The following is a 115,343-nucleotide window of genomic DNA, read 5'->3' on the forward strand; positions in this document are numbered from 1 at the left end:
ATAATAGCCTCCATATCTAGCTTTAAAACAAAATACCAGCTCAACTACAGCCTCTCAGCGGTATAGCATATTAACAAACGCGATTCAATTTTAAAACATAAAAAAAGAGGATGCCGTAATTTTGGACACCCTCTTTCTTTTTACAATTAAAAATGTCTTATTTTCTAATGACAGCCCCTAGTTCTCGTTCGTAGTTGCTCATCATTTTTTTCATAATTTTATCAATCTGCTTGTCGTTTAATGTTTTTGTTTCATCCTGAAGGATAAAGCTAACAGCATATGATTTTTTGCCAGTACCTAACTTATCTCCTTCAAATACATCAAATAACGAGATTCGTTTTAGAAGCTTTTTTTCTGTTTTCTGAGCAATTTGCTTCACTTGCTCAAACTTCACTTCTTTATTTAATACAAGCGCTAAGTCTCTTTTTACTTCAGGGAATTTTGATATTTCCGTAAAAATAACGCTCTTCTTACTACTTTTTTTAAGTATTACATTCCACTTAATTTCAGCGAAGTAAACAGGTGTGTCTATGTCAAAATCTTTTAAAATTTTAGCATGAACAACACCAAAGTCAATTACAGATTTATCACCCTGTGTTAAACTAAGTCCTTCTGCAAATAGATCTGATTTAGTTTCTTCTTCATTAAAATCATTAAATGAAAGCCCAACGCGCAATAGAATGTTTTCAATTTGATTTTTCAAGCTGAAGAAACTTACCTTTTGTTCTGGGGTATTCCAGTTAACTGCGTTTTGATTACCAACCATGAATAATGATAGGCATTGCTCTTCATTATAACTATTTAAATCAGTTTTGTCACTCTCAGCTTTGTAATGGTATGAGTTACCAAATTCAAAGAATTTCAAGTCACTATTGCGTCTGTTTACATTATGGCTTATTGATTCGAGACCACCGAATAGCAATGTTTGGCGCATACCATTTAAGTCATTACTTAAAGGATTGGCTAGCTCAACAACTGCATTGCGAGGGTACGATTCTAAGTTTTCGTAGTAAGCCGATTTTGTAAGCGAGTTGCACATAATTTCGCTAAAACCTTGAGCCGTTAGTTGGTTAGCGATTATGTTTTTTGATTTATGATCGTCAGGCTTTTGAGAGTAAACAATGGTGCTATTAACCGATGCTGGCATCTCAACATTGTTGTAGCCATAAATTCGAAGAATTTCTTCTATTATGTCAGCTTCGCGTTGCACATCAACTCTATACGGAGGAACCAATAATGATAAGCCTTCTTCTGTTTCATTGGTGATCTCAATGTCAAGCGCTGCTAAAATGCTTTTAACGGTATCGTTCGATAGATCTTTACCAATCAACCTCGCAATGTTTCTGTAGGTAACATCAACTTTAAAAGGTTCTACTTTTTCAGGATAAATATCAGTGATCTCGCTTGATATAGTGCCACCTGCAACATCTTTTATTAATAGAGCAGCTCTTTTTAGAGCGTGTATAGTCATTTCAGGATCTACGCCACGCTCGAATCTGAAACTCGCGTCGGTGCTTAATGTGTGGCGTTTGGCTGTTTTTCGAACCCAAACTGGGTTGAAATAGGCGCTTTCCAAAAATAGTTTAGTTGTTTTTTCACTTACTCCACTTTTAATGCCGCCAAAAACACCTGCAATGCACATACCACCTTCTGTGTTGCAAATCATTAAATCCTGATCTGAAAGTTCTCTTTCAACTTCATCAAGCGTTTGAAATTGGCTTCCTTCGGCTAATGTTTTTACAATTACTTCATCTCCGATAATTTGATCGCCATCAAATGCGTGAAGAGGCTGACCAAGTTCGTGTAATACAAAATTGGTAACATCTACAACATTATTGATTGGACTAAGGCCAATGGACTTTAGTTTTGTCTGCAACCATTCTGGCGATTCTTTAATAGTAACATCGCTGATGGTAACACCACAGTATCGCGGACAGGCCTCTGTGTTTTCAACACTTACTTTTATGGGGTAGTTGTTGTTTTCAATATTGAATGCATCTACCGATGGTAGCGTTAGCTCTACATTATTTTGATGTTGCTTTAAATAGGCGGCTAAATCACGTGCTACACCATAATGCGACGAACCATCTACGCGGTTAGGCGTTAAGTCAATTTCAATACTTGTGTCGTTTTCTACCTTGAAATAGTCTTTTGCCAAAGTGCCAACAGTAACATCATTAGGTAATACCATTATGCCATCGTGACTTGATCCAAGGCCAATTTCATCCTCGGCACAAATCATACCCATCGACTGTTCACCTCTTATTTTAGATTTTTTAATTGTAAAGCTTTCATCACCACTATATAAAATAGTACCTACAGTTGCTACAACTACTTTTTGCCCTGCGGCTACATTAGGAGCGCCACAAACAATTGGCAATGGCTCATCTCCACCAATATTAACTGTTGTAACACTTAGCTTGTCAGCGTTGGCATGTTTTTCACAGCTTAAAACTTCACCAATTACAAGGCCTTCTAATCCACCTTTAATTGATTGAATTTCTTCTATGCCCCCAACTTCAAGGCCTATGTCAGTTAGAATTTCTGATACTTTTTCGGGTGCTAAATCAATATTGAGGTAGTTTTTTAGCCAATTGTATGAAATATTCATTCGTCTAAAATAATTATAGGTTGAACATCAAAGAGATGCATTGTACATCATTGTACTCCTTTAAAAAAGAGCAAACAAAAGTAGTTAATTAGATTTCGAATAACGAAAAAATGAAGTTTGATTTTAGTAATAACTTAGCTTTTAGAGTAAAGTAATGTACTCATCAATTATAAAAAGTGGTGCTTTTGTCGCTTAGCTTACGAATACATATCTTTGAACATATTATGAACAAGGATATGACAAACATGGAGAATAAAAGACCTCTGATACTTGTAACAAACGACGATGGTATCAAAGCAAGTGGCTTAGAGTCTTTGGTGAAGATGTTGAAAACGATAGGTGATGTTGTTATTGTGGCACCCAATGAGTCATACTCGGGTATGTCGCATGCGATTACTGTTAAAACACCATTGTATGCTAAATTGGTAAAAGAAAGAGACGGCTTGCAACTGTATAAAGTTAATGGTACACCCGTTGATTGTGTGAAATTGGCTATTAACGTTTTACTTGACCGTAAGCCCGATTTATTGGTGTCTGGAATTAATCATGGTACAAACTCAAGTATTAGTTTGCATTACTCCGGTACGGTTGGAGCCGCTAGAGAGGGGGCATTGAATCAAATACCCGCAGTTGGTTTTTCGTTATTGAATTATCGACACGATGCTGACTTTACAGAAGCTATTAAGGTGGCCGAACATGTAGTGCAGTCAGTATTGAATGATAAATTACCTATCGGCACTTTTCTTAACGTTAATGTACCTGATGTTACCCCAATAAAAGGATCAAAGGTTGTTAGACAAAGTAAAGGAAAATGGGTTGAGGAGTTTGAGCAAAGGAAAGATCCTCGCGGAAGAGATTATTTTTGGTTAACTGGTCACTTTCAAAACCTCGAGCCCGAAGCTAAGGATACAGATGAATACGTGCTGGATAAAGGATATGCTTCCATTGTACCTTGTCATTTAGATGCAACAAACTACAATTTACTACCATACCTAAAGGAGCAAAACTATGAACTGTAAGTGTAATAAGCTTTTTATTGGTATGTTAATTGGTGTATTGCTGCCCATTATTATGTCCTTTGCTTTGTATTATTTTCTGTATCGGGGCGAATTAGGATTTTTGCCATTCTTGCACCAAATGGTTCAAATAGGAAGTATCGGAAAATTGCTAAGTATTAGTGTTCTGCCAAATTTAGTAGTGTTCTTAATCGCAATTAATAAAGAGCGCTTATTGGCTGCACGCGGCATTGTAACATCCACCATTATTTATGCGATTATTGTTATCGCATTTAGGTTATTAGTTTAATAGGAATAAACAACAATATGCGTTATTACATCATTGCTGGAGAGGCATCGGGCGATTTACATGCATCAAATTTAATGAAAGCTTTTAAGGAGCAGGATGCAGATTATGATTTTCGGTATTGGGGCGGCGATTTAATGCAACAACAAGGCGGAACACTTGTACGACATTATAAGGATACCGCTGTTATGGGCCTGTGGGATGTGTTAATGAACCTACGCTCAATCAAGAGGAATTTCAAACTTTGTCAGGATGATTTATTGGCCTACAAACCTGATGTGCTGATATTGGTTGATTATGCTGGATTTAATTTGCGTATGGCCAAGTTTGCCCATGAGCACAATATTTTGGTTTATTACTATATATCGCCAAAGTTGTGGGCCTGGAATCAAAAAAGGGTCAAAAAAGTTAAAGCCAATGTCGATCGGATGTTTACAATCCTACCTTTTGAAACAACTTTTTTTCAAAAGCATGGTGTAGAGGTGCAATATAGTGGTAACCCAGTATTGGATGCAATCGATAATAGGGCAAACAAAGATGAGACATTTGAAGATTTTGTTTCTCGTAATCACTTGGATAATCGTCCAAAAGTGGCCTTGTTGGCTGGAAGCCGAAAGGGAGAGATCTCATATAATTTACCCGACATGCTTCAGCTTGTTGATAAATTTCCAGAGTATCAGTTTGTAATTGCTGGAGCTCCATCGTTTGAAGTTAGTGAGTATGATTCATTTATTGAAAATAAGGATGTGGCTGTTGTATCGGGTCAAACCTATGAATTGTTACAACAGGCTCGTGCCGCCATGGTAACTTCAGGTACAGCAACTTTAGAAACGGCCTTGCTTAATTGTCCTCAAGTGGTTTGCTACAAAATGTGGGGCGGTGCGTTCACTGACTTTATTGCTAAAAAAATATTGATAAAGGTACCGTATATATCTTTGGTTAATTTGGTGCTTGACAAAGAGGCAGTATTAGAGTTATTTCAAAAGGATTTTTCGATTGAAAAATTAGAAAATGAATTGCGATTATTACTCGATGAAAGTGCCAGAAGAAAGGAAATGCTAATTGATTATAATGAGTTACATGAGCGCATGGGTGGGCCAGGATCGAGTTCTCGCACTGTGCAGTTGATGTTAAATTCGTTAGCTCAAGATGGAAAATACAATGCTGTTGATAATTAATGAAATATGTAGGTAATATGTTAGCTATTTTTAAACGAGAGATAACCTCTTTCTTTAGTTCTATCACAGGCGCTTTGGTTGTATCTGTTTTTTTACTGCTAACGGGTTTGTTTTTGTGGGTAATACCTAACGAGTTTAATATTTTGTACGGAGGTTATGCCACCCTCGAATCACTTTTTTACATAGCACCTTGGGTGTATTTGTTTCTTGTGCCAGCTGTATGTATGCGCTTATTTGCCGATGAAAAAAGAATGGGAACACTCGACTTACTTTTAACGAGGCCTGTTTCAGAGATGCAAATAGTATTCGGTAAGTTTTTGGCTGGTTTGGTAGTGGTGGTTATTAGTTTATTGCCAACATTAATTTATGTTTATTCTGTATATCAGTTAGGTAATCCCATTGGTAATTTAGATATGGGAGCAACCTGGGGATCTTATATTGGCTTATTTTTTTTAGCTGCTGTTTATGTGGCTATTGGTGTGTTTGCATCATCCATAACCGATAACCAAATTATTGCATTTGTAATTGCTGTTTTGTTGTCGTTTATGCTGTATTCGGGATTTGACTTGTTGGCAGAATTGCCATCCATGCGTTCGCAACGCGATTTAATTATTTACCTCGGAATTGATAGCCATTACAGTTCATTAAGTCGGGGAGTTATTGATATTCGTGATATCGTGCATTTATCGTCGCTCGTCTATTTCTTTTTATTTTTAACCAAGCTTTCCATATTGCGTCACAAGCGTTAATAGCCAGTTTATTATGAAGATAAGTACAAATCATCCGAATAAGTTAGTTCAATTGGCTGTTCTTCTCTTGGGTTTAGCAGCTCTTTCGTGGTTAAGTCATCAAGTGTTTTTTCGGATTGATTTAACATCAGAAAAACGATATACCTTAACTGATGCTACCAAGCATTTTATGGAAGATATTTCTTCGGACCTGTATGTTAAGGTTTATTTAGAAGGAGAATTGAATCCAGGATTCAGGCGTTTGTCCACTGCTACAAGGGAAATGTTGCAGGAGTTAAAAGCTCATGCAGGGAATCAGATGCAGTTCGAATTTATCAATACTGATAAAGGTGTTGCTGAAGAGAAAAAACAGCTACTGAAGGAATTGGCAGAGTTTGGTTTTGAGCCTCAAACAGTTTTTGAGAACGGCGAAGATGGTCGTCAGATTCAGTCTTATGTTTTTCCATATGCAGTGGTTTATTATCACGAGCGTGTAGTTGGTGTTAATTTATTGGATAATTTACCATCGAGAAGTGGTTCTGAAAATCTTAATATTTCCATTGAAAGTTTGGAGTATAAATTAACAAATGCGTTCAAAAAACTATTGACGAATGAGAAACCGAAAATAGCATTTTTGGAAGGGCATGGAGAATTGGACGAATTAGATGTGATTGAAGCAACGGATGCATTATCGTCCTATTACCAGGTGGATAGAGGACAGATTGGAAATGATGCTTCTATCTTAAATTCCTACAAAGCTGTGATCATTGCGAAGCCATCTCAAGCTTTTTCAGAGAAGGATAAATTTGTTATCGACCAGTATTTAATGAATGGTGGCCGACTTTTATACTTGCTTGACGCTGTTAATGTAACCCTGGATAGCTTGCGTAGAGCACCTCAAACATTAGGTCTTTACAACGATGTTAACCTCGATGATCAATTATTTAAATATGGGATACGTGTCAACCCAGTGTTGGTTGAGGATGTTCAGTCGGGACGCATTTTAATGAATGCAAAGCCACAAGGGCAACCGCAACTGGTGCCAATGCCTTGGTTGTATAGTCCTTTGTTAGGAACAGCTCAAAATCATCCGGTAACCAGAAATACCAATTTGGTAAGGGGCGAATTTACCAGTACAATTGATACTGTTGGAGCAAATCTTAGCATTGACAGACACGTTCTATTGCGAACTTCACAATATACTAAGGTTAACCAAACGCCTGTTTTCATTAGCATGGCAAGTGTTAATCAAAAGCCGCGACAACAGGATTTTTCAGTTTCGCATCAAGCAGTGGCCGTTTCGCAAACGGGCGTTTTTACTTCTGTATTTGCCAATAGACAAATACCCTCGGGTTTATCTAATGTAGAAAGCGTTAAAACGCAAAGCATACCCACTCGCATGATTGTTGTGGCTGATGGCGATATTATTCGAAATATGGTGCGCTTTAAGCATTCTAATCCGCAAATCGAACGTTTGGGATATGATGAAGGTACTATGCAAGTTTTTGGCAATAAGGATTTTATTGTGAATGCCGTTAATTACTTATGTGATGATGAAGGTTGGATGGAGTTACGAGGGCGTCATTTAACCTTGCGCTTACTGGATAAGAAAAAGCTAGCGGATGGAACTAATTGGTGGAAGTGGTTAAATCTCGGATTGCCAATTATTTTGGTTCTATTGGCAAGTGCATTGTTTGTGTATGTTCGCTACCGTCGATTTGGTAAATGATACCTTATTGAAAATAAGTGCTTTGATGAAAATGAGGTAATTGTTAATAACTCATGAAAAGATAACGAAAACGCCATTTTGAGCAGTAGTGTTTTTTTGTATCTTGCAAAGTATGTTATTAGGCATCTGTTAAGGATGCATAAAGCATGTAATTAGCTGTTTTTTTGATATATTTGATAAAAACTATTAACTGAAAGAACGTATGAAATTTGTTGTTTCCAGTACTGAATTACTATCCCACCTTCAAGCTATCAGTCGTGTAATTAGTAATAAAAGTACATTACCAATCCTCGATAATTTTTTATTCGACTTAAAAGACAATAAACTGGTATTGACGGCTTCTGACCTTGAAGTTACAATGGTAACTTCGTTGGATATTGATAATTCAGACGGAGAGGGTATTATTGCTCTGCCATCGCGCATATTATTGGAAACACTTAAGAAGTTCCCTGAGCAACCTTTGAATTTCGATATTGACATGGACTCTTTCGGTGTTAATATTGTGACCGAAAAAGGTAAGTTTAGTATTGTTGGTCAAAACGGAGCTGATTTTCCTAAATTGCCGCAGTTAGATGCTGATAAAAGTTCAAGTCTACAGGTAGAAGTTGGACTATTGGAGTCAGGTGTTAATAAAACGTTGTTTGCTACAGCAGATGATGAATTACGCCCTGTAATGAACGGTATTTTAGTGGAGTTGTCGCCCGATAATATGACTTTTGTGGCTTCTGATTCACACAAGTTAGTAAGGTATCGTCGTTTAGATGCTAAAACAGATTTTTCTGCATCGTTTATTTTGCCTAAAAAGCCAGCAGGATTATTAAAGAATGTATTACCAAAAGAAAGCGGTGAGGTTGCCATTGAGTTTGATGATAAAAATGCCTTTTTTACTTTGCCTAACTATAAATTAGTATGCCGCTTAGTTGAAGGTAATTATCCTAGCTATAATGCTGTTATCCCACAGGATAACCCCTATAAAGTAATAATTGATCGTAGCGAATTTCATAACACCCTAGGTCGTGTTTCTATTTTCTCTAACCAGGCAAGTAATTTGGTTAAGTTGAAAATGACAGCTGGAGAAATGATTGTTTCGGCTCAAGATATTGACTTTAGTATTTCGGCTCATGAGCGTTTAAGCTGTCAATACGAAGGTGATGAAATGGAAATAGGTTTTAAGTCGGGTTTCTTAGCAGATATACTTGATAATTTAAACTCTACAGATGTTATTCTCGAATTATCAGACCCATCAAGAGCTGGTATTTTGTTACCATTTGAAAACGGAGAAAATGAAGAAGAGCTTATGTTGTTAATGCCAATGATGATTAACGTATAGCTAAGCTAAAATATAAAGTTGGGCCGCTGTAGTTTATTCTATAGCGGCTTTTTTATTTTTTTGATAATTGAAAAAGATTGATCTCGAAACAATATTGTCCTAAAGGTTTTTTTTGATATGAATGCAATTGTTTCAAATTAAGTTGTTTATATGTGGTTTTTTTAAGCTTGGGTATTTTTGAACGCTGTGCACTATGGCCTCTCTTTTAAATCGCTTACGTTTTATCAAAAGCTTTAGAGAGACCGGGAAGCTGAGAACTTGTTCGAAGATCACCCGGCCGCACTTAAGTTTGAGATAAATAAGAAAGTTATTTAAAAAGTAGCCTTGATCTTTTTTCCTTAGTTTTTGTGATCAAGAACAAAAAGTAAGTCCGGTTTGGGCGGATAGCCCAATTGATAAAAATAATTAGGACAACATTGATCCCGAAACATTAACTTTTCCTGTTAATCCATTTTTTTTGGTTTCTCTATTGAAATCAAAATAGTTGGTAGAATATTTGATAGGTCATCAACTCAATAAAAAAATGTATTTTTGTGCGCTTAATAGCACTAAATAGAAAGGTGAAAATGCAAAAGAAGAAAGTCGTAATAGGTCTGTCAGGAGGTGTTGATTCAAGTGTTGCTGCTTATGTATTAAAGGAGCAAGGGTATGAAGTGATAGGCTTGTTTATGAAAAATTGGCATGACACAACAGGTGTTCTAAAGTCCGATTGCCCATGGTTAGATGATCAGTTTGATGCTCAGGCGGTAGCCATGAAATTAGATATTCCATTTCACACCGTTGATTTAAGTGATTTTTATCGTCAGCGCGTGGTTGACTATATGTTTGCCGAGTATGAAAGAGGGCGAACACCCAATCCTGATGTTTTATGTAATCGCGAGATTAAGTTTGATGTATTCATGGATAAAGCCATGGAGTTAGGTGCAGATTATGTGGCTACTGGGCATTATTGTCGTAAAGAAACAGTAGAAGAGAATGGAGTAGAAGTACACCGCTTACTAGCGGGTAGTGATGATAATAAGGATCAGAGTTATTTTTTATGCCAGTTAAGTCAGGCGCAATTGGAGAAGGCTTTATTTCCCATAGGCGATATTGTAAAACCTGAGGTGAGGCGAATTGCCAATGAACTTAACCTGATTACGGCACACAAAAAAGATTCGCAAGGAATCTGTTTTGTGGGTAAAGTTGATTTGCCTGTATTTTTACAGCAAAAGCTTGAGCCTAAAAAAGGGCGTGTTTTTATAGTTGATAATGACAGTGATCTATTCAATCGTGATTGGCGCTTATGTGAAGGAGAAAATCCAAAAGATGAAGATTTAGAAATTCTTTCTCAGCCCTATGCCTTTCATCCAAAATACGGTAAGAAAATAGGCGATCATAATGGTGCTCATTTTTATACCATCGGTCAGCGCAAAGGTTTAAATATTGGAGGTTTTCCTGAGCCATTATTTATCATAGGAACCAACGTGGACTTTAACCAGGTTTATGCGGGCATGGGTAAGCAGCATCCAGGATTGTTTCGTAAAGTACTACGTGTATTACCTGATGAAATTCATTGGGTTAGAAGTGATATGGCCATGGAAATTGGAGAATCACGTCGTTTAAATTTACGAATCAGGTATCGTCAACCTTTGCAAAAAGGCGTATTGCATCGTCGTGCTAATGGATTATTTTTAGTATTTGATGAGCCTCAACGTGGTATTACTGCAGGGCAGTTTGCGGCATGGTATAAGGATGACGAATTAATTGGTTCAGGTGTTATATCTTAAGTGAGCCCCGATGAAAGCATATAATCCTGAAATGCATACAGCAGAGCACGTACTTAATCAAACCATGGTTCAGATGTTTGCTTGTAATCGTTCTTTCTCCAATCATTTAGAACGAAAGAAATCAAAATGTGACTATCGATTTCAAAGGTCCTTAACTAAGACTGAAGAGTTAGCCATTGAAAAACAAGTGAATGAAACATTGGCGCTGCATTTGAATGTTACTGAAGAAATATTGGAGCGTAAAGAAGCAAGTCGTTTATTTGATCTTGAAAAATTGCCAGATGCGAGTGGAGAGCAAGTTCGAATTGTGCGTGTTGGCGATTATGATGCTTGTCCATGCATTGGTGAGCATGTGAAAAATACGAGTGAAGTTGGACAGTTTCTGTTGGGATCAACGAGTTTTGGCGATGGAGTGCTTCGAATAAGATTTAAGTTAAAGCGACCACTATAATACACAATGGCATTCAATCCAGAATGGCATTTTTCTTTGTTTATAAATGGGTAAGCATTATGTGATAATCCTATGATGCACTAATGTTATTTGAGCATTTTAGGACTCACAAACCATTCTATTTTACCCTCTCTAGCATTAATTTCACTCCATTTATCGGTGTTAAAAGAGATAGAAATGGTGCCAGTGGTTGGGAAATGAAGGTAATCGCTATCTGTGAAATTAATAGCCATCATTGCTATTTCTGGGTTGTGTCCAATAATCATAATTGTTTCATGATGATCGTCGTATTGGGCCAAGTAGTCAATTAATTGAGAGGTTGTATAGCCATCGTAAAGGAACTGTTCATGCACGATGTTTGATGGTTCAATACCTAGATTATTGGCAAAGCGTTCGGTGGTTTGCTCAGCTCTACACGCTTTACTAGTAATAAGAAGGTTGGGCTTAATGCGTTTCGATTTCATGCTTTCTGCTACCAATATTGAATCGGAATAACCTCTTGGCAATAATTCACGCTCAAAATCCGATTTTGAACTCATAAAACCAATTTGTTCTGTTTTGGCATGGCGTGCTAATATGAGAGTTTTCATAATTAATCTGTTTTTTTTGCAGACTTCTTCTTTCGAATAATGTTGTCAAGCTCAGCTAAATAATTGTACGAGGCTTGTTGCGCCCTAAGTGGCTGAGCACACGTTGGAATTCTAATGTTATTCAGATTCTGATCTATTTTCCTAACTTTTACATTATCACGCAACTGCATTTCCAATATGGTTAAAATCTCAGACTTCAACTCTTCCTGCTCAATAGGGAAAGCTGTTTCTATTCTTCTGTTTATATTTCTATTGAGCCAATCGGCCGACGATAAAAACATCTCGGTATTATTATCATTACCAAAAACCCAAATTCGTGCATGTTCTAAATAACTATCCACCAAACGAACCACACGAATATTTTCGCTATAACTTTGTTCAGGCACCAGGCAGCAAATGCCGCGTACTATTAAGTCTACTTTTACACCTGCCTGACTGGCTTCATATAATTTACTGATCAGGTTTTTGTTTTGAATTCCATTCATCTTCAGTAAGATATAGCCTTTTTTGCCATTCTGAGCAAGTTCTATCTCCCTGTTGATGCGATTCATAATGCCTTTTCGCAAGTTAATTTGCGTTATTAAAAGTTTATTGAGTTTAGGTTTGTTATTCTGATCTTCCAAATACTTAAACAACCCTTCCATGTCATCCAGATAGGCATCGTTACAGGTGAAAAAACCATGGTCGGCGTAGGAGCGTGCCGTTTTTTCGTTAAAGTTACCAGTGCTTAAATAGGCAAATGAGCGCTTGCGAACTCCATTGGAACGACGTATTGCCAATGCCATTTTTGCATGTACTTTAAGGCCTGGAATGCTATAAATTATTTTGATGCCAGCCTTTTCCATTTGCTTGGCAAAGTACAGATTATTAGCTTCGTCGAACCGAGCCTTTACTTCAACAAAAACAGTTACTTTTTTCTTGTTGTGGGCTGCAAATATTAGGGCTCCAACTACTTCGGAGTTACTAGCAACTCTATACTGCGTTACTTTAATCTCATCCACCTTTTCGTCAGTTGCCGCTTCGCGTAAGAATTGTATCACATAGTCGAAAGAGTGATAGGGGTAGTGTAAAACTCGTTCTTTACGCTTAATGGCTTCAAACATTGAGCCTGCTTCTTCTAATTCAAAAGGTTTAATGGGCGGAGGTCCTTGCCACTCAAGTTTAGGTGCATAGGGGTTCGGTAGAGAGAAAAAATCATGCAGATTTTGATAACTACCTGTCTCAACTAATTCGATGGGTTTGATATCAAAGGACTTCATTAAAAAACTCAAAACATCGGCGGGAATGGACCTGTCGTGATAAAGACCTGCAGGTGTACCTGTTTTTCTGAGGGCAAGATTTTTTCTAATCTTCTCCACTAAATCGCCCCAGAATTCATCTTCAATACCTAAATCGGCGTTACGAGCAATCTTAACACCCCAGCTCCCAACCACATCGTAGCCTGGAAATAATTCGGGCAAGCCAAACCTTATGGCATCATCTAAAAACATGTAATGATACTGATCATCTACCTGAGGAAGTTCAATAAAGCGTTTGTGATCATTGGTTGGTACCTTAATGAGTGCATATCTGGCACGCCTTTTCTTGTGTTTTTTATCTTTCTTTTTTCGTTTACGATATAGTTTAACCGCCAGATACAAACGGTTGTCGCGCATAAAACTGCGAGTACCTTTGTTAAGAACTACCGGTTGGCAGCAAGGGATTAGCTCGGTATGAAAAAAGTTGTGAATAAACTCAGTGTGTTCTTTTTTTGTCGAGTAGCTTTCCAAGTGCAGAGTAATGCCATTTTTTTCCATCAAGGGCAATATATCTCCCTTAAAAATCTTACTGTATTCTATCCAGTGCTGTCCTACAATAGCATTTATCTGTTCTAAAATTTGATCAGCATCTGGAATATCAGGATATCCTTCTGGCAGTAGGGTGGCATTTCTGTATTCAGCAACTCTAACTTTATAGAACTCATCTAAATTGTTTGAATAGATGGCTAAGAACTTTAGTCGTTCAAATAAAGGTAAACTGGTATCTTTGGCCTCTTCTAATACACGATGATTAAAAGAAAGCCAACTAATATCCCTGTTAAAAAATTGCTGATCAATAGGCATTGCTTGGAATCTTGGTTGCTTAAAAATATCAAAAATAGGGTAGATTTGACAATGATTTTAGACATTTAAAATTCGTATGACCAAAATTGGATTGATTTCAGATACTCATTCGTATATGGATGAGCGTATTATAGAGTTATTTAAATATGTAGATGAGATTTGGCACGCAGGCGATGTTGGTGATATTCGCGTGTTGGATAAATTACGAAAAGTAAAAAAAGTACGTGCAGTTTATGGGAATATCGATGGTCGTGATATCCGACAAGAACTAAAAGAGCATGAGCGATTTACCTGTGAGGATGTTGATGTTTGGATGACCCATATTGGGGGATATCCGGGAAAATACGATCCATTAGTGAAGCGAAAGTTGTTTGATAAGCCGCCAAAGATATTTATTTCAGGTCATTCGCACATATTAAAGGTCATGTACGATAAAGATTTAAACTTATTACACCTAAACCCTGGCGCTAGCGGAATTTCAGGTTTTCATGCTGTGCGAACTGCTCTTCGATTTGTGATCGATGGTAAGGAAATTAAAGATATGGAAGTGATTGAGTTGGGACCTAAAACTAGTAAGAAATAGAATTTACCAACACTAAAGAATAGTTGAAGCTGCATTGAATTCGAAAACCAATTTGATAAATAAGGCTATTGTCGAAGTAACTTGCTCGATAAAATATCTGAGCTAATCAGTTTGCTTGGCAATAAATGCTGATGACTCACTCTCACAGGGCAAATGTCAATGCCGCCACGACGTGTATAAATACAACTAACGGCCAATTCGTTGGGAGAATAAGTGTCCCACAATCGTTTGTAAATCATTTCACATATTTCTTCATGAAAATGGTTTTCGTTGCGTATTGAAACAATGTATTGCAACAAACCATCTAAATCGGGGAGGGCATCTCCATTGATATGAATATAAACGCTTCCCCAATCGGGTTGGTTCGTAATTTTGCAATTGCTCCGTAGTAGGTGCGAGGCTACTTTTAGTTCGCCTTTTTTATTGGATGGAGTTAGTAATTGAGGGTTTTCATTAAAGTGAACAAATTCTATTTCATCCACATTTTTTGATTGCTCTAGTATGGTGTAATTATCGAAATCAAACTGGGCATCGTCGTTTTCAGCATTAAAAAAACCTAGATTAACATCTGTTTCCAATAGCTTGTCTAAATCTTTTTTTATGGTTGACAGTACCAGGTCTAATCCTTCTTTAGCGCTCGTGCCAAAGCGATGCATGTTAAAGGAGTTAAGGTAGAGTTTTAAAGATTTACTCTCTACAATACTTGGGTTAGTGGCTGGGTATACAATTTTAAGCAATCCAGTTACAGGAAGTCCTTTTTTTGTTAGAAAGCTTAGTTCATAGGCATGCCAACTATCAAAGCCAATAAATGGTAGTTGATCGTTGCTAAGATGGTATTTTTCTCGGTTTAAATAGCGTGGTACAGCCACTAGCATTTCAGGTGCGTAGCTTTGCGGGTAGTCAACTTGCTTGCCTAAGAATTTGTCTTCCAAAATAAATGTGAATTAAAAATGGTTAATTATGAATTGTTAATTGTCAATGATGAAATGTGAATGATTAATTTTTGAGCTTTGCTTTACTGCTTTTTATGATGGAGGTAATGAGTTTTAATAGTTCTGTTGCGTTATTTTCTAGTTTGTTAAAGGTAGTTTCAGGTATATAGTTTGTAGCGTCAAGTAATTCCAGCCAATAAAGCGTTTCGTTACATTCCTTTTGAGCAATCGCGAATTTATGGATAAAGTCTTTTTTACTTTCAGCATGTTCTGCTTCACGAATGAGAGCACCAACAGCAGTCCCAGAGCGAATCAACTGTTTTGATAATGTAAATTCTTTTTGTTCCTGTAATCCGCGACATAAATTGACGATCTCAACTGCAAATGCAAAACTCTTTTCTTTGACAATGTTTTTCATAGTTAACGACTTGTGGATTAATGTATTCAAATTAAGAAATTATTTTAATTAACCATTAACCATTATTCATTACACACCCGATTTAGATCCAAACAACTCAATATGTACCCTTGGGCTAAAACGCCATCCATTGGCAATGGCCATATCTAATACCATAGGAGCGGAGCGCGATATTTCAACTTTAGTGGCACCCAGTGGCATCAGTAAAATATCGCTTGGTTTGCAATTATTCAATTGATTGATAAAATCAGAGAGGATCTCTTTAAAATCATTTTTTCTGCCTACCACAAATTTTAACTGAAGCTCTTTGTTGCTGCTATTGGCCAGATCGATATATGATTGCAGGGCTTCAATGTTTAGTCTTTTTTGATTGTGCTTTTTAAACACAGCATTTTCTTTCAGGCCAAAGATCGCCAGTTTTTCAGGGCTTGGTACTGAGTTGCTCAGCTTTGGTGAAATGCTGAATAAATCCACTCCTTTTGCCACTTCTTCATCGAAGATAGAACCATTGGATTCAACCGTGATGTGCACATTCAGCTGTTCTTTCAGCTTTTGGCACAAGTCGGCAACACCTCTGCGTTGTAGTAAAGGTTCGCCACCGGTAATCACTACATGCTTGATATTTCCGATGTTGTGCTTGACCCAATCAACTACTTGATCAACCTCCAATTCAATTGTTTCATTAGGCTGGAATGAAGCATAGCGTGTATCACAGCGCGAATAAGTGCCGTCTTCCATTTGCCAGATGCAACGCAGGTTGCAGCCCGATAATCGTATGAACAATGACGGAACACCTGCCAGTTTGCCTTCGCCCTGTATGGTTCCTGCAATTTGTAATCCGGTTTTAGGTGTATCTTCTAACAGCCCACCGTGCCAGTCTTTTGTTACAGGGAACACCCCTTCTTTCGCCAGAATCAACTTCTCCATTTTCTACTCCTCTGTTTTTATAATGCAGTATCCACAACACCAGCTTCAGCAAATGCTTTGGCTCTTAATAAGCAACTGTCGCATGTGCCACACGGTTTTTCTCCACCTCGGTAGCAACTCCATGTTAAACCAAAATCAACATTTAGTTTTTTTCCGATTTTAATTTCTTCTGCTTTCGTTTTATTGACAAACGGAGCGTGTATTTTGATGGGTTGATTTTTTTCAGCACCCATAACAGTTCCCATGTTAATGGCATTTTCCATGCTGTCGATAAACTCCTGACGACAATCGACATAGCCAGAGTAATCAACTTCGCTAACACCAATAAATATATCCTGAGCTCCAATTGCTTCGGCTAGAGAAGCTGCAACAGAAAGGAAAACCATGTTTCGAGCAGGTACGTAGGTAACAGGAATATCGTCTCTATTAACATCTCCATCTTCTACTTGTATAGAATTGTCGGTTAATGATGAGCCTCCCCATTTATCAAGTTTAAGCGATACCAGTTGGTGGTTTGTTACACCTGCTTTTATAGCTATGGCTTTGGCGGCTTCTAGTTCACGATTGTGTCGTTGACCATAGTCAAAAGAAAGCGCATGGCACTCATAGCCTTCACTTTTAGCTAAATATAATGCTACGGCTGAGTCTAGACCCCCTGATAATAATACGACTGCTTTTTTCATTACTACAATGATTATACAGTTGCAAACATTTGAAAAACAAGACAGGACATGACACGCAAGTAGTTTGCCTGTCAACTTAATAACGAAGTACTATTTCCTAGTTTTGTTTTATGACAGGATGGTTGCGAACTGTCAGTGTTAAATAATTACAAGTAAACAACTAATAAAGGCTCTGCACATTAGAAGTGTTCAATTGTGGCACAAAAGTAATAAAAAAATACAAAGAGTGAGAGAAAGGATATTGATTAAAAAGTAATTAGCTCTTAAAAAATCGCGAAATATTGTTCGTAGAACTTTCTATGCTATATTATTATAGTCGCAGTCCCATTACTAGTACATCATCAATTTGGTCGTTAATACCTTTCCACATATCAAAAAAGTTATTGTAAATATCGCCTTGCTGTGGCATTGGGTGTTGATGATTTTCGAGAAGCAGGCTTCTGAAACCTTTTTGCATTAGTTTTTTGTCGTTGGGGCCTCCGAATTGTGATGGGTAGCCGTCGGAATAAAGGTAGACACAATCATCTTTTTTATAGGGAATAGTATGATTCGTATAAGGCTTATTTACTTCGCCTATGGATACAGGCATGTGATCGGCCTGATAGATTTGCATTTCCTTATTGCGAATTAATAGCATGTCGTTAAACGCACCAGCAAAATCGATGGTTTGTGCTGTTTTGTCAATTTTTATAACACTGATATCCATGCCGTCTTTAACTTCGCTATTTTCGTCTTGTTTTAATGATTCGATAACAATACGGCGTAATTCGTTAATTATCTCAGCAGGCTGTGTGATGCCGTTTTTGCCAACAATTTCGTGTAGGTAGGCAACTCCAAACATACTCATGAATGCACCTGGTACACCATGTCCCGTGCAATCGGCTGCTACTATTATTAGTTCATTACCTGTTTGTTCCACCCAGTAAAAATCGCCACTTACAATGTCGCGCGGTCTAAGCATTATAAAATGTTCGGGTAGTACTTTGTTAAGGTAATCCTGACTTGGTAAACTGGCATTCTGAATTTTCTTTGCGTACTCAATACTGTCGGTTAGTTTTTTGTTAACCGTTCTTATTTTATTAATGAGTCTTTGGTTTTGGTCGCGAGCCATTTTTATGGAGAGCTGTGTTTTAACACGCGCCTTTAGCTCCATGATGTTAAATGGTTTAGTAATGTAATCAATAGCGCCTGCTTCAAAACCTCTTAAAATGCTTTCTGCATCATTCTGACCCGTAATAAATATAATTGGTATGTCTTTAGATAGGTCGTTGCTTTTAAGAATGCTGCATACTTCGTAACCGTTCATGCCCGGCATTACCACATCTAATAAAATTAGGTCTGGTTTATTTCTTGAAAATGCAATTTCCATAGCCTCATCGCCATTGGTAGCTGTAGTTGTGTTGTAGCGAGAAAGTGCCTCCTTAAGGATTTCAAGGTTAACAGCGGAATCGTCGACGAGTAATATGTTAGGGTTGAACTGAGTCATTTATTAAAAATACCAAAAAAATGTTTCTATTAGTTTAGTTACGTAAAAAACGGATGAAAGTTCTGTTTTGTTGCCTTATACTGAGTAACTAATTTATGCCTTTAATTATAAATGCCAATTCTTAATTAAAAATGAGCGCTAAGTTTAAGATTTATTCTTCTTGATGTAAGATAATTAGGTACGGCATATTGTCTGTTATGAATGTCCCTTACCCAAAAATAGGAGATGGTATTGCTTATGTCGAAAAGGTTAAAAACTTCGAGCCCGATCCAGCAATCTTTCACGATAGTGTTGTTCTTATTAAACCATTTGGTAAGTTCTTTGGCGAAGCCGATATCAACCCTTCTATACGCAGGCATACGGTGTACAGCCATATAGCGCGGAGACTGCGGTGGGCCAAATGGCAAACCAGTTGAATACAGTAGGTTCAGATTAACTCTGAAAGTAGGGTTGTTGGGCAAATAATCTTGAAAAAATACCGATAGAGACACACGTTGATCAGATGGGCGCGGTATATAGCCTGGATAGACAACTGTTTCGTTGCCATCCTCATCTGTTTCTATGTAATAATCATCCAATATGTCCTCTTCTGTTTTCATAATGGATAAATTAGCCCATGACTCGACTCCTTTTACAAATTCGCCGTTGATTTTAAAATCTACTCCTGCGGCATAACCCTTAGCATTGTTATTGCCCGAGTAGCGGATGCGTACATTATCAACCTGATAGGGGTTGAGATCAGTCATGTGTTTATAATATGCTTCAGTGGTAAATGTGAACTGCCTATCCATCGCTTCAAAGATATGATCGAGTCCCCCAACGAGCTGCAGTGATTTTTGAGCTTTAATATTTTCATTGATAGTGCCCTCGGGCGTTCGCATTTCGCGGTACAACGGACTTTGGTTGTAGAGTCCTGCAGCAAAGCGATAGCGTGTGGTAGCGTTCGTATTAGGGTGAAGTAGTACATTCACTCTTGGACTCAGCAAAAACTCATTGTTAAAATCCCAATAACTAGCTCTAATGCCTGCGTTGATTAATAGAAAACCATTGTCTGTATCAATCTTAAACTCATCCTGAATGTACGAAGTAAAGCGGTTGCTACTGGTTTCAAGATCTGCATTATAGGAGTACACGAGTTTTACTTCCTTGTCTGAGTATGGGAGGGAGTAGCCTGCCGAATCGCGCATCTCCCATTCGTTTATGAAATCTTTAAAATATTCGTGTTGATATTTTACCTCCCACGACAATAGGTGTTTGTCTAGTTGGTGCTTGCCCTGAAATGCCATATTCTGAATATTTCCGAACAGTTGATTTCGTGCATGCTCCAGGTTGGTGCCTACACCAATGTTTTCTATGCCATCCTCCTGTGGGTTAGGTGTTGATCCATCCAAGTTTTCGATATTTTGCAACCAATACTGTCCAACAATATCGTAGGTTACTTCTTCAAACGTACGATAAGCCATTGCCGTAAATTTATACTGGTTATTGCTACCTGGTGCAAATTTTAATGAAACAGCACCTAAACCAGTTTGAAAAAGGTCTTTTTCTTCTCCTTCAAAGTATATTTTAAGCTTTTTGGCTTCGTTGATGGTGCCAAAAGCTGTTTCGCGATCTACAGGAATGAAGTTGTAATTATTTTGTGAATAGTAGCCCAAAGCTTCGAGTTGCCAATGGTCAGAAAGTCGATAGGTCAGAAATGTTTGAGCATCAAAAAAGCTCGGATTGTAATCTCCACTGACATCAAGCGTACCTAGTAGGTATTTATTGGTTTTGTATCGCACCCCTGTAATGGCGGTAAATCGCTGATCTTTTGAACTGCCCTCAATGTGTCCTGATGCCCCCAAAAGACTGGCGCTAACACTCCCGCTAAGTTGTTGTGGTTGCTTATATTTTACATCTAATACCGACGACATTTTGTCGCCATATTGTGCTTCAAATCCACCAGGAGAAAATTTAAGCGAAGAAATAAGGTTAGGACTAACAAAGCTCAAGCCTTCTTGCTGGCCCGAGCGAATCAGGAAAGGGCGGTATATTTCTATGTCATTAACATACACCAGGTTTTCGTCGTAGTTTCCACCTCGTACTCGATATTGTGAACTCAATTCGTTATTGGATGAAACCCCCATTTGACTCTTGACTAAGGCTTCAATATTACCGCCTCCAGCATCAGGCAATCGGTTCACTAGTTTGGGATCAATTTTTGAAAAAGACTGGTCGCTTACTTGTCCTTCAATATCTACTTGGCCTAAGCTCTCGTGTTTTTGCGATAATACGATTTTTAAATTTTGCGCTTGTTGCTGACTTGTGACATCAATTGTAGCTGTGTGGTAGCCTACTGACGAGGCTTGTAGTTGAAAAGGTAGTTTTTGCTTACTTGAAAATGAAAATTGCCCTTTATCATCGCTAACGCCACCATTCGTGCCATCAATTACGCTGATGTTTGCAAATGGAATGACTTCCTTTAGGCTATCGGTAATAAGGCCTTTTATTTGAATGTGGTTTTGCCCCAACATTGGTTGCTGCAATAGCATGGCAAAAATGATAATAAATAGATAGAGGATTTTTCTCACAGTCAATAGCATTTTTAGTGTTGCAGGGTGTGTGATAAAGAGCTCAAAAAAGTGCTTTGATGACATCAATCTGCTGTTGTAAAAATAGAAAGGAATTATGGTTCTGAAAAATATCTTTTTAAGCCTAATCCTTTGCTTCTATATTAACGTGAGTTATTGATTTTTCGTATCTTTACTATATGGAGAAAAAAATTATGGACATCCATCCTTCCTTAATAAATGCTGATGAGCGATTTAGTAAAATACTCGACTCAATGCTTGTTTCTTTTCAGATAGAGGGTATACATTTCGATGAAGAAGAAATAAAAAATATGGTTGGCCGTATCAAAGAAGATCTTAGAAAATAGCACTTATAATTTTAGTCATGGGTTGATAATTTTGATCCGCCGCACTCTGCACAGCCATGATGTATTCTTCGAATTGGCGTTGTGTTATTTTATAAAAGTCTAAAAAATCATAACCCTGCTTTATCGCCATCATGTTTGCTAAAACTCTTGCCACACGCCCATTAGCCTCTCTAAATGGATGGATAAATAATAATTCGGCATGCACTTTAGCAATATCGGCGATTAGTTTTTCCTTGTTGTCGTAATGGTTTGGTAGTTTTTGAAGTATCTGTTCATCAAAATCATGACAGATAGTAGGTAGAAATTTAGCTGTTGGAAACAAAAAGCCACCTTTAGTCATATTTACTGTTCTAAACTGTCCAGCAAAATCATACACTTTCAAGAGCGATAACTGATGGATGTGTTTGATGTATTCGAAATTAAAAACAGTGTGGGTTGTTAGCTCATCAATAAGTAAATACTGGGCTTTTAAAAAACCTTCAAACTCCACCTTATGAATAGCTTTAATTGATGTAATGCCAAGCAGGTTGGGCAAAACTTCGTGTTGGCTATCATCGCCAGGTACCTCGTATTTCGAATGAAGGTAAGGCATGAAATAATTGATTAGTACAGTTGGATGAACAAATTAGGAGTAAAAACGAAATTTAGCAAGGGAGAAAGTCATATTGGCTTTGATAAAGAATGATTCTATCTTTAGCCTTCATAAAAGATTAGTCTAATTTTATACATAAAGATCATGAAGAAAGTACTCATAATGTTGGCCGTACCTTTAAAGCCATTTGAGCAAATATTATCAGGTTGGGAAATAGTTTATCCTCAAAAAGAAGCCTTTACACAGGAAGAGTTGTTGGAGAAAGTAAAGGACGTTGATGCCATCGTTTCTGTTTTTGGAAACAAGCTAAGTAATGATGTGATTGATGCTGCACCCAAGTTAAAGATGATTGCCAACTTTGGTGCTGGATATGATAATGTTGATATGGTACATGCGAATGCAAAGGGTATTGTGGTTACCAATAGTCCAAATCCAGTAACAGAACCAACGGCTGAATTGGCGATGGGCTTGATGATTTCTGTTGCAAGGCGCATGGGGGAGATGAATCGGATACTGAAGAATAAAGAAGACTTGCAATGGGGGGTAATGCGCAATTTGAGTACGACATTAGTGGGTAAGCAGCTAGGTATTGTTGGAATGGGAGCAATTGGAAAAGCTTTAGCTCGTAGGGCGGTGGCGTCTGGCATGTCTATAGTGTATCACAATCGTAAAAAAGTGGATACAGCTGTTGAAGCAAAGCTAAATGCCAAATACCTACCATTGGATGAATTGCTGCAAACATCAGATGTGGTTTCGCTGAACATGCCACTTACACCTGAAACAAAACAGATGATTGGTAAACAGCAGTTGCAGATGATGAAGTCTAGTGGCATTTTAATTAATACCGCTCGTGGCCCTGTTGTTGATGAGGAAGCATTGATAGAGGCTTTAGAAAATAAGGGAATTGCAGGAGCAGGTCTGGATGTGTTTGATAGTGAACCAACAATTCCTAATGCTTTACGAGAATTGACTAATGTGGTATTAATGCCTCATTTGGGATCAGGAACGCATGAGGCGCGTGAAGAGATGTCTGGCTTGGTGGCGTTAAATGTTAAAACATTTTTTGAGGGAGCAACACCGCCTAATCAAGTAAACTAATTTTTTGAGAGTGTGTTTGTAATAGGAGCATTGTGTGTTGATTTGTAATGGCTTTTAATGTGTTGATATTGTGATAGAACAAGTTGAGATTAGTTTGCCTAAATTTAGTAGAGGTTTCCATTTAATAACAAATGAGATAATTAGTGCTTTGCCACGCCTACCAAGGCAAGGGATGTTAAATGTGTTTATCAAGCATTCGTCGGCTGGTTTAAGCATTAACGAAAATGCCGATTATACTGTTCGCGAGGATTTTGAAACAATTCTTAATAAGCTGGTTCCTGAGAATGATCCTGATTACAAGCATACTCTGGAGGGAGATGACGATATGCCTGCACATGTAAAGGCATCACTAATGGGAAGTTCTGTTACTATTCCTATTTGCAATGGGAGCTTAAATCTTGGAATTTGGCAAGGAATCTATTTATGCGAATTTAGGAATTATGGCGGTTCCAGAAGTCTGGTGCTTACAATCTATTATTAAGAATAGTTACAAATTGTAAGTCTTGATAAATGTCATAATTAAAGGCTTTGGTTATTTGTTACTTGCGATTTGAAGCAAACAAGTAATAATATAAAACCAAATTAGCACAATGCAAAAGTTATTATTGTTAGGAGATGAGGCGATTGCTCAGGGAGCTATTGATGCCGGATTATCAGGTGTTTATGCTTACCCAGGAACGCCATCTACAGAGATTACTGAATATATTCAGGATAGTAAAATTGCGAAAGATCGTAAGATACACAGTAAATGGTCAAGTAATGAGAAAACGGCCATGGAGTCTGCATTAGGTATGGCTTACGCTGGTAAGCGTGCCATGACATGTATGAAACATGTAGGCTTAAATGTTGCTGCTGATGCCTTTATCAATGCTGCCATTACAGGTGTAAATGGTGGATTTGTTGTGGTTGCAGCCGATGACCCTTCGATGCACTCCAGCCAAAATGAGCAAGATAGTCGTGTGTACGCTAAGTTTGCCATGATTCCGATTTTAGAGCCTGTTAACCAGCAGGAAGCTTACGATATGACATATGCAGCTTTCGAAATGTCAGAGAAGTTTAATGTGCCTGTGATGATTCGCATTACTACACGTTTGGCTCACTCGCGTGCTGGTGTAGTGCGTAAAGAATTGTTAGCAGAGCGCGAAGTAAGCTTACCAAAGGATCCTACTCAATTCGTACTTCTGCCATCTATTGCCCGTAGAAATTATAAGAAACTGATTGAGACGCGTCCTGATTTGGAGAAAATTTCAATGGAGTCTCCTTACAATTCATATACCGATGGCCCTGATCGCTCTTTAGGGATTATAGCGTGTGGTATCGCGCACAATTACCTGATGGAGAATTTTCAGGAAAGAGAATTAACTCATCCAGTATTAAAGTTATCGCAATACCCAATGCCTCGTAAAGATATTGAGCGCATGGTGGCCGAGTGTGATAAAATTATGGTGTTGGAAGATGGTTATCCGGTTATTGAAGAACTGTTAAAGGGATATCAGGAAGCAGGAACGCCAATTACTGGTCGTTTAGATGGTACTTTGCCTCGCGATGGTGAGTTAACACCAAATATTGTAGCCAATGCTTTAGGCTTCCCATTCGAAGAAGGAGCAGACATTCCTGATCTGATGGCATCTCGCCCGCCAGCTATGTGTAAGGGTTGTGGCCATATTGATGCTTACCAGGCATTGAATATTGCTTTGGAACCATATGGCGCGGGTCGTGTTTTTGCTGATATTGGGTGTTATACTTTAGGTGCTTTACCTCCATATAATGCAGTTAACTCTTGTGTTGATATGGGTGCATCAATTACCATGGCTAAAGGAGCTGCGGATGCTGGATTAGTGCCTGCTGTTGCCGTTATTGGTGACTCTACGTTTACTCACTCTGGTATGACAGGTTTGTTAGATGCCGTTAACGAAGGAACTCCAATAACAGTTATTTTATCTGATAACTACACGACGGGTATGACTGGTGGTCAGGATTCACAAGCTTTAGGTCACTTGGAGCAGATTATCGAAGGATTAGGTGTAGAGCCTGATCATATCCGTGTATTTAAACCAACAGCAGCCAATCTTGATGATATGGTTAACATCATCAAAGAAGAGTTTGAATATGATGGTGTTTCGGTAATTATTCCACGTCGTCAGTGTATTCAAACCTTACGCAACAAGAGTTTGGTGATGAAAGTTAAAGAATTAGGATTGTAAAACAGTGCACGGTGCTTTGCGCATAGTGTACTGAGCAACAAGCACTCATTAAAACTAACAGTAATTATGAAATCAGATATAGTATTAGCAGGTGTTGGAGGACAAGGGATTCTTTCCATAGCTGCAACAATTGGTATGGCAGCTGTAGACAAGGATTTACACCTGAAGCAAGCAGAAGTTCATGGTATGAGCCAGCGCGGAGGTGATGTGCAATCGCATTTGCGTGTGAGTAGTAAACCAATTTCTTCGGATTTAATACCCCGAGGAAAAGCTGATATAATATTATCGGTTGAGCCAATGGAATCATTGCGATACCTTCCATTTCTTTCAAAAGATGGATGGTTGGTTACCAATACTACACCTTTTGTAAACATACCCAATTACCCAGAAATGGAGGATGTATTGGCTAAGATAGCCGAACAGCCAAATCATATTGCTATCGATGCAGAAAAAATCGCTGCAGAAGTTGCCACTAAGCGTTCGTCAAACATTGTAATGTTAGGAGCTGCTTCTCCATTTATCGACATTGATTTTGAAGCTTTAGAAGAGGGCATACGCAAAATATTTGGTCGTAAAGGTGATGCAATTGTTGAATCTAATATTAATGCATTACGTGCCGGTCGTGCTGCTAGTGAAGAAAAGCTAGCTAGCCGTAATTAAAACACACAACATTAGATATATTAATTTCTTAGCCAGTTGCCTTATGGGTAGCTGGCTTTTTTATAAATTATTTTCTCCTCCTCATAGAGAAATAAAAATTGAAAGATAAATAGATGTATTTAAGAGTTTACAAAAGCCGTTGATAGTTTAGAGTAATTGAATAGCATTTGAAATACGATATATGTATTTGAAGTAATTGCATAAATGCCTTAACTAATCTTTTATGCGATTTCAAAATACTAACAAAACACATATTATAACTACCGTTGCTAGTGAAAGCCTCTTTGAATTAAACCTATTTGGCTTTGTAAGACTCGGATTAGGTAACAAAAAAATATCAACAATACTCCATTTAAGTCCAGATAGAGTGAATGGATCCCGCTCCCGACTTAGAAAAAAAATTAAAGCTAACTACCAAACAAAAGTTTTAGAAACATTTTTGGCGTATTTCTAAGATATATTTCTAAAAGTTTATCAAATAATTACTGCCGTTTATCCTGCCTTTTGCGATACTCATCAGCAAATGAGTAATTGTTCATCTTTTTCTAACGTTTGTAGCGTATCCTTCCTTAGTGCTTTGCGTACTAGCCAAAGTGTTAAATGAATTTATAATTAAAATATATAACCTAATTTTCTATGAAAAACAGATCATTGACGATTGCTTCCTTTGATGGATTGCAATGTTTTTGGCAGATGTTGAGGCAAGGTGTAAAACCCCATTATGTAATGTGGTTTTTATTATTGCTAATGCAATTCTCTTTTACTACAGTAGCTCAAATAAATAGCACTTTACGCATCATAAAGGTACATGCGCCAGATCCATCTTGCGATGAATGTGGTAACAGTACTAATGGCGCTGATTGCGATTATAAAATAGAAGTAGAAAATACAACAGGCTTTTCGTCTGGTGATCGTGTGCTGATTGTTCAAATGAAAGGTGCTTCCATTGATACCAATAATGCAAGTGCTACAGCAGGTAATATCACCGATATTGGAAATGCTGGTAACTATGAATTTTTTGTAATTGGTAAAATTGAGGGCAACTTTATTTTTCCCCGTGGTCGACTTAAACGCACCTACGACGAAGCAGGTCAAATACAGCTAGTACGAGTAGCATCTTATAGTGGCGACCATTCGATTGATAGTGATATTACAGCGGCAGCCTGGGACCCGGGAACTGGTCAAGGTGGTGTCGTAGCAATCTTTGTTGAAGGCACTTTAACTTTTAATGCCGACATAAATGTACAAGGAACAGGTTATCAAGGTATCGTCAATACAGATAATGGTTCAGATGAATGTGGGTTAAATCCCGATGACTGGATGGTGTTTCCATCTTCTCATGACCATGTGAGCCCTAAAGGACAAGGTGTTGTTGTGGATGACGCGAATACCAATGGAGGACGTGCACCCCGTGGAAATGGTGGAGGTGGCGGAATAAATGGTGATACTGGTGGCGGTGGTGGCTCCAACTATGGTGCTGGTGGTGCCGGTGGTGATCGTTGGTGTAATGGTACTCAAGGTATTGCTGCAGGTGGCCTTGGAGGAGTAGAAATGAGTAGCTATGTTAGCGAAAATCGCATATTCTTTGGTGGCGCTGGTGGTGCCGGTTTTATTACGAACAATAATTCTTCTACAGCTGCCGATGGTGGTGGTTTAGTAGTTATTAGAGCGAAGCGAATTGTAGGGAATGGTCATACGATTAATGCATCTGGTACATCTCCTGTAGCATCCAACCCAGTTGGAGCTCCTGATGGTGGTGGCGGTGGCGGCGGCGGTGGTACTGTTGCTTTTGAAATACAAGAATTTAATGGTACGCTTACGATTGATGTGTCGGGTGGTAATGGCCAAGACTTAAATACAGATAATCATCACGGTCCTGGTGGCGGTGGTGGTGGTGGTGCTTTCCTATACAACCTATCTGCCTTGCCAAGTGGTATTACTGTGAACAGAAATGGTGGTTTAGCAGGAAAACATACCGATAATGCAACGAATGGAGCTCTCGACGGATCCGAAGGAGGAATTGTTTCATACTTTAACTTCGTTTATTCCGAAGAAGATTCAGATAACGACAACATCAGTGATTTCTGTGATTTAGATACAGATAACGATGGTATACTTGATGAAAATGAAGATGGTCAAACAGGTACCGACCCAAGTAAAGATGATGATAACGATAACACACCCAACTATAAAGATAGTGATCTGGTAACAGCAGATGGCCGTCCTTTTGTTGATGATAATGGCGATGGAATTAACGATTTATTTGATCGAGATCGCGATGGGATTCCTGATTTTCAAGACTTAGATAGTGATAATGATGGCTTTACTGATGCTTATGAAGCAGGTGGAACAAGTGATCCAAGTGGTCACTATGGTACTTTTCCCGATGTTAACATTAATGGTTTAAACGATGAGGTAGATCCCGGAGCAGGAGGAACAGCGCTTATACTATTGGATGTTGATAATGATGGCTCACCTAATTTCGTTGATATCGATTCCGATAATGATGGGGTGTCTGATGCATACGAATCAAGCTCCTCTACAATAGCAACAGGAATAGATTCGGATAACAATGGTATTGACGATGTCTTTGATGCATCAGCAGGAGGTGCATTAAATACCTTTGTCGACAGTGATGGCGATGCCATAATGGATGCTTTCGACCTGGATGCAGATAACGATGGAATTACCGATTATTATGAAACATCGGGCTTGGCAAGTACAAGCTTAGATGCTGATCTAGATGGTATTGTTGATGCTTTTGATGTTGATATTACCAATGGGGCTGATTTGAATAACGATGGAATAGACGATGCGTCAAACCCAATTGATACAGATGCCGATGGTTTGTTCGATTACAGAGATTTGGATGCCGATGCCGACGGTATTATTGATAATATAGAAGCACAGGCAACAGTAGGCTATATTGCCCCTCTAAACAACGATACTGACACAGATGGTTTAGATAATGCCTACGATCCTGATAATGGAGGAACCACAATTATTCCATCTAATATCGATGGAGATGATTTACCAGACTTTTTGGATATCAACTCCGATGAAGACAGTGAATCAGATATTATTGAAGCGCACGATTTAAATCGGGATGGCAGCAGTGATATAACTCCCTTGGGTACCGATGGAGACAATGATGGCCTGGATGATGCTTTTGATAGTACCATTGGCAATGATCCCACAGATGGAGGCGAGTTAGCAACAGATTATCCTGATGCTGATGATTCAGGCGATGACCGGGATTGGCGACAAAATCTTCCCAAAGTAACTATTTCGGTAGATGAAGTAATTATAAGTGAATTGTTAGAGGTAGCTACAGTTACAATAACATTAAGCGAAACAACGTATCAGGATATAACAATTCCGCTAACATACGATGCAAGTACAGCAACAGAGGGTGCAGGAGGTGATTACTTAGCATTACCAAAAACAAATGCTTTTACGGCTGCTGAAATCGTTATTCCTGCTGGTCAGTTATTTGGTGAGATAACAATAACAGCAGTAGACGACCTAATTGATGAGGATCCAGAAACAGTAATTATTGAAATGGGAACCATCCTTGGTGCAAAAATACAAGGTGATGCGAGCAAAACAGTGACCATTGTAGATAACGATGCAGCAGGATTCACCGTTTCGGCCATTTCTAATAGTGTAAGTGAAAGTGGTACAACCGCCACATTTAGTGTTATTTTAAATTCAGCACCTACAGCCGATGTTGTATTGGATTTACTACTATCAGCCGATCATTTAACAGAAGCAGCTATTGATGCTTTGGATAACGAGCTAACTTTTAAAGTAGCAGATTGGAATACAGCACAAGTTGTAACAGTTACCGGTCAAGATGATGTGATTATTGATGGAGATCAAGCCTTTGATATTACTGTCAGCATCAAATCATCCAGCGATGGCAACTATAGTGGTTTAGCCTCACAAACTATTAGTGGAGTTAACCTTGATGATGATGCAGCACCAGTTGCTATCGATGATGTTGATTTGCTTCTCAATAAAACAAACGAAGATGTAGCCATCACTATTGATGTTGCAGCTAACGACACGGATGATAAAGATGCACTTGATATAACATCTGTTGATTTGAACCTTGTTGATGTTGGTATTCAAAACACCATTACCAATGCATTTGGTACATGGACTGCCAATAACAGTGGAGAAGTAACTTATTCTCCTTTGCTCGATTTCAATGGGGTTACTTCTATTCAATACACTATTTCTGATACAGATGCTTTTGTATCTAATTCAGCAACTATAGCTGTGCAAGTTGTACCTCAAAACGATGCGCCAGTAGCCGTTGTGGATGCAATCACTGTGCTTGAGGGGGGCACTAGCACTACATTAGTGTCGACCAATATTAGCGTACTGGACAACGATACCGATGTAGAGAACAACACTCTAAATGCCATTTTGGAGGAAGATGTGAAAAACGGCGACTTAACCCTTAATACTAATGGAACATTCAGCTATACACACAATGGGAGCGAAACTACATCAGATAGTTTTACATACAAGGCAAACGATGGTTCGATAAATAGTGACATTGTAACAGTGAGTATAACTGTTACACCGCAAAACGATCCTCCTGTTATAATTGCCAACAATGTTAGCATTGCAGAGGGAACCATCAGTGTACAAACAGTTTCTGCAACTGACCCTGATGATGGCGATACCAAAACCTATTCTATCAGTGGTGATGATGCCGCTTTATTCTCTATTGTACCAGGAACTGGTGTTCTAACATTTATCACGGCCCCTGATTTTGAATCTCCAATGGATGCCGGAACGAACAATATTTATGATCTTATCGTTCAGGTAGAGGATGCGGATGGCTTAAAAGATTCTCAAGCTATAACCGTTACGGTGAAAAACGTTATTGACGCTTTAAGCTTGCAATTTGGAGCAGCATCTTATCAGGATTCAGAAGCAACAGGAAGCAATATCCCTGTAATTGTTGCAAGTGGTGAAATATTAGCAACAAGCGTTACGGTTAACGCCACTATAACTGGTGGTACTGCTACAATTATCGATGACTATACGCACACCGTATTAGTTACAATACCAGCAGGTGATTACACACTTGCTCAAAGCATCCCATTAACGCTATCGATCGTTAATGAAACCGTGGCTGAGGACAATGAAACAATCATGTTTGAATTGGACGGACAAACAGCTGGCGTTAGCATAGGCACTCAAGCAACCAGTACCTATACCATCGTTAACGACGACATACCGTCCATTACTTTAGGGTTAACGGGTTCTTCAATTGCAGAGAACAACGGAGTAGCAACTATTACTGCAACTTCGGACATCTTTAGTACGTCTGATGTAGTCGTTAATTTGGCATACAGCGGAGATGCAACTATCATTACAGATTACACATCAGCTGCGAGCATAGCCATTCCAGCTGGTCAAAAAACAGCATCAATTTCACTTACTGCAGTTCAGGATTTACTTGATGAAAACAACGAATCAGTAGTGGTTGATATATCTAGCGTTACCAACGGTATCGAAAATGGTACTCAGCAAGTAAGTGCTAGCATCACAGATGATGATTTAGCACCTAAAGTGTCACTTTCCATAGATAATGAATCTATTGCAGAGGATAATGGAACCGCAACAGTCACTGCTACTATTGATGCTCAATCAGCTTTACCTGTAACAATTAATTTAGCATACACAGGTACAGCTGCGCTAAGCGGAACGGATGCAACTACGGCTGCAGCAATCAATGCAAACTCTGCAACTCAAATTGTTATTCCAGCAGGAGCAGTAAGTGGAAGCGTAAGCATTACGGCCAAGCAAGATCTTATTGATGAAGCAGACGAGACAGTTATAATTGATGTAGCTTCTGTAGTTAATGGTACCGAAAATGGTACGCAACAGGTAACAACAAGTATTACCGATGATGATGCAGCCCCTGCAGTTACACTTTCAATTGATAAAACAACTATCGTTGAAAATAATGGTGTAGCAATAGTAGAAGCAAAGCTTGATTCAGAATCAGGTTTACCTGTAACTGTCACATTAAATTATTCGGGTACAGCTGCTTTAGGTGGCACCGACGCAAACACTGCAAAAGGAACAAATGCTAATTCGGCCACTGAAATAGTAATACCAGTTGGAGCAACAACAGGTACTGTTACAGTTACGGCAGTAGCAGATAATTTAGATGAGGACGATGAAACCATCGTTGTTAATATCGCATCTGTTACCAACGGAACGGAAGACGGTACACAGCAAGTTACAACAACAATTCAAGATGATGATGATGCACCTTTAGTAACTTTAAAGGTTGATAATTCTACAATTGCTGAAAATGGTGGAGTAGCAATAGTGACGGCTGAGATTGATGCTCAGTCTGGTTTGCCTGTTACTGTTACTTTAGCTTATTCAGGAAGTGCAACACTTAACGGCACAGATGCTAATACCGAAGCGGGTACAAATGCTAATTCAGCTACAGAGATTGTGATTCCTGCAGGCTTAACTTCAGGAACAGCAAAAATAACCTCAGTGGTTGATAATATTTATGAAGGCGCTGAAGATGTAATCGTTGGCATAAGTACTGTAAACAATGCTACTGAAGCCACACCTCAGCAGGTGAGCATAGACATAACTGATGGACAGGCAAAACCAAGCGTTCGATTAGAATTAGCAGGTTCTCCTTTCTCAGAAAATGGAGGTACTGGCACTGTCAAAGCTATTTTGAGTCATCCAAGTGTTGAAACAGTAGATGTTGAGCTGGCTTTAACCGGTACAGCGGTAGCGACAGATTATACGCATTCTAGCCTAAGCCTATCAATTGCACCATTCGCAAGCGAAGCAGAGCTTACTTTAACAGGGACTGATGATGTATTGACCGAAGGAGATGAAACGGTAATTGTCGATATAAACACAGTTACAAACGGAACTGAGGATGGCGTACAACAAGTAGTTGCCACCATTTCAGATGATGATGTGGCAGGCATCACGGTTATTACTACTGGTGGAAGTAATGAAACCAGCGAAGACAAAATAACAGATAGCTTTGATGTTAAATTAAACACACAGCCCGCCAGTAATGTAGAGCTAATAATTAGTGGTCTGGATGCTTCTGAAGGTAGCTTAAGTACTGCAACTTTAACGTTTACAACGGATAATTGGGACGAGGTACAAACAGTTACTGTTACTGGAGAAGACGATGCGATTATTGATGGAGCGATAGACTACACATTAACTTTAGCAGTTAATAATGCTAATTCTGATGATGGTTATGATGGTTTATCAACAACAGCAATTGTTCGTAACCTTGACAATGATGTGGCCAATATAACTGTGAGCGAAACAGCAGTTACGACAAGTGAGAATGGTACAACAGCCAATTTCAGTATTGTTCTTACGGCTCAACCATCAACACCAGTTGTAGTAACCTTAATTGAGACTGATGATGAAGGTACAGTGCCAGCTTCCATTGAGTTTACTTCTTCTGATTGGAATAATCCACAAATCATAACAGTAACTCCAGAGGATGATGCGCTAATCGATGGTGATCAAACTTATAACATAACCATTGCGGTAGATGCCAACAATAGTGACGATGCCTTTGATTTGGTGGCGGCTAAACTGGTTGAAGTAACCAATGAAGATAACGACGGCGCAGGTTACACTGTTAGCAAAAATACTTTAACAACCAATGAAGATGGTACAACAGATAATTTCACTTTGGTTTTATCTGCCAAACCAACTAACAATGTTGTTTTGTTATTAACCGAGGCGGATGACGAAGGGATAGTTATTGGTTCTGTTACATTTACAACAGATAATTGGGATCAGCCACAAACCATTATGATTACTCCTGAAGATGATAATACGGTTGATGGAGATCAAACATATGACATCATCATTGCGGTTGATGCTGCTAATAGCGATGATGCATTTGACCTATTAGCCACTAAAAAGGTAACTGTGACTAATGAAGATGACGATGTTGCAGGTTTTACAGTTAATAAAACAACATTAACAACGAATGAGGATGGCACAACAGATGAATTTACCGTGGTACTATCTAAACAGCCTTTGAGTAATGTTGCAATAATAATATCAGAGGATGATGACGAAGGTACAACTGTTAGCTCGTTAACCTTTACATCAAGTAACTGGAACGAGCCACAAACGGTGCTTGTCACGCCTGAAGATGATTACCTTATTGATGGTACTCAAGCATACCTTGTAACAATTGAAATTGATGCCGCCAATAGTGACGATGCTTTTGATGCAGTTAATGCACAAACAGTGAACGTGACGAATGAAGACAATGACCAAGCAGGCTTTACTGTTAGTTCAACAAAGTTAACAACGAGTGAAGATGGATCTACCGATGCGTTTAACTTGGTACTATCAGCCGAACCAACTAGTGATGTGGTACTTTTATTAAGTGAGTCTGATGACGAAGGAACAGTGCTTGAATCTGTAACTTTCACACCAGCCAGCTGGAATACGCCACAAACTGTAACTGTTACTCCTGAGGATGATTCTTTAGTGGATGGTGATCAATTGTACAGCATTACTATCAGTGTGGATGAAAACAACAGTGACAACGCTTTCAGTGTAGTAACTGATCAAACAGTTGAGGTAACAAATCAAGATAACGATACCGCTGGTTATTCGCCACGTATTCAAGGTACAGTTGCTGAAACATCGGAAGATGGAACAAGTGTTAGCTATAACTTAAAGCTAGATGCTCAACCAGCATTAGATGTAGTTATTGATATCACCGGATTAGATGTGACGGAAGGTGAATTGAACCACACTCAACTTGTGTTTACAAGCAGTAATTGGGACACCGATCAAACCATTACAATTACTGGTGTTGATGATGATGAGGTTGATGGCGATATCACGTATGCATTAACGCTTTCTGTTGATGATGCTCGTTCTGATGCTGCTTACCATGGTAAAACAGCAAGTATATCCGTAATAAATAAGGATAATGATACTGCTAATACAGCTCCTGTAGCCAATGCCGATGTGGCGCAAATAAACGAGGGAGAGGTCTTGAATGGAACTTCATTATTAAGTAATGATACCGATGCTGAAGGTGATCTGTTAATCATCAATACAACGCCAATAGTTGAAACAGAGAATGGTGAGCTGACGATTAATTCTGACGGTACTTATACCTACACGCCTAACTATCGATTCTTTGGTGAAGATAGCTTTACATACCAGATTTGTGACGATGCAACTCCACCGATGTGCTCCACTGCACTTGTAACCATTACAGTAATTGAAAATACCGATCGCGATGGCGATGGTATTGATAATGATCGTGAGGGTGATGATGATGTGGATGGTGATGGCATACCAAACGATGAAGACGAAGATTCTGATGGCGATGGTATTTTAGATGAAGATGAAGGAGATGTGGATACCGATGGCGATGACACACCTGATTACAAAGATTTGGATTCAGATAACGATGGAATTCTTGACGAAAACGAAGGTGACGGAGATACCGATGGTGATGGCCAAGAAGATTACCGAGACGAAGATTCTGACGGTGACGGCATTCTTGATGAAGAAGAAGGTGATGTTGACACAGATGGCGATGGCCAAGAAGATTATCGCGACTTAGACTCAGATAATGATGGAGTATTGGATGCTGACGAGCCAAGGGGCGACTGCGATAATGATGTTACACCTAACCGCATTGATGAAGATAGGTGTTACGATGAACTAGAGGTACTTGAAGGTTTTTCACCAAATGGTGATGGAACAAATGACTTCTTTGTGATCGGGTGGCTAAATCAATATGACAAAGTAAGCTTTGAAGTATTTAACCGTTGGGGTAATGTTGTTTATCGAAAGGATAAATACATGAATGACTGGAATGGTGAATCAAACGTAGGCTTTAGTATTGGTGATGAATTGCCGGTAGGAACCTACTACTACATCATTACCATTCAGGATAATGGAGAAAAGCTACAAGGCAATATTTATCTTAACCGTTAAGCAAACCTTACGAATTGAAAATTTTGAAAGAAATGAATCGATTATATAAAAATACCCTAGTTGTATTAAGTGCCTTACTGTTATTTGTAGGAGTGCAAAAGGTACAGGCTCAGCAAGAGCCGTTATATACGCAATACATGTTTAATACGGTTTCGGTTAACCCGGCCTATGCTGGTACACGCAATGCCATGAATGTGTTGTTACTTTCACGCATGCAGTGGACAGGCATGGAAGGTGCTCCGCGCACTTATGATTTTACCATGCATACGCCTTTGAATAACTATAAAATGGGCTTGGGGCTATCGGTTGTATCCGATAGTCATGGGCCAGTTAATAATTATTACATCAACGTGAATTATGCTTATCGCGTTAGCTTAAGCGAGTCCCTTACTTTATCAATGGGTGTAAAAGGTGGTATCTATAACTACTATGTAAACCTTACAAATCTTAATGTGGGTGATGAAGATGTGGCTTTTATGGATAACGTGGAACAACGCTTCCAACCCAACGCCGGTTTAGGACTCTATTTATATGCCGATAAGTATTACTTTGGAGCATCGGTACCAAAATTAATACAAACAACATTAAATGGTGAGCAAAGTACCACTGGCTCTTTAAGCGACTTGAAGCAGCATGTGTTTTTAATGGGAGGTTATGTGTTTGATATTAATGAAGATGTGAAACTGAAACCATCAGTGTTAACAAAAATTGTTAATGGTGCGCCTCCATCAACCGATATTACAGCTCAATGCTTGTATAAAGATACCTATTGGCTAGGAGCTACATATCGTATTGGTGATGCAGTTGCACTAATTGGCAATATTCGTTTGAATAAGCAATTAATGATTGGTTACTCCTATGATTTTACTGTGTCGGAGCTAAATAACTACAACAATGGTAGTCATGAAATTATCATTAGTTACGATTTCGATGGTTTCTTAAAAAACAAAGTCAAATCACCAAGGTATTTCTAGTATCAAACCCTAAGAGTGTTTAAAAATGAAATTAAGAATCTCTATTATAATATTTAGCTTTTTAATGCTTGTTTCTGCAGCTCAGGCTCAGACCTACAGTAATAAAATGGATAGTTTGGTTAATCCGTTTCGTGTAAAACAAGCCGATAAAGCTTTTGATAATATGGCATATGCAAAAAGTATACGCCGTTATGAGCCCTTGTATCAGAAGGGATATTTGGCTGATTCAATTAAACCGAAGCTCGCACAGGCCTACCTTAAAGTGCAAGAAACAGAAAAGGCAGAAGAAGTGTATGCCAGTGTAAATGCCGATTACTTAGTTGGTGAAGATCTGTTCTTTTTTGCTCAGGCCCTAAAGTACAATGGTAAATATGCCGAGGCAGATACTTACATGGCCAAATATTTAATTAATAATGCTGAAGATTCAAGAGCCTTGAAACAGAATAATGCGCTTCCGGTTATTGAGAAGATATTATCAGAAGAACGATACTTAGTTGAGCCAGTTGATTTTAATTCAAGCCAATCGGATTTTGGTGCTTTTGTGGTTGATGACCATGTAGTCTTTTCATCAGCTCGCGAAGTGGATGTGGTCATTCGTCGTGAATATGCCTGGAAAGAAACTCCATACCTTAATATTTTCACCTCCAAAATTAAAGACGGTGGCCATGGCAAGGCTCAGCTATTATCTACACAATTGAAATCCATGTATCACGATGGACCAGTAAGTGTAAATACTGAGCGTACTGAGTTATTTATAACCCGCAATACCTTTAATAATTTAATTGGTAAAAAAGGTGTAGATGGCACAAACCACCTTAATTTAATGGTGGCCAGTAAACAGATAGATGGGACATGGGGAAAGCCGGTTGATTTGCCTTTTAACGATGTCAGTCACTCAACAGGGCATGGTTTTATAACCAAAGATGGTCAGCGTTTGTACTTCGCCAGCGATCGTGAAGAGGGGCTTGGTGGATCAGATATTTGGTATGTTAATCGCACCAGCAATGGTTGGTCAGAACCAATTAACATGGGAGATGAGGTTAATACCGAGGGCGATGAAATGTTTCCTTTTGTTGATGCTGATGGGAAATTATACTTTGCTTCAAACGGACATTTAGGTTTAGGAGGATTGGATTTGTTCGTGGCGTCAGAAAGAAAGGGAAGTTACCGTGTTCATAACATGGGTTATCCAATCAACTCTGAAAAAGATGATTTTAGTCTGTTTTTAATGGATGATGGCATAAATGGCTATTTTGCCTCAAACCGAAGTGGAGGCAAAGGCGATGATGATATTTATCGTTTTAAAATACTTAATGCTGTCAGCTTCAAAAAGCACTTTAAAAGCAAATTGATCGATAAAAACACTCGTCAGATAATTGCAAATACGCCAGTTCTATTGAAAAACCCAGCAGGTGATATAATAGCTGAACTAATGTCAGATGCTGAAGGTATGGTCGCTTCTGAATTACCACTTGAAATGGCTGAACTAAGCTTGGTTGTGAATGCAGTTGACTATTACCCTTATGCCAATGTAATTGATGTGTCGGAAGATGTTGATGAACATGAAATGGAACTGATACCGTTACCTGTTTATGGTATTTATGGTAATGTATTTCTATTACCAGATATGACAGCTATACCCGAAGTAAATGTATTGATGGTTCCTGCGCAAGGTGAGCAAAAAAGAATCACGAGTAATGAAGATGGTACTTTTAAAACGAGACTGGAGCCCGATATGGAATACGATTTAGTTTTTACAAAAAAAGAATTCTTTACAAAACGTTTAACGTATTCAACCATGGGGCGCGATACTGGCTATGTTAATGTAAATGAGTTTGTGGAGTTGGAACTTGAAAAAGCAGAAGTTGGTAAGAGTATTGAGATCGAGATTCTTTATGACTTAGGGAAATGGAACATCCGTGAAGATGCTGCTACTGAGCTGAACGACATGGTTCAGTTTCTACAAGATAATCCAACTATAAAAATTGAGCTAGGGTCGCACACCGATGCAAGAGGATCTGCCTCTTCTAACCAGGTGCTATCGCAAAAACGTGCCGAGTCGGCAGTGGCATATATGCTTGAGCGTGGCATTGATAAATCACGCATACAGGCCAAAGGATATGGTGAAACTCGTTTAAAAAATAAATGTGCCGATGGAGTGCGCTGTTCTGAATTAGAGCATCAGGCGAATCGTCGTTCTGAAGTCACAATTATAGCCATGTAATGTAAAAAGGAAAAGATAGGATTTGAATTGGGGAATGTAAGAAAGGGTCGGTTGAAATAGTTCAGCCGGCCCTAATTTTTATGCAAAGATAGGCTCAAAATGGGATTTTAGCTATTCTAGTTTTGCTAAAAATGATTTAACTTAGCTTATCACTATAATCTAACGATTAATAATTTAACCATTCGATAAAAATTTGTATTCCCAACAGATTAATAAACCCGCTCTATGAAAATTAATATTTTAAGTTTCTTGTTCCTTATAATTACTTGTTCACTTTATGGTCAGGATCGAATTTTAACATTTGCATCAAAAGATTCAGTTGGTGCAGAGCCTGTTTTTAAAGGTAGTTTTGGTGCCAATATAAAGTTAAATGGGTACTTTGATGTATATGGAGGCTTGCAGGATAGTGAAACCTTTAACATTGGTAAAATCAATGTATTTGGGGATGATGATTCCAAAAGTCTTAATGTGGATATGTACCAAACTCAATTAAAGTTTGAGTCAGCCTTACGTACGAAAGAAGGTAAAAATATATATGCCTTAGTAGAATTTGACTTTTGGGGAGGAAATGGTCATATGCGTTTAAGAAAAGCTTACGTAGAGTTTGATCATTGGCAAATTGGTCAGGGATGGGCTTCTTTTGGTGATGAAGCCTTATGGCCAAATATAATGGAATGGGAGGGACCTCCATCGGGTATTTGGGTGCGTACTCCGCACATAAAATATTTTAACTCATTTGGTAATCCCAACTGGCGTTATATAATTGCCTTAGATGCTCCAATTGCCGATGTTATTCGAAATAGTGATTTAGAACCATTACTTGAGGAGGATTATCAAACAACACCTGATGTTATATTAGGTATGAAGCATGAAAAACAATGGGGACACATTCGTTTGTCCAGTATTTTTCGAAATATAAGGTATAGGTATAACGATGAAAGCGATGCCTTTTTAGGTTATGGTTTGTCTTTTTCAGGAATGCTTAAAAAGAAACGGAATAACCTGCAATTTCAGGGTATTTGGGGGAAAGGTATTGCCTCATATATTACAAGTATTGGTGGCTTTGGCTATGATGGTTTTCCTACAAATACTGGCACTTTTGAGCCTACACCAACCTATGGAGGTTGGATGGCTTATGAACATTATTGGACACGTAAAATTCATACCAATATGGTATTGGGTTATTCACGTTTTTATACGAATGATACTGAACGTTACCTCTTATCAGGAGTTGAAGAGGATCCTATAACAGTTATTGGGGGAGACATTAATCATAGACATGGCTATGGAATCATAAACATCATGTTTGATCATTACGAACGCATGACCTATGGTATTGAGTTAAACTATGGTATTAAAAGTTTACAGGGCGATGGTTATGTTGATGAGGATCCTTTTAAGGAAGATAAAAGCAGAGATGCAATGAGAATAAGTTTTGGTTTTATGTTTTACTTCTAAAATTACAAAATCAAACGTTCGATCTTATGCCGTACTATGCCATGTTGATCTTTTAATGGATTATCAATCAATACCAGTTCATCCAGTTGACTATCCTTAACTTTATCAAAAGGAAAGTTGCTTAATTGATTGTTGTTTAGGTAGATGTATCTGAGATTTTGTGCCTTTAGCAAGTTTTCGCAACCTTCTCTTAATTGATTGTCGCTTAAGTCAATCAGGCGCAAACTATTTAGTTGAGAAATAACTTCGGGCACTTTTGTAAACTTATTTTGTCCCAGATATAGTCGTTCAAGTTTCTTCAATGCATTTATCGATTGAGGCAAGGCACATAAATTATTGCTACGAATATCGAAATAGCTTAACTCTTTTAATGCTTCAATCTCTACTGGAATTTCATTTATATCGTTATCTCTAATGTCGATGTACTGAAGGTGTTTAAGTTCAAATAAAACAGAAGGAATAGTGCCGTTCAAACGACTCTTGAAAATGCTCAAGTGTGTTACATTCTGTTGCTCATTGAGTACATAGCCTTTTGTTATCCAGCTAATTTTTTTGACCTGCTTCAGTCGTCGTGTCAAATGCTGGTTTAGTTCTTTGATGATGGCGATATCTGACATTACAATGAATTTTATTCGAAAATAACAAAGAGAAAGAAATATTATACTAATTAGCCAAAAGAAAACTGTTTGAATGACGAAAAACAGTTATAAAGGGTTGTTTTGTATATCTATTTCTTTCATTTACCACATGGAACTTCCAAATAAATCCAAGCACTGGACTGAATGCAATTTTATTTACTTCTCATCCCAACATAAGTTTTAGTCATGTCTGAAGGAACACAAATAATGTAGTCGGCTTTGTTTAGGTAGTCATCATCCAACTTGTTCATCTGATCTTGAGAAACAGTTGTTATGCATTTAACTCGCACACCAGGTTGATAAATTTGAAGGTACTTTCTAATGCCTCCATCATCATCGGAATGGAAACTACCATTGTAATGAATAAATAGTTTGTCATCCTCACGATTTTGCGTGATAAACCAAGCCATTGTAGCATCTTTCATGGCTTGCGCTTTGGCTATTGACAATGAACCTTTACCCATCATTCCACCCATTTTTGCAATTAATAGCGAATCGGCATCAAACTCAACAGGCAGAGGTGCAATATAGCGTTTGGCTTCATCACTTAGCTCATTAAGTTTATCAATTCCTTGTTTATGCACCACCGATGCATAACGGCGCGGAATATTACTGGCTACAAACTGTATGGTTGAATCTTTAGCAAATCGAATTAATGGCTCATAGTCAGTATCGTAATTGCTCCATAGGCGACATTCGGCTTCAAATTTAGATTGCGAGATAATGCCATTCATGTATTCGTCCACGATGAGTTGATTGTCGGCCTCAAACATTTCGGCTCCCATGGAAAGGTTACCATTTTTAGCGAGGTAAAGCGATTGGGTTACCTGAAGCTCTAGCCAGTGCGAAATGGGGTTATTGTGGTATTCTCCAAATAGAACGATATCATATTCAGATAGTTCCTTAATCATCTTTTTGTATTTAATCTCTTTGCCCTTGCCATTATAGAGCTTGTAGGCTGGCTTATCGGGTTTAAAGGAGCTAAAAATAAGTAGGCTGCCAATAAGAACGGATGCAAGTTGAATCTTCATTTTATTTTTATTTCAGAGTGATTACAAATTCTAACACTACAGACGTAGTATTGTTTATCAGCCGTAAAGTTAAGGCTATAGAATTAAGCAACTAATCATATATGGTTAGCCATTATTGGGGATAGAGTTAATTATTAGGCTTATTATCTAATGGTTAGCATTTGTTTCTGTTGGCTTTCTTTGGTGTGTTTTCCTTATTTGTCGGGATTGTGAGCCGGTATTATGGCCTATAATTTTGTCTCAGAGAAAAAAGCTAACCTTTTTAGAATCACACAGACACCCAAAATGAAAATACAACCATTCAGTGCTAAGCGACTTTGGAGTTATACGGCCACATTTGTTTGCTTATTACATTTAACGCCCTTGAAAGGGCAAGCCGATATTGACCCACTTCCCCTATCAAAAGAATGTACTATTAAAATTGTTGATCCCGTAGATGAAACACCTTTGATAGGAGCACATATCTGTATTGAATTAGCGGATGGACGAAAGGTTTACGAGGTGTCGGATGTTAATGGAAACGCACGGCTTTTGTATGCTAACAAGAAAGGAGTTGTTGCTATCTCATCAATGGGTTATGTAACCTCTTATCTAGCCCTCGAAGGTATTAATGATGGAGCATCAATACCCTTAAAAACGGATGTGTTTAACATTGATCAAGTGATAGTCACTGGCTCTAGTCAGCCAATGCCTGTAGATAGCTCAATCTATAAAGTCAAGTTAATTAGTGAAGAGAAAATACAACAATCGGGTGCTGTTAATTTGAGTGAGATTTTAATGACTGAAGCTAATATCCGTATGTCAAATGATTTGGTACTTGGTAGTCAAATTGAAATGCTGGGTATGAGTGGGCAGAATGTGAAGATAATGATAGATGGCGTGCCAGTAATTGGGCGTTTGGATGGTAATGTGGACTTAAGCCAGATTAACCTCGCCAATGTAAAGCAAATAGAAGTTATTGAGGGGCCTATGTCGGTGGTTTATGGAAATAATGCGTTGGCCGGGACCATTAACATCATTACTAAAAAGAATTTTTATCATGAGTTAAGCGGGCAGGTTAATGCGTATGCCGAAAGTGTTGGTCGTTATGCAGGTAATGCTTCTGTTGCCAAAAAGTGGGGAGCGCATACAGTATCTGCCGAGGGCGGTTATGAGTATTTCTCCGGTGTTAATTTTGACGAATCAACACGGCAGATGGATTGGAAGCCAAAGAACCTTTATCGCTTTAATACAAATTATTCATATAATAAAAATGATTGGCAGTTGACTGGCCGATTTGGAATGTACAGCGATGAGCTATACCATAAAAGTAATTTATCGGGAACAAAAGTGTACGATACTTACTACTACACTAGCCGTTACGACTTTAGTATTGGCCTAAATAAAATTTGGGAAAAGGGCAACTCCCTAAATGTAGTGAGTAGCTATAATCTATACGATCGTTCATCGCAGAACCTGACCAAAGATTTATCCACCTTAGAAGAGCATTGGAGTGAGATAGAAACAACGCAGGAAGCCAATCAGAAGATGGTGCGTGCTATTTATAGTCAGGCCATTGTACCTGGTGTTCTATCTTATCAGGCGGGTGCTGATATTAATGTGGAAACCATGGAAGGACCTAGAATTGCCGATGGTGCACAAAGCTTGGGCGATTACGCTGCGTTTTTAAATGTGAATTATTCAATTGTACCAAACTTTGAAATTCAACCCGGGGTACGTTATGCTTATAATACCGATTACAAGGCGCCTCTGGTCTATTCAATAAACACCAAATGGCAGGTAAAAGAGGGGTTTAACTGGCGTGCTTCTGCCGCCAAGGGCTTTCGGGCGCCGAGTGTAAAAGAACTGCATTATGAGTTTGTAGACTCCAACCACGAGATTTTTGGTAATCCCGATTTAAGCGCTGAATCATCCTACAATTTCAATACTTCTGTTGATTATAGTTTTGAAAAAGATGCGCATAGTTGGCGCTTAAGTGCATCCGCCTATTATAATGATGTTGAGAATATGATTGCCTTGGTTCAAGACGAAGGCAGCACGCAATATTATTATCAAAATATTGATCAATACCAATCAACGGGAGCCAACTTTGAAATTAATTACGGGTTTAAAAAAAACTTGACCTTGCGTGCTGGCTATGGTATTACAGGACGCCTTAATAGCTATGCAACTGCAAATGGTTCGGATAAATACAATGTGACCAACGACTTTTTTGCTGGTGTAAAATGGATTGAGCCACACACCAATATCACGGTGGCAATTGATTACAAATATAACGGAGAGCTTCCTTTCTTCTTCACTGATGCTGATGGAGAAATTAACGAAGGCTTTCAAGCCGCTTATCACACCATGAACGCCTCCTTAAGTAAAAGCTTTTTTAAACGAAAACTACTAATGACTGCAGGTGCTAAAAACTTGTTTGATGTAACATCAGTCAATCGCATAAGTGGTGGAGGAAGTGCACATTCAAGTGGGGGCAACGTGCCAATTTCATATGGCCGTTCATTCTTTATCTCTTTGACTTACAAATTCAATCATTCAAATAATTAATAACAAACAACAAATAAAACTTATCATGAAGAAGATATTATTATCCTTAGCTCTTGCCACTGTGTTATTCGCATGTGATGACGATGAAAAAATTGATGTGAAAGATTATGGCATGAAAACTTTTGAAGCGGATTTAAAATATAGTTCTATAACAAGTCCAGAGGGATATCCAATTAGTACCTATGCCCAACAAACCTATTTTTCTTTTGGTCAGGATGAGGCCGTTGCCTATGGCGAAGTAGATACCGATACATGGACTCAGTTTAATGTTTTTGATTACGCCGCCAATGAAATGGATGTGCCAGAAGGTTATGTTGTGAATAAAAACTCAGATGTGGAAGCCTGGGATTTGGTATTTACAAAGTATTATGGAACCACGCAATCTTCTGATGGAACAAACACAGGATACGGCATGACCGGAATTTTGTTAAACATGGAAGAAGGTATGCAGGTGGCTGAGATGATGTATGATGAGAGCTCAGATATAAACTTGGTATCGCAGGCTTTTGCAAATCTAATCATAAGCGATGTCGAAGGTTTGGAGTATTCCGATGATATGGAAACGATTGGTTCTGATTGGAAAGTGCTTGACTTTTCTACCTTTCAATACAATGTTCTAAGTAATAAATTTTTCATTGTGAAAATGAAAACTGGCGACTATTATAAACTTCGTGTAGTTGGTTTTTATGGCGATACAACCGCAGATCGTGTTATAAGCATTGAATACGCATTGGTAGCGAGTGTTTTACCCGAAGAAATGAATTAAAAACTAACACTATTTCATTTTAGTGTTTTTCCGTACCACTGCTGGGTTAACGAACCCGGTAGTGGTTATTTAACTCTTAATACACATCGTTTTTTATACAAACAAATGAATAAAAAATACCTCATTACGGTCATTTTAGCCTTTGTTGCTTTGGGAATGGGCTACATGGCATGGAGTAAGTGGCTGGCACCAACCAAGGTGGCATTAATTAACTACCCTGAATTTATGTCCACCAAAATCGCACGTTCGCTTGATAATTATTTTATCAACGTTGATGTGTTTGAAGATGAAAACGAAGCTGAAAAGTTGGATCAATACGACATGTTATTAGTCTTTGGTATGGGCTTAAAACTAACAGCCGAACAAGAGGCTTATATAAATGAGGTAGGAGAAAAATCCACTGGCATTTATTTGCAATCATCCACAACAAAAGGTTTGGAACTTACCAACCTGAATGATAGTGTAAAAATCAATGTGAAAACCTACTTAGATAATGGTGGAAATAAAAACTATGCCAATGCCATGCGCTACATTCGAACCAATGTGGATGGTAAGTCAGCTTTTGTCAATCAACCGGAAGCTCCTTTGGAGATATCATCCGATGTACTGTTTCATGTAGATGAGGATGTTGCTTTTGAAAAGGTAGCTGACTTTGAAACCTATTGCAAGGCTGAAGGTTTTCATAAAGAAGGACAGAAAAAAGTCCTCTTTTTTACCAGTATACCCGGCCCGTTCAATGCCAATCGCGATCATTTAAATAGTATGATTGAAGAGCTGCAAAACCGTGGAACCAATGTGTACCCGGTCTCTGGTTTTCGTGGCCGCTTAAACTATATGAAAGAAATTAGTCCTGATATAATTGTGTACCTGCCACATGGTCGTTTATCCATGGGTGGTTCAGCACCCTTAATCAATCAATGGCTTAAGAAACAAAACATTCCAGTTCTATGCCCAATTACAGTACATCAGCGTTACGAAGATTGGTTAATCGACAAAAATGGTATGATGGGTGGACTATTGAGTCAAAGTGTGACCATGCCCGAGTTTGATGGAGGCATTGTGCCTTATGCTGTTTTTGCCGAGTATGAAGATGCCAATGGTTTCCTCATTTTTAAGGCTGTACCCAATCGCTTAAAGAACTTTGGTCAGATAGTGGCTAACTATTTGCAGTTGCAAGAGCAACAGAGTGCCGATAAAAAAGTGGCTTTCGTTTATTTTAAAGGACCAGGCAAAAGTGCACTAACTGCAGCCAATATGGAAGTGCTGCCATCTTTACACAATGTATTGCTTGAGATGCAGAAGAATGGCTATGATTTAGGAGATCTACCAAAAGATTATCCATCATTTGAAAAAGTAGTAATGACGAAAGGACCGGTTTTAGGTACCTATGCCGAGGGGGCTTTCGATAATTATCTAGCTACTGGTCAGCCTGAGTTAGTTAAAGTAGAGGATTACAATGCGTGGTGTCGCGAAACATTGCAAGCCGAAATGATATCTGACGTGGAGGAGCGTTATGGTAAGGCACCAGGTTCATACATGGCTGTTTATAAAGATGAACAAGAATACATTGCTGTGGCGCGCGTGCAGTTTGGTAACGTGGTGCTGTTACCGCAGCAAATGCCCGGACTGGGAGATAATGCTTTTCAACTGATACACGGAGCTAAAGTAGCGCCACCCCACACTTATATTGCACCTTATTTGTGGATACAAAAAGCATTTGAAGCCGATGCAATTTTTCACTTTGGTACACATGGTAGTTTAGAGTTTACGCCGGGTAAACAAATTGCCTTATCAGATTACGATTGGACCGACCCACTAATTGGTACCACTCCACACAATTATGTGTACACCATAAGCAATGTTGGAGAAGGGATGATTGCCAAACGACGTAGCTATGCAGCACTACAGACTTATTTAACACCGCCTTTTATGTCGGCCAATGCCATGGAGTCGAAGCAAATATTGATGCAAAAAATAAATCAGTACACAACAGCTAAGGGCTCTTTAAAGCGTGAATATGCCTTAACGGTTAAGAAAATGATTGTTGAAGAAGGGATGCACGATGAACTTGGTTTGAATAACAGTATTGATGAGCCGTATTCTGATGAGGAGATGACACGTATCCTGAACTTTTTAGAAGAATTATCGCATGAGAAAGTAACTGGTGGATTATACACCATGGGAGAACCTTACACCGCAGAAAAGTTAGATGAAATGGTGCAGATGATGCATGTAGATGAACTGGCTTATCATTTGGCAGAGGTAGATTTGCAGAAAGAAATTGTGACTCGTAACGAGCTGCGCAATAAAGTGTTTTTCAGAACGAAATACACCAATCCAAGCGATAGGTATGTTGCTGAGCTTATTCGTACTGGTCAAACAGAATCCATTCGTAAGCAGGTAATTAATGCCAATGATTATCAACGTGCGCTAGACTTTAAAAAGGAAAGGAAGCAAGCAGCACAAAAGTTGAAATCACAAAAAATGGCGACTATGAAAGTCAAAAAGGAAGCGGCCAGTAAACAAAACCAAGGAGAGACGAAAGATCATCCGGATAAAGCAAAGAAAAAAGTTGATGGTAAAACGGGTGCTACGCCTAAGATTGAACCTGCGAATCCGGTTGAGGAAGCTTTTGCCACTGCTATTTTCAATGTGGAGAATACCTTGCTTTCTATCATCAGTAAAAAGGAAGAATTGCGAAACAGCCCAGATGCAGAAATGCAGGGAATACTTAATGCTTTAAATGGAGGTTATACTGCTCCATCTCCAGGTGGCGACCCTGTGGCCAATCCCGAGAGTGTGCCAACTGGGCGTAACTTATTTGCGGTTAATGCCGAGCAAACACCAAGTAAGGAGGCCTGGAAGGTAGCTAAGAAACTAGGGGATGACTTGCTTGATGATTATCAGAAAAAGCATGGTAAGTACCCCGAAAAAATAAGCTTTACCCTTTGGGCTGGTAGCTTTATTGAGTCGGAAGGAACTACCATCGCTCAAATTCTGTACATGTTAGGAGTTGAACCTGTTTGGACACCTCGCGGTAAAATGAATGACCTACGCTTGATGACGGAAGAGGAATTGGAACGTCCGCGTATTGATGTGGTGGTGCAAACCTCGGGTCAGTTGCGCGATTTGGCAGCTTCTCGGCTTGTCATTATTAACCGTGCCATTGCCATGGCAGCCAAAGCAGAACAAAGCTCTGGTGTCAATTTTGTATCCAAGGGTATTGCCGATGCCGAGAAGCTATTAATTGAAAAAGGTTTTTCGCCAAAAGAAGCAAGGGCTTTTGCCGGACAACGTGTATTTGGCGGAGTTAATGGTAACTATGGCGCTAGTATTATGGGCTTGGTTGAACAAAGCGATCGCTGGGACAGCACTAAAACAGTGGCACAAACTTATATCAACAACATGGGTGCTGTTTATGGCAGCGAAGATGATTGGGGAAGTTTTAATAAAGGTGTATTTGAAGCTGCTTTACTTAATACCGAAGCAGTTGTTCAACCACGACAGAGTAATACCTGGGGAGCCTTAAGTCTCGATCATGTGTATGAGTTTATGGGTGGTTTAAATCTGGCTGTGAAAGAGGTAACGGGCAACGATGCCGAATCGTATTTCAATGATTTTCGTAACTCGTCGAATCCACGGGTGCAAGGCTTAAAAGAGGCCATTGGCGTTGAGAGTCGTACTACCTTGTTAAATGAGCGATACATTAAAGAGTACATGAAAGGTGGGGCGTCTTCAGCAGCCACATTTGCCGAAACATTCCGTAATACCTTTGGATGGAATGTGATGAAACCCTCGGTGGTGGAAGAGCGCTTGTGGAACGACCTGTACGATGTATACGTTGATAACAAATTAAACTTACAAGTGCAAGAGTTTTTCGAACGAGAGAACCCGTATGCATTGCAAGAGATGACAGCCGTAATGCTCGAAACGGTGCGCAAAGGCATGTGGCAGGCTACGCCCGATCAAGTTAAAGCAATGACACAACTACACGCCCAATTAATTGAAAAGTATGAAGCAGGTTGTAGCGGTTTTGTTTGTGATAACGCTAAGCTACGCGCTTTTATAACAGAGCAATTACCTGCTGAGATGAAAGAAGCCTATGCTGAAGAAATAGATAATGTTCGGGAGGCAAAAAAGGAGATTGCAGAGGATAATGTGGTGCTGAAGAAAGACGAAAAGGTACAGGCACAGCAAGATGCTGAAATGGCGATGGAATTGGATGTTAAGCTTGTGGCAGCTGGTATTGTGGCCGTTTTGCTTTTAGCTATCCTTTTTATTCGCCGTCGTCGAGCTAACACATCTCTTTAATAATAAGCAGCTAATACAATTATATGCAAACACTTGTAATAATACTATTTGTTCTGGCCATACTGTCCTTTTCTATTCAGCTACAGCTGTTTGAAAAACCTTGGATAATGTTTGCTTGCTTGGCTTTTGTAGCTGTATTTATATATGGGATGCACCATTTGGCCATTGAGCAGAGTTATAAAACATTTAGAGCTGCGTTAAACAATTCAAGCTTAATGATGGATTTTGTGGTCTTGCAAGTCGTAGAGGCTCTGGCTGGTCTCTTATTAAGTATATTCTTGATAAGAGACCACTATAATGAACCGGTAAAACCGTTTTTTAAGAACGCACTTTTCTTACCTGGTATCATCATTTTTCCAGCCTTGTTTTACCTCGAAAGCCTCGTGTTTTTGCAAGTTCATGGTATGAGCTTTCCGGTTTTGGCTGTTGGTATTGCAGTCTTGGCCATACTAGGTATTTACCTTATCGGATGGTGTTTTAAAAAGCTGATACCCGAATTTGACCTACAACTAGAAATGAAATTTGTAGTTCACTTGCTTCAGTTATCAGGAGGTGTGATTCTTTCGGTAGTTATGCTGCGCTTACCCGTACAGCAAGCTGAACATTCTGCTATTTCGCTAATGCCCACTTTAGTGATGATTACCTGTTTGCTAGGAGGAAGTCTGTTAGGCTCTTTCTGGTATCAAATTAAGATAAAGCGATTTATCAAGTCATCAACACAACAATTAAACGGATAAACAATTTTAATAATGGATGAAATAACAAAAATATTATACTGGATATCAACGGGGTTATTAGTGCCTGTTATTGTGTTATTGCTCTTGTTTTTTGCAAGGGCGCTTATGCTGATAGGTTCCTTTTACAGCATGTACATTCAAAAGTTGAAGTTTAATAAGCAGATGAAAACAGTTTTCGATGCTTTAACTACCGAGAATGTACGATCTTCTTTAGAAAATGTGAAGAAGAATGATAAGCTTATTAGCTCCATTTACCTCAATAAACTATTAACATGTTTGCCGCAAGAGGTGTATTACGATAAGGCTTTAAACGATTTTGAAATACATTGCCAAAAAGAGATGGCTGGTAGCCAGGCGCTTGCCAAACTAGGGCCAATACTAGGGCTGATGGGTACCCTTATTCCGATGGGTCCTGCCCTTGTGGGTTTGGCATCGGGCGATATTGCTTCTATGGCTTCAAACATGCAGGTGGCTTTTGCAACAACAGTAATCGGTTTGTTGATTGGAGCCGTTGGTTTCATTGTCCTTCAGGTAAAACGCCGTTGGTTTGCTGCCGATATTAATAACCTGGAATTTGTGGTGGAGCTACTTAAAAAGGTTAAGTAAGCAAGAAGTATATAGAGATTGGTATACGCAAGCCGTATGCCGACACTTCGATCTAATTAATAGTAAAAAGAGAGTATTATGCGTCGATCAAAACGTTTTTTACAAGAAGAAGATATAGACCCAATGGCTACCGTTGCTAATTTATTTGATGTCGCCATGGTGTTTGCTCTGGCTTTAATGGTGGCTTTGGTGGCTCGCTATAAAATGACTGAGATGTTTTCTAAGGAGGATTTTACCATGGTAAAAAATCCGGGTAAAGAAAACATGGAAATCATTACTAAAGAAGGGGAGAAGATTGAGACCTACAAAGCATCTGATGAAAGCTCGTCATCGGGCAACAAAGGAAAAAGGGTAGGCGTTGCTTATCAGTTAGAGAATGGGGAGATAATTTATATTCCTGAGTAGCTATAGTTTAATCACTTTTTTCAGTAGCAGCTGGTGCTAATAAATGGCTGCTACTGAAATACGCTGCTTATTAAAACTAATTTCATCGCCAAGCTTTGCGCCTTTTAATGCCTGACCAACAGGCGAGGCCATAGATAGTGCAAAGTACTCCACCCCATCAACATTGATTTTACCCAGGGCGACAGGCATAAAATAGTGGCCCTTATTGGTTATAACTAAACTGCCAAAATCAACATTTGTGTGAGTCTTATGCAAGTCAATTTGCGCTAAATCTTTTTTCAGGCCTAGTTGTTTATTGAGTTGATCCTGGTTTTTGTTCAGTTCAATCTGCATCATCTCACGGCCTGTTTCAAATTTATCGCCAGCACTGCTTTTCGTGTCGTTGGCCATCGATTCTCGTATATCAGCTATTTCTTGCTGAATAGCACTAAGCTTTTTATCTATAGTGGTAGTGAGGTGCTCAACTAGTGCCTTTTTTGTTTCTGAATTAATACTCATCTAACAGTTAATTAAATGATTGATAGAGGGAAGTTGTACTAGCAAATAACTCATCGGCGCCAGCATCAAGCAGTACCTGATCAGCTAGTTTGCCTGTATTAACTGCTAGGGTGTATATGCCTGCAGCCTTGGCCGACTCAACACCCATGGGTGCATTCTCCACCACCAGACATTCTTCCTTTTTAAAACCACATCGTTCCCAGGCAATCAAATATGGTTCAGGATGAGGTTTTCCTTGTTTTACATCGGCACCGCTTACCAAGTGATCGGCATCGATGTTAAAATGCTCCATTAGTTTTTCAACCAAAGCAGGTTGTCGCGATCCAGTTACCACAAACACATTAACGCCAGCTTGCTTTAATTCAGCCAGTAACTCTTGCATGCAGGGCAATATGGGAGCCTTAGGGCGTTCACTCATTAGCTTTGTTTTAAGAGCATATACCGCTTCTTCCTCCGCTTTAGTCGCTGGGCGATTTAGGTATTGTTCAAAGGCAATGCGAATGGTTGAAAAGCCCGTACGCCCCTCATTCATATAGGCCTCCTCAGCCGGAAAATCAATGCCGTATTTTTTCAAGCTATGAATCCAAGTGTATTCGTGATTGGGCATTGAATCGTATAGCACGCCATCCATGTCAAAGAAGACAGCTTTTATATTTTGTGGTTTCATCGTTCTGATTTAGGCTGCTAAAATAGTGCAAAGTTTTAATATGGGTAAGTCAATGAGGTTGGTGTCCTTAATTTAAGTACATATCGCCTATACTTGCGCTCCTCATGAGTAATAAGGAGCTTAAGCTAAGATTCCGAAAGCTAGCAACCTAGCTTGTAAAGCTCGCCCTTTCGAGCAGAAAGCTTTGACTTTGATGTTTAAAAGCGCTGGAATACAATCAAAAAGCTTGGTGTTTTGAGCCAGAAGGCTTTGAATTCTCTGCTTTAGAAACAAAACTCGCCATTCAGAGCATTAAAGTAGAGCATAAAGGTGTGAAAGCGGTGCTATAATGCTTCATCATTAATGCTTAGTAGCTTCTTCTTTTAAGCAAATTGCACTAGGTTCCGAGCCATTAGGCATCAAAATCGGAGCATAAAGAACCAAGCCCCATGCTCAAAGCTCCATTTTATAGCAATACTTATTGAGATTCGTGTTTTTCGAATAGTTTTTATGCCAGTTGTTTAGATGTACAAAGGGTATTAATTACATCTTTTTGTTTATTTTGGTCTTCATATCATTAACTGCAATTTTTACACATGACCATAACATTAGATCAACAATTAAAAGAGACGTTGCCGACCTTATTATTGGGTGGATTTGTAATTGAGGTGCAGGTAAATGAGCCAGCAAGTGAATTATTAAGTTTGATTAATGATGAACTTGCGGTTTTGGAGCAAAGGCACACGCCCGAAACCATTCGAGAGCTCAGCACCGTTAAGGCCAACAAAAACGCCTATCGCAGTTTAGGCAAAGATCCGAATCGTTATCGTCCCGCAGCTGAAGCTTTGTTGCGCCGAGTGGCCAATGGTAAGGGCTTGTATCACATCAATAATGTGGTTGATATCCTCAACCTGATATCCTTAAAAACAGGTTTTTCCATATGTGGTTATAATTACGATGCCATAAAGGGCGATGTGTTAATGGGTATTGGAGAAGAAAATGAACCATATCAAGGTATTGGTCGTGGCGATGTTAACATTGCCAAGTTACCTGTTTTTCGCGATGACTTGGGAGCCTTTGGAAATCCAACAAGTGATTCAGTTCGAACCATGGTAAGTGAGGGTACCAGCAAGTTTCTGATGATTATTATCGGTTTTGAAGGACAAGAAACCATTAATGCTGCCTTGGATGAGGCAAAAAAATTATTGGAGCAGTATGCAAATGGAAAGGAAATTGAACGTTTCTTTGTAGGCTGAAAAAAGCAGTTAATAGCTTAAGAAAATAGGTTAGGGATGATAAAAGTTTGTGCAATCGCCTCGGGGAGTAACGGCAATTGTTATTACATAGGAACAGAGAAAGAAGCCATATTAGTAGATGCAGGTATATCGCGCCGTCAGATAATGAAGCGCATGAAAGAATTGCGCCTGGATATTTCAAGGGTAAAAGCAGTGTTTATTACCCATGAGCATGCCGACCATATTCGTGGTTTGCGAGTGTTGTGCGATGTAAATGGAATAACAGGCTATTTAACACGTGATACCTTACAAAAGGCACACCGTAACTACCATCCAAAGTCGGCGCATGTGTTTAAAGCAGGCGAATCGATTAAGCTGGGAGCTTTTGTTATTCATTCGTTTAAAAAGCAGCACGATGCCATTGATCCAACAAGTTTTAGGGTTGAGGTAAATGGTTTAAATGTTGGTGTGATGACCGATATAGGAGAGGCCTGCAATAATTTGAAAAAGCATCTTCATGCTTGTGATATTGCTTTTTTAGAAAGTAATTACGACGAGCAATTACTGGAAGACGGACCTTATCCATACCATTTAAAGCAACGTGTAAAATCGGATAAAGGCCACTTAAGTAATAAGCAGGCTGTTGAATTGCTCGAACAGATGGGGACATCCAATTTACACACCGTATTTCTATCGCATATATCAGCTGACAACAATCGGGTTGAAATAGCCATGAAAGCCTTTGAACACCTCACTGATAAATACAAGATATTGCCAACCAACCGCTATGCACCATCCGAAATAGTAACAATTGGAGAAGAGCAGTTGGCTTTATTCAATGATTAATGCTTCTTTTAATTATCTAATCGACGAACGAAAAAAAAATTCTATGAATTCAATTATACAAGCCGATCAACACTTTTTAGTATTAACCATGGTATTCGCTGCTGCCGCTTTTGGTATTTGGTCCGAGCATAAAAAATGGTTTGGCAAAGTGTCAGGTATCTTGGTTACAATGATTTCCATGTCTATTCTAGCAATGGTTGGCTTTGTTCCTGTAGGCTCTGGCACTGGTGCTTCAGTAGCTGTTTACGATATGGTATTTGACTATTTCATACCTATTTCAATTCCCCTCTTACTATTTAGTTCTAATATTGTTAAAATTATTCGTGAGAGTGGTAAGCTAATGCTGGCTTTTATTATAGGTGCCATTGGTGTGGTTGTAGGGTGTTTTGTAGCGTATTTTATAATTGATCTGGGCGATGATGCAGGCAACACAGCAGGTGTTATAGCTGCTACCTTAGTAGGGGGGAGTATTAATTTCGTAGCGACTGGCGAAACATTAAACTTTAGTACAAACCCTTATTTTTCGGCAACCATAGCGGTGGATAACTTCGTAGCCAATTTATATGTCTTGTTTTTATTCCTAGTGCCTGCTTTAACATTTCTGAATCGCTTTTGGGCCAAGAAAACAGAGAAAACTGAAGTGCAACCTGATGAAGAGTTCGTTCAATCGCCTGTTACCATGGAGCGCATTGCTGTTTCTGTATTTTTGGCGGTTGGCCTAGCAGCTGCAGGGCAATGGTTAGCTCCATATTTACAGCAATGGATTGGAACTGATCTTAACTTGAGTATTTTGTTAATCACTGTATTGTCATTAATCGTGGCCAACCTAATACCATCCAAATTAAAACCTTTGGAAACAACTTCTTTCACTATTGGGCTGTGGATGATGTATGCCTTTCTAGCGGTTATAGGTGCTTCAACCAATATTTACGAAGTACTAAAAGTTGGGCCGTCTCTCTTGCTGTTTTACATGATCATCATGGTATTTCACTTTTTGTTCCTGTTATTTTCGGCTCGTCTTTTCAAATTAAATGTTTATGAAGTTATTGTGTCATCTGCCGCCAATATAATGGGACCCTCGGTAGCAGCACCTATGGCTGCTTCGTTAGGGCAAAAGCGCATGGTAACACCAGCTATTCTGGTAGGAATACTAGGCTATGTTATCGGCACATTTATAGGCGTTAGCATTGCTTTGGCCTTAACCTAGTTGAAAATATTAAAGCAATTGATAGGGCATCGCACTTGCGATGCCTTTTTATTTGTTAAAAAGTAAGGTATCGCAAGTCTTTTTTATATATTTGAGCAAGCGGTTGCGCTATTGTTATTTATGTAGCTAAATCGCACTGAAACCGATAAACTAAAATATTTTACGATGATGAAGAAAACATTCGCAGCTTTGGCTGTAGGACTGCTGTTGCAGTCGCTGGTATCCTGCCATCAGCCCATACCTGCAGATTTAAATGCAGTTAGCTTAATTCCTTTACCTGTAAAGGTTGAAGCAACGGGAGGTTCATTTCAATTGAATGAGAATACCGCCATTTATGTGCATGAGGGAAGTGATGAATTAAGCCAAACGGCTCATTTATTAAAAAAACAATTGCATCACGAAACAGATTTGTCTTTGGATGTGCAAGTTGTGTCAGAGCCTGCTGCACATGGTATTAATATTTTGCTGAACAAAGAGAATAAAGCACAATTGGGGGATGAAGGTTATGAATTAAAGGTGGGAGAGAAGCTCTTGACTATTTCTGCTAACACGCCTGTTGGTATATTTCGTGGTGTACAAACACTTGTGCAAATGGCCACTTTTCATCAGGGAGAGAAAACCACTTGGCTGGTGCCATCAGGGACTATTGTCGATTATCCACAATATGCCTACCGTGGTTTAATGTTGGATGTGGCGCGTCACTTCTTTGGCGTAGACGATGTTAAGCGAGTGATTGATTTAGCAGCTGCCTATAAAATTAATGTATTGCACATGCATCTATCCGATGATCAGGGATGGCGCATTGAAATTAAATCATGGCCACGATTGACTTCTTTTGGAGCGCGCACCGAAGTTGGTGGTGGAGAAAGTGGTTTCTATACTCAAGAGCAGTATAAAGAAATTGGGGCCTATGCCAAAGCTCGTTTTGTAACCCTTGTTCCAGAAATTGATATGCCTGGGCATACCAATGCTGCTGTGGCTGCTTATCCCGAGTTAAATGGCACCAATAAAAAAGCAGACCTTTATACAGGTACCAAGGTTGGTTTTAGTACTCTTGCTACCCGTAAAGAAGTGACTTATCAGTTTGTTGACGATGTGATACGTGAGTTAGCTGCTATTACTGAAGGACCTTATATTCATATTGGAGGAGATGAGTCGCATGTAACCAAAGAAAAGGATTACGTGTACTTTATCAATCGTACCAAAGACATCGTAAAAAAACACGGTAAAATAATGCTCGGATGGGATGAGATAGCACTCGCCGAATTGGATGAAACCGATATTGTACAATATTGGGCTAAGGACGAAAATGCTGTTATGGGAGTTCAAAAGGGTGCAAAGGTTATAATGTCGCCATCGAAACGAACTTATTTGGATATGAAATATGATTCAACAACTCATATTGGTTTGGATTGGGCTGCTTTAATTGAAGTAGACGAGGCTTATAACTGGAATCCTGAAACCTTAGTGGAAGGCATTAATAAGGAACATATCCTTGGTGTTGAATCGCCATTATGGACCGAAACGGTGGAAACAATGGATGATATCGAATTCTTGGTATTCCCTCGTTTGATTGGTCATGCCGAAATAGGATGGTCGCCAAGTGGACACCTGAATTGGGATAGCTATAAACAGCGTTTAGCCAAGCACGGAAAAAGATTAAAAGCCAATGGTGTTGATTTCTACCAAGCAAAACTGATTAATTGGGAAATGGAATAAACACGTATTGAAAATTATAATAGAAGAAGCTGTCGGAATTGTTAACTGACAGCTTTTTTTATGCCAAAAAACCAAATGACTGTTGAACTGTTTCTTGTAGTAAAGAATAATGTTATGGGTAAGTCAATCTTAGTATTTGGAGCTAGTTCAAGTAAACAATCAATCAATAAGCAGTTAGCCGCTTATGCTGCTTCCTTAGTATCTGATGTTCAAATAAATCTAATTGATTTAAATGATTTTGAGATGCCTTTGTTTAGCGTCGATAAAGAAGCTGAGCTAGGCGTGCCTGATGAGGCACATCGCTTTAAGAAGCTCATTAAAAATGCCGATGGTATTATTATTTCCCTGGCCGAGCATAATGGGTCTTATTCGGTAGCTTATAAAAATTTATATGATTGGGTATCGCGCATCGAAAAGGAGTTCTGGTATAGTAAACCTTTATTGTTATTAGCCACATCGCCAGGACCCAGAGGAGGTAAAACAGTGCTCGATATCGCTACGCAAGCCTATTCCTATACCAATAAAAAGCTAGTGGGTAGTTTCTCATTGCCATCCTTTCATAGTAATTACGACAAGGAAAAAGGAATAGTTGACACTGGTTTAGCTCAGGAATTGAATGAGAAGATAGCTTTATTTAAACAGGCTTTGTAAGTTGTTGAGGCTTAAAAAATGAGAAGTGAACTTTACCATATTTCTTTAGTTCTGAAAAGTGGCTGTGTTTCTCAAAGCTCATTTTGTCCGAGTGCTCAAGTATAAAAATGCCATCATCCTTTAATAAGCTATTTTTAAAGAATTGATCGGGTATACTGTCAAAGTTCTTGAGGTCAAAAGGTGGATCGGCAAACACCAAATCGTATTGAACACTGCTTTTTTGCATGTACTTAAAGGCATCTGCTTTAAATAGCTGAATGTCATCTTCCAGCTCCAGCTCGGCAAGCATCGATTTAATGTAACTATAGTGCTTGTAATTCATCTCCACGGTGGTTACATCGGTGCATCCGCGCGAAGCAAATTCATAGGATATACTGCCAGTGCCTGCAAATAAGTCCAGAACCTTTAAATCTTCAAAGTCAACGCGATTGTTGAGAACATTGAATAGGCTCTCGCGAGCAATGTCGGTTGTAGGGCGTGCTTTAAAGCTCTTTGGGGGCGAAAAACGACGACCCTTTAAATACCCACTAATTATACGCATATGGCCAGATTAAATAAGTTATGAAACAGTAATTTGTCACTCTCTTGAATGCGCATGTGACTGCTAAATTTGAATTGAGTTGTTGCCTTGCTAATATTTGCCTGTTGCAAATACTTTTTTAATTCTTTATACAAAGGATTTTGCTTGTTACTGATGCCATGCAGTATAACCTGTGTTTGTTTAGCGTCCAATGCAAGTTGCTCAAAAGCAAAAAGAACAAAATAAAGAAAGTCGTTAAGGTGTTTGTAATTATAGGAGTTACAAAGCACCATTTTTCGATTTTTGAGCACTACCAAATCAAAAAAGTGCTCGTGCACGCTGATGTGCATTACCGATTCCCCTTGTTTTTTCTGGCTGGCCAGCAAGCATGTTTCAACAAATGGTGAGTAATGCTGGTAAAACGAAACGCTTTCGAACTGTGTTTTTACCAGATGGTACATGAACCGAGGGATGCTAAACAAGTTCCAGGCATCAGCCATTCTTATTTTTTGTGCTGTCAACTCTATTTCATCATCCGTGGCACTATGGTTAAGAGCAAACAATTCGTGGTGCTTGCTTTGGTCGTATAAGGCCGATGGTACCAAGGTTGCTTTGGTCGATTCATATAAAAACAGGACTTTCTTATAGGGAAGTTGCAACAACTCCTCCTGCAACAATACTTCTTGTGTTTTAATACCATCAGCACTTTTATCCACAAAAGGAATATTAGCAAAAGCAATATAGGTATTGGTAACAGGGTCTAGTACACAAAAAGAAAGTCCACCCGAAGAAGATCGGATGGACAAAAAATAAGATGTTGTAATACTTGCGTCAAAAGACTGATCAACAAGGTAAGTCTTGGTCATAAAATTATTCCCAGTTACCTGCGTTATTGTTAGCAGCTTCTAACGAACCAACTTTAAGACCAGGATATCTTTCCAACTTCTCAGTCTTATCGTTAAGGTTAATAATTTCTTGTAATTCAAGTCCAGCAAGGTAAATGTTGTTGTGTACCTTTGCTTCAAATACCTGAACTTTTACTCCAGATCCTGTTACAACAATACCAGCACCCATTTCATAAGTTTTTCCACCTTCTACGTAAGGGATAAACTTTAATGAATCAACAGGGTAATTAGCTGGAAACAAAGAATCTTTTACACTTACACGAATTGTATCACGGCTGATGATACCAAGTGCCAATGCTTTAAGCTCAGTGATGCCTGCTTCACGCATGCTGTCTGTTAAACTTCCTTCTTTTTTTACCAATGGAAGTGAGTCGTTTAGGACGAAGTTAATCAATGTATCATAGCTACCTGTGTATTTATTATAAACAGATTTGTAAGCTACTTGCGCATCTCTGGTAAGAATAAGTCTGTCAACGTTTGCTTGTTTTCTTAAAGCTTCCTGCTCTTGAAAACGAATTGGCTTATTAATACTTTCAACACAATAGTAACCTAGCGCGATAATTGCAATAGTAAGAACAATCTGAATAACTGTTTTCATTATCTTCGGATTTTTGTTTTAGTTTGAATGCACAAATTTAAAAAAAAAATCAAATTTCAGTTTTTAAATAGCTTTTATCTACATTAAAAATGCTAAATAATCATATAACAACGTTAATTAAGGAGAAATTTGAGTTCGAACCAACATCATCACAAGCATTATTGATGGATGGGTTGGGGCAATTTATCATGTCTGAACAGTCGCCGTCGGTATGTCTAATTAAAGGATATGCAGGTACTGGTAAAACATCCCTGATGAAAGCTTTTACCGATGTGTTGGATGAATTAAAGATACCGAGCCAATTAATGGCGCCTACTGGACGAGCTGCAAAGGTTTTGAGTAGTTATACGCAGAAGTCGGCTTATACCATTCATAAAATGATTTACCGCCGTCAATCATCCAATGATGACTTCGGATCTTTTAATCTGAACTATAATAAGGCCAAGGAAGCTGTTTTTATTGTTGATGAGGCATCCATGATTTCGAATAGTAGCATGGATTACACGGTGTTTGGAACAGGTCGATTATTAGAGGATTTACTCAATTTTGTTTTTACCAATAGCCGATGTAAGCTCATTATTATTGGTGACGTAGCTCAGTTGCCCCCAGTTGGTTTTGACGAAAGTCCCGCTTTGGATAAGTTGTATTTGGAAAGCTTGGGCATGTATGTCGAGGATTATTTTTTAAGTGAGGTGGTAAGGCAAGAGCAGGACAGTGGTATTTTGTATAACGCTAGTAAATTACGTTTTATGCTGGATGATGGCCTTGCTGATGGTGCCTATCCAGCTTTGGAAAGTAAAGGTTATCCTGATTTTAAACGTTTATCAGGCGAAGAGCTGATTGATGAATTAAATTGGTGTCAGGAAAATTATGGTTTGGATGAAACACTGGTGGTTTGTCGATCAAACAAAAGGGCGACTTTGTTTAATCAAGGAATTCGTAATAGCATTCTTTATCGCGAAGAAGAGCTAACAGTAACGGATCATTTATTAATTATGAAGAATAACTACCATTGGTTAAAAGATAGCAAAGAAGCTGACTTTATTGCCAATGGTGATATTGCCGAAGTAGTAAGGATAAATGGATACGAAGAATTATATGATCGTAAATTTGCGAATGTTACCATCCGCTTAAGTGATTACGAGCACTTGGAGATAGATGTGAAAATAGTGATGGATGCTTTGCACAGCGAAACAGCTGGTTTTTCAAAAGAGGAGCAAGAAGCATTTTTCAAACAGGTAATGGAAGATTATGAGGATGAGAAATCGCAACGCAAGCGATACGAGAAATTAAAAGAGAACCCATATTATAACGCCTTGCAAGTTAAATACGCTTATGCCATGACTTGCCATAAATCGCAGGGAGGTCAATGGAAAGCTATTTTTATAGATCAAGGATATATTCCAGAAGAGCATTTAGGTATTGGTTATTTTCGTTGGCTTTATACGGCCATAACCCGTGCTACAGAACGTGTATACCTTGTTAATTTTAAAGATGATTTTTTTGAAGATTAAGTTGTAGGTATTAAACGAGTCATTTTATTCATCTTTAATATTTTGCTAGAAACACGTTCAACTGTTCTTCTTTTTGTAGGTTTAGTTTCTTACGAAGTCGTTTGCGTGCCGATTCTATGCTATCAACACTTTTATGCATTATTGCTGCTATTTCTTTTGAACTCATATTGAGTTTAAGAAATGCACAGAGTTTGGCATCATTGGATGTTAAGTTAGGGTGTCTATTGTGTAAGTTCTTATAGAAATTGACATTAACGTGTTCAAAGTGTGTTTTAAATTCATCCCAAATAGTTTCATTTTGATTGATTCGTAGATTGGAGATGATTGTGTCAATTTGCTCCTGATCTTGTTTTTTAATATTGTATTTAACTTTTGTTAATTCAGTAATTATAGTGTTAGACAATTCGGCATAACGTGTCATGTGAATAGTTTGAGTTAGAAGTTTCTTTGTATTGAACTCCAAACGATTATTCATTAGTTTATGCTCAAGTTTTAACTTAGATTCAATTAAGCGTCTTTGTTTAAGTTTATTTAAAGTATAGCTTGTTATTAGTAAAAACAGCAGGGTAAGTGCAATGAATCCAACGCTTACTATACGTTTTTTATAATTAATTTCATTTTCGTATTTGGCTTGTTCGAATTGCCATTTGAGGGTGTGTATTTTGCGCGCGTGTCTTATCGACTCTAAATATTCTGAGGTTTCGTTGTGCAATGTGTGGTATTGGTATGCTTCTCGGTATCTCTGTTGTTGCTCGTATAGTTTGGTTAATCTCTTTGAGGGGTAAAGTAAACTGTATTTTAATTGCTTGTCTTGACTAACCTTTATTGCCTCAAGGTAGTTCAGCTCAGCATTTGTTTCATCGTTAAGCCATTGGTAGTAATTGGCCATGCTGCTCAAAAGTAAGGATAGTGTTTTGGGGTAGTTTTTACTTTTACAAATATCAATGCCTAGTTGATACTGTTTGTATGCTTTTTCGTAATTTTTCTGATATAAATAGATGTTTCCAAGATTATTACACTGGTGAGCAATTCCAATGCTATCATTTAGTTCTAGATTTATTCTTTGTGCTTTTTTATAGTGATTAAGGGCTTTTTCATAGTCTTTTAAACGACTGTGGTAGTAGTTGCCAAATGCATTTGAAAGTTTAGCAATCATACTACTGTCATTTGTTTGTTCGGCTAGCTTCTGACTATTTTTATAATTGCTAATAGCTTGTTCGTTATCGCCTATCCGATAGAAGATATAACCCAGGTAATAGTTGATTTGAGATAGTTTCTCTTTATCTCTTGTCTTTTCAAAGTATGGTAAACACTTGTAAAAATAAGCGCTAGGTAAATCAAAATTTTCACCATATTCTAATAGTAAGTATGCCAAGTTAAATTGTGACCTTGCAATAAATGCCTTGCTTTTCAGTTGTAAAGAACTTTGGAGAGATAAGTTTGCCAAATTTATAGCTTCTTCAAAGTTATCCCCAGCAATGTCTTTTGATAGTTCAATTGTTTTTGAAATCTGAATGGTATCAGTTAATTTATTAGAAACTTTGAGTTCTGTTTTCGGAAAAACCTTTGGTTGGCCATAAGCCGTTGTGCTATGGAAAAGGCTTGTAAGTATTAAAAGTATCAGATAAGGGATAAATATAGGTAGCGAATTCTTAGTTCTTATCATTCGATTGAGCATTCTGTCTTTTATAGCCTTGTAACGATAATTTCGTACTTAAAGTTGCTACAATATTGATTTTTGGTGCAAAAAAACAAACAGAGCGATGAAAAAAAAGGATGCTCAAAATTACTTAGTTCTATGAGCGAATTTATTCGTGCATAAGAGTCTAAGCTGTTTTTGAGCACCCCTTTTCTTAAACTTCACTTAATAGATACTATTTCTTTATTTTCCGTACAATTTGATGTCCATCTGTCATCAAAACCTTAACGATGTAAATACCGTTTTCTAAAGTTGATGTTGACAGCCGATGGGTTGAATTATTACTAGTATTTGCGTAATAGATTAAACTTTTACCTGCCAAGTTGTATATCGTTACTTCACTTACTTGTGGACACTCAATGTTTAATTGGGTGGTTATAGGATTAGGATAAATCAAACAGTTGTTGGCAATGTCTGTATTAATACCTGTTGATGTTTGTATTTGAATTGAAATGAGTTTTGAGAAACTATTGCCATGATTATCAGTTACACGTATAGTGATACTATGCGTAAGGTTGCCATTAAAACTGAAAGCTTTATCGGTGAATAATAAATTGTTTTCAATTTTATAATACGTTGCATCACCAACATTGGTAACTATTTCAAAAGAATGAGAATCTTCCAAGTCAGGATCAATTGCAGTTAAGGTACCAACTAGCGCTGATGTACTCGCATCTGCCGAAACTAAATTGTTGCTTAACTCTATATCCTGGGGTGCTTGGTTAATTGCTTTCTCTGTTACATTAATGTAATCATCTTTGCTAATGGAGGCTGTTCCATCCGAATATGTTAGTTCCAAAGTCACGCTGTATGTTCCTGCAGTATTGTATGTAACAGTAGGGTTCAAGTCAGTACTTGTTGCCGGATTACCTCCATCGAAAGTCCACAATATACTCTCTTCTCCTGCTTCAGACTCATTTGTGAATTCAATAGATTGACTTGCCTCAATTGTTGTTTTATTGGCGCTGAAATCTGTCAAGTAACTAGTTTCGTTTAAGATGTTAATAGTATAATCCTCAATCTCTCCACCGGTAAAATTATTGCATAGTTCAGGCGCTTTATTGTACCTCATAGCTACACGTACACGCTTTTTACCCAATGTATTATTGGGGATAGTAAAACTGCTGTTGAATGCTCCTTTATTGCTTCCAGTTAAGACTTCTTCACCATCATCTTCAAAATCACCATCTGAGTTATAATCAACCCAAACCATCCATGTTTCGGAGTACTGTGTAGTGCTTTTATATCCTGGTGATAGGATTACATCTAGCTCGTCACCGGCATTAACAACAATTTCTTGTTTCGAAAAATCAGAGTAAGGTGTAGGGTCTGAGGGATTTGTGAAATCACCAAACTGAACTGATGCAATCCATTCATAGGATTGATCTGAAGCTGTCATCTCACAGTAGGATAGTGGAGCTAATTCATCTTTAACTTCAATTTCGATAGAATTAGAAGAAGTTTGATTTCCTTCATTATCGCTTGCAATAGTCGTGATAGCATAGTTGCCAGGTGTTAAATTAGACCATGCAATTTCATACGGATATGAGGTGTCTTCACCAATTAATTCATCATCTTTATAAAATTCTACCCGTGCAATTCCTCCGTCTTTATCTGTGGCATTAGCAGCTATAGTTATTGTTTCATCTTTATAAAACCAGTCATTTTCCAATGGTAATGTAATAGAAACTTCCGGGAAATATGATTCATCAAGTGAAATTACGAATGACTCTACTAAGCTACCGTTGCTTCTGATGATTTCGGCATAGAGTTCTCTGTTATTTATCTCAAACTTGGCAAACGAATTGTATCTGTCGTAGTAAACTAAATGCGGGTACTCAAGTTCATCTTTCGGTTTAGAACCGTCCCATTCGGCAATAACTTGCCCATCTCGTGTATTGCTGCTACATGAGGTAACCATCACCATATGGTTGACCCCATCAACAAGGCTGCGTGTATAATCATGATTATGACCGTTAATTACAAGTTTAACGTTGTTTTGAGCCAATAAAGGTTGAATGTTTTCTTGAATGTCATCACGGTTTTCATGGTTTCCTGATCCCCAGGCGGGCGCATGGTAATACACCACTTTCCATGCTTTAGTTGATTTTTCCAACTCAGTTTTAAGCCATTGGTACTGGTCTGAACCAATATCCAAACTTTCGTTTGTGTTGATGGAAAAACATTGAACAGGTCCGTAAGTAAATGTGTAATAACAACCTTCTCCTGTTCGGTGCATAATATCTCCACTTTGGTATTGCGGATAGGGGTAATACTTACCATATTGAGTTCCAGTATAGCATTCGTGGTTTCCACGAGCTCCCATTATGGGTAATTTAGATTGTAGTTCTGTTGTGTGCAAACGATTACGATTGAAAAAAATAGTGTCCCAATCTCCTTCGCTACCATCTTCGGTAAAATCTCCAGCATGCAACAAAAAAGTTTGGGCTTCAGGTTTATCTTCAATCTGTTCTAATAATTTACTCCAAACAGCATTAATTTTAGAGGAGTTACGTTGCGTATCACCTCCTGCAAAAAATGTGATAGATTGTTCTGAGTCGTTTGTTCCAGCAAAAAATGAACCAGTGTGATAGTCATTGTTGTCAGTAATGCGGTAATAATATAAGGTACCAGGCGTTAATTCGCTTATCGTGTACGTATGCTGATGATCTGTTCCTTGTTCTTGTGTTTCAGCAATGCCATCTGAGTAATTGGTATCAGTACCCCATTCAATTGAGCAAGTTGATGTGGTGTGTAATTGCCAAAGTACCATCATTTCAGTATTGGATCCTGGATAAATTAAATACGGACCTTTTCTTACTTCTGCCTTTACAAGGCTTTGGTGAAATGTAATGTTGACTACAATTAATAATGCTAAAATAATTCCTTTCCTTAATGTGGACTTTAGTTTTGTTTTCATACAGGCTGTTTTATTAAACGGTTATAAAACGTGATTTTGGATTGCTCTAAAACTATTGCCTACGATAATTAGTCCCAAAAAAGTAAGCGTAGTATTACCTGTCATTGTTTGTTTGTGCTCTGATAAATAATGATATATGTGTCGAGTTGGAAAAAGGTTTTTCGAACTGTTTTTGGATAAGTCTTAGGTGTTTTGGAGGAATTATAACGCAATTTGATAAAAAATGCGACTCTACTTTCGAATTGATCAAAAACAAAAAGGGCGCAACCTTTATTAGATTGCGCCCTAAAAATGATTGGTATTAATTCTTAAATACCCAAGTCTTTCGCGATACCATCAATAATAGCATCTGCTTTTTCGTTCGCAGGGTAGAACTCATCCTTGCTGTTCATTGGTACTTTTACCTCAAAATAAAACTTTATTTTTGGTTCAGTACCCGATGGACGAACCGATACTTTGTAGCCATTTTCGGTAAAGAATTGTAGTACGTTCGATTGCTCAGGTAAATCTATGGCTTCATGCTTGTTTTCTAATACGTGAAAAGCATCAAGCTTAGCGTAGTCCTTTACAATACTAACTTTATCGCCAGCTAGTGTTTTTGGCGGGTTGTTGCGGAAATCAACCATTAGCTGTTTAATTTCATCAGCACCTGATTTTCCTTCACGAACAATGTAAATCATCTTCTCTTTAGAGAAGCCATATTCCATGTAAATGTCTTGTAGTACATCAAACAATGTTTTGCCATTGTCCTTAGCCCATGCTGCAATTTCAGCTGCTATGGTAATGGCCGCAACTGCATCTTTATCACGCACGTAATCGCCTGGTAGGAAGCCGTATGATTCTTCGCCACCACATATGTACTTCTTTTGGCCCTCTAATTCGCGAATTACTTTGGCAATCCACTTAAAGCCAGTGTAAACATCAAAGTACTCAACACCATTTTTAACGGCCATTTCTTTTAATAGCTCTGAAGTAACAATGGTTTTAACGATGAATTCTTTACCTGTTAATAAGCCATTTTCTTTCCACTTTTTAAGGATATACCAAGTTAATAAAGTGGCGGTTTGGTTACCATTAACGAGCACATATTCGCCCTTTTCATTTTTAACAGCAATCCCAAGTCTATCGCTATCTGGGTCTGATGCCATTACGATATCGGCATCCGTTTCACGGGCTTTGTTTAAAGCCATTTCTAAGGCTGCAGGCTCCTCTGGGTTAGGAGATATAACTGTTGGGAATTCGCCACTTACCACATCCTGTTCAGGTACGTTTATCACATTGTTAAAACCACATAAACGCAGTGCAGCAGGTATCATTTTAACACCGGTGCCGTGTATAGGTGAGTAAACGATTTTTAAATCTTTGTTACGATCAATTAAGTCCTGGTCCAATACCAAACTTTTTACTTGTTCTAGATATTGGTTGTCCATGTCCTCTCCCAATACTTCAATCAAGCTTTTATTTCCTTCGAATTTAATGTCGTCAACCGATGCAATTTTATTTACTTCATCAATAACATTGGTATCGTGAGGAGATGTTAATTGAGCACCATCGTTCCAGTAGGCTTTATAACCGTTATAAGCTTTAGGATTGTGCGATGCTGTAATTATTACACCACTTTGACAGCCTAATTGGCGAATGGCATATGAAATTTCAGGAGTAGGGCGTAGGTCTTCAAATAGATATGCTTTAATGCCGTTTGCACTGAATATATCGGCCACTACTTCGGAAAATAAGCGGCTGTTATTTCGGCAATCGTAACCAATTACAACGCTTATTTGCTCCACATCAGTAAAGTTTTTCAAAAGATAATTCGCCAAACCTTGTGTTGCAGCTCCAACGGTGTAAATATTCATTCGGTTAGAGCCAGCTCCCATAATACCTCTTAAACCACCGGTTCCAAATTCTAAATCTTTATAAAAAGAGTCGATTAAACCTGTTTTATCTTCATTGGCCATCATTTCCTTAATGGCATTTTTTGTTTCTGCATCGTAGTTACCATCAAGCCACGCCTGTGCTTTTTGTGTAACGGCATTTAAAACATCTTTATTTTGCATGTGTATAGAATTTGCGGTGTTGTTAGTTAATTTTGTTTAATATCTAGTTCAGCTAAGCAATGTTCAAGACTGTCTTCCCAGTGAGGGATCGTTAGTTGATAAGCTTTTTTAATTTTGCCCTTGTTCATAACACTGTAATGTGGCCTAGGCGCAGGTGTTGGGTATTCTTTTGATTCAATAGGTTTTAAAGCACACTGGATACCCTTTTTTTTGTGAATTGTGCGAGCAAAATCATACCAGCTGGCAACTCCTTCGTTACTATAATGGTATATGCCAGCTATAAAAGGAATGGATTGAGCAATATCGCTTTTTACCATGTGAATTATACTTTTAGCCAAGTCGCCTGCATAGGTTGGAGATCCAATTTGATCGAAAATAATTCCTAGTTCATCACGCTCTTGACCTAATTTAATCATGGTTTTTACAAAGTTATTTCCATGAGAAGAGTATAACCAAGAAGTACGAATGACAATAGAATTATGATTTTTTTCCATTAAAAGCTGTTCGCCTTTAAGTTTCGTTTTCCCATAAACAGATTGAGGTGCTGTTGTATCACTTTCAATATATGGTTTGTGGTTGCAGCCATCAAAAACATAATCTGTTGATACATGTATAACTTTTGCATTTATTGCTTTAGATGCAAGCCCAATTACCTCTAAAGCCTGAGCATTTATTTCGTAAGCTAAATTTTGATCCTCTTCAGCTTTGTCAACAGCTGTGTAAGCGGTGCAGTTGATAATGTAATCGTAATTGGTGTTTCTAACCGTCTCATCAAGCTTGTTACTATCAGTTACATCTAGTGTTTCCAGAGAGGTAAACACGAAAGATGCTTCCTGAATGTCTTTACTCAGCTTTTGAATTTCGTTTCCTAGTTGCCCTTCAGAGCCAATTACTAATATTTGTGTCATCAGATACTGTATACAAAGTTATGTTCTGCCTCTTTGAATGATGGTAAAATTCGATCCTTGGACGAAATGATCGCCTCATCAGTAGGTATTTTCCAATCGATCGCAAGAGAAGCATCGTTATATACTATGCCGCGTTCAGCTTCCTGACTATAGTAATTATCACATTTATACGATAGGATGGCACTTTCGCTCAATACCGAAAAACCATGAGCAAAACCCTGAGGTATGTAAAACTGTAATTTGTTGTCGGCTGATAATTCAACAGCATAATGCTGACCAAATGTTGGGGAATTCTTACGTAGGTCAACCGCTACGTCGAGCACCTTACCTTCAAGTACTTGTATTAGTTTTGCCTGTGAGTATGGAGCTAGTTGGTAATGTAGCCCACGTACAACACCATAGGTTGATTTAGAGATGTTATCCTGAACGAAATTGGCATTTATGCCAGCTTCTTTGTATTTGTTTTCAACATATGATTCGGTAAAGAAACCACGTGGATCCTCAAATACTTCTGGCTTAATAATTAAAAGGTTATGTATGTTTGTTTTTATAATCTCCATATAAAAATATTTGATTGCAAATATAGAAAGATAATAAGTGTTTGTAGAATAGGATTGTCAAATTAAAACTAAAAGTCCGTTAAAAATTATTGATTATCATTTAACTTAAGCCTGATCCGCTATTTTTAACAAGTACTGTCCGTATTCATTCTTTTTGAGCGGTTCGGCCAATTTTAGTAATTGTTCTTTGTTTATAAACCCATTAGAATAGGCTATTTCCTCTAAACATGCAACCATTAATCCTTGTCTGTTTTCAATGGTAGAAATAAAATTGGATGCTTGTAGAAGACTGTCGAATGTACCTGTATCTAGCCAGGCAGCTCCCCGGCCCAATTGTGTTAATTTTAGTCTATTCTCTTTCAGGTACAGCATGTTTAAGTCGGTTATTTCTAATTCGCCACGCTTAGATGGTTTTAAAGATTTAGCTTTTTCTACCACATCATTACTGTAAAAATATAAACCAGTAACAGCATAGTTGCTTTTTGGCTTATCTGGTTTTTCTTCCAAAGAAAGGACATTGCCTTGCTTGTCGAATTCCGCAACACCATAACGCTCTGGATCATTTACATAGTAGCCAAATACCACAGCACCATCTTTAGTTTTTGAGGCTTCAGCTAAAATATTGCTAAAGTCAAACGAATAAAAGATATTATCGCCTAATACTAACGCAACATCATCATCACCAATAAACTGTTCACCAATTATAAATGCTTGAGCTAAACCATCTGGTGATGGTTGTTCTTCATACGATAACTTAAGTCCTAAATCAGAGCCATTGCCAAATAAACGTTCATATAATGGCAAATCTTGGGGCGTACTAATAATTAGTATTTCTCGTATACCAGCAAGCATCAAAACCGATAGAGGGTAATAAATCATTGGTTTGTTATAAACCGGAATGATTTGTTTTGAAATGCTCTGGGTAATTGGATATAAGCGAGTGCCTGAGCCCCCTGCTAATATTATACCTTTTCTTTTTGTCATGATGCCAATTTTATTAGGGTAAAAAGTTACTATGCATTGCTGTTTTTCAATAGCGTATCAAAGTAATTGATCGTTTGTTTTAAGCCTTCCTTTAATTGAATCTTTGGTTCCCAATTATCAAGTTTTTCTTTTGCTAACTCAATATTAGGCTGACGTTGTAAAGGGTCATCAGCTGGTAATGGCTGATAGCTAATTTTTGATTTTGAATTGGTGAGCTCAATAACTGCTTTTGCTAATTCAAGCATGGTAAATTCATTTGGATTGCCAATGTTAACAGGACCAATGAAGTCATTGCAGTTCATCATCCGTATCATACCTTCCAATAGGTCGTCGACATACTGAAAACTGCGAGTTTGTAATCCATCACCAAAAATAGTAATGTCCTCTCCTTTTAGTGCTTGAACAATGAAGTTTGAAACCACACGCCCATCGTTAGGGTTCATTCTCGGTCCGTATGTATTAAAAATTCGAATAATGCGAATGTCCACATCGTTTTGGTCGTGGTAATTCATAAATAAACTTTCGGCACAACGTTTTCCCTCATCATAGCATGAACGAATGCCAATAGGGTTGACATTTCCCCAGTAATCTTCTGTTTGAGGATGTACTAATGGATCGCCATATACCTCACTGGTTGATGCTTGTAATATGCGTGCTTTAATGCGTTTAGCCAAACCAAGCATGTTTATAGCGCCCATTACCGATGTTTTGATGGTTTTAATGGAGTTGTATTGGTAATGAACCGGTGAAGCAGGACATGCCAAGTTATAAATTTGGTCAACTTCCACAAAATAAGGGTGTGTAATGTCGTGACGGATTAATTCAAAATAGGGGTTATCCATTAAATGTACCACATTGTCCTTGGCGCCTGTAAAGTAATTATCCATGCAAATGACTTCATTTCCCTCGTTTAAAAGTCTTTCGCATAAGTGTGATCCAATAAAACCTGCACCTCCGGTTACTAATATTCTATTTTTCATCGTTTACTATCTTAAAATTCTAAGGACAATGTGTTGTTTGAAACAATAAAGCCCAACTGTTGCATTTGGAACAGTTAGGCTTTAAGTAGTTTTATTTTACATTTGGTCTACCAATGCTGTAGTAGGTATAGCCAAACTCTTTCATTTCTGCAGGATCGTAAATGTTACGACCATCAAATACAACCTTATTGTGCATTAATTTATCCATTACCTTGTAGTTAGGCACTCTAAACTCAGGCCATTCGGTAATCAAAATAAGAGCGTCAGCTTCAATTAATACATCGTACTGATCTTTTCCATACTCGATAGTATCGCCTAGTTGATGCTTGGCTTCGTCCATAGCAACTGGGTCGTAGGCTTTTACTTTTGCACCTAATTCAATTAATGCATTGGCAATCACTACTGCAGGAGCTTCACGCATGTCGTCAGTGTGAGGTTTGAATGATAGGCCCCACATCGCAAAAGTTAATCCTTTTACTTCTGGAAAGTGTTGTCTTATTTTTTTAATGATGACCTTTTTCTGATCGTCATTAACGTTCTCAACCGCTTCTAATATGCGAAGATTGTAGTTGTTTAGTTGAGCTGTTTTAATAATGGCCTTAACATCTTTTGGAAAGCATGATCCGCCATAACCTGCACCTGCGTATATAAATTTATTACCTATGCGCGTATCAGATCCAATACCACGACGAACGTTGTTAACATCAGCACCCACTATCTCACACAAGTTAGCGATGTCGTTCATGAAACTAATTTTGGTTGCTAGCATGGCATTGGCGGCATACTTGGTCATTTCTGCTGAAGGAACATCCATAAATAATATTGGGTGGCCGTTTAGAACAAATGGCTTGTATAAGCGATTCATTAGTTTCTCAGCCCTATCTGATTCAATACCAACAACTATTCTATCAGGCTTAAGGAAATCCTCCACCGCACTTCCCTCTTTTAGGAATTCAGGGTTTGAGGCAACATCAAAATCAAGTTCAACTCCTCTTTTCTCTAATTCATCCTGAATGGCTGCTTTTACTTTTTGAGCTGTTCCAATCGGTACGGTGCTTTTGGTTATAACCACTAAATAGTGATTCATGTTTCTACCAATTTGTCTCGCAACCTCTAGTACGTGGCTTAAATCAGCACTGCCATCTTCTCCAGGAGGGGTGCCAACAGCAATAAAAATTGCTTCGGAATGTGTCAGACTATTCTTTAAACTAGTGGTAAAAAATAAACGTTCTTTTTCAACGTTCTTAACTACCATTTGGTCTAAACCAGGTTCGTAAATAGGAATAATTCCATCTTTAAGTTTAGCAATTTTATCTTCATCAATGTCAACACAAGTAACATTAATGCCTGTGTCGGCAAAGCACGTGCCGGTTACTAAACCCACATAACCAGTTCCAACGATTGAGATTTTCATAAGCGATTGTATTTTAAAAACTAAGGCTAATCAGTGATTTTATTATCAATTGAAAATACTATTAATAATTGATTTATTACAAAAAGACAAAATTATAATTTTTATTGTTTATATGATGCTCAAGAGTAAATGTAATCCATGATTTATGGTATATTTTATTACGTGATAGTAATCGGTATCAGGTAGCTGATGTATTGTTCTTTTTAAATGATTGACAATGAAAAAAATGGTAAGATTTGTATTGGATTATGAGTGAACGGAGGAGAGGTTGATTGTTAATTTATATTTAAGTCTTTTATACCTGAGAAAAAGTAACTACTTTTGCAGCGATTTTTACAATATATAATGTCTAACTACTAGATTTTTAACATTTATTAAAATGGCAGAAGAAAAAGTGAATGCTGAGGAGCAAGAAGCTCCTGTAGTAAAGGAAACGGTAGCTAACGTACCAATGGAAGATTTTGATTGGGATAGCTATGAAGCAGGTGACGCTGTAATTGGTGGCGCTTCAAAAGAAGAGTTAGCAGAGATGTATGACAAAACATTGTCTACAATTTCTGAAAAAGAAGTTATTGAAGGTGAAGTTATTACTCTAACTAAACGTGAGGTAGTAATTAACATCGGCTTTAAATCTGACGGTATTGTTAGCCGTAACGAATTTCGTTACAACCCTGAGTTAGCAGTAGGTGATAAGGTAGAAGTTTATGTTGAGAGCCAAGAAGACAAAAAAGGACAGTTAGTACTTTCTCACAAGAAAGCACGTGCTTTACGTTCTTGGGATCGTGTAAACGAAGCTTTGGATAACGATGAGGTTATCAAGGGTTACATTAAGTGTCGCACAAAAGGTGGTATGATCGTTGACGTATTTGGTATTGAGGCATTCTTGCCAGGATCTCAGATTGACGTGAAGCCTATTCGCGATTACGATATGTACGTAGGTAAAACAATGGAATTTAAAGTGGTTAAAATTAACCCTGAGTTCAAAAACGTTGTTGTATCTCACAAAGCACTTATCGAGGCTGAACTTGAGCAGCAGAAGAAAGATATTATCTCTAAGCTTGAAAAAGGTCAGGTATTGGAAGGAACTGTTAAGAACATCACTTCTTACGGTGTATTCATCGACCTTGGTGGCGTAGACGGATTGATTCACATTACTGACCTTTCTTGGGGTCGCGTGAACCATCCAGAAGAAATCGTTCAGTTGGATCAGAAATTGAACGTTGTAATCCTTGATTTTGATGATGAGAAGAAGCGTATTGCTTTAGGATTGAAGCAATTGACTGCTCATCCATGGGATTCATTGGATACAGAAATGAAAGTTGGTGACATTGTTAAAGGTAAAGTGGTTGTAATGGCTGACTATGGTGCATTCGTTGAGATTGCTGCTGGTGTTGAAGGTCTTATCCACGTATCAGAAATGTCATGGTCGCAGCACTTACGTAGCGCTCAAGATTTCTTAAAGGTAGGCGACGAAGTAGAAGCTATGGTATTGACATTGGATCGCGACGAGCGTAAAATGTCTTTAGGTATCAAGCAGCTTAAAGCTGATCCTTGGGAGAAAATTGAAGAGAAGTATGCAGTTGGTAGCAAGCACTCTGCTACTGTTCGTAACTTCACTAACTTCGGTGTTTTTGTAGAGATTGAAGAAGGTATTGATGGATTAATCCATATCTCTGATCTTTCTTGGACTAAGAAAATTAAGCACCCAGCAGAATTTACTGCTATCGGCGAGGCTATTGAAGTTGTTGTTCTTGAAATCGACAAAGAAAATCGTCGCTTAAGCTTAGGTCATAAGCAATTGGAAGAGAATCCTTGGGATGTATTCGAAGGGATCTTTACTGTTGATTCAATTCACGAAGGAACAATCGTTGACATCTTTGACAAAGGTGCTGTAATTGCATTGCAGTATGGTGTTGAAGGATTTGCAACTCCACGTCACTTAGCAAAAGAGGATAACTCACAAGCTAAAGTTGATGAGAAGCTTGACTTCAAAGTGATTGAATTCAATAAAGCAGCTAAGCGTATTATTCTTTCTCACTCACGTACTTTCGAAGATGCTAATAAGTCTGAAGAAGTAGCCGCTAAAAAAGCTGCCTCAAAAGCTGCTAAAAAAGGTGTGAAGAAGTTGAATGATAACTTAGAAAAGACTACTTTAGGTGATATTTCTGAATTAGCAGCTCTAAAAAATCAGTTAGAAGCTAACGAAGGAAATTCTGAAGGAAGCAAAGAATAAGTTAAAAATCAACGATATATGGACTTCAAAATTGATAAACTAGACGATTTTACATTGGTTCAGGTTCTGAAAGAAAAGATGGACACACATGTGGCACCTACTTTAAAATCAGAATTGGTACTGCTATCTGGTAATGGTGAAAAAAATATTTTACTTGATCTTGGAAAGTGTAATTATTGTGATTCGTCGGGTTTAAGTGCAATTTTGGTGGCCAATCGATTGTGTAAAAATGCTGATGGGGTATTTGTATTGGCAGGCTTGCAGCCGGCAGTGGAGCGTTTGATTTCTGTGTCGCAGCTTGACTCTGTTTTAAATATTGCTCCATCACTAGAGGATGGTATACAAGTTATAAGAAAAGCGATTGAAGCAATTTAATGGCCTTATCTTTAACTATCCTCGGAAGTAATTCAGCATTACCGACATCGGATAGATATCCTACCGCTCAGATACTACGTGTATCTGAGCGTTTTTTTTTAATAGATTGTGGCGAAGGAACCCAAATGCAGCTTCGTCGTAATAAGGTTAATTTCTCTAAGATTAACCACATTTTCTTATCGCACTTGCATGGCGATCACATATTCGGATTAATCGGGTTGATTTCTACATTCGGTTTGTTAGGGCGATATAAACCACTAACCATTCATGCGCATCCCGATTTAAAAGGCTTGCTACAGCCTCATCTTGATTATTTCTGTTCTGATTTGCCCTATCATGTAATCTTTAGTGATCTCACTTATGATGAGCCTCGGGTCATTTATGAGGATAAAAAAGTGATTGTAAAATCATTTCCATTGTCTCATCGGGTACCAACCTGCGGTTTTTTATTTGAAGAAAAACCCAAGGAACCAAACATTAGAAAAGAGGCCATTGAAAAATATAATTTATCCGTTCCTGAAATAGTAGCGATAAAAAATGGTCAAGACTTCATCGGAGAGGATGGGGAAGTGGTTAACCAAAATGAGCTGGTGCAACTGCCACCCAAGCCATTGTCTTACGCATTTTGCTCCGACACGCGTTATTATCGACGTGTAATCCCCGTGATAAAGGGAGTGGATCTTTTGTACCATGAATCTACCTTTTTGCACGAGCTGAAAGATTTGGCTAAGCGAACTAGTCATAGTACAGCGAAACAGGCTGCTACTATTGCTAGGGATGCTGAAGTGAAACACTTATTGTTGGGCCATTTTTCAAGTCGGTATAAAGATGTAAGTCCATTGGCTGAGGAGGCTAAGGAGATCTTTGCTAAAACAACCTTAGTAAAGGATAATCAGACTTTTGAGTTGAAGTAGTCATCTTGCTTTTTAGGCTTCTCTTCCCTTTTTCAAGAATAAAATGTATAAAAATGCTAATGAAGCAAAATTAGTGTAAACTGCTCTGCTGTTGCGTTTGCGTGAATTGTGTTCGTCCATGTCATTTGCACTAAGATTAAATAGTAATGCAAACGCTTGCATGAAATAAAATATTAATTCATATTTGTGAAGATTTTTGATTTGAATTATCGTTTAACCAAAATTAGATCAAATGAATGAAAATCCAATTAATAGTGCTTTGCTATGTGAGAGCGCTATTCGATTTGGCAAGCGTTTAGTGCTTTTAGTTGCTGTTGCTTTATTAGTTTCAACAGTGCAAGTGTTTGCGCAAGGTCAAAATGTAATTAAAGGTAATATAGTAGACGCAAGTGGCGAATCATTACCTGGTGTTAATGTTTCTGTGAAAGGAACAACTAATGGTACAATTACTGATTTTGATGGTAATTTCACCTTGTCTGTACAAGAAGCAGATGTCTTATTAATTAGTTTTATTGGCTACAAAGCTCAGGAGGTTCCAGTTGCTGGTAAGTCTGTCTTTAATGTAATTCTTGAAGAAGACGTAACTGACTTGGGTGAGGTTGTTGTCACTGCTTTAGGTATTAAGCGTGATAAGAAAGCGCTTGGTTATTCGGTTACAGAGGTTAAGGCTGACGATATTGCTAAGAATGGTGAGATGAACCCAATTGCAAGTTTAGCAGGTAAAGTTGCAGGTGTTGATATTACGCAAACCTCAGCAGGTCCTTCTGGCTCCAAGCGTGTTGTTATCCGTGGTATTAGTGAGTTAGAGGGGGCAAATCAGCCGCTTTATGTCATTGATGGTGTGCCAGTTGATAACTCAACAATGGGGCAGGCTACCGAATGGGGTGGTTTTGATCTTGGTGATGGAACTTCTGATTTAAACCCTGAAGATATTGAATCTATATCTGTACTTAAAGGAGCGTCGGCATCGGCTTTATATGGTAGCCGTGCGATGAATGGTGTAATTTTAATTACCACTAAAACAGGTAAAAAAGGCCAAAAAGGTTTAGGGATTGATTTTAATTCATCAGCAACCTTTGATCAAGTGAATACTCGTCTTGATGAGTATCAAACAACTTATGGACAAGGTAATAATGGTTTGTTACCAAGAGAAGGCCAGCCGGCTAATAATATTACATCAGCTTGGGGTCCTAAGTTAGATCCGTCAATTATGATTCTTCAACAGGATGGGAATGAATATCCATATGCGCGTGTTGATGATAATATCCAGGGTTTTTTCCGTTTAGGTAAGACTTTTAATAATAGTGTTGCTTTGTCATCAGGTAACGAAAAAGGTAGTGTGAGGTTCTCATACACTAATGTGCATAACAATGACATTATCCCTAAGTCGGGTTTGAACAGAAATACTTTCAACTTGAGGGCAATGACTGAAATCAATAGTTTTATTGAGTTAGATGCCAAGGCAACTTATATCAACGATAAAGTTAACAACCGTCCGGCCATGACTGATGAGGTGACGAATATTGGTAATGGTTTAGTGGGTATTGTATCCAACTTTGATCAAGCATGGTTGCAAACGTATAAAGATGAAAATGGTAATTATATCGATTATACAGGTAATGATTACCGTGCCAACCCATATTGGACATTAAATGAGACGTTTAATGAAAGTAGGAAAAATCGATTTGTTGGGTTTGCATCACTAAATGTAACTTTAACACAGGAATTAAAACTACGTTTAAAGTCTGGTATTGATCGTTATAACAGTCGTTTTGTTAATTTCTATAATAAAAATACTCCTACAAAAGCAGGTGGTGTTTATAATGAAATTAATACAGATGCAGAAGAGGTTAATTACGAAGCGTTATTGAGTTATACTAAGGAAGTTGGTAACTGGAATGTATCGGCTAACCTTGGTGGAAATATTATGAAGAATAAAATCAATTCGAATAATATTGTTGGAACTGAAATAGTTGAGCCTGATGTTGCAAGTATCATCAACTTCACCAATGTTGAGGTAATGCCATCTCAATATCAAAAAGAGATTCAGAGTGTATATGCTTTTGCACAGTTTGGCTATAAAAACTTCGCATTTATTGATGTAACAGGACGAAATGACTGGTCTTCGACTTTACCTAGTGATAATAACTCATATTTTTATCCATCAGTATCGGGTAGTTTTATTTTTACCGATGCTGCTGATTTGGACTTGCCTTGGTTTACTTATGGTAAGGTACGTGCTTCGTGGGCACAGGTAGGTAGTGATACTGACCCATATCGTTTAGCCTTAACTTATGGGTTAACAGGTAAGTCGTATAATGGAATGGCAACGGGTTCAATTATGGAAGACTTTGTGCCAAACTCTGAATTATTGCCTCAAACAACTACTTCATGGGAAGTTGGTACTGATCTACGCTTCTTTAATAATTCTGTAGGACTCGATGTGACCTATTACGAGCAAACTACCAATGATCAAATTTTAAATGTTGAGTTGCCGTTGGTGTCAGGGTACCGTAATGCTGTTCTTAACTCAGGAGCACTTGAGAATAAGGGTATTGAAATGCAATTAAACCTTAAGCCGTTCAAGGGCGATTTCTCTTGGGATATAGTATTGAATTATACTAAGGTTTGGAATAAAGTGAAAAGCTTGCATGAAAAGGTTGATGCTTATACAATTGCCAATGCTCGTTGGTCAGGTGTAAGTGTTGTAGCGTTAGAGGGCGAAGAGTTTGGAGTGATTATGGGGCGTGCATACAAAAGAGATCCAGAAGGTAATATCGTACATGATCCGTCAACAGGTATGCCTATGTCAACCGATACACCTCAAAAGATTGGCAGTATTTTACCGGACTGGACAGGTGGTATGATCAATACATTCTCCTATAAGAATGTAACTCTTAAAGCTAACCTTGACATTCGTATGGGTGGAGATATCTACTCTATTACTAATCGAACAATGATGGATGGTGGTACTCATGCGATGACTGAGGCTGGACGTGAAGGATTTTTAGATTGGGCTCAGCGTAATGAAGATGGTCGTAACGATTGGATTGATGCAGGAAACAATCCGGACGACTATGTGCCTATCCCAATGGATAAAGGTTATGTAGGTGAGGGTGTTAAGTTGGTCGGTGTTGATCCTGAAGGTAACGAAACTTATGAAGCGAATGATGTGATCACTAATCCTCAAAGCTACTGGAGGCATACAGCTGCGAATATACCTGAATCAAACGTTTATGATGCCAGTTATATAAAAATTAGGGATTTAAGTATTGGCTATTCTGTTCCAAAAAAGTTCTTGAAAAACACACCTATCCAAGGTTTATCGATATCGGCTGTAGGACGTAATTTATTCACTCTTTATAAGAATACGCCTAATATTGATCCAGAATCAACTTATAATAATGGTAATGGACAAGGTTTAGAGTATGGATCATTGCCTACTCGCCGTCATTATGGATTTAATCTAAATGTTAAGTTCTAATTAAGTTCAAAAAAGAAACAGATGAAAACATTATATAATTATTTAGTAATTGTTGCGGTACTGTTGTTCGGGCTTGGTGCGTGTACAGACAATTTCGAGGAGATAAACACCAATCCGCAAGCTTTCAATTTTATTGATCCAGGTGTTCAGCTAACAAAGATCCAATTGGATTTGGCTGGTAATCGAGAAGAGATTTGGCGATATGAGTTGGGTATTTGTGCGCCCATGATGCAGTATTTTGCTGGTTCATGGTGGTGTCAGCATGGAGGGCAATATAATATTGTAGAAAAAGGTCATTGGTTTACTCTTTGGGAGGAAATGTATCCGCGTGACATTAAAAACATAGTAGATATCATTGATAGAACAGAAGGGATGGAGGAGTATCAGAATACTAGAGCTGCTTCACGAATTTTGAAAGTATACATGTTCTCTAAGTTAACCGATTTATATGGTGATGTGCCTTACTTCGATGCTGCTAAGGGTTATACTGAGCGTATTTTTCAACCACGCTATGATAAGCAGGAGGATATTTATGCAGATTTCTTTGTTCAATTGGATGAAGCGGTAAAAGAATTAGATGCGTCTAAGCCAGCTGTGCGTGGAGATATCATGTTTAACGGATCTGTTGAAAAATGGCAGAAGTTTGGTAATTCTTTACGTATGCGCCTAGGTTTTCGTTTAGAAAAAGTGAATCCTACTGAAGCAGAAAAGCAGGTGCGTGCCGCTATTGATGGCGGTGTGATGGAAAGTAACGCAGATATTTGTAAAGTAGATTATCTTGACTTTGACTACGTTAAAAGTGAGAATAGAGGTAATGGACAAGCACAGGTATTTCATGCGTCTGACGATTCGGAAGGATATCGTTTAACCAATACCTTTGTTGATCACCTAAAAGCTACTAACGACCCGCGTTTGTATACGTATGGCGGTACGTATTTAAGTGTTGCTGGACGTGAGTATGGTCAGGACGTGACGGAGCATTTACAGTTAGGAATTACTCATGGAGCCATGTGGTGGAACGAATGGTCTGATTATGGTGATCTTTATGATGCAGAAGGCGAGTATGTTGCGTATGTTGATCATATGCATAAACATATGATGCCAAGTAAGTATGTGGCTGATTTTACAGCGCCATTCTTTCATATGACCTACGCAGAGGTTGAGTTGCTGCTAGCTGAAGCAGCTGTTCGTGATTGGGGCGCTACTGATGCTGAGTCTCATTATAACACAGCCATCAGGGCTTCGATGTTGCATTGTGCTATGTATCCAAATTCACCTGTTATTGGAGCGGATGCTGTGGATGAGTATATTGCCGCTAATCCAATGCCAGCTACTTTTCCTGAGAATATGAAAGCTATCCACGATCAGATGTGGGTTAATTTATACATGAATGGTGTTGAGGCATATAGTAGCTTCCGTCGTTCAGGTTATCCTGAGTTAGTGCCATTTGAAAGTGTAGAGTGGTACACGAGTGGAACGGGTGGTGTTATACCGCGTCGTTTCTTCTATCCAGATTTTGAGGCAATCAATAACCCTGAAAGCTATCAGGAAGCAGTTGACCGCATGGGGGGTACTGATGATTGGTTAAACCGTGTTTGGTGGGATAAAGAATAATTTCAGTTTATAATATGAGGTGCAGATTTCTGCACCTCACTTTTCTTTTGCTATGCTACGTACTATAATTGCCTTTTTCTTGCTAGTCTTTGTGTTGTCGTGCCAGGATGATGCTGAATCGCGAATGGTCGTTGCCGATATTAAAATTGATAGAAGTACTCCAAGCAGTGTTGTTCTAACTGTTAATGGTCTTGATTCTGGTTTGAAAAGCATCGAGTTGGTAAATACAGAAACACAAGAGGTTTATGTGCCAATTAAATTTCCAGTAAGTGGTCATAATAGTTTTGTTATAGGCTTGCCAAAAGCATCGGGTTTAATTAGTGTTGATGTTAAAATTAATGGTGAGGTTGTTGGACATGAACAATTTGAACTGCCTGTTTTACCAGAGGAGTATTCTGGTTTTGTCGATGTGGAAATTGATGGCAGGCCTGATCTGGGAGGAAATTATTTGTTAGTGAACAAGATGAGTCAGCCTTCTGGTGTGTTTTTATTCGATGCCAATGGTGAGCTAGTATGGTCGCGTTTGTCAGATAACTTTGTCAAAATGGTTAAATTGACCTCACGTGGTACATTGTTAACTCTTGAGGATGGTTTGAATGATAAGTTTGGGAATGGTAATCTTATTTATGAAACTACGTTTGCTGGAGACACATTAGTGAAGTTGGAGTATGGTCAGAATGGTTTTGATCGTATGGCACATCATGATGTTGTTTTGACTCAGCGGGGCACCTATGCTTTCATTACTAATGTTCATGTTGATGGGTTTATTGTTGATGGAATTACTGAGTTAAGTGCATATGGTAATAAAGTATGGGAGTGGGATATGACTAGTCATGTTTTACCAATAAGGCCTGGTGCCGAATTTAGTCAGCCATGGGGTAATTCTATTGAAGAAGATGAGAATGGAAATTATTTACTTAGTTTTCGAAATTTATGTCAGATTTGGAAAGTTGATGCTTTGTCTGGTGAAGTGATCATGAAGTTTGGACGAGGAGAGGGTATGGGGCTGTCTGATAAGGATCTGCCTTTGTATCAGCATCACGCACAAGAGCTTGGACTAGGAAATTATTTGTTGTATGATAATGGTGATATTGAAAAGCGTAGTCACAGTCGTTTGATAAAATACCATATCGATAATGAAAATCAATTAGCCAGTGTTGAGCATGTGGTAGAATTGCCATCTTCATTATTTTCGCCTTTTATGAGCTCAGTTGAACAATATAATGACGGGTATATAAGTACCTCATCTATTGCTAAAAAAGTAGCTTTTATAAATAAGGATGGACAAGTTAAGTGGACTATGCAATTTGGTGATCGAATGTTTAGAGCTCAGTTAGTGAATGTGTCAAATGTTAATTGAGTATTATTTTTGTTTCTTTGTGAAAACTAATATTGCCTAGAAATGCCGCCAAAAGAAAATAAAAGCGAAATAACCATCAATGATATTGCCAAGGAGCTGAAAATTTCACCATCAACAGTATCACGAGCATTAAACGATAATGCCAAAATTAGTGATGTAACAAAGCGAAAGGTCAAGGCGGTTGCTCAGGATTTGGGTTATGAGCTAAACCTAGTGGCATCTAGTCTGTCAAAGAATAAGACCAATATTATTGGCGTAATTATTCCTAATATAGGCTCTCAGTTTTTTGCCAAAGCTTTGAGTGGTATTCAGGAAGTGGCTCGAAGCCATGGTTATAATGTAATTATTTGCCAGACCAATGAAAGTGTTCAGCAAGAGATTGAAATGACGCGTGTTATGAACTCGGCAAGAGTTGATGGCTTGGTTTGTTGTTTAACAATGGAAACAAAAGACTTTAGTCATTTTGATGTTTTTGTTAAGAAAGGCATTCCCGTATCTATGTTTGATAGAGTAAGTTATTCGGTGCCAGGACCAAAAATTGTGGTCGATAATTACGAAGCTGCATATGTGGCAACCGAACACTTAATTAACTTGGGATGTAAAAGAATTGCTCATTTGGCTGGTGTATCCACATCAAAGGTTTTTGAGGATAGAGCAGAGGGATTTAAAGATGCACTTACCAAATATGAATTGCCACTGTTATCGCAGTATTTACTATCGAGCGACTTAACTGAGCAAGATGCACGAGATGCTATTCGGATATGGATGAATTTGCCAGAGAAGCCAGATGGTATTGTGGCGGCTAGTGCAACTACAGGTTTGGTTATTGCCTCAGCGGCTAAAAGCCTTGGAGTTCAATTGCCTGAGGAGTTATCAATAATTTCATTGGGTAACGAGCGATGCAACGAATTTGTAACTCCATCTTTATCGGCTATTGATATGCCCGGTTATGAAATGGGAAAATCAGCTGTAAAACAATTGATTAAAAGTATTGCTGATGGAGAGCTTGATAATTCAATAACTCTTAAGCCAATACAATTATTAATTCGTAACTCTTCTTTTAAACACTAATAGTACGTTTTATTTCAATAGATATAAGGAGAAAGAAACTTTGTTTTTGTTAAAAAATGCAACCGCTTGCATTAATTAATATATTTGTGCATCTTTGCTTCAAACCAAAAAACATTACAACATGAAACTATCTGTATTAACTAATTGGATGTTAGGTGTATCAATGCTCTTATTGATTGCTTGCCAGCCAGCAACAAAAGATGAGTATATTACCGAGCTAAACAATGACTGGTATATCCAATCGGCAGATAAAGTATCACAAAATGGAGCTGATTTAAGCAAGCCATCGTTTGATGCAAAAGGATGGATCAAAGGAGATATTCCAGCTACGGTGATGACTATTTTAATGGAAAGTGGCGAATATCCCAATTTGTTTATGGGAGATAACATTGACCAGGTGGACGATGAACGTTTTAAGCAGCCTTGGTGGTATAAAAAAACTTTTTTGATAAACGAACTTAATGATAAGTCCGTTTATCAACTGCGTTTTGAAGGCTTGAATTACAAAGCTAACATTTGGGTTAATGGAACGCAAGTGGGGCAAGTGGCAACAGTTGAAGGGCCTTTTAGTCGATGGACTTTCAATGTGAGCGATTATTTAATGCAAGGTAACAACTCTGTTGCAGTAGAAATAATCCCGCCAGTACGGGGTGATTTAACCATCGGTTTTGTTGATTGGAATCCAGCAGCGCCTGATCAGAACATGGGATTGTGGAGAGGTGTTGAGTTAATCCAGAGCCAAGCTATTTCAATCGAATCGCCATTTGTTAGTACTAAACTTAATCGTTCAAATTGGAAGGATGCAGAATTGACGGTTACAAGTCAATTAACTAATCATTCCGATAAGAAACAAAATGTAACGCTAAATATTGACATTAAAGGTATAGGTTCAGTAGCACATAAAGTTAGCATTGCAGCTGGAGAATCACGCGATGTGGTAGTTGATGCCAGTCAATATCCTGTATTAAATGTAAAGAATGCCAAGCTGTGGTGGCCAAACAACCTTGGCGATCCAAATATGTATAACATAACAGTAAGTGCTGTTGTTAATGGCTCCGAATCACAAAGTATTGACAGTCGTTTTGGGATTCGTGAAATAGAAGAATACTTAAATGACGACGGTCACAAAGGATGGAAAGTAAACGGCAAGCCGTTGACCATTAAAGGAGCAGGTTGGGTAGATGATATGTTTTTGGCCGATAGCAAAGATAAGGTTTTGGCTCAAGTGGACTACGTAAAGCACATGAACCTAAACTGCATTCGTTTAGAGGGATTTTGGGGACGTGATAAAACTATATATGATGCAGCAGATGAAAATGGCCTTTTAGTAATGATTGGCTGGAGCTGTCATTGGGAGTGGGAAGCCTACTGTGGTCGCCCTGAGACGCATTACATGGCCATTACAGGTAAGGATGAAATTGAGCGCCATGCACAATCTTATCGCGATCAGGTAATGTACCTTAGAAACCATCCGAGTGTATTCCTTTGGGTGTTTGGAAGTGATAAATTACCAGTGCCCGAGTTAGAAGCTAAGTTAAACGATTACATCACAAGTGTGGATAATTCACGCCCAATATTAGCAGCTTGTAAGTATCAGGATTTTGGTACCGATGTATATAACCACAGTGAGGTTAGTGGAGCAACAGGTGTGAAAATGTTAGGGCCTTACGGTTATGTGCCTCCAGTTTATTGGTATATCGATACCATTGCAGGTGGAGCTTATGGTTTTAACACAGAAACAGGACCTGGTCCTCAAGTGCCTCCGGTTGAAAGTATTAAAAAGATGTTGCCAGCTGATAAGCTATGGCCAATTAACGACATGTGGAACTTCCATTGCGGACGCCATCAGTTTGGATCCTTAGATCGTTACTTAAATTCGTTTAATAAACGATATGGCGAGGCTGCTGATTTAGAAGAGTTTGCTTTTAAATCACAAATATCAAACTACGAAGCAATTCGTCCAATGTTTGAAGCCTTTCAATCGAAAAAATACCATGCAACAGGTGTTATTCAATGGATGCTTAACTCGGCCTGGCCCGAAATGTTTTGGCAGTTGTATGATTATTACTTGTTGCCAAATGGTGCTTTTTACGGAACAAAAAAAGCATGTCAGCCATTAAGTGCAGTCTACAATTATAAAGACAACGGTATTTACTGGGTTAATGATTACAACGAGGCTAAAAACGGTTTAAGCATCAATGTGGATGTATATGACATTAATTCAAAAGTGTTGTTCACGAAAAAAGTGGCAGTTGACATGCATGCCCATAGCTCTGGCCTGGCAATTAACTTGCCTGAGATTGAAGGATTGACGAAAGCCTACTTTGTGAACCTGGAGGTAATGGATGCGAACAATCAGTTGTTGGCGGATAACTTTTATTGGTTATCAACAAAAGCTGATAAAATGAAGTTTGAAGAAACAACATGGGTTTATACTCCTGCAAAAGAGTTTGCCGACTTAAAACTTCTTAATTCATTACCAAAAGTTGATGTAACGGCCAATTGGAGCACTAAGGTAGTTGGCGACGATACAATTATTGAATGTGAATTAGTTAATGCATCAAATCAAATTGCCTTTTTTATTGAGGCTGGTGTTTTGAATAAAGAAACTCAACAAACCATCGTTCCAGTTTTTTGGGATGATAATTATGTGAGTTTGATGCCAAACGAAACAAAAACAATAACAGCCAGAATAGCTACTAAGTTGATGCCTGAGCAGGTTGATCACAAAGTAAAAGGCTGGAATGTAAAATAATAGTGGGGTATAATAAGGAAGTCGGCTGTAAGTTCTGTAGACCAAGCCAACCAAAAAAGAATGGGCCGACTTCTTTTATTTCCACAGATAAAATACTGAGAGATAAACCTTAATACTATAGCATTTTGTGAGAGGGGTGCTATTGGATGTTGGCCATACTGGCTTTTTGACTAAACAGAGTAATATTAAAAATGGAACAGACAAGAACAATTATAGGTGTTGATTTAGGGGGTACAAACATGCGGGCAGGCCTGGTTATAGGCGATGAAATTAAAGAAGTTTCTTCTTGTTTAGTGCCTAAAACAGATGTGGCTGAAGAAGTGACGGCGGCTTTGGTACAAACGATTAAAAATGTACTAACACCCGAGGTTGAAGGGATTGGCATAGGTGTGCCTAGCTTGGTAAAAGCATCAAGTGGTGTTGTATACGATGTGCAAAATATTCCATCGTGGAAAAAAATTCCTCTGAAAGATATTTTAGAAAAGGAATTTAATTTACCCGTATGTATTAATAACGATGCCAACTGTTTTGCTGTTGGTGAGCGTGTTTATGGTGCCGGACAGGGCTACGACGATTTTGTGGGTTTAATAACAGGAACTGGACTTGGAGGTGGAATAATTAAGAAAGGACACCTGATGCAAGATCAGAACTGTGGTGCTGGTGAATTTGGTATGTTGCCCTATTTAGAGCATGATTACGAATTCTATTGTAGCGGGCAATTTTTTGAAAATGTGTACCAAACCAATGGAGGCGAGCTTGCCGAGAAAGCGGCGGCTGGTGATCAACAAGCTTTAGCCATTTTTAGTGAGTATGGTACGCATTTGGGTAAGGCTATTAAGGCCATTTTACTGGCAGTAGATCCTCAAGCTATTGTGTTGGGCGGTTCGGTATCCAAGTCATATGCCTATTATAAAGAGGCAATGTGGAATGAGATTTCAACATTTCCTTTTCAGTTTGTACTTGAAAATTTTGTTATCGTGCCATCTGTCGTTAAGGAAATTGCTATTTTAGGTGCGGCAGCGCTATATATCGATGCCACAACAAACGAACAATAGCATACGACGATACTAAACAATTGATATGATACAAGATATGACAGTTCAGAACCAATGTGCCGTTGGTGTTTATCTAGGAGGTAAGCACTTACGTGTTGGTCGTGTCCGTAATAATACAGTGGAGGCTTCATTAGCTCTTGAAATAGATAATCATAATTCTGAGGAAGTGATTTTAAAAGAGATAATGAATGCCATCGACCAGGTGTTTACTGCTGATGTTGGTGGGATAGGTATTGGGGTGCCTAGTCTTGTTGATGTATCAAAGGGTATTGTTTATAATGTGGAGCACATGCCGTCGTGGCGCGAAGTACACTTAGGCGACTTGTTGTCTGAGAGGTATAAAGTAGGCGTGTATGTTAATAACGATGCCAACTGTTTTGCCATTGGAGAGAAATACTTTGGGAAAGCCAAAAAGTACTCGAATGTTGTTGGTATTGTTGCTGGTATTGGTCTTGGTTGCGGTGTTATTACCGATAACCGCTTGTATTCAGGAACCAATTGTGGTGCTGGTGAGTTCGGCTGTATTCCATATCGCGACCATAATTATGAGCATTATTGCACAACCACTTATTTCGAAACAAAGTATGGATTAAAGCCCGATGTGCTTTATCGTCGTGCCAAAAAACAAGATAAGATAGCTTTGGCTATTTTGGAGCAATTTGGCTTTGACTTTGGTCAGGCAGTTAAAACCATACTTTATGCTTATGATCCGGAGTGTATTGTTATTGGTGGAAACGTCAGCGATTTCTTTCCGTATTTCGAAGAGTTTATGTGGAAAGTAGTGCGCAAATTTCAATATGAAAATACAGTTGAAAAATTAAAAATTGAAGTGAGCGATGAGCCGGATATTGCTGTGTTAGGAGCCGCAGCTTTATACTACGATGCAATTTCAAAATAAATAAAGGTAAATATTAAACTTGTTGATAACGAAGTTCTTATGAGTTTCGTGTGGGGGCGTACATTCGTTTTTTTAACGGTAAACAATAAACCTTAAAATATTATTCATGAGTAAGTCTATTATTTTATCACTAATGGCAGTCATTTTGTTGGCATGTCAGGCCAAAAAAAACATCGAAGCCGATGTGTTGATTAACCACCTTGGTTATCATCAAAATGCCTATAAAACGGCAATTTATCAAACTACATCAACACTTGTGCCTACACAGTTTATCTTGGTCGATGAAAAAGGTGAAGAAGTATACAAAGGACAATTCGCCAAGGGTGGAGCAATTGACCAATGGCACACAGGTAAAGCCTACAAAGCTGTATTTAGTGACTTTTCAACTGTGGGTACCTATACATTAAAAGTTGAGGCTGGTAGTAATACTTTTGCTTCAGCAGCATTTGAAATATCGGCCAAGGAAATAGCTGAAGATGCATTACCCTTGCTTACCAAAGCATTTCAATTGCAGCGCTGTAAGCCGCCTTACGATGATAAGGACAAAGCCTTATCGTTTTATGGTGATCGAACAGACAAAGTTGATGTGAGCGGTGGATGGTACGATGCTTCTGGTGAGAAAGGAAAATATTTGAGTCACTTGAGTTTTTCAAATTACATGACTCCTCAGCAGTTGCCAATGATGATTTGGAATATGCTTGAAACCACGGATGTTATTGCTGCTGGTAACTTAAAAAATAAGCCAAGCATCATTAACGAATTAAATACCGAAGCAGCTTTTGGTGCTGATTACCTGGTGAGAATTCAAGATGATGAGGGGTATTTTTATGCGACTATTTTTGCTGGATGGACAAAAGATCCAGAGCAGCGTCAGATATGTGCCTATGAAGGACAAGATGGCAAGCGTAACGACCGCTACCAGGCTGCATTTCGAGAAGGTGGTGGCTTGGCTATTGCAGCTTTATCTCGTTGCTATAGCAATGACTTAAGTGGTGAATATTCTGCAAAACAATACCTGCAGGTTGCACAAAAAGGTTATGCGCACCTAAAGGAAAATAACCTAAAGTATTGCGACGATGGCAAAGAAAACATCATTGACGATTACTGTGCTTTATTAGCTGCATTAGAATTGTATGCAGCAACGGAAGAAAGCAACTACCTGAATGATGCCCGACAAAGGGCTGAGTCATTACAAGCTCGTTTAATGAGCGATGAGGCTTGCGCGAACTGGTTACGTGCCGATGATGCGGGCAATCGTCCATTCTTTCACGGGGCAGAAGCAGGCTTGCCAATTATTGCCATGTGTCATTACGCCAACATAGAGCAAGATAACGAACGTAAGCAACAAGCTACAGCGTTCATTCGTCAGTCGGTAGATTTTGAATTGTGCATTACCAAGCTTGTACATAACCCATTTGGTTATGCCCGTCAGTATGTAAAGGCAGTGAATGAGGAAAGTGCGCGCGATGCCTTTTTTATAACGCACGTAAATGAAACAGGCTATTGGTGGCAGGGCGAAAATGCCCGTTTAGCATCCTTGGCTACTGCCATGTTTAAAGCTCAGCCATTTTTAAGTGATGTTGTTAAAGCTGAATCGATTAATTATGCCTACGATCAGATGAACTGGATTTTGGGCTTAAACCCTTATGATGTTGGAATGTTACACGGGGCTGGATATAATAACCCGGATTATAAAGAAGATGGTAAATCAATGAACTACCTAGGCGGTATATGCAATGGTATTACGGCTGGCTTTGATAACGAAAACGATATTGCTTTTCGACCAATGCCTTATGATGAGGATCCGGCGCAACGCTGGAGATGGTCAGAGCAGTGGTTGCAGCATGGTGGGTGGATGATACCTGCTATGGCTTACTCAACCACGGTAAAGTAACCTTTAGTTTAGTATGAGAGGGCAGGGGCGGATGGTAGCGATTTTTCGCTCCTGCTTTTATCTAACATTCAACTACTACCTTTTTCCTAGCCTTTTATCTAACCTTTTTTAACCAAACCTGCCCTTACCTAACCTTATCCCCATGAAAATAAAGCACTATTTTATACTATTGGGTATCCTGCTGATAGGGTGTTCAAATAGTAATGACCCTGTAAGACCAAGTCCTGTTAAAGATTTTATAAGCGAATCTATTGAGGCTTCAAAACCATTTCCACAAGCTTTGTCTTTTGCCAATTGTATTAAACCAAACAATCTTACGCAGGAGCAAATAAATGCCGATGTACAGGACTACTATAATTATTGGTTTAAGAAATACCTTCGTACATCGAATGGTACCACACCAGGAGGTGGCTCTTACGTATCAATGAAAGGAACAGGTGGGGATGGAATGGAAATTACCACATCGGAAGCATAAGGTTATGGCATGATTATTTTTGCTTTAATGGCGGGTTATGACGATGATGCTAAGAAGTATTACGATGGCATGCTCAATATGTTTGAGAAACATCCAAGTACTGGTAATCCTCATTGTATGTCATGGATTATTCATGAAACAGAATTGAATAAGCATGATGCGGCTAGTGCATCTGATGGCGACATGGATATTGCCTATTCAATGCTATTGGCTCATCTGCAATGGGGCTCAAATGGTTTGTTGAATTACTTGGATAAAGCACAAACCATGATCACAAAGGGACTTAAGGTGAGTGATGTGTCAGCAACGTCCAAGCGTACGATGTTAGGCGATTGGGATTCAAACGCCTATTCAACACGTTCATCGGATTGGATGACAGCACATTTTCGCAATTACCAAAAGGCCACCTCTGATCAGTTTTGGTCAGGTGTTGCTGATAAAGTGTATCGCACGGTTGAATCATTAACCACAAACTACAGTCCACAAACCGGATTGATGCCCGACTTTATCGTGGATAAAACACCAAAGCCTGCTCCTGAATATTATTTAGATGAGTTTAAAGAAACGGATGAATATTGCTGGAATGCTTGTCGTTACCCTTGGCGCATAACAACTGATTATGCTCACTTTGGAACGCCTGAAGCTAAAGAAGCTATGGTTAAGTTGCTCGATTTTATGGTTGCTAATGCCGATAACAAGCCCAGCGAAATTCGAGCAGGTTATCACTTGAATGGAACGCCTTTGGTTTCATACTCCAGCGGTGCCTTTACGGCTCCAATGGTAACAGCTACTATTGTTGATGCAAAGTATCAGGAGTTTTTGAACAAGGGCTGGGGTGTAATAAAGAGCAATCGTAACTCGTATTACGACGATACCATTTGTCTTTTAAACATGTTGCTGATTTCCGGCAATTGGTGGAATCCTACACATTAATCAATACACAAACACTTGGCTCCATTCGGTATGTTCATGCACTGAGTGGAGCTTTTTTATATATACGGATGACATCTATTTGACGATTTGGTTAATATAGATGTCATCCGTTTATTTTCCACTTCCTAAGCATCTCTAAGATGCTAAGGAATCGAGAAATGAATAATATGCTTTGGAAGTTTTTTATACCAAATGAATAACAAAATGATTGATAAGGCATTTTGCTTATATCATAGCTTGTCCCGAATAACGGGAGGTTAATGCCGAAACAGAATCACAGATTGATTTTCTATCAATCGTTTTGATTCGTAATCGGTATTACAACAGCCAATTAAACACGTATCCCAGTAAAATGATAAACAGTGTAATGGTGCCAAAGAAGATGCCTATAAGTTTCCACTGCATCACTTTTTTAAGTAAGGTTGCTTCTGGAAGTGAGAGCCCTACTACTGCCATCATAAACGCAATGGCGGTACCAAGTGGCACGCCTTTGGCCACAAAAACCTGAATAACCGGAACGATTCCTGCAGCATTGGCATATAGTGGAACTGCCAGTATTACGGCCAATGGAATGGCGTACCATTTATCCTCCGAAAGGTATTGTGTAAAAAAGTCCTCGGGTACAAAACCATGCATTAGCGCACCAATGGCTATGCCAATAATGATGTAGAGTAATACCTTTTTTACAATGTCCCATCCTTCGTTAATAATCGATGGGAGGCGTTGGATAAACGGTGTGTTATCTGCCTCAAACTGGTTGAACTCGGTCTGAGAATTGGCTTTTATTTGTTTTACCCAATCGCTTAAATAACGATCGAGTTTAAATTTGCCCAGAATATAACCACCTATCATACCTAATAAAATACCACCAGATGCATAGATGAGGGTTGCTTTCCATCCGAATAAACCCAGAAACATGGCCACTGCTACTTCATTAACCAATGGGGAAGTTATCAGGTAGGCAAAAGTTACGCCCAATGGAATGCCTCCTTGCACAAAACCTATGAACAAAGGGATGGATGAGCAGGAGCAAAAGGGTGTAACTGCCCCAAAAAATGAGGCAAAAAAATATTGCAAGCCGTATAGCTTTTTGGTGGTTAAATAAACTCTCAGTTTCTCAACAGGAAAATAAGTGTTTACTAAACCCATTAATGAACTAATGACGAAAAGCAAAATGATAATCTTAATGGTATCGTACAAAAAGAAATTAATGGCTTGTCCCCAATGCGATTCTTCACTCAAGGGCAGTAAATCATAAGTGAAATAATTGATGAGGGGCTGTAAGTAATAGTATAGTATGATTATGGCTGGTAGTGCTACCAATATTTGCAGCACTATCGTACCTTGACTTTTTACGTTCATGTTTATTAGTTTTTCTTCCGAAATTAAAAGAAAAGAATAGTGATGAAATAGATGCCTGTGCCAATAAATACAACGGCAATAATGCGTCGGAACCAGAGTTCAAACGATTTCATTTTGTTGTACAAACTGCCTATGGATCCAACGCTGTAGGCTATTAACCATGCAAATATGATAACCGGTATGCCTGTTGCAAAAGCAAAAATAATGGGCAGGTACAAACCACTAACGCTTGAAACAGTCATGGGTATAAGCATGCCAAAATACAGTACGCCGCTGTAAGGACAAAAGGCCAGAGCGAAAACAATACCCAGAAGTGTAGCTCCCCAAAAACCTTTACGCGCCTGCTTTTCCATTTTATCGGTTAAATACCCCATGCCAGGTATGGCTAGTTTAATAATGCCTAGCATAAACAGGCCAATCACAATGAGCAAAGGCCCAAGTAGTTTTTCGCCCCACTCCTGAAAAAAACCAGTAAGGTTTAATTCTCCTAATCCAAAGAAAAAGAGCAAACCCAAAGCGGTATATGAAATGGCTCGTCCTAAAGTGTAGAACAAGCCGTTTATAAACACCCGCTTTTTGCTTTCAATATCTTTACTAATGAAGCCAATGGCTGTAATGTTGGTGGCAAGAGGGCAGGGGCTAACAGCTGTCATTAGACCCAGTAAAAAAGCCGATAAAATGGGGAGCTGCGAGCTCTCCAGTAGGTTTTGTAATACTTCCATGCTTATAACATTGAGTCGATGGATGATTGCAATAGGGCTTTAAGCTTTTCGGGCTTGGTGCGGGCATTTAAAAAGGCTTCGTTGGTAAGGTTAATTTGTTGCTCACCTTTTAGCACAAGTAATGTTTGCCAATCTACCTTGTATTGTTTAGCCAGTTCCTTTTCATGTTCTCTGTTGATGGATATAAAGTTGACTTTGCCCTTGTAAACTTCAGCCAATGTTTCTTTTGTTACACTTTCCACTGCTTCGCAGGTTGCACAACGACGTGTGGCATGAAAATACACCACATTAACCACGCTTGTGTCAATTACAGTTGCTGTTTGTAGAGCGGTAGATGATTCAGAGTCGCTCTTCTTGGCTTTGGAATTGCATGCCGTGGTAAATGCCACCAATGCTGCTAGTGTTAGTACAAATGCCGATTGCTTTAGTAAGTTGTTCATGTTATCCGGATTATAATAGTTCTTTAATTTCGTTTATCGATGGTACTTTGCCTTTAACCACCACTTTACCATCAATAACCAATGCTGGTGTTGTCATTACGCCGTAATTCATAATCTCCATAATGTCTTCCACTTTGTCGACAGATGCATCAATGCCTTTTTCTTCTACTGCTTTGCGCGTTATTTCCTCTAATGACTTGCATTTTGCACAACCCGTGCCTAGTACTTTAATTTCCATTTTGCTATTATTTAGTTGTTCGTTGTTCGTGAAATCACGAACTGTATGTTTAAATTTTTTTAAAGTTCAAAAAACGTTTTCAGTAGCTCTTTGGCTTCTTCCCAGTTTTGCTTATTGATGCAATATTTTACACGTGGAGCCTCTGTTTCTCCTTGTATCAAACCTGCGTCTTTTAGTTCTTTCAAATGCTGCGAAAGGGTGGATTTAGCTATTGGCAATATCTCAGTTAAATCGCCACTGTAGCAGCACGATTGTAAGGATAATGTTTGCAATACGTATACACGCACTGGATGCCCTAGTGCTTTGGCATAGCGAGCCAGTTTCTTTTGACGGTCGTTAATCATGGGTAATAATAACTGTTCGTAATATTGCGAACAAATATAGTCTATTTTTCTTCTTGAAAAATAGTTTAGGCATTTTTTAAACAGGGAAATTGCTTTTAAAACTAATTACACCACCCCGCCTGTCGGCACCCCTCCTAAAATTCAGGAGGGGACGGTTTTTCATCCCTCTCCTCCTTCTTGCCAAGGAGAAGTACCACGAAGTGGGGAGGTGGTTAAAATGCTTAAAAGCGAATTCCCTGATTTTTTATACTTCAATAATTTTGATTGGAATATCAATAATGGATTGATAGTCTTCTCCTGCCTCAATCATATCATCATCCTTTTTGTCACAATACCAACAGATATTGGTTTCGTAACCCTCTTTATACAAGGCTTTTAATTTTTTCAAAACACTCAATAGAAATACAGAAGAGCTTGTGTTAAAATACTCAAGTTTGATGTCAACCTTGGTTTCAGGTAAGGGGTTTGAAGTGTAATCGTCGAGCCATTCCAGTATTGGATCGAATAAATTGTGGGGGTTTTCTGGAATAGACTTTCCTGCTATTTGAAAGTAACCATTGGTAGCATTAAAGTTAAGATAAGGTGTTTTTGGGGTGGCTTCTTTGACAAGTGGTTTCATGGCTGGTCAATTTAGTTTGGGAATAAGTCACATCTAATATAAGCATTTTTTGTTAAATCGATATTGTATAACGTCATGGGTGTAAGTGTATTGTGTGTTTATGTTCTTAATCGGATAAGGTTTTTTTATTGAGTTTGTTGCGTGTTTTAGTTGTCAAAGAAGGCTTTATTTCTGTTATGTGGGTTTGTTTTTATAAAGGAGTAAGGTGTCAAATCATCAGAGTTTTCTAATAAGTAATAGAAGCGCCAGTGTAAATTGCTCGGGCTTGCATTTAAATCTAATCAGGCTTGTCATTTGGTATGAGAGAGGCTTGAAAAATAGCTTCGTCTTCATTCTAGTTTCAATAAGCTTGTATATTGTATAAGGCTGCTATTGTCTTATTTAGTAAATAAAGTATCTAATGAATAGAAAAGTTATTCTATCATTTAAATATAGTTCCCTATGAGATTAATTAACTTATCTAATGGACAATCAAATGAAACTATCGTCTAATTGTAGTGATACATTCGAACAAAAGAAATTAACTTATAACAATTAGATAAATGATGTTATATAATAGAAAGATATATGTAGTAGTAATTGAAATAATTTGACTAAAAAGATTAAGTATGTAACGTATAAGTTTCCATAACTATGTATATAGCCTATTGTTTTATAGCTAAAGAGCAAAGTGGAGACTGTATTTTAAAGAAATGATTGCTTGTTTTTGCTTACTACTGTGAGTTAAGTGGGGTATTGTTGAAAAATGATATGCGATTGGGGATAAAAGGATGTGGCTCAAGTGACTAATCCATCAGATTTATGAATACGAACCAAGCCTTCTGTCCAATATCTAATTAATGGGCATCAATACCATGCAGCATTCTTAATGAGTGTTCAATGGTAGGGGTAATTTCGCCCAGATACTCTTTTACAGCTTTAACGCTGCCAGGTAAAACATAAACGAGTGTTTGTCCCATAATGCCAGCCACGCTCCTGCTTAGTAAAGCATTGGGTTTTTCAAGTCCGTATTTAACCCTAATGGCCTCCATAATGCCGGTAATCTCTTTGTCGAGCAGCGGTTTAATCACATCGGGTGTTATGTCGCGGGGGCCAATGCCTGTGCCGCCAGTGGTAATAATAATATCAGCCTGATTGGCAACGAGCTGAAGCATGGTTGACTTAAGTTGTTCCTCATCATCGGGGAGGATGGTTCTTTGGAAATCGTATTGTCTTTGGTTCTCATCAAAATAAGTCTTCATTAGTTTTTCTGAGTAAGGACCACTCTTATCATCATAAATACCTTTGTAAGCCCGGTCGCTAAGGGTTATGATGTGCACCTTTATTTGGCGAGGGATATACTGCAAATACTCTCCCGACTGAAGCTGCCCACCCTTAATAACACGACAAAAGATGCCTTCTTTTGGCATCACGCAATCGCCTGTGAGTTCTTTAATCTCGCAGCCATTGTGGCATTTTTTACCAATTTGCGTCACTTCCAACTCAATGTTATCGCCTACAAAGCGGTCAAATATTTTGGTGTAATGAAGTGCCATGCCTTCAGTGCTAATGTTTTCGGCAAAGTCACCAAAGTTCAACTTTGTTCCAGAGGCCTCCTCTGTTTTCTGATAACTTTCAAGGCCCAATAAACTTACCTGTCGGTGCCAGGGGCCTGAATGGGCATCGCCCTCAACGCCATTTTTATTAAGTAAAATGCTTTTTAAAGGTGTTTTTTTTGTGCCTTTTTTCTCTGAAATATTGACTGACTTTATCTGAATCTTCATCACCGTGTTTTTAGTTATTAACTCAATGCAGCTTGGTTTATTAGCTTTGTTATGTGTTGTGGCCTCTTTTTATAATTAATGTCGTTTTAACAAAAGCCTTAGTAAAACCGTGAAGTTGAGAGCTTGCTCGAAAATCACGCGGTTGCACTTGGGCGTGGTTAAATAAGAGGTTAATTATAAAAGCAGCCTTGAACTTTTTTCCTTAGTTTTTTAGTTCAAGCTAAAAAAGTAAGTTGGGTTTGGGCGAATAGCCCAATTACTTCAACCTTTGCAACTATTGTTTCTAGTTATTAATTAGCTCTTAAATCTTGGTTTTTTCCACTAAGCGAATGTCACTCATCTCCATGTCCTTATCCACAGCTTTGCACATGTCGTAGATGGTTAGCAATGCCACATTAACCGCTGTTAAAGCTTCCATTTCAACGCCCGTTTGGCCTTCGCAGCGTGCTAAAGAATTAATGCGAATACCATCTTTTTGTATCTCAAACTCAACATCTACTTTTGATAACTGCAAAGCATGGCACAAGGGAATAAGAAAGTGCGTTTGTTTGGCGGCTTGTATGCCTGCAATGCGGGCCACTGATAGCACATCGCCTTTCTTCATCATGTTATTGTTGATCAGGCTTAAGGTGTTTTCGTGAAGCTTGATAAAACCGCTTGCTTTAGCACTGCGCTTTTGAATGGGCTTATCGCCTACATCAACCATGTTGGCTTCGCCATTTTTATTTATATGTGTTAGTTTATCAGACATATTTTAACCTCCAATATTGTAGAATTTATGATTGTGATTGAAACTTCCTTCCAGCGGTTTGGCACCCAGTGCCAACTGAAAAGCTTCTTTTATACCATGTTTTTTTACGTTGAAAGTGTTGTTGCTAAACAGGCAAGGTTTAACATCGCCGTTGGCCATTAAACGAAGCCTGTTGCAAATTTGGCAATTACCACCTTCGCCACCTTCAACCACCGAAAAATCACCTGTTTCCAAATCCATTTGCTTGATAAAGCGAATGTTTAAGTCCTCATCTTTACAAAACTGCTTGATGGCATCGATGTTTTGTTTGTTAGAGAATTTTGTTTTCACGACATTGATTTTGATAGGCGTGAGACCTGCATCCCTAGCTGCCTTAATACCTTCTTTTACATCCTTGATGTTGCCTAAGCGAGTGATGCTTTTGAATTCTCCTTCATCAAGTGTATCAAGGCTGATGTTAACCCGGTTGAGGCCTGCTTTTTTTAAATCTAAGGCGTATTTTTTTAACAGGATGCCATTGGTTGTCATGGCTATTTCTTCGATGCCCTGTATTTGTTTTATCATCTCTACCAGCTGAACAATGCCCTTGCGTACCAAAGGTTCTCCGCCTGTCAGACGTATTTTTTTCAGTCCCAACTTGGCGCCCTCGCGTATTACTTCAGCAATCTCCTCTAGCGATAACACATCCTTGTGTTTTAATAATTGTATTCCCTCTTCGGGCATGCAATATTGGCACCTGAGGTTGCATCGGTCGGTTACCGATACCCGCAAATACGTTATTTTTCTGTTATAGGAATCTAACATTGACCAAATCTCCTTTTTTAACTTCTTTCGTTCCAATTGGCAATTCAAACAATACCTGGGCCAAACTCAATCCATTAATGTGTGCCGAACCATGAAACTCGATGGGCACCACTTCGCTTTTGTCATTTATAATAGCTGGTGCAAATAGCAAGCGGGCATCTTTTCTGCGTGAAAAATCAGTGCCGATGGGCAGTGCTAGTTCAGTTGTTTTGTTGGTGTTACCCATTAGGGCATTCATAAAAGGCCGTGTGTAGAGTTCAAACTGAATAAACGACGAAACAGGATTACCCGAAAGGCCAAAGCAAAAGCTGTTTCCTTTTTTTGCAAAGATCATGGGTTTACCCGGCTGAATGGCCGTTTTTGAAATTACCAGTTCGTAATTGAGTTTCTGGAGGATGCCAGGTATCAAATCGTACTCTCCAACGGATACACCACCTGTAAGGATGAGAACATTGTTTTCTTGCAGAGCCTTACTGATTTGCTCTTCCAATAATGCGCCATCGTCCTTAATAATGCCTTTGTACTGTCCGTCGATACCCAGTTGTTTTAGTTGAGCCAATAGCTGCGATGAGTTGGAGTTACGTATTTGAAAAGGTTCTGGCTTTTCGCTTGGTTCTACCAATTCGGTACCGCTAGCTATGATGGCTACTTTGGGCTTTTGTGCTACCTCAACCATGCTCTTGCCGGACATGGCCAAAAGGGGCATGTGACGAGCTTCAAGCTTTGTGTTTTTTGCCAGTAGTACATCGCCTGTTTGTGCATCTTCTCCTTTCAGGCTAATGTTACTTTTGGTATTGGAGTTGGTGCATCGTACCTGGTTTTCATCCAGCAGCTCGGTATCTTCAATCATAAAAACACAATCGGCTCCCTGGGGAACCACGGCGCCTGTCATTATTTTGGCGCATTGATTTTCTTCAATGCTTGATTCTGGTTTTTTGCCTGCAAATATGGTTTCAATAACCTGCAGATTATTGTGCAAATCGGTTTTACGACAAGCATAGCCATCCATTGCCGACTTGTTAAATGGCGGCATATCCATATCGATGCATACATCTTGCGTTAGCACTCTGTTTAAGCCAAGCTCAAGTTCCACTATTTCCGAGGGCAGTACCTTGGCTTGCTCAAGTATACTTTTTAATGCGTCTTTATATTGAATCATTGCCTTGCTGTTTTAGTTAGTTCTGCCATCGGAAATACTTCTTCCATATTTAGTTTTGTTGCTTCACTGGGAGATAAGGTAATTTTATTGCCTCCCTTACGAATGAACTTCTGTTTGCTCGAATCTTCTCCTTGTATATAGTACAAAGTGCGAGGTTCGATATAGTTGTACAGTCCTCCCGATTCAATAATAATAGGTTTATCATTGGGGAAATAACTTTGCAAGAGTTCAAACATCTGAAGTAGGTTTTGGTTTTTACACTGCACATAAAATACTTCGGAGGCACCAGAAAGCAACATTCTTGAACTGTCCTTACGAGTTTGCAGCGTTTCTTTAACAATGCAAAAATCATCTGACTGAATGATTATCTCTACTGCCTTATCCAGACTATGGAAGTGTGATGATATTTTAACTGCATACACATCTGTTAACTCAGCCAAATGTTTAATAATTCGGCAGGATAGAAGTGTTTTGCCAACGTTACGGCCATTGCCGGCAATTAATATGATGTTGGGATAGTGGTTCATCGTAGGTCCTCCGGCGAATTAAAGTTCAACAAGCTATGTGCATCTTCAATAAGCACTGTTTTGGCATTCAGTTCTTTTAATAGTAACTGCATTTTGTAATGCTGTAGTTCAATGTGCTGATGAATAACAGGCAGGCAGCTTTTGTTGTAATAGCCCAATGTTGGATACAGCTTGCCTGTTGTTGATTTAACTACAACTACTGCACTTTCATCCTTATGGCATAATACTTTATTAAAAATGTCGCTCGTGATAAAAGGCATGTCGCACGGACACACAATTACATCATTGTGATTCGATTCTGCCAGACCAGTGTAAAGGCCACCAATTGGTCCTGTCTTTTTGTATTCATCAGCTATTACTCTAAAACCAAATTGCTCATAGGCCTTGTTGTTTGAGCTGATAATGATTTCAGAGCATAAGGGTTGAAGAATGTCGATACAGTACTCTATTAATGTACGCCCTTGGTAGGGGAGTAATCCTTTATCTTGTCCCATGCGTGAGCTAAGGCCACCAGCTAGTATAATTCCGCTTATCTTATTCATCATGCAAAATAAAAGAGTTTAAAACTGGCGAATAGCAGAACAAAAGAGAGAACAGTCATCAAATATTTAGGAGTGAATTTCTTTTGTCCCATACGCGAACCAATAATGCTGCCAACAATGCCAAGTCCAATTAAAATATATATGCTACTTACGGGTTCAAAGCCTTTGGCTACTACTCCTAAAATGCCACTTGCCGAATTGAGGAATATAAATATGGCCGAAATTGCAGCTGTTTCTTTAATGGAAGCCCAGCCCATTAATAGTAAAAGAGGACTTAGGATAATTCCTCCGCCGATGCCTATCATACCTGAGAAGAATCCCAGAATAGCTCCAAAAAGGAGGGCTAGTGGCAGGTGTATTGCTTTGGATTCTTTCTCTGATTTGGTGAAAAAGAGCATGCGAATAACCGCGATAAGCAAGAATATGCCTAGTATAATTTTGTAGTTATAGGGGTTAACATCAACACGTGCGCCAATGAACGACATGGGAATAGATAGAGCAATAAAGGGCAGTAGCAGTTTTAGGCGGAAATGACCACCCCGATAAAAATGAAAAAACGATATACCAGCTACAAACATGTTTAAGGTAAGTGCCGATGCTCGCATGTAAACCGGCTCAATTGCAAATAGAGCCATTACGGCCAGGTAGCCGCTGGCACCCCCATGTCCAACCGAAGAGTAGAGGATGGAGGTTAAAAATATAGCCAGAAAAAAAAGAAATTCTGTTTCCATATTATTTACAATTGAAGTTAAATAAATGAAAGCAGAAAGGTTTTATCAAGCAATAGCTTGATGAAAATTACTCAATATTAGCGTACGTAAAGCATGCACACTAATATTAAGTAGTATTCTTAACTCATCAAATGATGAAATATATTGTCCTTTCTCCTTTCCAAGTCATTCTGAGAGTTAGTCAGAAATCGGGAGGATTGATTGTTTCCATTCAATCCCATCGGTAACAATTCCTTGTCCTTTGATTTAGAAATTACTACTCGAAGAAAACTATGTTTTAATCTTAAATGCCTATCAGGAATAGTCGTTCTGAATAGGCATTTATGGCATTGCTATAACTTAACAACCGCCAGCAACTCTTTTCTTCTTGGGGCGCTTTTTAATGGTTGGTTTCGGTGCCGACGGAGCATTATCCGTAGAAACATTTAAGCCACCGCCACCAAGAGCAGCACTTGCTCCTTTTCTAAAGTCATACTTTGCAAACTCATCATCTGGACTTGTAGATGATGGTTTGTTTGGATTCATTATGGTCTCGGCATAATAATTTAAGCCACCTTGCATTACGTAATTATTAATGTATCCCAGTTGCCGCGTAATCATCCACGCTTCATTGGCTGCCGTAGTTCCATTGGAATAGAATACATTCATTTTAACGTCCTGGTTGAGGTAATCTTCATTTTCAACAGATAAAATATCTGACAACGGAATATTGATGGCTCCCGGAATATGGTATTTATCAAAGCTATCCTTGTCGCGTACATCAATCAATTGAAGTGAAGGGTCTTTCTGAATTAACATATCAGCAATTTCGTCAGTGGAAACAAACTGCATGCCTTGTTTCACTTCATCCAAAAGTTCCGGAGCTGTTAATTTATATTGTCTTGTTGTGTTTTCTGGTACAGCAGCAATTATTATTCCCAGGGGAATAATCGCTAAAGCCAGTTTTAATCGCATGTTCATAATATTGCTATTAGCTGATTATCAAATTAAATACTTTAATATTCCTCTCTAGGAAATTTACGTTCAGCCCATTCTCCTACAAAGAACATTCCTAAAGCAACCAAAATAAGAATTAATCCAAAGGTACCGCGTGATACGCCAATCAACTCATTAATGGTTGGTGTTCCCATGTTTTCGGCATAGAAAAGCTCCTCTACCAACGGAAAGCCTTCGGTGAACATTACTACACCAATTACTAAGCCACCTATAAAGGCTAAGGCATCTAATTTACCAATGGATAAAGCACAAAACGCTGTTCCTGGGCAGAAACCACCCAAAATAAAACCTACGCCCATAATAGCGCCGCCAACAATGGCCGACCATAAGAATGTAGGGTTAATGTAGATTAAGCTTAAGTCTATCCAGCCAAATAAGCTAAAGAATAACAGCCCTAGCATGGCAACAATGGCTGCTGTAAAAAATACTTTTAACACGGTGGTGTCGTAGCCATAAAACATACCAGCCAATTTTCTTGATGAAGAAAAACCGCTGCGTTCAAGTACAAATCCAAATCCAATACCAATGATGAAGGCCATCAATAAATTGGTGTATTCTGATATATATTCGTATACAATTAAAGGTCCCATATCTAGTTCTTTATTAAATCCATAATTTACGTGCGAAATAAGCTAATGCAAAGGCAGTTCCGAAAATGAATGCCATGGTGATAAAACCACCTAGGGACAATACGGCCATTCCGCTTAGTGCAGAGCCACTGGTACAGCCACGACCCAGTTGTGAGCCAAAGCCAAAGAAGATTCCTCCAATGACTGCAAAAATTAGTCGTATTTTGCTAGTTACCTTAGGGCTGTGTTCTACCTTAAATTTCAATCGGCCAGCAAAGGCTCCTGAAATAAAACCTCCTACCAACACACCTAGCATTTCCCAAACCAACCAATCTTTCAATGGTCCGCCAGCATGTGATTCTTTATAATTTTTATAAAAATCAGTTGTCTCAACATGAGTAGGGGATACTGTTTCAACACTTGCTACTACAGCACTTTTAATGGCTCCACTGGCACCGAGACCACGGCCTGAAAAATAAAAAGCTGTTAATAGTACCAAACCAAGTAGTACACCCCCCAGATATGGGTTTATGTACTTTTTACTTCGATCTTCGTTCATATATCTATTTTTAATCTGATTGAGTGTTGCATGAAGCTAACACAATACATCTTTGTTTTTTTAATAAAGCCATCTACTCATTTGACCAGCATAGGCCATGATGAAACGGAATAGTAAACCGCCAAATAAAACCAGAGCAGGTGCTACCATATATGGTATTTTCTTGTTTCGCATTTCCATAATTTCAAGCACTGCAGGAATTACTAATCCAAGTCCAACCACAAATACCCAGAATGGCGCTGTGAATTGTCCGCCCAAGAACATGGCCGAAGCATCAATCTGTACCTGCGAGCTAGCTCTGAATCCCATAAACATGTGGACGATGAGAAATAACTCAATGGCTATTAGTAATAGGTCGATGCGAGCAAAGGTGTGACGCTCTGCTTTTGACTTGGAAAGAATGATTATGGCGGCAGCGCCAGTAGACATTCCAGAAACTAAAAACAATGGCCCTAGTATGGAAGTGTTCCAAAGCGGTCGCGCATTAAATGCTGATAGCAAGATACCAGTGTAAATACCTAAAATAACAGACAGAATCATCATTGCCCATGCAATAGGTGTTTTGTATTCTTCCAGTACTTTAATAGCGTCCTTTACAATATCAAATTTCCAATCCCATTTAGGGAATAGTGATTTTATATTGAGGGCAGCCCAAATGCCAGATAGCGGCATGATGGCCATTAAGGTCCATGCTCCCCAACTCATGGGAGACTCAATTTTAAAAGCAGTGTATAGCCTCCAAAAGTAAAGTTTGTGCTTGAGGTCTAGTAGTAAGAATAGCAAGCCCAAGCCAATTAGAACTGGCGTAATTATTGGTGCTAGCTTAACTGCTGTTGGATACTCCTCGCTTTTACCTTTGATGAAAAAGTAGCTTGCAAAGAATAAAATGCCTGCTGCTAAACCACCCAAAAATAAGTAGGCAGGTATATGCCATTCCCAAATTTGTAATTGCGGATCAATATGTGGATTCATTCGTCCGCTAACGATTAATTCTTCTCTCATTTTTTTCCTTTGAGTGGTTTATATCAAAAAGTATAATTGAGGTTTCGTCCCTGCTTCAGGTATCAAGGTTTTGTATTTACGTTTTTTAATAACCTTGCTAACTTCTGAATTCGGATCGTCTAAATCACCAAAGTACATACATTTGGTAGGGCAAACGGCCACACAAGCTGGTTGCTGTCCTTTTTTAACTCGATGTATGCAAAAGGTACATTTATCAACATACCCCTTTGGGTGTGTATAACGTGCATCGTAAGGACATGAAGCAATACAAGCTCCACAGCCAATGCATTTGTTCTTCGTTACCATTACAGTTCCACCATCGCTGTAATGACTGGCTCCTGTTGGGCAGCACCTTACACACGGTGAGTTTTCGCAGTGGTTGCATCGCTCTGAACGATGTTCCAATTCCAGTTGAGGATAAGTACCATCAGTAACTTCTACAATCCAGTCACGACAATATCCGATGGGTACATCGTTCTCAGTCTGACAAGCTACCACACAGTCACTGCAGCCCACACATTTTTTTGTATCTACGGCCATTGCATATCTCATAGCTGTCTCTCCTTATGCTTTATTAAATCTAAATGTGACAAAATTACCTCTCATTCCTGTGCCTCCCATAATTGGGTCAGTCATTACATTGGTGATCATTTCTGTATCACTTGCACCTCGCCCGAAGGCCCGAGATAGTTTCTTATTGGCATGACCAAAACCATGTACCATATAAACAGAGTCCCAACGTATACGTTCGGTTACCCTAACTTTAATCGGGAAGGTTGAAACAACATTGTCCTGATTTTGAAGGTAAACTTCCTGGTTATTTTCTAAGCCCCACTCTTTTGCCACTTTCGGATTGACCCACACGGTATTCTCATCCATCAAATCCGTTAAATTTGGATTGTTGGCAGTACGGGAAAAAGTATGCATTGGTGCACGTCCGTATATTAATCGATAATATCCCGCTGGAGGTTCGGGGTGAGCTGTGAATTTAGGCATTGGATCAAATCCATATTCTTCAAGTGATGTAGAATATAATTCAATCTTGCCTGTATTGGTATTAAACTCTACTTCTTCACCATCTTTGTAATATAGATCGTCATAAGCGCGCTCCATTTTCTTAACGCCTATACGTTGCATTTCTTCAAGTGAGGTGCCAACTTTCTTTAATTGAAAGTCCAATTCCTCCTCAATAGAATCAAACGGAAAATAGTCACCTTTACCTAATCGTTCTGCCAAATTCTTGGCCATCCACCATGCTGGTTTGGAATCGTATTTAGGTTTCATTGCAGGCATCCTTAACGAAATGGTTGGTTCGCGATGCTGTGTTATACGCAGTGAATCATAACGTTCCAGGTAGGTGCACTCTGGTAATACTACATCAGCATAACCTGTAATTTCCATTGGCATGGTGTCAACAACAACCATCAAATCAAGCGCATTAATTGCTGCCAATGTATTTGGTCGATTCGGTAATGTTTCGATGAGGTTTGTTCCGTTTACAATCCATGCTTTAATATTGCAATCCATTGTTGCAGATGGAACAGTTGCATCGCAAACTCCATTGGCTAATGCTAAATCGGCCAATTCGTATTTACCACCCATGGCATCGCGCCATGTTTTGCGTGGTTTTGGATACGGAGGATGTGGAACTCCCGGTACTTTTGCTTTATCTGGAATGTAAAAGCCACCTCTGCGACCCCAGGAGCCTAATAAAGCATTTAAAATAGCTACTGCTCTTAGGCGTTGCGTATCATCACCATACCATGTAACATGGCGTCCCGGATGTATGATGGTCGCCGGCGAAGCATATGACATCTCACGTGCTGTTTCGCGAATAACTTGTGGTTTAATGGTAGTTATCCCATAAGCCCATTCAGGAGTCATGTGTTTAACATGAGCCTTTAGTTGTTCGAAACCAAAAGTATATTGTTCAACGTATTTTTTATCGTAACGCTCTTCATAAATCAATACATGCATCCAAGCCATTAATAATGCCAAGTCGGTACTTGGCTTTATTGGTAACCAGAATTTTGATTTGCTTGCAGCTGTTGAAAAGCGAGGGTCTACAGTAATGATGGTAGCACCTTTATCAATGGCGTCAGACATTTCCTGGACATGTCCATTGTGCATGTTCTCACCAATATGAGATCCTATTAATACCATGCATCTGGTGTCGCGTATGTCAGTAGGTTCAGGCGAACTTAATCCATCTCCAAAAGTAGCAATGAAGCCAACTTCGCGAGGACCACGACATTGAGCGTATGATGGAGCCGTAATATTCTGAGAACCTAAAGCTTTTAATAAATTACCAAAGTAGGTTCCGCCTGATCCATGGGTAAAGAGTGCTAAACACTCAGGTCCATGTGTTTTAATAACCTTTTCGAGTTTGTCCTGAATGAAATCAAATGCTTCGTCCCAAGATGCTTTCTTAAAAGTTTGTTTACCATCAGCTCCTTTAACACGTATTAAAGGTGTTTTTAATCGGTCTTCATCATAATACATTCCAACGCCACCTGTTCCTCTCGGACAAAAGCGACCATTGCTATTTGGATCATCGTCATGCCCAATGATTTTTTGGATTTGACCTTCGTCGTTTTTGTAGGTCCATCCAGCGCACTTCCAAAAGCACACTTCACAATATGTTGGCGTTCGCATTAAATCCTGTGGCATTGCCCACGGCCCTTTTAGGTTTTCGGGAATGACTTTATGATTGTGAGCCATTATGAATTTGGAGCCAGCGAAAATGCCTGCTGCTCCTAGTGCCGAAATTTTTATGAAATCTCTTCTGCTTTTACCCATCGGCTTGTAATATTTTGTAAGTTGTAAATGCAAAACTAGCAAAATATACACATAATTAGATGTGTGGATTGTTTAATGACTAGATGTGTGTTAATATGTATTTAGACTTAATATCAATAAGCCTATGAAACTGTTAGTTATTTACTGTTCTTCTGCTTGTAATAGAATATTGGATGATTTTATGTGGTTGTGTAGCCGGGGGTTGTTGAACTGCTGGACGAAATCAATTTGTTAGTGATTATAAAATTAGTGTGCTAATTGACTGATGCACTTGTTCCCAAAGAAGTAGTTCTCTCATTCACCCATAAATTTATAACCTAAGCTTTCGATCTCCTTTTTAATTTGATCTATATTCATCTGTGAGCCCTCAAACTGTACTTTGTTGTTTTGTGGATCTGCCAATACTTTGCTAATTCCAGGTAGTTTAATCAAGTTCGTTTCTACGCTTTTTTTGCAATGACTGCAAGTCATACCTTCCACTTTAAAAGTTTTAGTAATCAGTGGTTGCACTGCCTTAAAATCGGAAAGGTTAAAAGCGGGTGTGTTACTTTTGTTGATAATGCTACTGTCGTTACTTGGGTTGTCAGTTGATGTTTGGTTCAGTGGAGTTATTCGTAATGATTTTTTATTTTTTTGATAACGTTTTAAATAACCAACAGCGATTAGAGAAATAAGAGTGATGGAAGATAGTGCCTGTAGCCAAATCGGAACTAACTCATGCTCGTGATGCAAGTGATGGTGATCAGAAGCGATATCAAACCATTCTTTGGGAAGTAGGTTGATTAATGTGCCAAAAAATATGGCTCCAAGTATGATTGAACCCAAGTAAGAAAGTAGGGTTTTATTGCCAAATACTTTCTTAATTATAGTAATAGTTGCTGCATTGGTGGCGGGTCCTGCCATTAAAAAAACGAGAGCTGCACCAGGGGATAATCCTTTTAGCATAAGGACAGCTGCGATCGGTACTGATGCTGTAGCACATATGTAGAGTGGGATAGAGGCTATTAAAATCATTAGCATACTAAGCCAATCCTGAGAAATATACGAACCGAAAAAGTTTTCAGGAATAAGTATATCTAAAAAAGCTGCAATCAAAATTCCAATAATAAGCCATTTTGCGATATCCATTAAAAAATCGCCAAAGCCATATTGAAAAACTTGTTTGATGCTTTTTTTTCTAGAGAAGTTTTCCTTAGGTGTTTGATCTGATTGCTGTTTTGTCTCTGTTGCATCCTTTGAAGCAATCAGGTTGGTAATGCCTCCACCTATTATACCAGTTATCAAGGCTACAATTACTCTGATTATAGCAAATGGAAGACCGAGAAGAGAATAACTAACCAGTATTGAATCGATGCCTGTTTGGGGTGTTGAAATCAAAAACGAAACACTTGAACCTTTTGATGCACCATTTTTATAGAATGATATTCCAGTAGGAATAACTCCGCAGGAGCATAAGGGTAATGGAATGCCTAGCATGGCTGTGTTAATGACCGATTGCCAATTATTCTTTCCCATAAAACGATCTATCCACTTTTGTGGAAACCAAACCTTTAGTATGCCTGCGAATAAAAATCCTAATAGCAGGTATGGCGACATAGCCATTGTTAATTCGACAAGAGAATCTATGTATTGCTTAATCATTTCCATGAATCCTTTTGATAGCATAACATCAAGATATTATATAAGGTTTGTTGTTTTAAGATAAAAAATCACTTCGCTTTTTCTTCGCTACAAGTATGTCGTTCAAGAATGCTTTCTATGGCATTAATGCATCGTCCGCAATTGCAGGCTGCACCTGTAGTTTCTTGTATGTGTTTTAAACTTGCAATATCTGAATCAAGAATAGTTTTAATGATTGCATCTTCTTTGACACCATTGCATAAGCAAATTAATTTACCCATTTCAATATTTTTATTTGAGGGCTCAAAAGTACATTTTTTTTGGCAATGCAATGTAATCATAGTTGTCGCATTGGGGTTAGGGAAAGTAAGGGTGTAATTTATTAAGTTATTTCCTTTATAATAAGGTGAAGTAATTAGGTGCTTAGTGTAGTTTGATTTTAATAGTAGTTAACAAAGTTTTGCTTAGTTGGTAAAGGGTATTCTCAAAAATAATTCTTTAATATGATATTTTAACTGTTATTTAGATTTGTTATTTATAAATCGAAACGAATATGTAAATATTTGTTTCTAATTATAAATAAATACATTTGTGATGTCAATATCGCCAATTGACATCTTTAGGTTATATGTTAAAATAAGACACGCATCCATTAACATTACTAACCTTTTATTTAATACTAGAAGTCAAATGTAAAATAAATATCTACTAACCTCCATAGGTAAGTGATCTGTTTGTTGTTCGCCAGCAACATTTAGTAAATGCAGTTATCTCGGAGTATTTATCAATAAACCGTGGTTCAAAAGCCATGGTAGTTATCACTATTATTAATTTAAACCTTTTGTTTTATGCGCAGATTAGCATTAATCGCGTCCCTGATATTATTCGTGGGACTGAACGCAATGTTTGCTCAAACAACAACCATTACCGGCACTGTAACCGATAGTGAAGACAAAGAGCCTATGCCAGGCGTATCTGTTGTTGTTAGAGGAACAACTATTGGAACTGTCACAAATGTTGACGGAAATTATTCATTAAGTGTACCTGATGATGCAACAAATTTGTTGTTCTCGTTTGTAGGTATGAAAACACAAGATGTTGTAATTGGCGGGAGATCAGCCATAAATGTCGCATTAATTTCTGATGCCATTGGGGTAGATGAAGTTGTGGTTACAGCACTTGGAATTAAGCGGGCTCAAAAAACGTTACCGTATGCTGCCCAGCAAGTTAAGGCTGAGAAGCTAAACGTTACCAGTGATGCAAATATCAAAAATGCAATCGTTGGTAAGGTTGCAGGTGTTCAAATGGTGGGTCAAGCAGGTTCAAAGCTTGGAGATAACGGCCGTTTGAGAATTAGAGGTGCAATATCAATGACTTCAGATGGTGATCCATTGTATGTTATTGATGGTATTCCTACTTCAGATCCAAACTCTGTTGATATGGAGAATGTAGCGTCGGTGAATGTGCTTAAAGGACCCAATGCAACAGCTTTATATGGTCAACGTGGAGAGTACGGTGTCGTTATGATTACCACAAAAAGAGCAAAAAAAGGTGGTATTTCTGTAGAAATTAATAGTAACACGACTTTTGATAAGGTATCTTATTTGCCAAATTACCAAAATGAATACGGTAGAGGTTATGGTGGAGAAAGTGAGTGGTCGGTTATGGATTACGCAGCAGGCGGTTGGGGTGGTCCTTATCCTGAGGAATTTGCCGTGTTTGATGGTATGAAATACATTAGCAATGGATATGCTGATGAAAGTTGGGGTCCAAAGTTTGATGGTTCAGAATATGTGCCTTGGTATGCAGTTTGGCCTGATAGCCCATATTATGGTGAGACGGCGAAATGGGAAGCTCAACCAGATAATATTAAAGATTTTTATGACACTGGGGTTACGTTAAAAAATACTGTTTCAGTAAGTGGTGCTGGCGATAATTATACAGGACGTATAGCTTATACAAACATTAATCAGAGTGGTATTATTCCTAACTCTGAGTTGAAGAAAAACATGATTAATGCAAACTTCGACTTTGACGCCACTGATAAGTTATCGGTAGGTATGAATATAAATTTCACCGATCAGATTGTTGAGGGTGATTTCGATGATGGATACTCAAACCAGGTGACTGGTACGTTTAACTCATGGTTTGCCCGTGATGTTGATATGGGTAAAATGAAAGAGTTAAGGGATCTTCAAACAACGAATGGTTACCATGCTTCATGGAACTGGTGGGGATTTGATTATGCTTCGTATTTTGGCGACAATGAAAAACCAGCTTTCTGGTATAGTCCTTATTTTTGGTTAGATAATTATAAAAATAAGAAAACTACCCAGCGTTTAGTAGGTGATGTGCATGCTGCATATAAGTTCAACGATAAATTTGAATTGTCTGGTAGTGTATCTACTAATACAATGACTTACGAGCGTCGATATGAATTACCTTATGCTATTTCTAATTCTGCCGATTTAGATTTCTATAATGTTTGGAACTCAGGATTTGGTAATTATTGGAGCCGTTCGATGGAGAACAACTACAATGGTATGTTTAAATATACCGACAAATTTGGCGAATTTGATGTAGAGTTATTAGTAGGTACAACTCATAGAACCAATTCATATAAGCGTTTTAATGCTGATATGGAAACTGGTTCAAAAAGTCAGGATTTAGTTTTGCCTGATGTATTTGTATATAGCAATACTCGTTTGCCAGTAACAGCCAGTACTAACTTCTGGAATAAGGAAGTAACAAGTATCTATAGTCGTTTTTCTGTAGGTTGGAGAAATATGGTTTATGTTGATGGATCGGTTCGTAAGGATTGGAGTTCTGCTTTGCCAAGTGATAACAATGGTTATACATATCCTTCTATTGGATCTAGTTTTATCTTCTCTGAACTTATTACAAATAAATCTATTTTATCATTTGGTAAGTTTCGTGCAGGTTGGGCACAGGTTGGAAATGATGTGAGTGCACTAGCACTTAACCCAACATACCCATTATCTTCAAGTCCATATATGGGAAATCCTCAGATGTATACCAATACACGTTTGATTGATCCAAATATTAAACCGTCGTTAAATACTTCTGTTGAAGCAGGTGTTGATCTTAAATTTTTCAATAACCGTGCAGGTTTAAGTTTTACATATTTTAATGAGGTTCGTGAGGATGAAATTATTCCGGTTGAATTGTCGACCTCTACAGGATACAGAGATTTCTTAACGAATGCGGGTAAGGCCAAGCGTTCAGGTATTGAAATTGTATTGGAAGGAACACCTGTGAAAATTGAAAACTTCAGATGGGACGTAACTTTTAACTATGGTACAAGCGAAACGACGATTGAAGAATTGCCAGCTGACTTACAATCCATGGCCGCTCCTGGTGGAAGTGATGACTGGGATTTTGTAACGGTAACTCATGAGTTAGGAAACCAGTGGGGACAATTAAGAGGTCGTGGTATTCGCAAAGACGAAAATGGTAATAAAGTAATTAATGCTGAAACAGGTTTATATGATTTTGAAACAGGTCAGTACTTCGGTTCAATTTTACCAGATTTCACAGGTGGTCTTTTAAACAGCTTTACTATTTATAAGATCGTTAATATAAGTGCTGCTATCGATTTCCAAAAAGGAGGTAACTTCTTCTCTTTGTCTGAAATGTGGGGACAATATTCAGGTTTACTTGAAGAAACTGCAGGTTTGAATGATATAGGTAATCCGCAGCGTGATGCCATTGCTGATGGTGGTGGAGTTCATGTTGTTGGTGTTGATACAGATGGAAACGAGTTTGATCAGTATGTAGATGCACAGTCGTACTACGGACAATTTAATTCCAATGTTATTGCCGATGAATATATCCACGATGCAAGTTATGTGAAGTTAAGAGATTTGTCTATTTCGGTTAATGTTCCGCAAAAATATTTGTCTTCAACTTTCATTAGAAATGCGAGTGTTGGATTTGTAGGTAGAAACTTATGGATGATTTCTGTTTCTGATGATAATATTCATGGTTGGGATCCTTCAGAGATGTCACAATCATATGGAGAGAATTCTCAGTTGCCAGGAACACGTAGCTATGGTTTCAATGTTAAACTATCTTTTTAAGAGCTGAAACATGAAAAGAATATTTATATTTTTATTTAGTATAGTACTTTTAAGTACAAGTTGTGAAACTATTGATTTTGGCGACACAAACGAAAATATTAACGGACCAGTTACTCCAAGTACGAGTTCTTTGATGTCAGGAGCCATGACGAATTTTGCTACCCGAACTGGGCGTCCATATCGTATTACGCCAACATTGAACGTTCAGTATTTAATGCAGCATGTTTATAACGATGAAATGTTATATGCTAACACATCTGGTTATTGGACATCATACTATGTTCAAACACTATCCAATCTTCAGGCAGTTATTAATACCTGCTCTGATGAAGAGTTATCTGCCGATCCATTTGTGATTGCCAATGGAGCTCCGGAAAATCAATTGGCTGTAGCTATGATTTTTAAATCAGTGATTTTTAAACGAGTAACCGATTTATTTGGAGATGTGCCTTATAGCGAGGCTTTGAATAGTGAAATTATATCACCTAAATATGATTCTCAAGAAGATATCTATAAAGGTATGATTGCCGATGTTAAAGCGGCTCGTGATATGATTGATGGATCTAAAGAAGGACCAACTGGAGATGTTATTTATAACGGAGATATGGATAAGTGGGCTAAGTTTGCTAACTCATTTATATTGAGCCTTTCTATTCAGTTAAGTGAGGTTTACCCTGGAGTCAACGATTATGCTGCTACGGAATTTAAGGCCGCTGTTGCTAACCCAAATGGTTTAATTGAATTAGCTGCTGATGAGGCTATTTATACTT

At 38.5% G+C, this 115,343-nt stretch carries 91 protein-coding genes and 1 riboswitch (1 of these 92 running past the window's edge); of the genes, 45 read left to right on the plus strand and 46 right to left on the minus strand.

The genetic code is table 11. The annotated features are described in order from the left end of the window. Positions 1-157: 157 nt before the first annotated feature. The gene (gene pheT, locus FNN09_RS08735; RefSeq protein WP_143301573.1) at positions 158-2,611 is read right to left on the minus strand and encodes a phenylalanine--tRNA ligase subunit beta; all 2,454 of its coding nucleotides are present in this window, start codon (positions 2,609-2,611) and stop codon (positions 158-160) included. 245 nt (positions 2,612-2,856) lie between these two features. Between pheT and surE the strand changes: the two genes are divergently transcribed. The 8 genes from surE (at position 2,857) to FNN09_RS08770 (ending at position 11,098) form a co-directional block, all read left to right on the plus strand. Continuing rightward, positions 2,857-3,630 (plus strand): 5'/3'-nucleotidase SurE, encoded by a 774-nt coding sequence (gene surE / locus FNN09_RS08740; RefSeq protein WP_255434071.1) that lies wholly within the window; start codon positions 2,857-2,859, stop codon positions 3,628-3,630. Further along, positions 3,620-3,916, plus strand: coding sequence for a hypothetical protein (locus FNN09_RS08745; RefSeq protein ID WP_143301577.1), 297 nt, complete (start codon positions 3,620-3,622; stop codon positions 3,914-3,916). Before surE ends, FNN09_RS08745 begins: the two co-directional genes overlap by 11 nt. Before the next feature lie 17 nt (positions 3,917-3,933). Further along, entirely contained in the window at positions 3,934-5,091 is a 1,158-nt protein-coding gene (gene lpxB, locus FNN09_RS08750; RefSeq protein ID WP_143301579.1) for a lipid-A-disaccharide synthase, read from the plus strand. Continuing rightward, positions 5,091-5,840, plus strand: a complete 750-nt coding sequence (gene gldF, locus FNN09_RS21115; protein ID WP_255434072.1) for a gliding motility-associated ABC transporter permease subunit GldF — start codon at positions 5,091-5,093, stop codon at positions 5,838-5,840. Before lpxB ends, gldF begins: the two co-directional genes overlap by 1 nt. 13 nt (positions 5,841-5,853) lie before the next feature. Next, a complete protein-coding gene (gene gldG, locus FNN09_RS08755; protein WP_185968942.1) occupies positions 5,854-7,548 on the plus strand; it encodes a gliding motility-associated ABC transporter substrate-binding protein GldG in 1,695 nt (564 codons plus the stop codon). Positions 7,549-7,750: 202 nt separating this feature from the next. Next, entirely contained in the window at positions 7,751-8,878 is a 1,128-nt protein-coding gene (dnaN, locus tag FNN09_RS08760; RefSeq protein WP_143301581.1) for a DNA polymerase III subunit beta, read from the plus strand. Positions 8,879-9,444: 566 nt separating this feature from the next. Then, positions 9,445-10,647 (plus strand): tRNA 2-thiouridine(34) synthase MnmA, encoded by a 1,203-nt coding sequence (gene mnmA, locus FNN09_RS08765; protein WP_185968943.1) that lies wholly within the window; start codon positions 9,445-9,447, stop codon positions 10,645-10,647. 10 nt (positions 10,648-10,657) lie between these two features. Beyond that, positions 10,658-11,098, plus strand: a complete 441-nt coding sequence (locus FNN09_RS08770) for a hypothetical protein (protein WP_255434073.1) — start codon at positions 10,658-10,660, stop codon at positions 11,096-11,098. 86 nt (positions 11,099-11,184) lie between these two features. Here the strand turns inward: FNN09_RS08770 and FNN09_RS08775 are convergent, their stop codons facing one another. Together FNN09_RS08775 and ppk1 are read right to left on the minus strand one after the other, a co-directional pair. Beyond that, positions 11,185-11,688, minus strand: a complete 504-nt coding sequence (locus FNN09_RS08775) for a histidine phosphatase family protein (protein WP_143301583.1) — start codon at positions 11,686-11,688, stop codon at positions 11,185-11,187. 2 nt (positions 11,689-11,690) lie between these two features. Beyond that, the gene (gene ppk1 / locus FNN09_RS08780; RefSeq protein WP_143301585.1) at positions 11,691-13,790 is read right to left on the minus strand and encodes a polyphosphate kinase 1; all 2,100 of its coding nucleotides are present in this window, start codon (positions 13,788-13,790) and stop codon (positions 11,691-11,693) included. Positions 13,791-13,866: 76 nt separating this feature from the next. Between ppk1 and FNN09_RS08785 the strand changes: the two genes are divergently transcribed. After that, positions 13,867-14,373, plus strand: coding sequence for a metallophosphoesterase (locus FNN09_RS08785; RefSeq protein ID WP_143301587.1), 507 nt, complete (start codon positions 13,867-13,869; stop codon positions 14,371-14,373). A 65-nt stretch (positions 14,374-14,438) separates the two neighbouring features. On the opposite strand, the gene FNN09_RS08790 is transcribed toward FNN09_RS08785, so the two are convergent. From FNN09_RS08790 to FNN09_RS08815, 6 genes are all read right to left on the minus strand, one after another. Next, complete coding sequence (locus FNN09_RS08790; RefSeq protein ID WP_255434074.1) at positions 14,439-15,305, minus strand: NADPH-dependent 7-cyano-7-deazaguanine reductase QueF; 867 nt, start codon at positions 15,303-15,305, stop codon at positions 14,439-14,441. A gap of 64 nt (positions 15,306-15,369) precedes the next feature. Then, positions 15,370-15,723 carry a four helix bundle protein gene (locus FNN09_RS08795; RefSeq protein ID WP_143301591.1) on the minus strand — a complete coding sequence of 118 codons (354 nt, stop codon included), beginning with the start codon at positions 15,721-15,723 and terminating at the stop codon, positions 15,370-15,372. A gap of 69 nt (positions 15,724-15,792) precedes the next feature. Next, positions 15,793-16,650 carry a 7-carboxy-7-deazaguanine synthase QueE gene (locus tag FNN09_RS08800; protein WP_143301593.1) on the minus strand — a complete coding sequence of 286 codons (858 nt, stop codon included), beginning with the start codon at positions 16,648-16,650 and terminating at the stop codon, positions 15,793-15,795. 17 nt (positions 16,651-16,667) lie between these two features. Beyond that, entirely contained in the window at positions 16,668-17,333 is a 666-nt protein-coding gene (queC, locus tag FNN09_RS08805) for a 7-cyano-7-deazaguanine synthase QueC (RefSeq protein ID WP_143301595.1), read from the minus strand. A gap of 310 nt (positions 17,334-17,643) precedes the next feature. Then, entirely contained in the window at positions 17,644-18,819 is a 1,176-nt protein-coding gene (locus tag FNN09_RS08810) for a response regulator (RefSeq protein ID WP_143301597.1), read from the minus strand. Positions 18,820-18,944: 125 nt separating this feature from the next. Then, positions 18,945-21,389 (minus strand): TonB-dependent receptor, encoded by a 2,445-nt coding sequence (locus tag FNN09_RS08815; protein ID WP_185968944.1) that lies wholly within the window; start codon positions 21,387-21,389, stop codon positions 18,945-18,947. A gap of 194 nt (positions 21,390-21,583) precedes the next feature. Between FNN09_RS08815 and FNN09_RS21120 the strand changes: the two genes are divergently transcribed. Beyond that, on the plus strand, positions 21,584-21,736 hold the full coding sequence (locus FNN09_RS21120; RefSeq protein ID WP_185968945.1) for a hypothetical protein: 153 nt from the start codon (positions 21,584-21,586) through the stop codon (positions 21,734-21,736). Here the strand turns inward: FNN09_RS21120 and FNN09_RS08820 are convergent. Continuing rightward, positions 21,726-22,328, minus strand: coding sequence for a Fic family protein (locus tag FNN09_RS08820; protein WP_143301602.1), 603 nt, complete (start codon positions 22,326-22,328; stop codon positions 21,726-21,728). The two genes, FNN09_RS21120 and FNN09_RS08820, sit on opposite strands and share 11 nt — an antisense overlap. Positions 22,329-22,472: 144 nt before the next feature. On the opposite strand from FNN09_RS08820, the gene FNN09_RS08825 reads away from it, so the two are divergent. The 8 genes from FNN09_RS08825 (at position 22,473) to FNN09_RS08860 (ending at position 40,960) form a co-directional block, all read left to right on the plus strand. After that, complete coding sequence (locus FNN09_RS08825) at positions 22,473-23,426, plus strand: NAD(P)-dependent oxidoreductase (protein ID WP_143301604.1); 954 nt, start codon at positions 22,473-22,475, stop codon at positions 23,424-23,426. A gap of 70 nt (positions 23,427-23,496) precedes the next feature. After that, on the plus strand, positions 23,497-23,907 hold the full coding sequence (locus FNN09_RS08830) for a secondary thiamine-phosphate synthase enzyme YjbQ (protein ID WP_143301606.1): 411 nt from the start codon (positions 23,497-23,499) through the stop codon (positions 23,905-23,907). Between the two features lie 109 nt (positions 23,908-24,016). Then, on the plus strand, positions 24,017-25,630 hold the full coding sequence (locus FNN09_RS08835; protein WP_143301608.1) for a thiamine pyrophosphate-dependent enzyme: 1,614 nt from the start codon (positions 24,017-24,019) through the stop codon (positions 25,628-25,630). A gap of 66 nt (positions 25,631-25,696) precedes the next feature. Continuing rightward, positions 25,697-26,290, plus strand: coding sequence for an indolepyruvate oxidoreductase subunit beta (locus tag FNN09_RS08840; protein WP_143301610.1), 594 nt, complete (start codon positions 25,697-25,699; stop codon positions 26,288-26,290). Positions 26,291-26,926: 636 nt separating this feature from the next. Further along, positions 26,927-36,304 (plus strand): Ig-like domain-containing protein, encoded by a 9,378-nt coding sequence (locus FNN09_RS08845; protein WP_143301612.1) that lies wholly within the window; start codon positions 26,927-26,929, stop codon positions 36,302-36,304. 32 nt (positions 36,305-36,336) lie between these two features. Continuing rightward, on the plus strand, positions 36,337-37,278 hold the full coding sequence (locus FNN09_RS08850) for a type IX secretion system membrane protein PorP/SprF (protein ID WP_143301614.1): 942 nt from the start codon (positions 36,337-36,339) through the stop codon (positions 37,276-37,278). Positions 37,279-37,303: 25 nt separating this feature from the next. Continuing rightward, positions 37,304-39,502: an OmpA family protein gene (locus FNN09_RS08855; RefSeq protein WP_143301616.1), complete on the plus strand. Its 2,199-nt coding sequence runs from the start codon at positions 37,304-37,306 to the stop codon at positions 39,500-39,502. Positions 39,503-39,727: 225 nt separating this feature from the next. After that, a complete protein-coding gene (locus FNN09_RS08860; RefSeq protein WP_143301618.1) occupies positions 39,728-40,960 on the plus strand; it encodes a hypothetical protein in 1,233 nt (410 codons plus the stop codon). 2 nt (positions 40,961-40,962) lie between these two features. Here FNN09_RS08860 and FNN09_RS08865 read toward each other — a convergent pair whose 3' ends face one another. Then, positions 40,963-41,577, minus strand: coding sequence for a leucine-rich repeat domain-containing protein (locus tag FNN09_RS08865; protein WP_143301620.1), 615 nt, complete (start codon positions 41,575-41,577; stop codon positions 40,963-40,965). 173 nt (positions 41,578-41,750) lie between these two features. Then, positions 41,751-42,629 (minus strand): ChaN family lipoprotein, encoded by an 879-nt coding sequence (locus FNN09_RS08870; protein WP_143301622.1) that lies wholly within the window; start codon positions 42,627-42,629, stop codon positions 41,751-41,753. Between the two features lie 285 nt (positions 42,630-42,914). Between FNN09_RS08870 and FNN09_RS08875 the strand changes: the two genes are divergently transcribed. The 6 genes from FNN09_RS08875 (at position 42,915) to FNN09_RS08900 (ending at position 52,004) form a co-directional block, all read left to right on the plus strand. Further along, a complete protein-coding gene (locus tag FNN09_RS08875) occupies positions 42,915-45,179 on the plus strand; it encodes a TonB-dependent siderophore receptor (protein WP_185968946.1) in 2,265 nt (754 codons plus the stop codon). 25 nt (positions 45,180-45,204) lie between these two features. Continuing rightward, the gene (locus FNN09_RS08880; RefSeq protein WP_143301626.1) at positions 45,205-45,945 is read left to right on the plus strand and encodes an HmuY family protein; all 741 of its coding nucleotides are present in this window, start codon (positions 45,205-45,207) and stop codon (positions 45,943-45,945) included. Between the two features lie 105 nt (positions 45,946-46,050). Continuing rightward, positions 46,051-50,256 carry a cobaltochelatase subunit CobN gene (locus FNN09_RS08885; RefSeq protein ID WP_143301627.1) on the plus strand — a complete coding sequence of 1,402 codons (4,206 nt, stop codon included), beginning with the start codon at positions 46,051-46,053 and terminating at the stop codon, positions 50,254-50,256. A gap of 23 nt (positions 50,257-50,279) precedes the next feature. After that, the gene (locus FNN09_RS08890; protein WP_143301629.1) at positions 50,280-50,993 is read left to right on the plus strand and encodes a hypothetical protein; all 714 of its coding nucleotides are present in this window, start codon (positions 50,280-50,282) and stop codon (positions 50,991-50,993) included. A 12-nt stretch (positions 50,994-51,005) separates the two neighbouring features. Further along, the gene (locus FNN09_RS08895) at positions 51,006-51,599 is read left to right on the plus strand and encodes a MotA/TolQ/ExbB proton channel family protein (RefSeq protein WP_143301631.1); all 594 of its coding nucleotides are present in this window, start codon (positions 51,006-51,008) and stop codon (positions 51,597-51,599) included. A gap of 78 nt (positions 51,600-51,677) precedes the next feature. Then, a complete protein-coding gene (locus FNN09_RS08900; protein ID WP_143301632.1) occupies positions 51,678-52,004 on the plus strand; it encodes a DUF2149 domain-containing protein in 327 nt (108 codons plus the stop codon). Between the two features lie 36 nt (positions 52,005-52,040). Here FNN09_RS08900 and FNN09_RS08905 read toward each other — a convergent pair whose 3' ends face one another. Next, on the minus strand, positions 52,041-52,502 hold the full coding sequence (locus tag FNN09_RS08905; RefSeq protein WP_143301634.1) for a 3-oxoacyl-ACP synthase: 462 nt from the start codon (positions 52,500-52,502) through the stop codon (positions 52,041-52,043). Positions 52,503-52,509: 7 nt separating this feature from the next. Beyond that, complete coding sequence (locus tag FNN09_RS08910) at positions 52,510-53,169, minus strand: HAD family phosphatase (RefSeq protein WP_143301637.1); 660 nt, start codon at positions 53,167-53,169, stop codon at positions 52,510-52,512. A gap of 575 nt (positions 53,170-53,744) precedes the next feature. Here FNN09_RS08910 and FNN09_RS08915 point away from each other — a divergent pair. From FNN09_RS08915 to FNN09_RS08935, 5 genes are all read left to right on the plus strand, one after another. Beyond that, entirely contained in the window at positions 53,745-54,404 is a 660-nt protein-coding gene (locus FNN09_RS08915) for a B3/4 domain-containing protein (protein WP_143301639.1), read from the plus strand. 36 nt (positions 54,405-54,440) lie between these two features. After that, the gene (locus tag FNN09_RS08920) at positions 54,441-55,229 is read left to right on the plus strand and encodes an MBL fold metallo-hydrolase (RefSeq protein ID WP_143301641.1); all 789 of its coding nucleotides are present in this window, start codon (positions 54,441-54,443) and stop codon (positions 55,227-55,229) included. Between the two features lie 43 nt (positions 55,230-55,272). Beyond that, positions 55,273-56,436 carry a DUF819 domain-containing protein gene (locus FNN09_RS08925; protein ID WP_185968947.1) on the plus strand — a complete coding sequence of 388 codons (1,164 nt, stop codon included), beginning with the start codon at positions 55,273-55,275 and terminating at the stop codon, positions 56,434-56,436. Positions 56,437-56,601: 165 nt separating this feature from the next. Next, positions 56,602-58,155: a beta-N-acetylhexosaminidase gene (locus tag FNN09_RS08930; protein WP_255434075.1), complete on the plus strand. Its 1,554-nt coding sequence runs from the start codon at positions 56,602-56,604 to the stop codon at positions 58,153-58,155. A 114-nt stretch (positions 58,156-58,269) separates the two neighbouring features. Beyond that, positions 58,270-58,806, plus strand: a complete 537-nt coding sequence (locus FNN09_RS08935; protein WP_143301645.1) for an NADPH-dependent FMN reductase — start codon at positions 58,270-58,272, stop codon at positions 58,804-58,806. On the opposite strand, the gene rsmD is transcribed toward FNN09_RS08935, so the two are convergent. From rsmD to FNN09_RS08950, 3 genes are read right to left on the minus strand one after another with little or no spacing between them, the layout of a single operon-like run. Further along, entirely contained in the window at positions 58,790-59,347 is a 558-nt protein-coding gene (gene rsmD / locus FNN09_RS08940) for a 16S rRNA (guanine(966)-N(2))-methyltransferase RsmD (protein WP_143301647.1), read from the minus strand. The two genes, FNN09_RS08935 and rsmD, sit on opposite strands and share 17 nt — an antisense overlap. Beyond that, the gene (locus FNN09_RS08945; protein ID WP_143301649.1) at positions 59,338-60,192 is read right to left on the minus strand and encodes a DUF3822 family protein; all 855 of its coding nucleotides are present in this window, start codon (positions 60,190-60,192) and stop codon (positions 59,338-59,340) included. Before FNN09_RS08945 ends, rsmD begins: the two co-directional genes overlap by 10 nt. Before the next feature lie 4 nt (positions 60,193-60,196). Then, entirely contained in the window at positions 60,197-60,829 is a 633-nt protein-coding gene (locus tag FNN09_RS08950; RefSeq protein ID WP_143301651.1) for a hypothetical protein, read from the minus strand. Positions 60,830-60,918: 89 nt separating this feature from the next. On the opposite strand from FNN09_RS08950, the gene FNN09_RS08955 reads away from it, so the two are divergent. Further along, the gene (locus tag FNN09_RS08955) at positions 60,919-62,343 is read left to right on the plus strand and encodes an ATP-dependent RecD-like DNA helicase (protein ID WP_143301653.1); all 1,425 of its coding nucleotides are present in this window, start codon (positions 60,919-60,921) and stop codon (positions 62,341-62,343) included. A gap of 34 nt (positions 62,344-62,377) precedes the next feature. Here FNN09_RS08955 and FNN09_RS08960 read toward each other — a convergent pair whose 3' ends face one another. The 8 genes from FNN09_RS08960 to FNN09_RS08995 form a co-directional block, all read right to left on the minus strand. Further along, on the minus strand, positions 62,378-64,009 hold the full coding sequence (locus FNN09_RS08960) for a tetratricopeptide repeat protein (RefSeq protein WP_185968948.1): 1,632 nt from the start codon (positions 64,007-64,009) through the stop codon (positions 62,378-62,380). Positions 64,010-64,217: 208 nt separating this feature from the next. After that, entirely contained in the window at positions 64,218-66,962 is a 2,745-nt protein-coding gene (locus FNN09_RS08965; RefSeq protein WP_143301657.1) for an Ig-like domain-containing protein, read from the minus strand. A 308-nt stretch (positions 66,963-67,270) separates the two neighbouring features. After that, complete coding sequence (locus FNN09_RS08970) at positions 67,271-69,019, minus strand: phospho-sugar mutase (protein ID WP_143301659.1); 1,749 nt, start codon at positions 69,017-69,019, stop codon at positions 67,271-67,273. Positions 69,020-69,045: 26 nt separating this feature from the next. Next, positions 69,046-69,927 (minus strand): dTDP-4-dehydrorhamnose reductase, encoded by an 882-nt coding sequence (gene rfbD / locus FNN09_RS08975; protein ID WP_143301661.1) that lies wholly within the window; start codon positions 69,925-69,927, stop codon positions 69,046-69,048. Further along, positions 69,927-70,487 (minus strand): dTDP-4-dehydrorhamnose 3,5-epimerase, encoded by a 561-nt coding sequence (gene rfbC / locus FNN09_RS08980; RefSeq protein ID WP_143301663.1) that lies wholly within the window; start codon positions 70,485-70,487, stop codon positions 69,927-69,929. The genes rfbD and rfbC overlap by 1 nt, the downstream gene beginning before the upstream one ends. A 105-nt stretch (positions 70,488-70,592) precedes the next feature. Next, positions 70,593-71,471: a glucose-1-phosphate thymidylyltransferase RfbA gene (rfbA, locus tag FNN09_RS08985; RefSeq protein ID WP_143301665.1), complete on the minus strand. Its 879-nt coding sequence runs from the start codon at positions 71,469-71,471 to the stop codon at positions 70,593-70,595. Between the two features lie 29 nt (positions 71,472-71,500). Continuing rightward, positions 71,501-72,451, minus strand: coding sequence for a UDP-glucuronic acid decarboxylase family protein (locus FNN09_RS08990; protein WP_143301667.1), 951 nt, complete (start codon positions 72,449-72,451; stop codon positions 71,501-71,503). A gap of 91 nt (positions 72,452-72,542) precedes the next feature. Continuing rightward, positions 72,543-73,865 carry a UDP-glucose/GDP-mannose dehydrogenase family protein gene (locus tag FNN09_RS08995; protein WP_143301669.1) on the minus strand — a complete coding sequence of 441 codons (1,323 nt, stop codon included), beginning with the start codon at positions 73,863-73,865 and terminating at the stop codon, positions 72,543-72,545. 379 nt (positions 73,866-74,244) lie between these two features. On the opposite strand from FNN09_RS08995, the gene rpsA reads away from it, so the two are divergent. The 13 genes from rpsA (at position 74,245) to FNN09_RS09060 (ending at position 92,926) form a co-directional block, all read left to right on the plus strand. Continuing rightward, complete coding sequence (gene rpsA / locus FNN09_RS09000) at positions 74,245-76,098, plus strand: 30S ribosomal protein S1 (RefSeq protein ID WP_143301671.1); 1,854 nt, start codon at positions 74,245-74,247, stop codon at positions 76,096-76,098. 18 nt (positions 76,099-76,116) lie between these two features. Beyond that, on the plus strand, positions 76,117-76,473 hold the full coding sequence (locus FNN09_RS09005; RefSeq protein WP_143301674.1) for an STAS domain-containing protein: 357 nt from the start codon (positions 76,117-76,119) through the stop codon (positions 76,471-76,473). Continuing rightward, positions 76,473-77,387: a ribonuclease Z gene (locus tag FNN09_RS09010; RefSeq protein WP_143301675.1), complete on the plus strand. Its 915-nt coding sequence runs from the start codon at positions 76,473-76,475 to the stop codon at positions 77,385-77,387. Before FNN09_RS09005 ends, FNN09_RS09010 begins: the two co-directional genes overlap by 1 nt. 232 nt (positions 77,388-77,619) lie before the next feature. Next, on the plus strand, positions 77,620-80,871 hold the full coding sequence (locus tag FNN09_RS09015) for a SusC/RagA family TonB-linked outer membrane protein (RefSeq protein WP_143301677.1): 3,252 nt from the start codon (positions 77,620-77,622) through the stop codon (positions 80,869-80,871). Between the two features lie 21 nt (positions 80,872-80,892). Further along, complete coding sequence (locus FNN09_RS09020) at positions 80,893-82,485, plus strand: SusD/RagB family nutrient-binding outer membrane lipoprotein (RefSeq protein WP_143301679.1); 1,593 nt, start codon at positions 80,893-80,895, stop codon at positions 82,483-82,485. Positions 82,486-82,537: 52 nt separating this feature from the next. After that, the gene (locus tag FNN09_RS09025) at positions 82,538-83,845 is read left to right on the plus strand and encodes an aryl-sulfate sulfotransferase (RefSeq protein WP_143301681.1); all 1,308 of its coding nucleotides are present in this window, start codon (positions 82,538-82,540) and stop codon (positions 83,843-83,845) included. Positions 83,846-83,887: 42 nt separating this feature from the next. Beyond that, the gene (locus FNN09_RS09030) at positions 83,888-84,916 is read left to right on the plus strand and encodes a LacI family DNA-binding transcriptional regulator (RefSeq protein WP_143301683.1); all 1,029 of its coding nucleotides are present in this window, start codon (positions 83,888-83,890) and stop codon (positions 84,914-84,916) included. A 121-nt stretch (positions 84,917-85,037) separates the two neighbouring features. Then, entirely contained in the window at positions 85,038-87,671 is a 2,634-nt protein-coding gene (locus FNN09_RS09035) for a sugar-binding domain-containing protein (protein WP_143301685.1), read from the plus strand. A 191-nt stretch (positions 87,672-87,862) separates the two neighbouring features. Next, on the plus strand, positions 87,863-88,726 hold the full coding sequence (locus FNN09_RS09040) for an ROK family protein (RefSeq protein WP_143301687.1): 864 nt from the start codon (positions 87,863-87,865) through the stop codon (positions 88,724-88,726). Between the two features lie 25 nt (positions 88,727-88,751). Beyond that, entirely contained in the window at positions 88,752-89,624 is an 873-nt protein-coding gene (locus FNN09_RS09045) for an ROK family protein (RefSeq protein WP_143301689.1), read from the plus strand. Between the two features lie 106 nt (positions 89,625-89,730). Then, positions 89,731-91,518, plus strand: coding sequence for a glycoside hydrolase family 9 protein (locus FNN09_RS09050; protein WP_143301691.1), 1,788 nt, complete (start codon positions 89,731-89,733; stop codon positions 91,516-91,518). 142 nt (positions 91,519-91,660) lie between these two features. Continuing rightward, positions 91,661-91,993, plus strand: coding sequence for a hypothetical protein (locus tag FNN09_RS09055; protein ID WP_143301693.1), 333 nt, complete (start codon positions 91,661-91,663; stop codon positions 91,991-91,993). 9 nt (positions 91,994-92,002) lie between these two features. Beyond that, on the plus strand, positions 92,003-92,926 hold the full coding sequence (locus FNN09_RS09060) for a glycosyl hydrolase family 8 (protein ID WP_143301695.1): 924 nt from the start codon (positions 92,003-92,005) through the stop codon (positions 92,924-92,926). 318 nt (positions 92,927-93,244) lie between these two features. On the opposite strand, the gene FNN09_RS09065 is transcribed toward FNN09_RS09060, so the two are convergent. The 21 genes from FNN09_RS09065 to FNN09_RS09165 all read right to left on the minus strand — a co-directional run bounded on the left by FNN09_RS09065 (position 93,245) and on the right by FNN09_RS09165 (position 110,754). After that, entirely contained in the window at positions 93,245-94,288 is a 1,044-nt protein-coding gene (locus FNN09_RS09065; protein ID WP_143301697.1) for a permease, read from the minus strand. A 23-nt stretch (positions 94,289-94,311) separates the two neighbouring features. Further along, entirely contained in the window at positions 94,312-95,010 is a 699-nt protein-coding gene (locus FNN09_RS09070) for an aromatic aminobenezylarsenical efflux permease ArsG family transporter (protein WP_143301699.1), read from the minus strand. A 2-nt stretch (positions 95,011-95,012) separates the two neighbouring features. Then, positions 95,013-95,450 (minus strand): nitrophenyl compound nitroreductase subunit ArsF family protein, encoded by a 438-nt coding sequence (locus FNN09_RS09075; protein WP_143301701.1) that lies wholly within the window; start codon positions 95,448-95,450, stop codon positions 95,013-95,015. Positions 95,451-95,460: 10 nt separating this feature from the next. After that, positions 95,461-95,688 (minus strand): thioredoxin family protein, encoded by a 228-nt coding sequence (locus FNN09_RS09080; protein ID WP_143301703.1) that lies wholly within the window; start codon positions 95,686-95,688, stop codon positions 95,461-95,463. A 59-nt stretch (positions 95,689-95,747) separates the two neighbouring features. Beyond that, entirely contained in the window at positions 95,748-96,032 is a 285-nt protein-coding gene (locus FNN09_RS09085) for a helix-turn-helix transcriptional regulator (protein ID WP_143301706.1), read from the minus strand. Positions 96,033-96,276: 244 nt separating this feature from the next. Further along, positions 96,277-96,651: a DUF1987 domain-containing protein gene (locus FNN09_RS09090; RefSeq protein WP_143301708.1), complete on the minus strand. Its 375-nt coding sequence runs from the start codon at positions 96,649-96,651 to the stop codon at positions 96,277-96,279. An 836-nt stretch (positions 96,652-97,487) separates the two neighbouring features. Further along, positions 97,488-98,414 (minus strand): MOSC domain-containing protein, encoded by a 927-nt coding sequence (locus tag FNN09_RS09095; RefSeq protein WP_143301710.1) that lies wholly within the window; start codon positions 98,412-98,414, stop codon positions 97,488-97,490. A gap of 301 nt (positions 98,415-98,715) precedes the next feature. Further along, positions 98,716-99,165, minus strand: a complete 450-nt coding sequence (moaC, locus tag FNN09_RS09100; protein ID WP_143301712.1) for a cyclic pyranopterin monophosphate synthase MoaC — start codon at positions 99,163-99,165, stop codon at positions 98,716-98,718. 3 nt (positions 99,166-99,168) lie between these two features. Further along, positions 99,169-99,969: a GTP 3',8-cyclase MoaA gene (locus tag FNN09_RS09105; protein WP_143301714.1), complete on the minus strand. Its 801-nt coding sequence runs from the start codon at positions 99,967-99,969 to the stop codon at positions 99,169-99,171. Then, the gene (locus FNN09_RS09110; RefSeq protein ID WP_143301716.1) at positions 99,953-101,128 is read right to left on the minus strand and encodes a molybdopterin molybdotransferase MoeA; all 1,176 of its coding nucleotides are present in this window, start codon (positions 101,126-101,128) and stop codon (positions 99,953-99,955) included. Before FNN09_RS09110 ends, FNN09_RS09105 begins: the two co-directional genes overlap by 17 nt. Further along, positions 101,125-101,655, minus strand: coding sequence for a hypothetical protein (locus FNN09_RS09115; protein WP_143301718.1), 531 nt, complete (start codon positions 101,653-101,655; stop codon positions 101,125-101,127). Before FNN09_RS09115 ends, FNN09_RS09110 begins: the two co-directional genes overlap by 4 nt. Then, positions 101,652-102,200 carry a molybdenum cofactor guanylyltransferase gene (locus tag FNN09_RS09120; protein WP_143301720.1) on the minus strand — a complete coding sequence of 183 codons (549 nt, stop codon included), beginning with the start codon at positions 102,198-102,200 and terminating at the stop codon, positions 101,652-101,654. Before FNN09_RS09120 ends, FNN09_RS09115 begins: the two co-directional genes overlap by 4 nt. Beyond that, on the minus strand, positions 102,197-102,928 hold the full coding sequence (locus FNN09_RS09125; RefSeq protein ID WP_143301721.1) for a sulfite exporter TauE/SafE family protein: 732 nt from the start codon (positions 102,926-102,928) through the stop codon (positions 102,197-102,199). Before FNN09_RS09125 ends, FNN09_RS09120 begins: the two co-directional genes overlap by 4 nt. 137 nt (positions 102,929-103,065) lie before the next feature. After that, positions 103,066-103,206, minus strand: a riboswitch (molybdenum cofactor riboswitch). A 61-nt stretch (positions 103,207-103,267) separates the two neighbouring features. Continuing rightward, positions 103,268-103,888, minus strand: a complete 621-nt coding sequence (locus FNN09_RS09130; RefSeq protein ID WP_143301723.1) for a rhodanese-like domain-containing protein — start codon at positions 103,886-103,888, stop codon at positions 103,268-103,270. Positions 103,889-103,923: 35 nt separating this feature from the next. Continuing rightward, positions 103,924-104,514 carry a YeeE/YedE thiosulfate transporter family protein gene (locus tag FNN09_RS09135; RefSeq protein WP_143301725.1) on the minus strand — a complete coding sequence of 197 codons (591 nt, stop codon included), beginning with the start codon at positions 104,512-104,514 and terminating at the stop codon, positions 103,924-103,926. A gap of 13 nt (positions 104,515-104,527) precedes the next feature. Then, positions 104,528-105,052 (minus strand): YeeE/YedE thiosulfate transporter family protein, encoded by a 525-nt coding sequence (locus FNN09_RS09140; protein ID WP_143301727.1) that lies wholly within the window; start codon positions 105,050-105,052, stop codon positions 104,528-104,530. Between the two features lie 60 nt (positions 105,053-105,112). After that, positions 105,113-106,054, minus strand: coding sequence for an NrfD/PsrC family molybdoenzyme membrane anchor subunit (gene nrfD / locus FNN09_RS09145; RefSeq protein ID WP_143301729.1), 942 nt, complete (start codon positions 106,052-106,054; stop codon positions 105,113-105,115). Positions 106,055-106,072: 18 nt separating this feature from the next. Further along, positions 106,073-106,594, minus strand: coding sequence for a 4Fe-4S dicluster domain-containing protein (locus FNN09_RS09150; RefSeq protein WP_221932463.1), 522 nt, complete (start codon positions 106,592-106,594; stop codon positions 106,073-106,075). A gap of 24 nt (positions 106,595-106,618) precedes the next feature. Beyond that, positions 106,619-108,853: a molybdopterin-dependent oxidoreductase gene (locus FNN09_RS09155; protein ID WP_143301734.1), complete on the minus strand. Its 2,235-nt coding sequence runs from the start codon at positions 108,851-108,853 to the stop codon at positions 106,619-106,621. 294 nt (positions 108,854-109,147) lie between these two features. Beyond that, on the minus strand, positions 109,148-110,518 hold the full coding sequence (locus FNN09_RS09160; RefSeq protein WP_143301736.1) for a permease: 1,371 nt from the start codon (positions 110,516-110,518) through the stop codon (positions 109,148-109,150). A gap of 44 nt (positions 110,519-110,562) precedes the next feature. Further along, positions 110,563-110,754 carry a bacterioferritin-associated ferredoxin gene (locus FNN09_RS09165; protein WP_185968949.1) on the minus strand — a complete coding sequence of 64 codons (192 nt, stop codon included), beginning with the start codon at positions 110,752-110,754 and terminating at the stop codon, positions 110,563-110,565. A 567-nt stretch (positions 110,755-111,321) separates the two neighbouring features. On the opposite strand from FNN09_RS09165, the gene FNN09_RS09170 reads away from it, so the two are divergent. Then, positions 111,322-114,573 (plus strand): SusC/RagA family TonB-linked outer membrane protein, encoded by a 3,252-nt coding sequence (locus tag FNN09_RS09170; protein WP_143301740.1) that lies wholly within the window; start codon positions 111,322-111,324, stop codon positions 114,571-114,573. A 10-nt stretch (positions 114,574-114,583) separates the two neighbouring features. Then, positions 114,584-115,343, plus strand: the 5' portion of a protein-coding gene (locus FNN09_RS09175; protein WP_143301742.1) for a SusD/RagB family nutrient-binding outer membrane lipoprotein. Its footprint extends 716 nt past the window's final position; only the first 760 of its 1,476 coding nucleotides appear in the window; its start codon is at positions 114,584-114,586; the stop codon falls past the right edge of the window.

Origin of the sequence: Carboxylicivirga sp. M1479 (assembly GCF_007097485.1) — a bacterium.
GTDB lineage: Bacteria > Bacteroidota > Bacteroidia > Bacteroidales > Marinilabiliaceae > Carboxylicivirga.

Excerpts from the sequence above, each read along its gene's own strand:
- pheT (WP_143301573.1), bottom strand. The coding sequence starts at position 2,611 with ATGAATATTTCATACAATTGGCTAAAAAACTACCTCAATATTGATTTA.
- surE (WP_255434071.1), top strand. The coding sequence starts at position 2,857 with ATGGAGAATAAAAGACCTCTGATACTTGTAACAAACGACGATGGTATC.
- FNN09_RS08745 (WP_143301577.1), top strand. The coding sequence starts at position 3,620 with ATGAACTGTAAGTGTAATAAGCTTTTTATTGGTATGTTAATTGGTGTA.
- lpxB (WP_143301579.1), top strand. The coding sequence starts at position 3,934 with ATGCGTTATTACATCATTGCTGGAGAGGCATCGGGCGATTTACATGCA.
- gldF (WP_255434072.1), top strand. The coding sequence starts at position 5,091 with ATGAAATATGTAGGTAATATGTTAGCTATTTTTAAACGAGAGATAACC.
- gldG (WP_185968942.1), top strand. The coding sequence starts at position 5,854 with ATGAAGATAAGTACAAATCATCCGAATAAGTTAGTTCAATTGGCTGTT.
- dnaN (WP_143301581.1), top strand. The coding sequence starts at position 7,751 with ATGAAATTTGTTGTTTCCAGTACTGAATTACTATCCCACCTTCAAGCT.
- mnmA (WP_185968943.1), top strand. The coding sequence starts at position 9,445 with ATGCAAAAGAAGAAAGTCGTAATAGGTCTGTCAGGAGGTGTTGATTCA.
- FNN09_RS08770 (WP_255434073.1), top strand. The coding sequence starts at position 10,658 with ATGAAAGCATATAATCCTGAAATGCATACAGCAGAGCACGTACTTAAT.
- FNN09_RS08775 (WP_143301583.1), bottom strand. The coding sequence starts at position 11,688 with ATGAAAACTCTCATATTAGCACGCCATGCCAAAACAGAACAAATTGGT.
- ppk1 (WP_143301585.1), bottom strand. The coding sequence starts at position 13,790 with ATGCCTATTGATCAGCAATTTTTTAACAGGGATATTAGTTGGCTTTCT.
- FNN09_RS08785 (WP_143301587.1), top strand. The coding sequence starts at position 13,867 with ATGACCAAAATTGGATTGATTTCAGATACTCATTCGTATATGGATGAG.
- FNN09_RS08795 (WP_143301591.1), bottom strand. The coding sequence starts at position 15,723 with ATGAAAAACATTGTCAAAGAAAAGAGTTTTGCATTTGCAGTTGAGATC.
- FNN09_RS08800 (WP_143301593.1), bottom strand. The coding sequence starts at position 16,650 with ATGGAGAAGTTGATTCTGGCGAAAGAAGGGGTGTTCCCTGTAACAAAA.
- queC (WP_143301595.1), bottom strand. The coding sequence starts at position 17,333 with ATGAAAAAAGCAGTCGTATTATTATCAGGGGGTCTAGACTCAGCCGTA.
- FNN09_RS08810 (WP_143301597.1), bottom strand. The coding sequence starts at position 18,819 with ATGACTCAGTTCAACCCTAACATATTACTCGTCGACGATTCCGCTGTT.
- FNN09_RS21120 (WP_185968945.1), top strand. The coding sequence starts at position 21,584 with ATGGACATCCATCCTTCCTTAATAAATGCTGATGAGCGATTTAGTAAA.
- FNN09_RS08820 (WP_143301602.1), bottom strand. The coding sequence starts at position 22,328 with ATGCCTTACCTTCATTCGAAATACGAGGTACCTGGCGATGATAGCCAA.
- FNN09_RS08825 (WP_143301604.1), top strand. The coding sequence starts at position 22,473 with ATGAAGAAAGTACTCATAATGTTGGCCGTACCTTTAAAGCCATTTGAG.
- FNN09_RS08835 (WP_143301608.1), top strand. The coding sequence starts at position 24,017 with ATGCAAAAGTTATTATTGTTAGGAGATGAGGCGATTGCTCAGGGAGCT.
- FNN09_RS08840 (WP_143301610.1), top strand. The coding sequence starts at position 25,697 with ATGAAATCAGATATAGTATTAGCAGGTGTTGGAGGACAAGGGATTCTT.
- FNN09_RS08845 (WP_143301612.1), top strand. The coding sequence starts at position 26,927 with ATGAAAAACAGATCATTGACGATTGCTTCCTTTGATGGATTGCAATGT.
- FNN09_RS08850 (WP_143301614.1), top strand. The coding sequence starts at position 36,337 with ATGAATCGATTATATAAAAATACCCTAGTTGTATTAAGTGCCTTACTG.
- FNN09_RS08855 (WP_143301616.1), top strand. The coding sequence starts at position 37,304 with ATGAAATTAAGAATCTCTATTATAATATTTAGCTTTTTAATGCTTGTT.
- FNN09_RS08860 (WP_143301618.1), top strand. The coding sequence starts at position 39,728 with ATGAAAATTAATATTTTAAGTTTCTTGTTCCTTATAATTACTTGTTCA.
- FNN09_RS08865 (WP_143301620.1), bottom strand. The coding sequence starts at position 41,577 with ATGTCAGATATCGCCATCATCAAAGAACTAAACCAGCATTTGACACGA.
- FNN09_RS08870 (WP_143301622.1), bottom strand. The coding sequence starts at position 42,629 with ATGAAGATTCAACTTGCATCCGTTCTTATTGGCAGCCTACTTATTTTT.
- FNN09_RS08875 (WP_185968946.1), top strand. The coding sequence starts at position 42,915 with ATGAAAATACAACCATTCAGTGCTAAGCGACTTTGGAGTTATACGGCC.
- FNN09_RS08880 (WP_143301626.1), top strand. The coding sequence starts at position 45,205 with ATGAAGAAGATATTATTATCCTTAGCTCTTGCCACTGTGTTATTCGCA.
- FNN09_RS08885 (WP_143301627.1), top strand. The coding sequence starts at position 46,051 with ATGAATAAAAAATACCTCATTACGGTCATTTTAGCCTTTGTTGCTTTG.
- FNN09_RS08890 (WP_143301629.1), top strand. The coding sequence starts at position 50,280 with ATGCAAACACTTGTAATAATACTATTTGTTCTGGCCATACTGTCCTTT.
- FNN09_RS08895 (WP_143301631.1), top strand. The coding sequence starts at position 51,006 with ATGGATGAAATAACAAAAATATTATACTGGATATCAACGGGGTTATTA.
- FNN09_RS08900 (WP_143301632.1), top strand. The coding sequence starts at position 51,678 with ATGCGTCGATCAAAACGTTTTTTACAAGAAGAAGATATAGACCCAATG.
- FNN09_RS08905 (WP_143301634.1), bottom strand. The coding sequence starts at position 52,502 with ATGAGTATTAATTCAGAAACAAAAAAGGCACTAGTTGAGCACCTCACT.
- FNN09_RS08910 (WP_143301637.1), bottom strand. The coding sequence starts at position 53,169 with ATGAAACCACAAAATATAAAAGCTGTCTTCTTTGACATGGATGGCGTG.
- FNN09_RS08915 (WP_143301639.1), top strand. The coding sequence starts at position 53,745 with ATGACCATAACATTAGATCAACAATTAAAAGAGACGTTGCCGACCTTA.
- FNN09_RS08920 (WP_143301641.1), top strand. The coding sequence starts at position 54,441 with ATGATAAAAGTTTGTGCAATCGCCTCGGGGAGTAACGGCAATTGTTAT.
- FNN09_RS08925 (WP_185968947.1), top strand. The coding sequence starts at position 55,273 with ATGAATTCAATTATACAAGCCGATCAACACTTTTTAGTATTAACCATG.
- FNN09_RS08930 (WP_255434075.1), top strand. The coding sequence starts at position 56,602 with ATGATGAAGAAAACATTCGCAGCTTTGGCTGTAGGACTGCTGTTGCAG.
- FNN09_RS08935 (WP_143301645.1), top strand. The coding sequence starts at position 58,270 with ATGGGTAAGTCAATCTTAGTATTTGGAGCTAGTTCAAGTAAACAATCA.
- rsmD (WP_143301647.1), bottom strand. The coding sequence starts at position 59,347 with ATGCGTATAATTAGTGGGTATTTAAAGGGTCGTCGTTTTTCGCCCCCA.
- FNN09_RS08945 (WP_143301649.1), bottom strand. The coding sequence starts at position 60,192 with ATGACCAAGACTTACCTTGTTGATCAGTCTTTTGACGCAAGTATTACA.
- FNN09_RS08950 (WP_143301651.1), bottom strand. The coding sequence starts at position 60,829 with ATGAAAACAGTTATTCAGATTGTTCTTACTATTGCAATTATCGCGCTA.
- FNN09_RS08955 (WP_143301653.1), top strand. The coding sequence starts at position 60,919 with ATGCTAAATAATCATATAACAACGTTAATTAAGGAGAAATTTGAGTTC.
- FNN09_RS08960 (WP_185968948.1), bottom strand. The coding sequence starts at position 64,009 with ATGATAAGAACTAAGAATTCGCTACCTATATTTATCCCTTATCTGATA.
- FNN09_RS08965 (WP_143301657.1), bottom strand. The coding sequence starts at position 66,962 with ATGAAAACAAAACTAAAGTCCACATTAAGGAAAGGAATTATTTTAGCA.
- FNN09_RS08970 (WP_143301659.1), bottom strand. The coding sequence starts at position 69,019 with ATGCAAAATAAAGATGTTTTAAATGCCGTTACACAAAAAGCACAGGCG.
- rfbD (WP_143301661.1), bottom strand. The coding sequence starts at position 69,927 with ATGACACAAATATTAGTAATTGGCTCTGAAGGGCAACTAGGAAACGAA.
- rfbC (WP_143301663.1), bottom strand. The coding sequence starts at position 70,487 with ATGGAGATTATAAAAACAAACATACATAACCTTTTAATTATTAAGCCA.
- rfbA (WP_143301665.1), bottom strand. The coding sequence starts at position 71,471 with ATGACAAAAAGAAAAGGTATAATATTAGCAGGGGGCTCAGGCACTCGC.
- FNN09_RS08990 (WP_143301667.1), bottom strand. The coding sequence starts at position 72,451 with ATGAAAAATAGAATATTAGTAACCGGAGGTGCAGGTTTTATTGGATCA.
- FNN09_RS08995 (WP_143301669.1), bottom strand. The coding sequence starts at position 73,865 with ATGAAAATCTCAATCGTTGGAACTGGTTATGTGGGTTTAGTAACCGGC.
- rpsA (WP_143301671.1), top strand. The coding sequence starts at position 74,245 with ATGGCAGAAGAAAAAGTGAATGCTGAGGAGCAAGAAGCTCCTGTAGTA.
- FNN09_RS09005 (WP_143301674.1), top strand. The coding sequence starts at position 76,117 with ATGGACTTCAAAATTGATAAACTAGACGATTTTACATTGGTTCAGGTT.
- FNN09_RS09010 (WP_143301675.1), top strand. The coding sequence starts at position 76,473 with ATGGCCTTATCTTTAACTATCCTCGGAAGTAATTCAGCATTACCGACA.
- FNN09_RS09015 (WP_143301677.1), top strand. The coding sequence starts at position 77,620 with ATGAATGAAAATCCAATTAATAGTGCTTTGCTATGTGAGAGCGCTATT.
- FNN09_RS09020 (WP_143301679.1), top strand. The coding sequence starts at position 80,893 with ATGAAAACATTATATAATTATTTAGTAATTGTTGCGGTACTGTTGTTC.
- FNN09_RS09025 (WP_143301681.1), top strand. The coding sequence starts at position 82,538 with ATGCTACGTACTATAATTGCCTTTTTCTTGCTAGTCTTTGTGTTGTCG.
- FNN09_RS09030 (WP_143301683.1), top strand. The coding sequence starts at position 83,888 with ATGCCGCCAAAAGAAAATAAAAGCGAAATAACCATCAATGATATTGCC.
- FNN09_RS09035 (WP_143301685.1), top strand. The coding sequence starts at position 85,038 with ATGAAACTATCTGTATTAACTAATTGGATGTTAGGTGTATCAATGCTC.
- FNN09_RS09040 (WP_143301687.1), top strand. The coding sequence starts at position 87,863 with ATGGAACAGACAAGAACAATTATAGGTGTTGATTTAGGGGGTACAAAC.
- FNN09_RS09045 (WP_143301689.1), top strand. The coding sequence starts at position 88,752 with ATGATACAAGATATGACAGTTCAGAACCAATGTGCCGTTGGTGTTTAT.
- FNN09_RS09050 (WP_143301691.1), top strand. The coding sequence starts at position 89,731 with ATGAGTAAGTCTATTATTTTATCACTAATGGCAGTCATTTTGTTGGCA.
- FNN09_RS09055 (WP_143301693.1), top strand. The coding sequence starts at position 91,661 with ATGAAAATAAAGCACTATTTTATACTATTGGGTATCCTGCTGATAGGG.
- FNN09_RS09060 (WP_143301695.1), top strand. The coding sequence starts at position 92,003 with ATGATTATTTTTGCTTTAATGGCGGGTTATGACGATGATGCTAAGAAG.
- FNN09_RS09065 (WP_143301697.1), bottom strand. The coding sequence starts at position 94,288 with ATGAACGTAAAAAGTCAAGGTACGATAGTGCTGCAAATATTGGTAGCA.
- FNN09_RS09070 (WP_143301699.1), bottom strand. The coding sequence starts at position 95,010 with ATGGAAGTATTACAAAACCTACTGGAGAGCTCGCAGCTCCCCATTTTA.
- FNN09_RS09075 (WP_143301701.1), bottom strand. The coding sequence starts at position 95,450 with ATGAACAACTTACTAAAGCAATCGGCATTTGTACTAACACTAGCAGCA.
- FNN09_RS09080 (WP_143301703.1), bottom strand. The coding sequence starts at position 95,688 with ATGGAAATTAAAGTACTAGGCACGGGTTGTGCAAAATGCAAGTCATTA.
- FNN09_RS09085 (WP_143301706.1), bottom strand. The coding sequence starts at position 96,032 with ATGATTAACGACCGTCAAAAGAAACTGGCTCGCTATGCCAAAGCACTA.
- FNN09_RS09090 (WP_143301708.1), bottom strand. The coding sequence starts at position 96,651 with ATGAAACCACTTGTCAAAGAAGCCACCCCAAAAACACCTTATCTTAAC.
- FNN09_RS09095 (WP_143301710.1), bottom strand. The coding sequence starts at position 98,414 with ATGAAGATTCAGATAAAGTCAGTCAATATTTCAGAGAAAAAAGGCACA.
- moaC (WP_143301712.1), bottom strand. The coding sequence starts at position 99,165 with ATGTCTGATAAACTAACACATATAAATAAAAATGGCGAAGCCAACATG.
- FNN09_RS09105 (WP_143301714.1), bottom strand. The coding sequence starts at position 99,969 with ATGTTAGATTCCTATAACAGAAAAATAACGTATTTGCGGGTATCGGTA.
- FNN09_RS09110 (WP_143301716.1), bottom strand. The coding sequence starts at position 101,128 with ATGATTCAATATAAAGACGCATTAAAAAGTATACTTGAGCAAGCCAAG.
- FNN09_RS09115 (WP_143301718.1), bottom strand. The coding sequence starts at position 101,655 with ATGAACCACTATCCCAACATCATATTAATTGCCGGCAATGGCCGTAAC.
- FNN09_RS09120 (WP_143301720.1), bottom strand. The coding sequence starts at position 102,200 with ATGATGAATAAGATAAGCGGAATTATACTAGCTGGTGGCCTTAGCTCA.
- FNN09_RS09125 (WP_143301721.1), bottom strand. The coding sequence starts at position 102,928 with ATGGAAACAGAATTTCTTTTTTTTCTGGCTATATTTTTAACCTCCATC.
- FNN09_RS09130 (WP_143301723.1), bottom strand. The coding sequence starts at position 103,888 with ATGAACATGCGATTAAAACTGGCTTTAGCGATTATTCCCCTGGGAATA.
- FNN09_RS09135 (WP_143301725.1), bottom strand. The coding sequence starts at position 104,514 with ATGGGACCTTTAATTGTATACGAATATATATCAGAATACACCAATTTA.
- FNN09_RS09140 (WP_143301727.1), bottom strand. The coding sequence starts at position 105,052 with ATGAACGAAGATCGAAGTAAAAAGTACATAAACCCATATCTGGGGGGT.
- nrfD (WP_143301729.1), bottom strand. The coding sequence starts at position 106,054 with ATGAGAGAAGAATTAATCGTTAGCGGACGAATGAATCCACATATTGAT.
- FNN09_RS09150 (WP_221932463.1), bottom strand. The coding sequence starts at position 106,594 with ATGGCCGTAGATACAAAAAAATGTGTGGGCTGCAGTGACTGTGTGGTA.
- FNN09_RS09155 (WP_143301734.1), bottom strand. The coding sequence starts at position 108,853 with ATGGGTAAAAGCAGAAGAGATTTCATAAAAATTTCGGCACTAGGAGCA.
- FNN09_RS09160 (WP_143301736.1), bottom strand. The coding sequence starts at position 110,518 with ATGCTATCAAAAGGATTCATGGAAATGATTAAGCAATACATAGATTCT.
- FNN09_RS09165 (WP_185968949.1), bottom strand. The coding sequence starts at position 110,754 with ATGGGTAAATTAATTTGCTTATGCAATGGTGTCAAAGAAGATGCAATC.
- FNN09_RS09170 (WP_143301740.1), top strand. The coding sequence starts at position 111,322 with ATGCGCAGATTAGCATTAATCGCGTCCCTGATATTATTCGTGGGACTG.